This is a genomic window from Ruegeria sp. YTSA144 (assembly GCF_059610125.1).
In genome coordinates this window covers 782961-893884 of sequence record NZ_JBXWNA010000001.1, presented here as the reverse complement: position 1 = coordinate 893884, position 110924 = coordinate 782961, and the positions used below count along the sequence as shown (strand labels likewise).

Annotated in this window: 108 protein-coding genes, 3 tRNA genes and 2 pseudogenes (2 of these 113 cut by a window edge); 65 read left to right on the top strand and 48 right to left on the bottom strand. The window is 57.9% G+C overall.

Translation table 11 applies throughout. From position 1 onward, the window contains the following. Nucleotides 1-47 carry the 5' end (the start) of a Bax inhibitor-1/YccA family protein gene (locus tag AC2FF8_RS04545; RefSeq protein ID WP_170343624.1) on the bottom strand. 733 nt of this gene lie to the left of the window's left edge, so 47 of the gene's 780 nt are visible here — the first part of the coding sequence; it begins with the start codon at nt 45-47; its stop codon lies off the left edge, out of view. A 184-nt stretch (nt 48-231) separates the two neighbouring features. Then, nucleotides 232-441, bottom strand: a complete 210-nt coding sequence (locus tag AC2FF8_RS04540) for a DUF1127 domain-containing protein (protein ID WP_170343625.1) — start codon at nt 439-441, stop codon at nt 232-234. Between the two features lie 124 nt (nt 442-565). Between AC2FF8_RS04540 and AC2FF8_RS04535 the strand changes: the two genes are divergently transcribed. Beyond that, complete coding sequence (locus AC2FF8_RS04535) at nt 566-1447, top strand: LysR family transcriptional regulator (RefSeq protein ID WP_170343626.1); 882 nt, start codon at nt 566-568, stop codon at nt 1445-1447. Between the two features lie 6 nt (nt 1448-1453). On the opposite strand, the gene AC2FF8_RS04530 is transcribed toward AC2FF8_RS04535, so the two are convergent. Further along, a complete protein-coding gene (locus AC2FF8_RS04530) occupies nt 1454-2410 on the bottom strand; it encodes an NADPH:quinone oxidoreductase family protein (RefSeq protein ID WP_257599140.1) in 957 nt (318 codons plus the stop codon). A gap of 338 nt (nt 2411-2748) precedes the next feature. Between AC2FF8_RS04530 and AC2FF8_RS04525 the strand changes: the two genes are divergently transcribed. The 3 genes from AC2FF8_RS04525 (at nt 2749) to AC2FF8_RS04515 (ending at nt 5401) form a co-directional block, all read left to right on the top strand. After that, on the top strand, nt 2749-3120 hold the full coding sequence (locus tag AC2FF8_RS04525) for a helix-turn-helix domain-containing protein (RefSeq protein ID WP_170343628.1): 372 nt from the start codon (nt 2749-2751) through the stop codon (nt 3118-3120). Between the two features lie 40 nt (nt 3121-3160). After that, entirely contained in the window at nt 3161-3952 is a 792-nt protein-coding gene (gene hisN / locus AC2FF8_RS04520; protein WP_496879023.1) for a histidinol-phosphatase, read from the top strand. Between the two features lie 114 nt (nt 3953-4066). Continuing rightward, nucleotides 4067-5401 carry an 8-oxoguanine deaminase gene (locus AC2FF8_RS04515; protein WP_496879022.1) on the top strand — a complete coding sequence of 445 codons (1335 nt, stop codon included), beginning with the start codon at nt 4067-4069 and terminating at the stop codon, nt 5399-5401. On the opposite strand, the gene guaD is transcribed toward AC2FF8_RS04515, so the two are convergent. Beyond that, complete coding sequence (gene guaD / locus AC2FF8_RS04510; protein WP_496879021.1) at nt 5398-6684, bottom strand: guanine deaminase; 1287 nt, start codon at nt 6682-6684, stop codon at nt 5398-5400. The genes AC2FF8_RS04515 and guaD overlap by 4 nt on opposite strands. A 136-nt stretch (nt 6685-6820) precedes the next feature. Between guaD and mgtE the strand changes: the two genes are divergently transcribed. Together mgtE and AC2FF8_RS04500 are read left to right on the top strand one after the other, a co-directional pair. After that, nucleotides 6821-8215 (top strand): magnesium transporter, encoded by a 1395-nt coding sequence (gene mgtE, locus AC2FF8_RS04505; protein ID WP_496879020.1) that lies wholly within the window; start codon nt 6821-6823, stop codon nt 8213-8215. Then, nucleotides 8212-8769, top strand: coding sequence for a 5-formyltetrahydrofolate cyclo-ligase (locus AC2FF8_RS04500; RefSeq protein WP_496879019.1), 558 nt, complete (start codon nt 8212-8214; stop codon nt 8767-8769). The genes mgtE and AC2FF8_RS04500 overlap by 4 nt, the downstream gene beginning before the upstream one ends. 3 nt (nt 8770-8772) lie before the next feature. Here AC2FF8_RS04500 and AC2FF8_RS04495 read toward each other — a convergent pair whose 3' ends face one another. After that, nucleotides 8773-9000, bottom strand: a complete 228-nt coding sequence (locus AC2FF8_RS04495) for a putative hemolysin (RefSeq protein WP_496879018.1) — start codon at nt 8998-9000, stop codon at nt 8773-8775. A gap of 133 nt (nt 9001-9133) precedes the next feature. On the opposite strand from AC2FF8_RS04495, the gene AC2FF8_RS04490 reads away from it, so the two are divergent. From AC2FF8_RS04490 to AC2FF8_RS04480, 3 genes are all read left to right on the top strand, one after another. Beyond that, on the top strand, nt 9134-9949 hold the full coding sequence (locus AC2FF8_RS04490) for a TIGR00282 family metallophosphoesterase (RefSeq protein WP_170343634.1): 816 nt from the start codon (nt 9134-9136) through the stop codon (nt 9947-9949). An 87-nt stretch (nt 9950-10036) separates the two neighbouring features. Continuing rightward, on the top strand, nt 10037-11815 hold the full coding sequence (locus AC2FF8_RS04485; protein WP_496879017.1) for an SLC13 family permease: 1779 nt from the start codon (nt 10037-10039) through the stop codon (nt 11813-11815). A 94-nt stretch (nt 11816-11909) separates the two neighbouring features. Then, nucleotides 11910-12647 (top strand): YbaY family lipoprotein, encoded by a 738-nt coding sequence (locus AC2FF8_RS04480; RefSeq protein WP_496879016.1) that lies wholly within the window; start codon nt 11910-11912, stop codon nt 12645-12647. A gap of 13 nt (nt 12648-12660) precedes the next feature. On the opposite strand, the gene AC2FF8_RS04475 is transcribed toward AC2FF8_RS04480, so the two are convergent. The 4 genes from AC2FF8_RS04475 to AC2FF8_RS04460 all read right to left on the bottom strand — a co-directional run bounded on the left by AC2FF8_RS04475 (nt 12661) and on the right by AC2FF8_RS04460 (nt 17787). Continuing rightward, nucleotides 12661-14322, bottom strand: coding sequence for an FAD-binding dehydrogenase (locus AC2FF8_RS04475; RefSeq protein ID WP_496879015.1), 1662 nt, complete (start codon nt 14320-14322; stop codon nt 12661-12663). A gap of 10 nt (nt 14323-14332) precedes the next feature. After that, complete coding sequence (locus tag AC2FF8_RS04470) at nt 14333-15190, bottom strand: bile acid:sodium symporter family protein (protein WP_496879014.1); 858 nt, start codon at nt 15188-15190, stop codon at nt 14333-14335. Nucleotides 15191-15263: 73 nt separating this feature from the next. After that, nucleotides 15264-15998, bottom strand: a complete 735-nt coding sequence (locus tag AC2FF8_RS04465; RefSeq protein WP_170343639.1) for a glutamine amidotransferase — start codon at nt 15996-15998, stop codon at nt 15264-15266. 16 nt (nt 15999-16014) lie between these two features. Then, nucleotides 16015-17787, bottom strand: coding sequence for an SLC13 family permease (locus tag AC2FF8_RS04460; protein ID WP_496879013.1), 1773 nt, complete (start codon nt 17785-17787; stop codon nt 16015-16017). A 110-nt stretch (nt 17788-17897) separates the two neighbouring features. On the opposite strand from AC2FF8_RS04460, the gene AC2FF8_RS04455 reads away from it, so the two are divergent. Together AC2FF8_RS04455 and AC2FF8_RS04450 are read left to right on the top strand one after the other, a co-directional pair. Further along, nucleotides 17898-18638: a YebC/PmpR family DNA-binding transcriptional regulator gene (locus AC2FF8_RS04455; RefSeq protein ID WP_170343641.1), complete on the top strand. Its 741-nt coding sequence runs from the start codon at nt 17898-17900 to the stop codon at nt 18636-18638. Between the two features lie 146 nt (nt 18639-18784). Then, nucleotides 18785-20065, top strand: coding sequence for an MFS transporter (locus AC2FF8_RS04450; protein ID WP_170343642.1), 1281 nt, complete (start codon nt 18785-18787; stop codon nt 20063-20065). 11 nt (nt 20066-20076) lie between these two features. On the opposite strand, the gene AC2FF8_RS04445 is transcribed toward AC2FF8_RS04450, so the two are convergent. Together AC2FF8_RS04445 and AC2FF8_RS04440 are read right to left on the bottom strand one after the other, a co-directional pair. Continuing rightward, entirely contained in the window at nt 20077-20766 is a 690-nt protein-coding gene (locus tag AC2FF8_RS04445; RefSeq protein ID WP_496879012.1) for a nitroreductase family protein, read from the bottom strand. Between the two features lie 26 nt (nt 20767-20792). Next, the gene (locus AC2FF8_RS04440; RefSeq protein WP_496879011.1) at nt 20793-21686 is read right to left on the bottom strand and encodes a LysR family transcriptional regulator ArgP; all 894 of its coding nucleotides are present in this window, start codon (nt 21684-21686) and stop codon (nt 20793-20795) included. An 87-nt stretch (nt 21687-21773) separates the two neighbouring features. Here AC2FF8_RS04440 and AC2FF8_RS04435 point away from each other — a divergent pair, with 87 nt between their 5' ends. The 7 genes from AC2FF8_RS04435 to AC2FF8_RS04405 all read left to right on the top strand — a co-directional run bounded on the left by AC2FF8_RS04435 (nt 21774) and on the right by AC2FF8_RS04405 (nt 28259). After that, the gene (locus tag AC2FF8_RS04435; RefSeq protein WP_425078645.1) at nt 21774-22373 is read left to right on the top strand and encodes a LysE/ArgO family amino acid transporter; all 600 of its coding nucleotides are present in this window, start codon (nt 21774-21776) and stop codon (nt 22371-22373) included. A 40-nt stretch (nt 22374-22413) separates the two neighbouring features. Continuing rightward, complete coding sequence (locus tag AC2FF8_RS04430) at nt 22414-23322, top strand: DMT family transporter (protein WP_257600869.1); 909 nt, start codon at nt 22414-22416, stop codon at nt 23320-23322. Between the two features lie 87 nt (nt 23323-23409). After that, complete coding sequence (betI, locus tag AC2FF8_RS04425) at nt 23410-23982, top strand: choline-binding transcriptional repressor BetI (RefSeq protein ID WP_496879010.1); 573 nt, start codon at nt 23410-23412, stop codon at nt 23980-23982. Continuing rightward, the gene (gene betC, locus AC2FF8_RS04420; protein WP_496879009.1) at nt 23979-25487 is read left to right on the top strand and encodes a choline-sulfatase; all 1509 of its coding nucleotides are present in this window, start codon (nt 23979-23981) and stop codon (nt 25485-25487) included. The genes betI and betC overlap by 4 nt, the downstream gene beginning before the upstream one ends. Nucleotides 25488-25557: 70 nt before the next feature. Beyond that, nucleotides 25558-27216: a choline dehydrogenase gene (betA, locus tag AC2FF8_RS04415; RefSeq protein ID WP_496879008.1), complete on the top strand. Its 1659-nt coding sequence runs from the start codon at nt 25558-25560 to the stop codon at nt 27214-27216. 55 nt (nt 27217-27271) lie between these two features. Continuing rightward, the gene (locus AC2FF8_RS04410) at nt 27272-27919 is read left to right on the top strand and encodes a thermonuclease family protein (RefSeq protein ID WP_496879007.1); all 648 of its coding nucleotides are present in this window, start codon (nt 27272-27274) and stop codon (nt 27917-27919) included. Between the two features lie 100 nt (nt 27920-28019). Beyond that, a complete protein-coding gene (locus AC2FF8_RS04405) occupies nt 28020-28259 on the top strand; it encodes an HP1242/YdcH family protein (protein WP_170343650.1) in 240 nt (79 codons plus the stop codon). Nucleotides 28260-28331: 72 nt separating this feature from the next. On the opposite strand, the gene AC2FF8_RS04400 is transcribed toward AC2FF8_RS04405, so the two are convergent. Continuing rightward, nucleotides 28332-29732 carry a helix-turn-helix domain-containing protein gene (locus tag AC2FF8_RS04400; RefSeq protein WP_170343651.1) on the bottom strand — a complete coding sequence of 467 codons (1401 nt, stop codon included), beginning with the start codon at nt 29730-29732 and terminating at the stop codon, nt 28332-28334. Nucleotides 29733-29795: 63 nt separating this feature from the next. Beyond that, nucleotides 29796-31001 carry a multidrug effflux MFS transporter gene (locus AC2FF8_RS04395; protein ID WP_425078641.1) on the bottom strand — a complete coding sequence of 402 codons (1206 nt, stop codon included), beginning with the start codon at nt 30999-31001 and terminating at the stop codon, nt 29796-29798. A gap of 183 nt (nt 31002-31184) precedes the next feature. Here AC2FF8_RS04395 and AC2FF8_RS04390 point away from each other — a divergent pair, with 183 nt between their 5' ends. From AC2FF8_RS04390 to AC2FF8_RS04380, 3 genes are all read left to right on the top strand, one after another. Beyond that, a complete protein-coding gene (locus AC2FF8_RS04390; RefSeq protein WP_170343653.1) occupies nt 31185-32717 on the top strand; it encodes an acyl-CoA carboxylase subunit beta in 1533 nt (510 codons plus the stop codon). Between the two features lie 109 nt (nt 32718-32826). Beyond that, nucleotides 32827-33312: a DUF6497 family protein gene (locus AC2FF8_RS04385; RefSeq protein WP_496879006.1), complete on the top strand. Its 486-nt coding sequence runs from the start codon at nt 32827-32829 to the stop codon at nt 33310-33312. Between the two features lie 133 nt (nt 33313-33445). Continuing rightward, nucleotides 33446-33799, top strand: coding sequence for a hypothetical protein (locus tag AC2FF8_RS04380; RefSeq protein WP_257599122.1), 354 nt, complete (start codon nt 33446-33448; stop codon nt 33797-33799). An 86-nt stretch (nt 33800-33885) separates the two neighbouring features. On the opposite strand, the gene AC2FF8_RS04375 is transcribed toward AC2FF8_RS04380, so the two are convergent. Beyond that, nucleotides 33886-35037 (bottom strand): DcaP family trimeric outer membrane transporter, encoded by a 1152-nt coding sequence (locus AC2FF8_RS04375; protein WP_496871766.1) that lies wholly within the window; start codon nt 35035-35037, stop codon nt 33886-33888. Nucleotides 35038-35687: 650 nt separating this feature from the next. On the opposite strand from AC2FF8_RS04375, the gene AC2FF8_RS04370 reads away from it, so the two are divergent. Continuing rightward, the gene (locus tag AC2FF8_RS04370; RefSeq protein ID WP_152458720.1) at nt 35688-35891 is read left to right on the top strand and encodes a hypothetical protein; all 204 of its coding nucleotides are present in this window, start codon (nt 35688-35690) and stop codon (nt 35889-35891) included. A gap of 116 nt (nt 35892-36007) precedes the next feature. Then, nucleotides 36008-38056 (top strand): acetyl-CoA carboxylase biotin carboxylase subunit, encoded by a 2049-nt coding sequence (locus tag AC2FF8_RS04365; protein WP_257599120.1) that lies wholly within the window; start codon nt 36008-36010, stop codon nt 38054-38056. 76 nt (nt 38057-38132) lie between these two features. On the opposite strand, the gene AC2FF8_RS04360 is transcribed toward AC2FF8_RS04365, so the two are convergent. Further along, nucleotides 38133-38579 (bottom strand): DUF4174 domain-containing protein, encoded by a 447-nt coding sequence (locus tag AC2FF8_RS04360; protein WP_170343659.1) that lies wholly within the window; start codon nt 38577-38579, stop codon nt 38133-38135. Nucleotides 38580-38747: 168 nt separating this feature from the next. Between AC2FF8_RS04360 and scpA the strand changes: the two genes are divergently transcribed. The 6 genes from scpA to AC2FF8_RS04330 all read left to right on the top strand — a co-directional run bounded on the left by scpA (nt 38748) and on the right by AC2FF8_RS04330 (nt 44211). Next, complete coding sequence (scpA, locus tag AC2FF8_RS04355) at nt 38748-40874, top strand: methylmalonyl-CoA mutase (protein WP_257599119.1); 2127 nt, start codon at nt 38748-38750, stop codon at nt 40872-40874. A 105-nt stretch (nt 40875-40979) separates the two neighbouring features. Further along, nucleotides 40980-41582 (top strand): VOC family protein, encoded by a 603-nt coding sequence (locus tag AC2FF8_RS04350; RefSeq protein ID WP_170343661.1) that lies wholly within the window; start codon nt 40980-40982, stop codon nt 41580-41582. After that, nucleotides 41579-42067, top strand: a complete 489-nt coding sequence (locus tag AC2FF8_RS04345; protein ID WP_496879005.1) for a GNAT family N-acetyltransferase — start codon at nt 41579-41581, stop codon at nt 42065-42067. Before AC2FF8_RS04350 ends, AC2FF8_RS04345 begins: the two co-directional genes overlap by 4 nt. Before the next feature lie 45 nt (nt 42068-42112). Next, nucleotides 42113-42793 carry a molecular chaperone DjiA gene (locus AC2FF8_RS04340; protein WP_170343663.1) on the top strand — a complete coding sequence of 227 codons (681 nt, stop codon included), beginning with the start codon at nt 42113-42115 and terminating at the stop codon, nt 42791-42793. Between the two features lie 4 nt (nt 42794-42797). Beyond that, entirely contained in the window at nt 42798-43799 is a 1002-nt protein-coding gene (locus AC2FF8_RS04335) for an endonuclease/exonuclease/phosphatase family protein (RefSeq protein ID WP_170343664.1), read from the top strand. Nucleotides 43800-43836: 37 nt separating this feature from the next. Continuing rightward, nucleotides 43837-44211, top strand: coding sequence for a hypothetical protein (locus tag AC2FF8_RS04330; RefSeq protein ID WP_425078634.1), 375 nt, complete (start codon nt 43837-43839; stop codon nt 44209-44211). Nucleotides 44212-44223: 12 nt separating this feature from the next. Here the strand turns inward: AC2FF8_RS04330 and AC2FF8_RS04325 are convergent, their stop codons facing one another. The 5 genes from AC2FF8_RS04325 to AC2FF8_RS04305 all read right to left on the bottom strand — a co-directional run bounded on the left by AC2FF8_RS04325 (nt 44224) and on the right by AC2FF8_RS04305 (nt 50009). Next, complete coding sequence (locus tag AC2FF8_RS04325; protein WP_170343666.1) at nt 44224-45768, bottom strand: Ppx/GppA family phosphatase; 1545 nt, start codon at nt 45766-45768, stop codon at nt 44224-44226. A 49-nt stretch (nt 45769-45817) separates the two neighbouring features. Next, nucleotides 45818-46507, bottom strand: coding sequence for a P-loop NTPase family protein (locus AC2FF8_RS04320; protein ID WP_170343667.1), 690 nt, complete (start codon nt 46505-46507; stop codon nt 45818-45820). Beyond that, nucleotides 46508-47581, bottom strand: a complete 1074-nt coding sequence (locus AC2FF8_RS04315; RefSeq protein ID WP_425078631.1) for an AI-2E family transporter — start codon at nt 47579-47581, stop codon at nt 46508-46510. 89 nt (nt 47582-47670) lie between these two features. Further along, nucleotides 47671-48645, bottom strand: a complete 975-nt coding sequence (locus tag AC2FF8_RS04310; protein WP_496879004.1) for an isopenicillin N synthase family dioxygenase — start codon at nt 48643-48645, stop codon at nt 47671-47673. Further along, nucleotides 48645-50009, bottom strand: a complete 1365-nt coding sequence (locus AC2FF8_RS04305) for an FAD-dependent oxidoreductase (RefSeq protein ID WP_496879003.1) — start codon at nt 50007-50009, stop codon at nt 48645-48647. Before AC2FF8_RS04305 ends, AC2FF8_RS04310 begins: the two co-directional genes overlap by 1 nt. A 168-nt stretch (nt 50010-50177) precedes the next feature. Here AC2FF8_RS04305 and proS point away from each other — a divergent pair, with 168 nt between their 5' ends. Further along, nucleotides 50178-51518 (top strand): proline--tRNA ligase, encoded by a 1341-nt coding sequence (proS, locus tag AC2FF8_RS04300; protein ID WP_170343671.1) that lies wholly within the window; start codon nt 50178-50180, stop codon nt 51516-51518. Nucleotides 51519-51634: 116 nt separating this feature from the next. On the opposite strand, the gene AC2FF8_RS04295 is transcribed toward proS, so the two are convergent. Then, entirely contained in the window at nt 51635-51994 is a 360-nt protein-coding gene (locus AC2FF8_RS04295) for a hypothetical protein (RefSeq protein ID WP_170343672.1), read from the bottom strand. Between the two features lie 356 nt (nt 51995-52350). On the opposite strand from AC2FF8_RS04295, the gene AC2FF8_RS04290 reads away from it, so the two are divergent. Beyond that, entirely contained in the window at nt 52351-53646 is a 1296-nt protein-coding gene (locus AC2FF8_RS04290; RefSeq protein ID WP_496879002.1) for a lipoprotein-releasing ABC transporter permease subunit, read from the top strand. Beyond that, nucleotides 53639-54325 (top strand): ABC transporter ATP-binding protein, encoded by a 687-nt coding sequence (locus AC2FF8_RS04285; RefSeq protein WP_257599112.1) that lies wholly within the window; start codon nt 53639-53641, stop codon nt 54323-54325. The genes AC2FF8_RS04290 and AC2FF8_RS04285 overlap by 8 nt, the downstream gene beginning before the upstream one ends. Here AC2FF8_RS04285 and AC2FF8_RS04280 read toward each other — a convergent pair. Continuing rightward, nucleotides 54309-54746, bottom strand: a complete 438-nt coding sequence (locus tag AC2FF8_RS04280) for a DMT family transporter (RefSeq protein ID WP_170343675.1) — start codon at nt 54744-54746, stop codon at nt 54309-54311. The genes AC2FF8_RS04285 and AC2FF8_RS04280 overlap by 17 nt on opposite strands. A gap of 97 nt (nt 54747-54843) precedes the next feature. Between AC2FF8_RS04280 and AC2FF8_RS04275 the strand changes: the two genes are divergently transcribed. Then, nucleotides 54844-55251 carry a c-type cytochrome gene (locus AC2FF8_RS04275; protein ID WP_496879001.1) on the top strand — a complete coding sequence of 136 codons (408 nt, stop codon included), beginning with the start codon at nt 54844-54846 and terminating at the stop codon, nt 55249-55251. Here AC2FF8_RS04275 and AC2FF8_RS04270 read toward each other — a convergent pair. Both AC2FF8_RS04270 and AC2FF8_RS04265 read right to left on the bottom strand, forming a co-directional pair. Next, nucleotides 55248-55940 (bottom strand): hypothetical protein, encoded by a 693-nt coding sequence (locus AC2FF8_RS04270; RefSeq protein ID WP_170343677.1) that lies wholly within the window; start codon nt 55938-55940, stop codon nt 55248-55250. The genes AC2FF8_RS04275 and AC2FF8_RS04270 overlap by 4 nt on opposite strands. 42 nt (nt 55941-55982) lie before the next feature. Continuing rightward, nucleotides 55983-56645 (bottom strand): DNA-3-methyladenine glycosylase I, encoded by a 663-nt coding sequence (locus AC2FF8_RS04265; protein ID WP_496879000.1) that lies wholly within the window; start codon nt 56643-56645, stop codon nt 55983-55985. 419 nt (nt 56646-57064) lie between these two features. Here AC2FF8_RS04265 and AC2FF8_RS04260 point away from each other — a divergent pair, with 419 nt between their 5' ends. The 5 genes from AC2FF8_RS04260 to AC2FF8_RS04240 all read left to right on the top strand — a co-directional run bounded on the left by AC2FF8_RS04260 (nt 57065) and on the right by AC2FF8_RS04240 (nt 62500). Continuing rightward, nucleotides 57065-58015: an ABC transporter substrate-binding protein gene (locus tag AC2FF8_RS04260; protein ID WP_425078624.1), complete on the top strand. Its 951-nt coding sequence runs from the start codon at nt 57065-57067 to the stop codon at nt 58013-58015. A 10-nt stretch (nt 58016-58025) separates the two neighbouring features. Continuing rightward, the gene (locus tag AC2FF8_RS04255) at nt 58026-59075 is read left to right on the top strand and encodes a quaternary amine ABC transporter ATP-binding protein (RefSeq protein ID WP_496878999.1); all 1050 of its coding nucleotides are present in this window, start codon (nt 58026-58028) and stop codon (nt 59073-59075) included. Beyond that, complete coding sequence (locus tag AC2FF8_RS04250) at nt 59072-61138, top strand: ABC transporter permease (protein ID WP_496878998.1); 2067 nt, start codon at nt 59072-59074, stop codon at nt 61136-61138. The genes AC2FF8_RS04255 and AC2FF8_RS04250 overlap by 4 nt, the downstream gene beginning before the upstream one ends. 104 nt (nt 61139-61242) lie before the next feature. Next, a complete protein-coding gene (locus AC2FF8_RS04245) occupies nt 61243-61908 on the top strand; it encodes an NnrU family protein (RefSeq protein WP_496878997.1) in 666 nt (221 codons plus the stop codon). Nucleotides 61909-61978: 70 nt separating this feature from the next. After that, nucleotides 61979-62500: a DUF2478 domain-containing protein gene (locus AC2FF8_RS04240; RefSeq protein ID WP_496878996.1), complete on the top strand. Its 522-nt coding sequence runs from the start codon at nt 61979-61981 to the stop codon at nt 62498-62500. A gap of 79 nt (nt 62501-62579) precedes the next feature. Here the strand turns inward: AC2FF8_RS04240 and AC2FF8_RS04235 are convergent, their stop codons facing one another. Then, the gene (locus tag AC2FF8_RS04235; protein WP_480683888.1) at nt 62580-63254 is read right to left on the bottom strand and encodes a VPLPA-CTERM sorting domain-containing protein; all 675 of its coding nucleotides are present in this window, start codon (nt 63252-63254) and stop codon (nt 62580-62582) included. 253 nt (nt 63255-63507) lie between these two features. Between AC2FF8_RS04235 and mobC the strand changes: the two genes are divergently transcribed. The 3 genes from mobC to AC2FF8_RS04220 all read left to right on the top strand — a co-directional run bounded on the left by mobC (nt 63508) and on the right by AC2FF8_RS04220 (nt 65792). Beyond that, a complete protein-coding gene (mobC, locus tag AC2FF8_RS04230) occupies nt 63508-63936 on the top strand; it encodes a plasmid mobilization relaxosome protein MobC (protein WP_496878995.1) in 429 nt (142 codons plus the stop codon). Next, nucleotides 63933-65423 carry a relaxase/mobilization nuclease domain-containing protein gene (locus AC2FF8_RS04225; protein WP_496878994.1) on the top strand — a complete coding sequence of 497 codons (1491 nt, stop codon included), beginning with the start codon at nt 63933-63935 and terminating at the stop codon, nt 65421-65423. Before mobC ends, AC2FF8_RS04225 begins: the two co-directional genes overlap by 4 nt. 189 nt (nt 65424-65612) lie before the next feature. Then, nucleotides 65613-65792 carry a hypothetical protein gene (locus tag AC2FF8_RS04220; RefSeq protein WP_496878993.1) on the top strand — a complete coding sequence of 60 codons (180 nt, stop codon included), beginning with the start codon at nt 65613-65615 and terminating at the stop codon, nt 65790-65792. Nucleotides 65793-66234: 442 nt separating this feature from the next. Here the strand turns inward: AC2FF8_RS04220 and AC2FF8_RS04215 are convergent, their stop codons facing one another. From AC2FF8_RS04215 to AC2FF8_RS04205, 3 genes are all read right to left on the bottom strand, one after another. Then, complete coding sequence (locus AC2FF8_RS04215) at nt 66235-67134, bottom strand: ArdC family protein (RefSeq protein WP_496878992.1); 900 nt, start codon at nt 67132-67134, stop codon at nt 66235-66237. Nucleotides 67135-67510: 376 nt separating this feature from the next. Beyond that, entirely contained in the window at nt 67511-70333 is a 2823-nt protein-coding gene (locus AC2FF8_RS04210) for a TrlF family AAA-like ATPase (RefSeq protein ID WP_496878991.1), read from the bottom strand. Beyond that, nucleotides 70330-75207, bottom strand: a complete 4878-nt coding sequence (locus AC2FF8_RS04205; RefSeq protein ID WP_496878990.1) for a DEAD/DEAH box helicase — start codon at nt 75205-75207, stop codon at nt 70330-70332. Before AC2FF8_RS04205 ends, AC2FF8_RS04210 begins: the two co-directional genes overlap by 4 nt. Before the next feature lie 714 nt (nt 75208-75921). Between AC2FF8_RS04205 and AC2FF8_RS04200 the strand changes: the two genes are divergently transcribed. Together AC2FF8_RS04200 and AC2FF8_RS04195 are read left to right on the top strand one after the other, a co-directional pair. After that, the gene (locus AC2FF8_RS04200) at nt 75922-76359 is read left to right on the top strand and encodes a hypothetical protein (protein ID WP_496878989.1); all 438 of its coding nucleotides are present in this window, start codon (nt 75922-75924) and stop codon (nt 76357-76359) included. 224 nt (nt 76360-76583) lie between these two features. Next, a complete protein-coding gene (locus AC2FF8_RS04195; RefSeq protein WP_496878988.1) occupies nt 76584-77015 on the top strand; it encodes a hypothetical protein in 432 nt (143 codons plus the stop codon). Here the strand turns inward: AC2FF8_RS04195 and AC2FF8_RS04190 are convergent, their stop codons facing one another. After that, nucleotides 77016-77651, bottom strand: coding sequence for a hypothetical protein (locus tag AC2FF8_RS04190; protein ID WP_496878987.1), 636 nt, complete (start codon nt 77649-77651; stop codon nt 77016-77018). 141 nt (nt 77652-77792) lie between these two features. Between AC2FF8_RS04190 and AC2FF8_RS04185 the strand changes: the two genes are divergently transcribed. The 8 genes and pseudogenes from AC2FF8_RS04185 to AC2FF8_RS04150 all read left to right on the top strand — a co-directional run. Further along, nucleotides 77793-78254, top strand: coding sequence for a hypothetical protein (locus tag AC2FF8_RS04185; RefSeq protein ID WP_496878986.1), 462 nt, complete (start codon nt 77793-77795; stop codon nt 78252-78254). Between the two features lie 100 nt (nt 78255-78354). Then, a complete protein-coding gene (locus AC2FF8_RS04180) occupies nt 78355-78690 on the top strand; it encodes a hypothetical protein (protein ID WP_496878985.1) in 336 nt (111 codons plus the stop codon). 95 nt (nt 78691-78785) lie between these two features. After that, nucleotides 78786-79076, top strand: coding sequence for a hypothetical protein (locus AC2FF8_RS04175; RefSeq protein ID WP_271308719.1), 291 nt, complete (start codon nt 78786-78788; stop codon nt 79074-79076). Between the two features lie 149 nt (nt 79077-79225). Then, the gene (locus tag AC2FF8_RS04170) at nt 79226-79348 is read left to right on the top strand and encodes a hypothetical protein (protein ID WP_496878984.1); all 123 of its coding nucleotides are present in this window, start codon (nt 79226-79228) and stop codon (nt 79346-79348) included. 64 nt (nt 79349-79412) lie between these two features. Then, entirely contained in the window at nt 79413-81023 is a 1611-nt protein-coding gene (locus tag AC2FF8_RS04165; RefSeq protein ID WP_496878983.1) for a type IV secretory system conjugative DNA transfer family protein, read from the top strand. 19 nt (nt 81024-81042) lie between these two features. Then, entirely contained in the window at nt 81043-81348 is a 306-nt protein-coding gene (locus AC2FF8_RS04160) for a hypothetical protein (protein WP_496878982.1), read from the top strand. A 267-nt stretch (nt 81349-81615) separates the two neighbouring features. After that, nucleotides 81616-81945, top strand: coding sequence for a hypothetical protein (locus tag AC2FF8_RS04155; RefSeq protein WP_496878981.1), 330 nt, complete (start codon nt 81616-81618; stop codon nt 81943-81945). Between the two features lie 26 nt (nt 81946-81971). Continuing rightward, nucleotides 81972-82994 (top strand): annotated as a pseudogene (locus tag AC2FF8_RS04150) (recombinase family protein); the annotation flags it as partial. 511 nt (nt 82995-83505) lie between these two features. On the opposite strand, the gene AC2FF8_RS04145 reads toward AC2FF8_RS04150, so the two are convergent. Beyond that, nucleotides 83506-83589, bottom strand: a tRNA-Tyr gene (locus AC2FF8_RS04145). A 116-nt stretch (nt 83590-83705) separates the two neighbouring features. Between AC2FF8_RS04145 and rlmB the strand changes: the two genes are divergently transcribed. The 4 genes from rlmB (at nt 83706) to AC2FF8_RS04125 (ending at nt 85998) form a co-directional block, all read left to right on the top strand. Beyond that, nucleotides 83706-84476 carry a 23S rRNA (guanosine(2251)-2'-O)-methyltransferase RlmB gene (rlmB, locus tag AC2FF8_RS04140; RefSeq protein WP_170343685.1) on the top strand — a complete coding sequence of 257 codons (771 nt, stop codon included), beginning with the start codon at nt 83706-83708 and terminating at the stop codon, nt 84474-84476. Between the two features lie 17 nt (nt 84477-84493). Further along, on the top strand, nt 84494-84775 hold the full coding sequence (locus AC2FF8_RS04135; RefSeq protein WP_496879274.1) for a hypothetical protein: 282 nt from the start codon (nt 84494-84496) through the stop codon (nt 84773-84775). 97 nt (nt 84776-84872) lie between these two features. Then, nucleotides 84873-85331, top strand: coding sequence for a YHS domain-containing (seleno)protein (locus tag AC2FF8_RS04130; protein WP_496878980.1), 459 nt, complete (start codon nt 84873-84875; stop codon nt 85329-85331). Between the two features lie 196 nt (nt 85332-85527). Continuing rightward, nucleotides 85528-85998, top strand: a complete 471-nt coding sequence (locus tag AC2FF8_RS04125; protein ID WP_170343687.1) for a CoA-binding protein — start codon at nt 85528-85530, stop codon at nt 85996-85998. Here AC2FF8_RS04125 and AC2FF8_RS04120 read toward each other — a convergent pair. The 4 genes from AC2FF8_RS04120 to AC2FF8_RS04105 all read right to left on the bottom strand — a co-directional run bounded on the left by AC2FF8_RS04120 (nt 85995) and on the right by AC2FF8_RS04105 (nt 89873). Next, nucleotides 85995-86567, bottom strand: coding sequence for a hypothetical protein (locus tag AC2FF8_RS04120; RefSeq protein ID WP_496878979.1), 573 nt, complete (start codon nt 86565-86567; stop codon nt 85995-85997). The two genes, AC2FF8_RS04125 and AC2FF8_RS04120, sit on opposite strands and share 4 nt — an antisense overlap. A gap of 69 nt (nt 86568-86636) precedes the next feature. Beyond that, on the bottom strand, nt 86637-86954 hold the full coding sequence (locus tag AC2FF8_RS04115) for a phosphoribosyl-ATP diphosphatase (RefSeq protein ID WP_170343689.1): 318 nt from the start codon (nt 86952-86954) through the stop codon (nt 86637-86639). Next, nucleotides 86951-87712: an imidazole glycerol phosphate synthase subunit HisF gene (gene hisF / locus AC2FF8_RS04110; protein ID WP_117872606.1), complete on the bottom strand. Its 762-nt coding sequence runs from the start codon at nt 87710-87712 to the stop codon at nt 86951-86953. Before hisF ends, AC2FF8_RS04115 begins: the two co-directional genes overlap by 4 nt. Before the next feature lie 112 nt (nt 87713-87824). Further along, a complete protein-coding gene (locus tag AC2FF8_RS04105) occupies nt 87825-89873 on the bottom strand; it encodes a fused MFS/spermidine synthase (RefSeq protein WP_496878978.1) in 2049 nt (682 codons plus the stop codon). 400 nt (nt 89874-90273) lie between these two features. Between AC2FF8_RS04105 and AC2FF8_RS04100 the strand changes: the two genes are divergently transcribed. Continuing rightward, a complete protein-coding gene (locus AC2FF8_RS04100; RefSeq protein WP_425078614.1) occupies nt 90274-90720 on the top strand; it encodes a DUF302 domain-containing protein in 447 nt (148 codons plus the stop codon). On the opposite strand, the gene AC2FF8_RS04095 is transcribed toward AC2FF8_RS04100, so the two are convergent. Both AC2FF8_RS04095 and hisA read right to left on the bottom strand, forming a co-directional pair. Beyond that, on the bottom strand, nt 90717-91196 hold the full coding sequence (locus AC2FF8_RS04095; protein WP_496878977.1) for a DUF2867 domain-containing protein: 480 nt from the start codon (nt 91194-91196) through the stop codon (nt 90717-90719). The genes AC2FF8_RS04100 and AC2FF8_RS04095 overlap by 4 nt on opposite strands. A gap of 4 nt (nt 91197-91200) precedes the next feature. Next, nucleotides 91201-91923 (bottom strand): 1-(5-phosphoribosyl)-5-[(5-phosphoribosylamino)methylideneamino]imidazole-4-carboxamide isomerase, encoded by a 723-nt coding sequence (gene hisA / locus AC2FF8_RS04090; RefSeq protein WP_171167193.1) that lies wholly within the window; start codon nt 91921-91923, stop codon nt 91201-91203. 134 nt (nt 91924-92057) lie between these two features. Between hisA and AC2FF8_RS04085 the strand changes: the two genes are divergently transcribed. Further along, entirely contained in the window at nt 92058-92459 is a 402-nt protein-coding gene (locus AC2FF8_RS04085; protein ID WP_170343692.1) for a DUF2147 domain-containing protein, read from the top strand. A 3-nt stretch (nt 92460-92462) separates the two neighbouring features. On the opposite strand, the gene hisH is transcribed toward AC2FF8_RS04085, so the two are convergent. Continuing rightward, nucleotides 92463-93101, bottom strand: a complete 639-nt coding sequence (gene hisH, locus AC2FF8_RS04080) for an imidazole glycerol phosphate synthase subunit HisH (protein WP_170343693.1) — start codon at nt 93099-93101, stop codon at nt 92463-92465. Then, the gene (hisB, locus tag AC2FF8_RS04075; RefSeq protein ID WP_170343694.1) at nt 93102-93689 is read right to left on the bottom strand and encodes an imidazoleglycerol-phosphate dehydratase HisB; all 588 of its coding nucleotides are present in this window, start codon (nt 93687-93689) and stop codon (nt 93102-93104) included. 154 nt (nt 93690-93843) lie between these two features. Here hisB and AC2FF8_RS04070 point away from each other — a divergent pair, with 154 nt between their 5' ends. Beyond that, nucleotides 93844-94083, top strand: a complete 240-nt coding sequence (locus AC2FF8_RS04070) for an Lrp/AsnC family transcriptional regulator (RefSeq protein ID WP_050602861.1) — start codon at nt 93844-93846, stop codon at nt 94081-94083. On the opposite strand, the gene AC2FF8_RS04065 is transcribed toward AC2FF8_RS04070, so the two are convergent. The 3 genes from AC2FF8_RS04065 to AC2FF8_RS04055 form a co-directional block, all read right to left on the bottom strand. Then, entirely contained in the window at nt 94080-94946 is an 867-nt protein-coding gene (locus AC2FF8_RS04065; protein ID WP_496878976.1) for a GNAT family N-acetyltransferase, read from the bottom strand. The two genes, AC2FF8_RS04070 and AC2FF8_RS04065, sit on opposite strands and share 4 nt — an antisense overlap. A gap of 81 nt (nt 94947-95027) precedes the next feature. Continuing rightward, nucleotides 95028-95102, bottom strand: a tRNA-Gly gene (locus AC2FF8_RS04060). Between the two features lie 33 nt (nt 95103-95135). Continuing rightward, nucleotides 95136-95210: transfer RNA gene (locus AC2FF8_RS04055), tRNA-Gly, on the bottom strand. 151 nt (nt 95211-95361) lie between these two features. Here AC2FF8_RS04055 and AC2FF8_RS04050 point away from each other — a divergent pair. Then, nucleotides 95362-95514 carry a hypothetical protein gene (locus AC2FF8_RS04050; RefSeq protein ID WP_170343696.1) on the top strand — a complete coding sequence of 51 codons (153 nt, stop codon included), beginning with the start codon at nt 95362-95364 and terminating at the stop codon, nt 95512-95514. Nucleotides 95515-95529: 15 nt separating this feature from the next. Here the strand turns inward: AC2FF8_RS04050 and AC2FF8_RS04045 are convergent, their stop codons facing one another. The 4 genes from AC2FF8_RS04045 to AC2FF8_RS04030 all read right to left on the bottom strand — a co-directional run bounded on the left by AC2FF8_RS04045 (nt 95530) and on the right by AC2FF8_RS04030 (nt 102527). Next, nucleotides 95530-95913: an MAPEG family protein gene (locus tag AC2FF8_RS04045; protein WP_496878975.1), complete on the bottom strand. Its 384-nt coding sequence runs from the start codon at nt 95911-95913 to the stop codon at nt 95530-95532. A gap of 79 nt (nt 95914-95992) precedes the next feature. Further along, the gene (locus AC2FF8_RS04040; protein ID WP_170343697.1) at nt 95993-99430 is read right to left on the bottom strand and encodes a pyruvate carboxylase; all 3438 of its coding nucleotides are present in this window, start codon (nt 99428-99430) and stop codon (nt 95993-95995) included. Between the two features lie 160 nt (nt 99431-99590). Continuing rightward, a complete protein-coding gene (locus AC2FF8_RS04035; RefSeq protein WP_496878974.1) occupies nt 99591-100712 on the bottom strand; it encodes an alpha-hydroxy acid oxidase in 1122 nt (373 codons plus the stop codon). 39 nt (nt 100713-100751) lie between these two features. Beyond that, nucleotides 100752-102527, bottom strand: coding sequence for a sensor domain-containing diguanylate cyclase (locus AC2FF8_RS04030; protein WP_496878973.1), 1776 nt, complete (start codon nt 102525-102527; stop codon nt 100752-100754). Nucleotides 102528-102706: 179 nt separating this feature from the next. Here AC2FF8_RS04030 and AC2FF8_RS04025 point away from each other — a divergent pair, with 179 nt between their 5' ends. Further along, nucleotides 102707-105163, top strand: coding sequence for an ATP-dependent helicase (locus tag AC2FF8_RS04025; RefSeq protein WP_496878972.1), 2457 nt, complete (start codon nt 102707-102709; stop codon nt 105161-105163). Nucleotides 105164-105182: 19 nt separating this feature from the next. Here AC2FF8_RS04025 and AC2FF8_RS04020 read toward each other — a convergent pair. The 3 genes and pseudogenes from AC2FF8_RS04020 to AC2FF8_RS04010 form a co-directional block, all read right to left on the bottom strand. Continuing rightward, nucleotides 105183-105386 (bottom strand): annotated as a pseudogene (locus tag AC2FF8_RS04020) (DUF1330 domain-containing protein); the annotation flags it as partial. 440 nt (nt 105387-105826) lie between these two features. After that, nucleotides 105827-106051: a DUF1127 domain-containing protein gene (locus AC2FF8_RS04015; protein ID WP_496878971.1), complete on the bottom strand. Its 225-nt coding sequence runs from the start codon at nt 106049-106051 to the stop codon at nt 105827-105829. Between the two features lie 229 nt (nt 106052-106280). Further along, on the bottom strand, nt 106281-106601 hold the full coding sequence (locus AC2FF8_RS04010) for a hypothetical protein (protein ID WP_496871817.1): 321 nt from the start codon (nt 106599-106601) through the stop codon (nt 106281-106283). A gap of 416 nt (nt 106602-107017) precedes the next feature. On the opposite strand from AC2FF8_RS04010, the gene mraZ reads away from it, so the two are divergent. The 5 genes in view from mraZ to AC2FF8_RS03985 are tightly spaced (at most 22 nt apart) and all read left to right on the top strand, a layout consistent with a single transcriptional unit that may run on beyond the window. Further along, on the top strand, nt 107018-107521 hold the full coding sequence (gene mraZ, locus AC2FF8_RS04005) for a division/cell wall cluster transcriptional repressor MraZ (RefSeq protein ID WP_170343702.1): 504 nt from the start codon (nt 107018-107020) through the stop codon (nt 107519-107521). 4 nt (nt 107522-107525) lie between these two features. After that, nucleotides 107526-108521 carry a 16S rRNA (cytosine(1402)-N(4))-methyltransferase RsmH gene (gene rsmH, locus AC2FF8_RS04000; protein WP_496879273.1) on the top strand — a complete coding sequence of 332 codons (996 nt, stop codon included), beginning with the start codon at nt 107526-107528 and terminating at the stop codon, nt 108519-108521. Next, the gene (ftsL, locus tag AC2FF8_RS03995; protein WP_152458671.1) at nt 108518-108886 is read left to right on the top strand and encodes a cell division protein FtsL; all 369 of its coding nucleotides are present in this window, start codon (nt 108518-108520) and stop codon (nt 108884-108886) included. The genes rsmH and ftsL overlap by 4 nt, the downstream gene beginning before the upstream one ends. Continuing rightward, nucleotides 108883-110670, top strand: a complete 1788-nt coding sequence (locus AC2FF8_RS03990; RefSeq protein WP_257599089.1) for a peptidoglycan D,D-transpeptidase FtsI family protein — start codon at nt 108883-108885, stop codon at nt 110668-110670. The genes ftsL and AC2FF8_RS03990 overlap by 4 nt, the downstream gene beginning before the upstream one ends. 22 nt (nt 110671-110692) lie before the next feature. Then, nucleotides 110693-110924 carry the beginning of a UDP-N-acetylmuramoyl-L-alanyl-D-glutamate--2,6-diaminopimelate ligase gene (locus AC2FF8_RS03985; RefSeq protein ID WP_496878970.1) on the top strand. 1268 nt of this gene lie beyond the right edge of the window, so 232 of the gene's 1500 nt are visible here — the first part of the coding sequence; it begins with the start codon at nt 110693-110695; its stop codon lies off the right edge, out of view.

Below are 110924 nucleotides of genomic sequence, written 5' to 3'. Positions count from 1 at the left end.
GCGGCGCGCGCGCCGGATGCCGTCCGGATCGTGTCGAATTGTGCCATCAAAGGGTCTCCCTAGTCGTCAAGTTAGAGCGCCCCGGCAGAGCGGGGCGGTTTTCCATCTAAATATCGGCAACAAGGGGCTGTGTTTCAAGAGATTCCGCGGGAAAACCGACTAAAACACGCAACAAAAATGCCAACAGGCGACTCGACGTCGCCCATCGCCATAAAAATATGAGAGTCACAGTCACCTTTTCCAGAATTGAGGTGCATCCCAGAAGAAGCGTTCTGCTTCTGAGGTTGCTTCCTCGCGGGTCAGACCGATATCGTCCAGCATGGCGGCATCCAGCTGTGCCAGCTTTCGCCGCTGTCTGGACAGTTCGAACGCTTGTGAGATCAGGGACACCAAAGAACGTTTGGCCGGTTTGCAGGGATTATGGATTGCGAGTTGCGTCATAACTTGTCCTTTCTGTATTCTCGATGGTTTTGCTGGCTGTTATCAATTTCCTTGATTGATATGGGTGCGTATGACATATTTTGAAAACGAATATTTTTGATGGAACGCATAAGGAATCGTGAAGATGCGGAATTTGGACATTACAACCCTGCGATCCTTTGTGGCGGTGGCGGATCAGGGCGGTGTGACCCGCGCTGCCGGATTTCTGCACCTGACGCAGTCTGCGGTGTCCATGCAGCTGAAACGGCTGGAGGAGCTGCTGGGCCTGGAGTTGCTGGACCGAAGCGGTAGGACAATTGCTCTGACCGCATCCGGTGAGCAGCTGTTGGCCTACGCGCGCCGCATGATTGCCCTGAATGACGAGGTAATCTCGAAACTCACCGACCAGGCCTTTGAAGGCGAAGTGGTTCTGGGCGTTCCCCATGACATCGTCTACCCCGCGATCCCCCGGGTCCTGCAACGGTTCAACGCCGATTTTCCCCGTGTCAGGGTGCAGTTGGTGTCGTCCTATTCACTGCAATTGAAAGACATGTACAAGCGGGGCGAATGTGATGTGATCCTGACGACCGAACCGTCTTCGGCCGATGGCGCAGAGACCATCGCAGAGCTGCCGTTGCGCTGGATCGGTGCGCCGGGCGGATCTGCATGGCGCAAACGTCCGTTGCCACTGGCGCTTGGACGGCGCTGCTTGTTCAGACCGCAGGTCATTTCGGCACTGGATGCCGCCGGAGTACCGTGGGAACTGTCGGTGGAAACCGAAAACGACCGGACAATAGAAGCCACGGTCAGTGCCGATCTTGCCGTACACGCAATGCTGGACGGAACCGAGGCCGCGCATCTTGAACAGATCGACTCGGGTGGGGCTCTGCCGGATTTGCCTGCGCATATGATCAATCTATACGGTGGGGAACCGGGCCGGGATGCGGTTGTCGAAGCTCTGGCACAATTGGTGCGTCAGAACTTCAGATTGCTGGGCGGTACGCAGTTGCGGGCGGTGGTTGGGTGATCGCGATCAGGGCGTGATCACGATCTTGCCCGTCGATTTTCGCTCTTTCAGCAACTGCATTCCCTGCGCGACGTCTTCAAGTGGCAGGACGTGACTGATATGCGGTTTTATCCTGCCCTCTGAATGCCATTTGAACAGGGTTTCAAAACTGTTGCGCACAGCTTCGGGGCGGAACTTCAGATAACCGCCGATATACACCCCGATCACGGTTAGGTTTTTGACCAGAAGATGATTGGCCGGAATCTGCGGGATGTCGCCCCCGGCGAATCCGATGGGCAGCAAACGCCCTTCGGGATTGGTCGCGCGGAAAGCGGCCTTGAACACATCCCCGCCGATGACGTCATAGACGACATCCGCGCCGCCCAGCGATTTGACCCGTTCCCGCAAGTCTTCGGAAGCATCGATCAGATGATCGGCACCAGCGGCACGGGCAACGGCAAGCTTGTTCTCGCCGCGTGCCTGCGCGATGACCGTGGCGCCCATGAGTTTGCCGATTTCGACGGCGGTCAGGCCGACGCCTCCCGCTGCGCCGGTGACCAGAAGGGTTTCACCCGGTTGCAGGCGTGCCCTGTGTTCAAGGGCCATGTGACTGGTGGCATATGCGATCTGGATGGCGGCGGCGTCTTCGAAGCCGGTGCCGTCCGGCAGCACGATCGCACGGTCCGCGTCGAACACGCCGTATTCTGCCAACCCGCCCTGACCTGAATAGACCGCGATCCGGTCGCCCGGCCTCAGCGTCGAAACGCCGGGACCGACTGTATCCACGACGCCGGCGATCTCCATGCCCAAAGTGAATGGGGCAGGTGGCGTGTCCTGATACGCGCCCGTCTGCATCAGCAGATCGGCGAAGTTCAGGCCGCACGCTTTTATGGCGACCCGCACCTGACCTTCGCCCGGCTCGGGTGTTTTCACGTCACAAAGCTGGGCAGACGCCCCGTCGTATGGAATGCAATAGGCCCGCATATCGTTCCTCAAGAATTTGCGACATAGGCGCGTGTGCCGCCAGAAAAGTCAATCCGTTTGCTGCGCGGGCGCAAAAGGGCCCTATTTTGAAGGCGGATTCAGTTGCAGGAATACGTTTCTGTAAAGGCTTGAGGTAATACAACCACAAATCCCTGTCAGGGGTGTTCGACTCAACCAGCTTGAAAAAAATCTCAAAACCGGCATTATATGCAGTCAGTGCTGTTAACGGGGGGCGGTACAGTCCGTATTAGGGAGCGGTTAAGGGGAGCTCTCTAAAACTGCGATATCGGACGTCGCAAAATCCCGTGCAGATGTTTGTGTAGTATAGGAGAATACCAATGACTCATCACGTCGATGTCCATGTGGGCAAGCGCGTTCGGCATCGCCGCTGGCTGATTGGGATGACCCAGCAGCAGTTGGCGCAGCAAGTTGGTATCAAGTTTCAGCAAATCCAGAAATATGAGACCGGTGCCAACCGAATCAGCGCATCCCGCCTGTGGGACATCGCCGAGGCGCTGGATGTTCCGGTCAGCTTTTTCTTCGAAGGTCTGGAAGAAGCCCAGAAAAGCGATGCGGACAAGAAATCCGTCCCTGCTGACCTGATGGGTGACAAAGAAGCTTTGGATCTGGTGCGCTCTTACTATGCGATTCCGGAAAACCAGCGTCGCCGCCTGTTCGAACTGGCGCGGGTTCTCAGCGACGTTGCCTGACTGACTTGACTTTGTCGCGGATTGCCCGCACCTCGGGGCCATGCAACCGACGACACTGAGCGATATCGAAATTGCCGAAGAAATGGCCGAGGCTGCGCGTGAGGCCATACTCCCCTTTTTTCGTCAAACAAATCTGGAAACCGCCAACAAACTGACCGACGGGTTTGACCCGGTCACCGTGGCTGACCGCGCCGCTGAACAGGCGATGCGGGACGTTCTGGCGCGGCGGTGCCCGGATGACGGTGTGCTGGGCGAGGAGTTCGGCGCGCATACGGGCACCAGTGGCCGTACCTGGGTACTGGACCCCATCGATGGCACCCGTGGGTTTATCAGCGGCACGCCAACCTGGGGTGTTTTGATTGCGCTGAGTGATCAGGACGGGCCTTTTATGGGTGTAATCGATCAGCCGTATATCGGAGAGCGCTTTGTCGGATCGTCTTCCGGTGCTCACATGACCGGTCCGCAGGGCACCAGAAGAATTCGAACGCGCGATACCAGGGCGCTGGATCAGGCGACTTTGTTTACCACGTTCCCCGAGGTTGGAACCCCGCAGGACCGCGCAGGGTTTCAGGCCGTGTCCGATCAGGTACAGCTGACGCGCTATGGAATGGATTGCTATGCCTATGCGCTTCTGGCTGCCGGGCAGGCGGATTTGGTGATCGAGGCGGGCTTGAATTCCTATGATATTCAAGCGCCGATTGCCGTTATTCAGGCGGCTGGCGGTGTCGTGACTGATTGGCAGGGCGGCCCCGCGCATCAAGGCGGTCGGGCCCTGGCTGCGGCCAACGCTGACCTGCACGCCGCAGCGCTTGAGATACTCCGCCAATTCTGAATCCTGTTGCCCGGCGCATCAAAGGCAACTACACCGGGGATGGCCGGTTCTTGCGCCCGTTTTCCACCGGCCGACGCACTTCTTGCATGAGACGGGCAGATGCAGGAGCGCGAAATGACGGAAACCCTACTCAAGAATGCTGATCTGATCCTGACGATGGACGAGTCCCGGCAGGAATTGTCCAAGGCCGATATTTTGGTCCGCGACGGGCAGATTGCCCGGATCGGGCGGGGATTGGAAACACAGGGTGAGGTGCATGATGTTTCAGGCTGTGTGGTGACGCCCGGCCTGGTGAATACCCACCACCATCTTTATCAAACTCTGACACGGGCGGTGCCGGGCGGACAGGATGCGTTGCTGTTTGGGTGGCTGCAAACGCTCTACCCGATCTGGTCGCGTTTCGGGCCGGAGGAAATGTTCACCTCGGCCCAGATCGGTTTGGCCGAACTGGCGCTGTCGGGGTGCACGCTCAGTTCCGATCACCTTTACCTCTATCCCAACGGTGCGCGGCTTGAGGATACGATCGCTGCCGCATCCGAGTTGGGGATGCGGTTTCATCCGACACGCGGCGCGATGAGCATCGGCGAGAGCGATGGGGGTCTGCCGCCGGACCATCTGGTGGAAAAGGAAGCCGCCATTCTGGACGACATGGTACGTGTCGTGGATGCGTTTCACGACCCGTCGGAGGGTTCGATGTGCCGCGTTGGCCTTGCCCCGTGTTCACCGTTTTCCGTCAGCCGGGACCTGATGCGCGATGCGGCGTTGCTGGCGCGGGACAAGGGCGTGATGCTGCATACCCATCTGGCCGAGAATGATGAGGATATTGCCTATTCGCAGGCGCAATTCGGCTGCCGCCCGGGGCAATATGCCGAGGAATTGGGTTGGACCGGCCCGGATGTCTGGCACGCCCATTGCGTCAAGCTGGACGGGGCCGAGATTGATCTGTTCTCGCGCTCTGAAACAGGCGTGGCCCATTGCCCCTGTTCAAATTGCCGCCTCGGATCGGGTATCGCGCCGGTGCGGGCGATGCGCGATGCGGGTGTCAAGGTCGGCTTCGGCGCGGATGGATCGGCCAGCAATGACAATGGCAACCTCATGCTTGAGGCGCGCCAGGCCATGTTGTTGCAGCGGGTCGCCAATGGTGCGGATGCCATGTCGGTCCGCGAAGCGCTTGAGATTGCGACGCGCGGCGGGGCGGATGTGTTGGGACGTCCCGATTGCGGACGGCTGATGCCCGGAAAACGTGCCGATATTGCGGTGTGGGATATCTGCGGCATCGAAAGCGCGGGCAGTTGGGATCCGGCGGCGCTGCTTCTGGCGGGGCCGATGTCGGTGAAACACCTGTTCGTCGAAGGCCGCCAGATCGTACGTGACGGGCACATAACGACCATTGATCTGCCCCGCGTGATCGAGCGTCAGAACACGCTGGCCCGGGCGTTGCAGGCTTAAGCCGCCTGCCGCCCGCCGATCCAGACCTCTGCCACGGCCCGATCATCGCCCATCATGATCGTCGGGAAGATCGCTTCCCAAACGTCTTCTGCATGGGCCTCGCGCTGGGCGATGGCGGGGGTCGAGGCGAGGTCGATCACGACCAGATCCGCCTCCATCCCCGGAGTGATGTTTCCGATGCAGTCGTCCATACGCAGGCTACGGGCCGATCCGACCGTGCCCAACCACAGCAATTGCGCCGGGTGCAGAGGGCGGCCGCGCAATTGGCCGATCTCATAGGCGGCGGCCATGGTGCGCAGCATCGAAAAGCTGGACCCGCCGCCGGTATCCGTGGCCAGACCGATCCGGTGGCCATCATGGATCAGCCCGTTCATGTCAAACAGTCCCGATCCGATGAAGGTGTTCGACGTGGGGCAATGAATCAAAGAGGCATCGACCTCGCGCAGCCGATCCCGTTCCCGGTCTTCCAGGTGGATGACATGGCCATACAGGCCGTTCTGGCCCAACAGGCCAAATTTCTCGTAGGTATCCAGATAATCCCTTGCATCAGGGAACAGGGACCGGACCCATTCGATTTCATCCGTTTGCTCGCTCAGGTGGGTTTGCATGAGACAATGGGGATGTTCGGCCCAAAGCGCGCCCATGGCCTCGAGCTGTTCCGGGGTCGAGGTGGGCGAAAAGCGTGGTGTGATCGCATAGGACAAGCGGTCGACGCGATGCCATTTTTCCAGCAGGGCGGCGGACTGGTCATAAGCCGTCTGCGCGGTGTCGCGCAGACCTTCGGGCGCGTTACGGTCCATGCAGGTCTTGCCGGCGACCACACGCTGCCCACGCTGTTGCGCCGCGGTGAAAAAGGCATCCACGCTTTCAGGGTGAATCGTGCAAAAACTGCACATGGTCGTGGTGCCGTGGGCGGTCGTCAGGTCCAGATACCGGTTGGCGATCTCGGTCGCATAGTCGAAATCGCCGAACTTCATCTCTTCCGGGAAGGTGTAGGTGTTCAGCCAGTCGATCAGCCGCTTGCCCCAGCTGGCGATCATCGCCGTCTGTGGGTAATGCACATGCGGGTCGACGAACCCAGCCATGATCAAGCACGTTCCGTGATCCTTCGTGACTGCGTCAGGATGGGCTTTTTTCAGCGCGTCGATGGTGCCGACCTCGGCAATTCGCCCGTGTTCGATCACGACCGCTTCGTCCAACCGGGTCGCCTCGGTCGGCTCTCCGTCGAAGGGTGAGCCTGTGAAACTCAGAACACGCCCTTTCAAAAGCGTCTTTTGCGCCATTTTCCCTGTTCTCCGCCTGTTTGGAACCGCACACCAGCATAGGCGGACGAAAGAAGTGGGTAAATCGGCGCATTGTCATTGTTTTCCGGTAGCTGCTTCTTCTATTTAAGAGCAAATCGTAAAAAAGGGGCAGAGCATGACGACAGGCAGAGACGAAGCCGGACACGATCAGCCCCGGGATGAAGACGCCTATGCGTTGGATCCCAAGGCAGTAGCGGCAATCCTGTACGCGGTGGATATAGACGACCGCGACAAGCTGATCGAGTTGATGGAGCCGCTGCACTCGGCCGACATTGCCGACCTTCTTGAACAGATCAATCCGTTTGACCGGTCGCGCCTGATTCGCCTGTACGACAAAGAGTTTGACGGCGACATCCTGTCTGAACTGGATGAATCGGTTCGTGAAGAGGTGATCTCGGTCCTGAACCCGGATGTTCTGGCCGATGCCGTGCGCGAGATGGAAAGCGACGATGTCGTTGACCTGCTTGAAGACCTTGAGGAACCGCAGCAGGAAACCATCCTGGACGCGCTGGAGGATTCCGAACGGATCGCAGCCGAACAGGCCCTGTCCTACCCCGAGAACTCGGCGGGTCGCCTCATGCAGCGTGAAGTGGTCATGGCGCCCGAGCATTGGACCGTTGGCCAAGCCATTGATTTCATGCGCGCCAATGACGATTTGCCCGAGCAGTTCTATCACGTCGTTCTGGTCGATCCGCGCCTGAAACCTGTGGCGCAGGTGACGTTGGGCAAGCTGATGGCGGCGCGGCGTGACGTGCCTCTGCTTGATCTGACAGAGGAGGAGTTTCACATCATCCCTGTCGATCAGGATGAGGAAGACGTGGCTTATGCCTTCAACCAGTATCACCTGATCTCGGCCCCGGTGGTGGATGCGGATGGCCGTTTGGTCGGTGTCATCACCATTGATGACGCGATGGTCGTTCTGGATGAAGAGCATGAAGAAGACATCCTGCGTCTTGCCGGTGTCGGCGACGAAAGCTCGTTGTCCGACAGCGTGGCGGCAACCAGCCGGCGAAGGTTGCCCTGGCTGGCGGTGAACCTGTGCACGGCGATCTGTGCCTCTTTGGTGATTTCGCAATTCGAGGCGGCGATTGATCAACTGGTCGCGCTGGCCATCCTGATGCCGATCGTCGCGTCGATGGGCGGCAATGCTGGAACACAGTCGCTCACCGTTACGGTGCGCGCGTTGGCGACGCGCGACCTGACCAATGCAAACGTGCTGCGCGTTATTCGCCGGGAACTGCTGGTGGGGATGCTGAATGGGCTCTGCTTTGCAATCGTGCTGGGGACCGTGGGGATGCTGTGGTTCGATTCCCCGCTGCTGGGTGTCGTGATTGGGTCGGCCTTGGTCGTGAACATGATCATCGCAGGCTTTGCAGGTACGGTAGTACCAGTCGTGCTGGACCGCTTGGGCATCGACCCGGCGCTGGCATCGGGAACCTTTGTGACAACCACGACGGATGTCATGGGTTTCTTCATATTTCTTGGGCTTGCCAGCGTGGTGCTCCTGTGACCGATCTGACCGAAATCAAAGCCGCAGCGCGCAAAGCGGCGTTTGCCCGCCGCAAGACCGCGTTTGATGCCCGCTTGCCGGGCGCAGCCGGGCGCTTGTCCGAAGTTCTGGCAGGCCATCGCGGCGTTCCCCTGTCAGGTTACATGCCGATCCGGACCGAGATCGACCCGGTGCCTGCGATGGCCGAGGCATCGGCTTATGGCCCGGTGGGGGTGCCTGTCATTCAGGCAACCGGTCAGCCGCTGAAATTCTCTCGCTGGACGCCGGACGGTGTGCTCAAGGATGGCCCGTTCGGTGCAAAAGTGCCCCAGGTGGATGACTATTTCGACCCCGAAATCCTGATCGTGCCGCTGGTCGCCTTCGATGCAAATGGTGGCCGCCTGGGGTATGGCGGCGGGTTTTATGACCGAACGCTGGAAGGCTTGCGCTCCAAACGCCCGACGCTTGCCATTGGCTTTGCTTTTGACGCGCAAGAGACTGCGGATCTGCCGCTCGAGCCAACCGACCAACCACTGGACATGGTTGTCACGGAAAGCCGCGTGTTGACCTTCTAGCTGCTATTGCTCGAAGTGGCTGCGCAAGAAATCCCAGGCATCCACCTCGGTGCCGTCTTTCAGGATGCAGATGCCATAGACACTGCCTTCTTCGTTTTTACGAAGCTGGTAGGTCCCGTCGTTTTCAATGCAGAAGGTCGCGGCGGGGTTGGGCATGGATGTCTTGGTGCCTTCGGCCGCGGCAGCGGTTGCCGCCAAAAGGCAGCCGGTCAGAACAATTGACGACTTCACGAAGAATTCCTTCTGTATTCAAAAGACGTATCGAAACATTGCCACGGCAGAATTTGATTTCAACCCCGAAGTCTGCCGTTAATTTCACGCTTCCGCCTTGTTATTGCCCTGTACAGCCCCTACGACCCGGATCATGAGGATTCTGTTTCTTGGCGATGTCATGGGGCGCGCGGGCCGCGCTGCCGTTCAGCAGCATTTGCCGCGCCTGCGCGACGAATGGCGGCTGGATTTTGTTGTGGTCAATGGCGAAAACGCGTCGAACGGCATGGGGTTGAGCGGAGATCACGCCAGGCTGTTGCTCGACGCCGGGGCAGATTGCCTGACGCTGGGCGATCATGCGTTCGACCAGAAAGACATGCTGCAATTCATCGAGAAGGAACAGCGCATCATACGACCCGTGAACTTCGCCAAAGGCGCGCCGGGGCGGGGTCATCGGTTGTTCACGGCGCCGGGGGGGCGCAAGGTTCTGGTTGTGCAGGTGCTGGGTCAGGTCTTTATGAAGCGTCCGTTCGACGATCCGTTCTCAGCCATTGAGCCGATCCTGAAATCCCATCCCAGGGGAGGTCAGGCGCAAGCAATCATCGTGGACATGCATTGCGAAGCGACGTCCGAGAAGATGGCGATGGGGCATTACTGTGACAAGCGCGCCAGCCTTGTGGTGGGAACGCATACCCATGTGCCAACCGCGGATTCGCAGATTCTGCCGGGTGGCACCGGGTATCTGACAGATGCAGGCATGTGCGGAGACTACGATTCGGTCATCGGCATGGACAAGCAAGAGCCGATGCGACGGTTCATCACCGGTATGCCTAAGGCGCGCTTTACCCCCGCAAATGGCGAGGCCACACTGAGCGGCGTGTTCGTGGAAACCGATGATCGTGACGGACAGGCCAAATCCGTGCGCATGGTGCGGGTCGGCGGGCGTCTGGAACAAGCCGGGCCCGAATAGTCATCGTCAGGCTTGCTCTGTCGGGCGCAATGCGTGAAACTGCATGTCATCAGGCGCTTGGGCCGGGGTTCGGACAGAATACCACGAATGAATTTCCTTTCACTGACAGACACAGGAAGCGCAGTTCTGGCGCTGGTCATCGTTGCGGGCATGTTCATCATGTTCCTGCGCGAGGTTTATCCGACCGAAGTCGTGGCGATTGGCGGTGTCTCACTGATGCTTGTAACCGGCATCTTGCCCTATCAAAGCGCGCTTGCGGTTCTGTCCAACCCGGCACCCTGGACGATTGCCGCGATGTTCATCATCATGGGGGCCTTGGTGCGGACCGGAGCCCTGGACTCGTTCACCTCGACCGCGCAGAAGCAGGCTCAGGTAAACCCGCGTATTGCCATCGCTTTGCTTATGGGGTTTGTCGTGCTGGCCTCGGCGGTGGTGTCGAATACGCCAGTGGTCGTGGTGATGATACCGGTCTTTGTGCAAATTGCCCGCACCCTGAATGTTCCCGCGTCCAAATTGCTGATTCCGCTGAGTTATGCGGCCATTCTGGGCGGCACGCTGACATTGATCGGCACGTCCACCAACCTGCTGGTGGATGGCGTGGCCCGCGCGCAGGGGATGAAACCCTTTACGATTTTCGAAGTCACGCCGCTGGGGATCGCGCTGGTGATCTACGGCATGATCTATTTGCGCTTCATCGCGCCCAAACTGTTGCCCGAGCGGGACAGCATGGCGTCGCTGCTCAGTGACCGGTCCAAGATGAAGTTCTTTACCGAGGCCGTCATTCCGCCGGACAGCAACCTGATCGGGCGCGAAGTGACGGGCGTGCAGTTGTTCAAACGCCCCGGCGTGCGTCTAATCGATGTCATCCGGGGGGATGAGTCGTTGCGGCGCAACTTGAAAGGCGTCGAACTGAAGGTCGGCGACAGGGTGGTTTTACGCACCGAGATGACCGAACTTCTGAGCCTTCAGCGCAACCGGGAACTCAAACGCGTGGATCAGGTATCCGCCGTTGAAACCAAGACGGTTGAGGTGTTGATCACGCCCGGATGCCGTCTGGTGGGGCGGACCCTTGGGATGATGCGGCTTCGGCGTCGCTATGGCGTTTACGTGCTGGCGGTGCACCGTCGCAACCAGAATATCGGCCGTCAGTTGGATGAATTGGTGGTCAGGGTTGGGGATACGTTGCTTTTGGAAGGTGCCCCGGCGGATATCCAGCGGCTGGCGGCTGATATGGACATGGTGGACGTCACACAACCATCGGCTCGAGCATTCCGTCGAAGCCATGCACCCATTGCGATTGGTGCTCTTGTAGGGATTGTCGCCCTCGCTGCGCTGGGCATTGCGCCCATCCTGTTGTTGTCGATTGTGGCCTGCGCCGTGGTTCTGTTGACCCGCTGTATCGACGCGGATGAGGCGTTTTCCTTTGTTGAAGGTCGTCTGTTGGCGTTGATCTTCGCGATGCTGGGCATAGGGGCTGCGCTGGACAGCTCGGGCGCGGTTTCCCTGATCGTCGAGGCCGTTGCGCCGGGGCTCAGTGCCTTGCCGCCATTCCTAATTATCTGGGCGATTTATCTGCTGACCTCGGTGCTGACCGAACTGGTCTCCAACAACGCCGTTGCGGTTGTCGTCACCCCGATCGCCATCGGTCTGGCGCAGGCTGTCGGAATAGATCCGCGTCCGCTGGTCGTCGCGGTCATGGTGGCGGCCTCGGCATCGTTTGCAACACCGATCGGATACCAGACGAACATGATGGTCTATGGTCCCGGAGGCTACAGGTTCACCGACTTCATGAAAGTGGGCGTGCCGCTGAACCTGACGGTCGGATTGTTGGCGTCCCTGCTGATCCCGTTGATCTGGCCGTTATGACATCGGCACAGATTTGCCGCTTTGCTCGCGGCGTACTTGTAAATGTCGGATGAACAGCAATCTTTTGTAGAACTGATATTTGAAGGGTACTGCCATGCTGACACTCGTCCGCACCACGTTTCCTGCGGTTGCCTTCGCCACCGTTTTGAGCGGCACATCGCTTGCTGGAACCGTCGAAGGAACCGCAACCTACCGAGAGCGTATTGCGCTCCCGCCCGGCGCGACCTTGTTCGTCGAGCTTCAGGATATCTCATTGGCGGATGCGCCGGCCGAAACGCTTGCCGCGCAGAGATATGCCCTGACCGGTGTGCCGGCACAGTTTGAACTGACCTATGATGATGCGTTGATCCAGGACGGGCGCAGATATGCCGTGCGTGCTTCGGTCATGCAGGGGCAAAACCAGTTGTTCACCACCGATACCGTCTACCCGGTTCTGACAGATGGGGCCGAGAATTCAGCTGACCTGCTGATGATTCAGGTGCAACACCAAGGTGCCGCGATGCTGGAAAACACCGAATGGGTCGCTTCGGGCCTCAATGGTGCGCCTGTCGAGACAGAGAAACGTCCTGAGCTTGCTTTCGGGCAGGGCGGAGCGTTTTCAGGTAGTGGTGGCTGTAACAGGTTCAGTGGCCAGGCCGAGATTTCTGCCAATCGGATCGCGTTCCCGGACAATATGGCTGCAACGCTCATGGCGTGCCCACCCCCGCTGGACGAGGTCGAGCGGCAGTTTCTGAAAGCGATGCAAACTGTCACGACCTTCGCGGTGCAAGGCAACGCGCTGGCCTTGCTGGATGCTCAGGGTGAGCCGGTGATCAAACTGGAGCGCAAGTAAAAGGGCAGGGTTGTCAGGCGACGGCCCTCGATCGCCCTGCGTTGCGACCCGAAAAGATGCAGCCACCCAGAAAGGTCCCTTCCAGCGCGTTGTAACCGTGATAACCACCGCCACCGAACCCTGCGACTTCACCGGCTGCGAACAGGCCGGGCACCACCTGGCCGTCGGCGCCGATCATCTGACTGTCCAGATTGGTCTGCAAACCGCCCAGTGTCTTGCGGGTCAGCACGTGCAGCTTGACCGCGATCAGCGGGCCATTCTTGGGGTCCAGGAACTTGTGCGGCTTGGCGGTGCGGATCAGTTTGTCTCCACGATAATTGCGGGCTGCAAGGATCGCCATCATCTGCGCGTCTTTTGAGAACGGATTGTCGACCTGAGAATCCCGCGCCTCGATCTGGGCACGCAAATGGGCCTCGTCTATCAGCCCCCCACCCAAATGGTTCATTCCGTTGACCAGCTCGGTCAGCGTGTTGGCAACAACAAAATCCTCGCCCTTCTCCTTGAATGCCTCGACCGGGGCGGTCGCTTTGGACCCGGACAGTATGCGTTGACGAATAACCTCTTTCCAGCTGCCTGACGTGAAATCGGGGTTCTGTTCAGACCCGGACAGGGCGAATTCCTTCTTGATCACCTTCTGAGTCAGAACGAACCAACTGTATTCATACCCGGTGTTCAGGATTTCGCGCAGTGTCCCCAGCGTATCGAACCCGGGCAGGCAGGGGGGCTGCAACCGGTTTCCGCGCGCGTCGAACCACATCGAGCTGGGGCCGGGCAGAATGCGAATGCCATGGGCGGGCCAGATCGGATCCCAGTTGCGCACGCCTTCGGTGTAATGCCACATGCGGTCGCCGTTGATGACATGGCCACCGGCCTTTTCGCTGATGGCGATCATCCGACCGTCCACATGGAAGGGCACACCCGCCACCATGTCCTTGGGCGGGTCGCCCAGACGGTCGCGGGGCCAGTTCTGGCGCACCATCTCGAAATTGCCACCGATCCCGCCCGAGGTGACGATGACCGAGGGCGCATAGACCTCGAACTCGCCCACCTCGTCGCGGTTGGTCTTGCCGCCGCGCGGGGCCGCGTCATCGGCCAGCACCTCGCCCGAGACGCCCTTGGCCTCGCCGTTCTGCATGATGATGTGGCTGACCTGATGGCGGTATTTCATCTGGATCAGACCGGCGCTGACATGGTCGCGGACCCGGCGGATGAAGTGTTCCAGCACGCCAGGTCCGGTGCCCCAGGTGATGTGAAAGCGCGGGACGGAATTGCCGTGGCCGTTTGCGTAGGACCCGCCACGTTCAGCCCAGCCCACGACCGGAAACCAGCGCAGCCCCATGCCATGCAGCCAGGGACGCATTTCACCGGCGGCGAACTCGATATAGGCTTCGGCCCATTTACGGGGCCAGGTATCTTCTTCGCGGTCGAACTGCGCGCTGCCCATCCAGTCGCGCAACGCCAGATCGTGGCTGTCGCGGATACCCATGCGGCGTTGTTCCGGCGTGTCGACCATGAACAGGCCACCCAGGCTCCAGAATGCCTGACCGCCCAGAAAACCTTCTGGTTCCTGATCGAGTATGATTACCTTCTTGCCTCGGTCGCCCAGTTCGGCAGCGGCGGCCAATCCGGCCAGACCAGCCCCGACAACGATCGCATCAGCAGTGTTGTTTGTCATAACGGTCCTTTCAGCGCCTGCGGAACCAGACAAGAAACGGCAGAACCACGGCGTACATCGTAATACCATATACCGCCGAGGGCAGGGCCAGCGGGCTGAACCCGCTTTCGGTATTCGTGATCAGCGCCGCCAGTGTAATGCCCAGCGTGGAATTTTGAATTCCGGTTTCGATCGAGATCGTCTTGCACTCATTCCAGGACAGGTTTGTTATCCGCGCCAGCCCCAATCCGATGAACAGCAGGGCGATATTCAAAGAAATCAAGCCTGCGCCCATGATGCCGAGATTGTCGACCAACAATTGCCAGTTCCCGGCCAGTGCCGCGGCAATGATCAGCACGAACAAAACGGTCGCGAGCGCCGACAACCCCGGCTCGACACGGTTTGCAAACCCTGTTGCAAAGCTGCGAACTCCGACCCCGATTGCCACGGGCAGCGTTGTTATCAGAAACAATGCAACAGCCAGCCCGGTGATCGAAACCTCGGGGGCTTCGTCGCCCATGAAATGCGCGATCGACCAGGCGGCCAGTATCGGCACAGTCACCATCGACAGAAGGCTGATCACGGCGGTCAGGCTGACTGAAAGCGCGACATCGGCCTTGGCGAGCTTTGACAGGATATTGCTGGTTACGCCGCCCGGGCAAAAACTGAGCAGCATGAAACCAACGGCGATCTCAGGCGGCAAAGCAAAAAATTTGACCGTCGCAAAGGCCGCCACCGGCAATAGAACAACCTGACTTGCCGCCCCGATGGCAAAGGCGCGTCGTCGGCTCATGACACGGCGGAAGTCTGCCACCTCCAGCCCGATGCCCAGAGACAGCATGATAACGGCCAGTGAAACCGGCAGACCGACGTTAATGAGCAGATCCAAGGACAACTCCTCCCAAAGTTGCGTCAGATCAGCCTAAGCGAGGGGGCAAGGCGCAGGCAACCGCGCCGTTGGGTCACTCGTATCGTCGGACGAACCGGCGCAGGATCTCGCCGGGTTGTGTGACATCGGCCGAATGGCAGCGGTCAATCAGTTTTTGCGCGTCTTCAGGCGGGAAATAGCCGTGGTTCTTGTAGATATTGATGCGCTGTTCAAAATCCCTGGCATCGGCCTCGGGGTGGAACTGCGTGGCATATACGTTCTGCCCCCAGCGGATCATCTGGAACGGGCAGGGGTCTGACGTGACAAGGTGAACGCAACCCTCGGGCAGCGCCTGAACCGCTTCCTTGTGACCAACGAATGCGTCGAAGGTGGGTTCCAACCCTGCGGTCAACGGGTCCTGCTGGCCTTCCGGGGTCAGGTGGCACGTGGATGGTCCGACGGGTTCGCCATATCGGGCCTTGCTGACGTCGCCACCCAGATGCGCCGCCAGAATGCCAAGGCCATAGCAGCAGCCCATGAACGGGTGATCCTGTGCGATGATCTGCGGCATCAACCCCATGATCGTCGCCTCGATCCGGGCATCCAGCGGGGATTTGGTCGCCGGGTCGTCACTGACGCATCCAGGTCCGCCGCCCACGATGACACCGGCGTAGTCTGTGACATCCATCTCCCCGGGCAGGTTTTCGCAATCCAAACGGATGCGACGCGTCTGTTCAGGAGACAACCCGCTCCGGTTCAGGATCGAGGCGTATTCGGCGTCGGATGCATCGGTTTCGGGGCGCAGTTGCAGGATCAAAAAGGGTTTCATGCGCAGCCTTTACCCGTCACAGCGGCCAGAACACAAGAATGGCGGGAACAGAAACGGCGATGATCAGCATCTCCAAGGGCAATCCCATGCGCCAGTAATCCCCGAAACGATAGCCGCCGGGCCCCAGAACCAGCGTGTTGTTTTTGTGCCCGATGGGGGTCAGGAACGCAGCCGAGGCCGCAACGGCCACGGTCATCAGAAACGGGTCGGGTGACACCTCGAGCGTGCGTGCCATTTGTATCCCGACCGGCGCGGCGACAATGGCGGTGGCGGTGTTGTTCAACACGTCTGACAAAGTCATCGTGACGACCATCAGTACGGTCAGAATGGCCCAGGCGGGCAGACCATCGGTCAGCTGGATCAGGGCGTTTGCGATCAGTTCGGTTCCGCCCGAGGTCTCCAAAGCACTGCCCAGAGGGATCATAGACCCCAGCAGTACGACCACCGGCCATTCGATGTGATTGTAAATCTCGGTGATCGGCATGATCTTGGTCAGCACATAAGCAATCACCACCAGCCCCAAAGCAATGGGAAGATAGATCAACCCGACACTTGCGGCCAAGACAGCGGCGGCGAACAGGCCGATGGCCAGCCATGCCTTGTCGTTAGCCGTAACGTTCAGCCCGCGTCCGGCAAGGGGCAGGCAACCCAGCCATTCCGTAACATCCGCAGCGCGGTCGCGGGGGCAGAGCAGCAGCAGGATATCGCCCGGTTCCACCTCGGTCTTGCGGACCTGTTCGGTGATCCTGCGCCCCTGGCGTGAGATGCCCATCAGAACGGTGCTTTGCCGCCAGGCCAGCCCAAGCCCTTGTGCCGTGCGACCTGTGATGCGCGCGCTTTCCGGCACGACGACTTCGATCACTTCCAGCCCGTCCCCCTCAGCCGTCAGCAATTCCTGCCGGCGCGTGTCCGAGAAATCCAGGTTGAGCGCGGCACGGAACTCGTCCAGCGCTTCGGGTCGGGCTTCCAGAACCAGCGCGTCACCTTCCTGCAAAACGGCGTGCGCCGACCGGCCATAGCGACGCTTGCCATCCCGGATCAAACCGATGATGGCCACGTCCGATTTCTCGGCCGCCTCATAAAGCTCGCTGACCCGTTTGCCGATATGGGCGGATTTCGGTGGAACGGTCAGCTCGGCGATGTATTCGGCCAAGGTTTCCGATGTTTCAGCCTGCGGCCCGCGATTGGGGATCAGGCGCCACCCTACCAGTGCAACAAAGGCAAGGCCGGCGATCGCGGCCAGCCCACCGACCGGGGCAAAATCGAACATGTGAAACGGCTCGCCCAGTGTTTCGGCCCGGATCGAGGCGATGATGATGTTCGGGGGGGTCCCGATCAGCGTGGCCATCCCGCCGAGAATCGTGGCAAAGCTCAGCGGCATTAGCGACAGGCCCACAGACCGGCCCGCTTTGCGTGCGGTCTGAATGTCCACGGGCATCAGCAGCGCCAGCGCCGCTACGTTGTTCATGAAGGCCGACAGAACCGCGCCGATCCCACCCATCAGGGCGATATGCGCGCCCAGGCCCCGCGAGGCATCAACCAGCGTGCGGGTGATCAGGAACACTGCTCCGGATCGGACCAAACCGGCAGAAACCACCAAAACCAGCGCCACGATGATAGTCGCCGGATGGCCGAACCCGGCAAAGGCGCCATCCACGGGCACGACGCCCAGCACGACGCCGATCATCAGTGCGGCAAAGGCCACAAGGTCGTATCGAAACCGGCCCCATAGCAGCATTCCGAAGACGGTGATGAAAAGCGCAAAAAGAATGATCTGGTCTGTTGTCATGCCGTCACCATACTAGCCGGTGAAGCCGTCGCAAGCCGCTCTCTTGATCCTGCCCCCTGCAAACGTCTATATGAGCGCCGAACACGCAATCACGATGACGAGGACGCATTATGGCAGGCCACTCAAAATGGGCCAACATCCAGCACCGCAAGGGGCGTCAGGACGCCGCGCGGTCCAAACTGTTTTCCAAACTGTCGAAAGAGATCACCGTTGCCGCCAAGATGGGCGACCCCGATCCTGAAAAGAACCCGCGCTTGCGTCTGGCCGTGAAAGAGGCCAAGTCGAACTCGGTTCCCAAGGATGTGATTGACCGCGCGATCAAAAAGTCCACTGCCGGTGAAGGCGACGATTACGAAGAAATCCGCTATGAAGGCTATGGCCCCAACGGCGTGGCCGTGATCGTTGAAACCATGACGGACAACCGCAATCGCACTGCGTCGACCGTGCGTTCGACCTTTTCCAAGAACGGTGGCAATCTGGGCGAAACGGGCTCGGTCGGGTTCATGTTCGAACGCAAGGGCGAAGTGATTTATCCGGCGACGGCAGGTGACGCAGACACCATTTTCGAAGCCGCCATCGAGGCTGGCGCGGAAGATGTCGAAAGTTCAGAGGATGGCCACATCATCTGGTGTGCGGATACGGATCTGAACGACGTTTCGAACGCGTTGGAGGCTGCGCTGGGTGAATCTGAATCCACCAAGTTGGTCTGGAAACCGACCACCACGACGGAGCTGGGTCTGGAAGACATGCAAAAGCTGATGAAGCTGGTGGATGCGCTGGAAGACGATGACGACGTACAGCGTGTCACGACCAATTTCGAAGCCTCGGATGAGGTGATGGCGCAGCTCTGAGCTGTTGCGGAACCTGATTGTGAAACCCGGCTCGACTGCCGGGTTTTTTCGTTTTCGGGCAGTTTCGAAGAGGTGTTGGCTGAAACCTTCGAAACGCTTAGGCTGGTACAACTCGGAAGTTCTGGGACGATGCCACCGAAAGATCCATGACGGATGTGACCTCTGATAAGACCAAGCGAAACGTGCCGGTTCTTGCTGGGCAGAGTATCGTGTCTCAGGTTGCGTGGACTTTGGGCAGCCCATCGGTGGTTTTGCCGTTTCTGGCCGTGTCATTCGAATTGCCGATGTTCGTGGCGGGCGCGCTGGTTTCGGTGCGGATGGTTGGAAGTATGATTTCCGACTTTTTTCTGGCGCAACCCATAGCGGCGAAATCGCAAAAGAAGCGCGCCATCGCTCTGACCGAAGCCGTTATCGGTGCCTGTCTTGTTCTGGCGATGGTGGCCGCCGCGACCGGGGTCGTTCCGTTGATCGCAGTGGTTTTCGTGGCGGTCTTCTTCGTGATCGGTCTGGTGGATGAAGTTCAGAACCTGATGTTCACTGATCTGTTGGGCGATCATGTCCACTCGCGTTCGCGCATGGTCATGCATTACCTGCAACTTGGGGGCGGGGGTCTGTGTGCCATCGGTCTGGCCCTGCTGGTGCATCAGATCACCAAGGAAAACCCACCTTTTTCACGCCATTCAACCATGATCGGCGTATCGGTTGCGTTTTTCATGCTTTCAGGGCTGTTGATGCTGGCAATGACCGAGAATGCCCGCTCTGCGGAACCGGCAAAAAAGACTGGAAGCAAACCCAAGCTGTCGTTCACGGCCAATGCCCGGGGTATCCTTGGCATGTTCGAATACACCTGGTTTCGGCGTTACATGGTTATGCGTATACCTTTGGTGGCTGTGTCGCTATCCGTCCCGTTCTTCGCGCTGATAGCGGCAGAGGCGCATCATGGCTCGGCCAAGGGTCTGACCGCGATGATTGTTTCATCCGCTTCGGGCTATCTTGTCTCGGGGCCGTTGTGGCAGGTCGTGAACATGAAATCGCATCGTGCCGTCATGGTGGTCGGGACACTCATGGTGGCCGCTACCGGAGGTGTTCTGCTGGCATTCCACTACATGGGTATCGATCACGATGTGCACCTGCATGCGATAGCGCTGTTCGTCGTCACCGTCGCGGTGACCGGGATCAGCAGCGCGCGCAAGCTCTATTTCCTGGACGTCGCGCCCAAGGAGCAACGCGTTCAGGGATCCGCGGCTATCAAATCGTTTACTCGATTGTTGGCGGTGCTGCTTTCGGCCGCGCTGGCCGCAGTCGCCCATATGCATGAGGTTGCCTTGGCGGTCGCGTTCATAGTCGCGGCCAGTCTGATGGCTTGCGTGACGTGCTACCTGACGATGTCGCCCGACCGGGAAGATTCCCCCCGGCCTCAGAACTAACGCAGGTCCGCTCAGAAGAACGAGGAAATCTCTTCCAAAGGCTTCTTCAGCTTTGCCACAGAAGGTACGGTCGCGGTGTCCGAGGGATGACCAACTGCGATGATCATTGTCGGTTTCTCGGATGAGGGTCGGTCCAGCGCGTCGTTCAGAAACCGCATCGGATTCGGGGTATGGGTCAGGGTGCTGAGACCGGCGTGATGTAGCGCGGCCAACAGAAAGCCGGTGGCAATGTTCACACTTTCTGGCACGTAGTAATTCTTGTACCGCGTCCCGTCTTCGAATTGCCCCCAGCGTTGGGCAAAGACCACGATCAGCCACGGGGCGGTGGTCAGGTGCTCTTTGACCGCATTGGTCCCGATGGGTTCCAGTGCCTTGATCCATTCATCGCCCGCCCCTCCCGCATAGAACCGGCGCTCTTCTTCTTCGGCTTCCTCGCGGATGCGCAGTTTCAGCTTTGGGTCCGATATGGCAGCAAAGTGCCAGGGTTGATGGTTTGCACCTGACGGCGCTGTTCCCGCGGTGCGCAGGCAGGTTTCGATCACATCGCGGGCCACCGGGCGCGTGGTGAAATCCCGAACGGTATGACGCCGCCGCATTTTTTCAAAAAAAGCCACAGCCGCGCCCTGCATGTCCGCATCACTGATCTCGCATCGGTCGGGCAGGGGAATGGGGTCATAACTGAGGGCGTCGCGTGAGAACATTGGTTCCTCCGATCGAATGAGTCTGACTATTTGCGTTGTGACGGGAGCAAAACCCGTTGCGCAGCATGCTGGACTGCCTGTGTAAGAGGTTTGAGCGCTGGCGCAAGAACACGCCCGACCTGCCAGCTGAGCGCGACGTCCAGTGGCGCATCGGGAACGATCGGGCGCAACTGTCCACGCGCCATGGCGTCTTGCACAAGGGCTGCCGGGTTCATACCCCAGCCAATTCCCGCGATCGCGGCATCAACGAAGCCTTGCGAAGACGGCAGGAAGTGGGAAGGCGGTGAAAGACGGTTGCCGGTGTGACGAGCGATCCACGCTTTTTGCAGGCCGTCTTTCTTGTTGAAGACAAGGCAGGGCGCTTTTCTGAGCGTCTCCTCGGTCACGCCGTCCTTGAACCACGCATTGATAAAGTCCGGGCTGGCGGTGGGCAGATACCTCAACACGCCCAGTTCAAGCGCGTCACAACCGCTTATGGTTTGTCCGCCGACGGTGACGGCGGCGCTGACCTCACCGCGCCTCAGCCAATCTGCCGAATGGTCCTGATCGTCGATCACAAGGTCGAACAGCATGTCGGGCACACGCGCCATCGCGTCAATGAACCAGGTCGCCAGAATGTCGGCGGGAACCGCAATGCGAACCCGCGCGGACCCGGGTTCTTGTACCAGCGCCAATTCACGGGCCAGTTGTGATTCCAGCAGCCCGACATCTTCGGCGTAGCGCGCGATGCGCTGCCCGGCGGGCGTTCCGGTGCAAGGGGTTCCCCTATGGATGAGCGAGGCGCCCACCCGATCCTCCAGCGCCTTTATCCGCTGGGATATCGCCGAAGGGGTCACGGCCAGCTCCGCCGCCGCTGCATCAAAACTGCCATGGCGCAGAATGGCGGACAAGGCGGCCAGTTGGTGAGGGTCCAGCAGCATTAGCAAAACTTAACAGAGGGCAACATCTTTAATTTGATAGATCGTATCGCGGCCATTAGTCAACGCAGTGACAACGCAGGAGATATCATGCCTACATCCGTGATCGCCGGTTTTGCGCTGGGTTTCAGCCTGATCCTCGCCATCGGGGCGCAGAACGCCTTTATCCTGAGGCAGGGCTTGCGGCGCGAGCATGTGTTTTTTCTGTGCCTGACCTGTGCAGTGTCTGATGCCATCCTGATCGGAGCAGGCGTGGCAGGTTTTGGCACTCTGGCACAGGCCGCACCCTGGTTCGAAACCGTGATGCGATACGGTGGGGCGGCATTCCTGATCTGGTATGGCTTGCGCAGTCTGCGGTCATCCTGGCTGGGAGGTTCGGTGATGGAAATCGGCAATGGAAAGCGAACCAGCCTCAAGGCTGCGCTGCTGACGGTATTCGCGTTCACCTGGCTGAATCCGCATGTGTATCTGGATACGGTCGTGCTGATCGGCTCGATCTCGGCCCAATATGACGACCGGCTGGGTTTCGCCCTTGGCGCGATGACATCCAGCTTCGTGTTCTTCTTTTCGCTTGGTTACGGCGCGGGTATCCTTTCCCCGGTTTTTGCGCGCCCCCGGGCGTGGCAGGTGCTGGATGCCGGGATTGGCATCGTCATGCTGGGTATCGCACTGAAACTTGTTATCATGTGAAGGGTTGTTCCCGGCCGGGTTTCGGTGTTCAACCTTGAACATGACTTCATCCACCGTATCGTCCCGCCCGCTTGCCGGCATGTTCTGGATGTTCGCCGCCGGCTTGTCCTTTGTCGTGATGACCGCGCTGGTGAAGTCGCTGGGCACATCGATGAATTCTATCCAGGCCGCCTTCCTGCGGTATGTGCTGGGTTTGGTGTTTCTTTTGCCAGCCATGCGGTCGATCATGTCGACACATCTGACACCCCGCCTGCTGACGCTGTTCGGCCTGCGAGGGGTCGTGCATGCGGTTGCGGTCATGCTCTGGTTCTTTGCCATGACACAGATACCATTGGCCGAGGTCACCGCCATGAATTACATGACGCCGGTTTACGTCACGCTGGGGGCGGCCCTGTTTCTGGGTGAAAAACTGGCCTTTCGCCGGATTGCAGCCATTCTGGTCGCTCTAGTTGGCGTCCTGATCATCCTGCGGCCCGGTTTTCGCGACGTGTCATCAGGCCATCTGGCCATGCTGGGAACGGCCCTGACTCTTGGGGGGTCGTATTTATTGGCCAAGATTCTGGTGCGTGATGTACCGCCATCCGTCGTCGTGGCGCATCTGTCGATCTGGGTGACCATAGCCCTGATACCATTTGCGGTCGCCGTCTGGACGCAGCCAAGCCTGCGGGATCTCGGGGTTCTTTTTCTGGTGGCCAGCTTTGCGACAGCCGGGCACTACTTCATGACCTTGGCACTTCAGGCGGCGCCAGTGGCCGTCACGCAGCCGGTGACGTTTCTTCAGCTGATATGGGCCACGATCCTGGGCGCCGCAGTGTTCCATGAAAGCGTTGACGTGTGGGTTGTCGCGGGCGGCACGCTGATCCTTGCCGCCGTAAGCTTTATCTCATGGCGCGAATTCGTGTTGAACCGCCGGGACTTGACGCCTCCGAGTATTGCGCCGAAGCTGTAACGACAACGCTCCCCGATTTTTCATTAATTGACGAGTCAATAAAAACCCCTTAGCGTGGTCCCGTGACGCCTGCTCAAGGGGAGAACGATGCCAAAAGTCGGAATGGAGCCAATCCGCCGGGATGCGATTGTTCGTGCGACAATCGCTGAATTGGGCGTGAAGAAATCCCTTGATGTAACAGTCAGTCAGATTGCCAAGCGTGCGGGCATGTCCAGCGCTCTGGCGCACCACTATTTCGGCGGCAAGGATCAGATCTTTCTGGCTGCCATGCGGCAGATCCTGTCGGACTTCGGCAAAGAGGCGCGAGGCGAGTTGATAGCAGCCGCGCCGGACGAAAGGGCGCAGGCGATCGTCAGGGCGTGTTTTGCGCCCTCTTGTTTCACACCCGATGTGATTGCGGCCTGGATGACCTTTTATGTACTGGCTCAGACCAATGATGACGCCCTGCGCCTGTGGCAGATCTACCAGGCCCGCATCAAATCCAATCTGACCCACGCCCTGCGGCACAAGTTGGCCGACCCTAAAGAGGCGGCCGAGAACATGGTTGCCCTGATTGATGGTCTGTACATCCGCGCCGCACTCAGCGCCCCCGAAGAACCGCAACTGGCCGTGAGCCACGCGATGCGTGTGCTCGACACTCTGCTCGAGGCTGAAAAATGACAAAACCGAACATTCTGATCCTGATGGTGGATCAGTTGAACGGGACTCTCTTTCCAGATGGTCCCGCTGACTGGCTTCACGCTCCGAACCTGAAGAAACTGGCGGAACGGTCAACCCGGTTTGCCAATGCCTACACGGCGTCGCCCTTGTGTGCGCCCGGGCGGGCCAGCTTCATGTCCGGTCAATTGCCGTCGCGCACAGGGGTCTATGACAACGCGGCCGAGTTCCGCAGCGACATCCCCACATACGCACATCACCTGCGCCGCGCGGGCTATTACACCTGCCTGTCCGGCAAGATGCATTTCGTCGGCCCCGATCAGTTGCACGGGTTCGAAGACCGCCTGACCACCGACATCTATCCGGCCGATTTCGGCTGGACCCCGGATTACCGCAAGCCAGGGGAACGGATCGACTGGTGGTATCACAACATGGGGTCCGTAACCGGCGCGGGCGTTGCCGAGATTTCCAACCAGATGGAATATGACGACGAGGTCGCCTACAACGCCAAAGCCAAGCTTTATGATCTGGCACGCGGCAAGGATGACCGCCCATGGTGTGTGACCGTCAGCTTCACCCATCCGCATGACCCATACGTAGCCCGTCGCAAGTACTGGGATCTGTATGAGGATTGCGAGCATCTGCTGCCCGAAGTTTCTGATATCGGCTATGACAATCAGGACCCGCATGCTCAGCGGATTTTTGATGCCAATGACTGGCGCAGTTTCGACATCACCCAAGAAGATATCCGCAAATCGCGCCGCGCCTATTTCGCCAATATTTCCTATCTGGACGACAAGATCGGCGAAATCCTCGAAGTGCTGGAAACGACCCGGCAAGAGGCGATCATCCTGTTCGTTTCGGATCACGGCGACATGCTGGGCGAACGCGGCTTGTGGTTCAAGATGAACTTCTACGAAGGCTCGGCGCGTGTGCCGCTTATGATCGCGTCGCCTGATCTGCCCGCCGGCCGGATAGATGCTCCGGTATCAACATTAGACGTGACGCCGACCCTGGGGGCGCTGGCCGGCGTAGACATGGCCGAAATCGCTCCCTGGACCGATGGCGAAGACCTCGTGCCATTGGTGCTGGGCGAAGAACGAAGCGCACCGGTGGCCATGGAATACGCGGCCGAGGCATCCTACGCGCCATTGGTCTCATTGCGATATGGCAAGTGGAAATACAATCGCTGCGCATTGGACCCCGATCAGTTGTTTGACCTTGAAGCCGACCCGCACGAACTGAACAACCTGGCCGACAGCCCCGAACACGCAGGTACGCTGCAAACACTGCGTGCCAAATCCGAGGCCCGTTGGGATCTGGATCGCTTCGACGCCGATGTCCGCGCCAGCCAGGCGCGGCGCTGGGTTGTGTACGAAGCGCTGCGGCAGGGCGGCTACTACCCGTGGGATTATCAGCCGCTGCAAAAAGCGTCGGAACGCTACATGCGCAATCACATGGATCTCAACATCGTCGAGGAAAACGCCCGGTTCCCGCGCGGCGAATAACCTCTTCATCTTTTCGAAAATACTCCCGCCGGAGGCATCCAACCTTCTCGGTGGGGCAGGAGTTGTGGAAATGGAAGCAGATTTTGTCATCGTCGGCGCAGGGTCCGCAGGCTGCGCAATGGCATATCGTCTGAGCGAGGCGGGGGCCTCGGTTCTGGTGATCGAACACGGCGGCACCGATATGGGGCCGTTCATTCAGATGCCGGCGGCGCTGAGCTATCCGATGAACATGTCGCGCTATGACTGGGGGTATCAGTCCGAGCCCGAGCCGCACCTGAACAACCGTCGCCTGGCCTGTCCGCGCGGCAAGGTGATCGGCGGGTCGTCCTCGATCAATGGCATGGTCTATGTTCGCGGCCACGCGCGCGATTTCGACACCTGGGCCGAGATGGGGGCTGACGGTTGGTCTTACGCGGATGTTTTGCCTTATTACAAACGGATGGAGACCTGGCACGACGGCGGCCATGGGGGCGATCCGGCTTGGCGTGGCACTGACGGTCCGTTGCACGTGTCGCGCGGCCCGCGCGAAAACCCGTTGTTTCAGGCCTTTGTGGACGCAGGTCAGCAGGCCGGTTACGAAGTCACGGGTGACTACAACGGTGAAAAGCAGGAAGGCTTTGGCCCGATGGAGCAGACCGTCTGGAAGGGGCGGCGCTGGTCTGCGGCGAATGCCTATCTGAAACCCGCGCTCAAGCGGGACAATTGCGATATCGTGCGCGGTCTTGCGTCTCGGGTTGTCATGGAAGACGGTCGCGCCATAGGGGTCGAACTGATCCGTGGCGGCAGGAAAGAAGTCATCAGGGCCCGGCGCGAAGTCGTTCTGGCGGCATCGTCAATCAATTCGCCCAAGCTGCTGATGTTGTCCGGTATTGGCCCAGCAGCGCATCTGGCCGAGCATGGGATCGACGTCGTGGCGGATCGCCCGGGGGTTGGTGCCAACCTACAGGACCATCTGGAGCTGTACATTCAACAGGCGTCGCTGCAACCGATCACGCTCTACAAGCACTGGAACCTGGTCAGCAAGGGCCTGATCGGGGCGCAATGGTTGTTTACCAAAACGGGATTGGGCGCATCGAACCAGTTCGAAAGCGCGGCGTTCATCCGGTCGAAACCGGGCGTGGAATACCCCGACATTCAATACCACTTCCTGCCGATTGCGGTTCGCTATGATGGGCAGGCCGCTGCCGAGGGGCACGGGTTTCAGGCGCATGTCGGCCCGATGCGGTCGCCGTCACGCGGGGCGGTCACATTGCGCTCGGCCCAAGCCGCAGACGCGCCGGTGATCAAGTTCAACTACATGAGCCATGAAAAGGATTGGGAGGATTTCCGCACCTGTATCCGACTGACCCGCGAAATCTTTGGACAAGCCGCCTTCAAGCCCTTTGCGGGCAAAGAAATCCAGCCCGGTGCCGCGGTTCAAACGGATGAAGAACTGAACGCCTTTATCGCGGAACATGCGGAAAGCGCCTATCACCCCTGCGGCACCTGCCGGATGGGGCGTGCGGATGACAAGAATGCGGTGGTCGACCCCGAAGGCCGTGTCATCGGCGTGGACGGGTTGCGCGTTGCGGACAGTTCCATCTTTCCGCAGATTACCAACGGCAACCTGAATGCGCCGTCGATCATGGTGGGCGAAAAAGTGTCGGATTCGCTTTTGGGCAAGGATCCGTTGCCGAAGGCCAATGATCGTCCGTGGATTCACCCCAACTGGGCGACCGCTCAGCGTTAACCTTTCCAAACGGCCCCCGGTTGAATGTGTGTGAAATACCGCGCATATCGGGGGCATGTTAAGGATTTGTTTCATTTTTGTTCTTCTGGTGCCGGGTCTGACTCATGCCGCAGAACAGTTTACAGGTCGGGTTGACGTCGTTGATGCGGATACCTGGCATGTCGGCGGTGTCCGGGTGCGGCTGCACGGTATCGATGCGCCCGAACTGGATCAGACCTGTCAGGATTCCGACGGATCAAACTGGCCATGCGGGGCGTGGGTCACTCATATGGTTCAGAACCAGTTTCAGGGACGGATGACCACTTGTGTCCCGGTGGATCGGGATCGCTACGGTCGCATCGTTGCCCGGTGCAGCGTGGAACGCGAAGATGTCGCTGCCCGGATTGTAGAGCAGGGCTTGGCCTTTGCGTACCGCAAATATTCGGATGCGTACGCAGGTGCCGAGCAGGTCGCGAGGATTGGAAACAGGGGATTGCACAAGACACAGATTCAGGTGCCTTGGGTGCACAGGGCGCGCAAGAAGCCGAAATCCTCTGAAACATGCCTGATCAAAGGAAATGTTTCGTCAAAGGGCGAAAGGATCTTTCACGAACCGGGCCAGAGGTACTATGCCAAGACCCGGATCAGTGCAGCCAGGGGCGAGCGATGGTTCTGCTCTGCTGCCGAAGCACGTGCTGCGGGTTGGCGTGCTGCGCGGCGCTGAATTCTGAATTTTTCCTGTATGAAATTGATCCGCGTCAAAGAGGGCGCCGCGTCACGCTTCTACCACTGATATGTAACGACATATGAAGGAGCGAACAGACATGTCCCACACCCCGCATGAACTGGCCGAAGAGTTTCCGGACAAGGTTGAACTGATGAGCCAGCTCAAGCAAACGGACGCGCATTTTGCCCGTCTGGCTGATGAGTATCACGAGGTCAATCGCGTTGTGCATCGGGCTGAAACCAACGTCGAACCCATGGAAGAACTGGCCGAAGTTGATTTGCGCAAGAAACGGGCAGCGCTGAAAGACGAAATCTGGGCGATTTTGTCCAAGGCCTGAACGCCAGTGCCGGGGCACTCGCTGCCCCGGCCCGGGTCGGGGCTCTCCCGGTAGAGTTTCGGCCATGCGAAATCAGGTGACTTCGTATGGCAGAGTGCCGCGCGTATGGGTATCGATGCTGAGGCGGCGTTCCAGCGGCGGGACCGAACGCTGGTGGCAGTTTTGGCGCTCGCAGATGCGGCAGGAAATGCCGATGGGCTCGTAGGCGCTGGCGTTGTTTATGTCGAGGTTGTCGGCATACACGAGCGCCGGGGCATGGCGCACCTCGCACCCCAGCGCAATTGCGTACCGCCTGACCGGTGCGCCGAATGAGCCGCCTGATTTCGACACATCCCGAGCCAGCGAGATGTAACGCACACCATCCGGCGTTTCTGCCAGTTGCCTCAGGAAATGGCCCGGCGTTTCAAAGGCCCGATGCACGTTCCAAAGGGGGCAGGCGCCACCGAACCGCGCAAATTGCAGGCGCGTGGCCGAGTGCCGTTTCGTGATCGTCCCGGCCTGATCCACGCGGACAAAAAAGAACGGGATACCTTTTGCGCCGGGGCGTTGCAGAGTCGACAGTCTATGCGCAACCTGCTCGATCGATGCGCCGAACCGGTTGCTGAGCAGTTCCAGGTCGTGGCGCTCTTCCTGAGCGGCGGTCAGAAATGCGGAATAGGGCATCAAGGACGCGCCGGCGAAATAATTGGCAAGGCCGATCTTGGCGATGGACCGCGCCTCGTCGCTTTGGAACTTGGCAAAATCCAGTGTCGCTTCCAGCAGTTTGTCCTGACTGATCAATGCCACTTGCAACAGCAGTTGAAACACTTGCGTTTGCGGAGTCGAGCGGGAGGACAGGCGCAGGATTTTGCTTTCGGCGTCATAGGTGCGCAAAGGGGCGATGTCAGAGAACATCACCTGAATGCCACGCTCAGTCAGGCTGTTCAAAGCGGCCTGCCGGATACTGCCCGGGCTTTCCGCGCGATTGGCGAACAGCTCTGCCGCCCGGTCCACGGCATCGATGTAATTGTCGCAATAATGGAAGAAGTCTCGCACCTCTTCCCAGGGGCTGGCCTGCATTCGGGCGTCTTCCCGTCCCAAAGCTTCGTCCAGAGAGGCGAGACGCTCATGTGTTTGCCGGTAGGTTTTGTGCAGCTCGATAAATGCGCGGGCCAATGCCGGGGCGTTTGATGCCGTCAGGCGTAAATCGGCAAGTGGCGGCAGAATATCCGCAAAAACCGGGTCGGCCAGAGCTTCGCGCATATCCGACACCAGTCGCTCACTGTCGCCGGTGCTGAGCTCGGTGACATCCATGCCGAATTCTTGCGCCAGAGCCAACACAACCGTGGTCGAAATCGGCCTGTTGTTGTTCTCCATCTGGTTCAGGTATGGGAGAGAAACACCCAGTTTCGCAGCGAATTCGCGTTGTGTCAGGGTCAGTCGCGTGCGCATTTCACGCAGTTTCGCGCCGGCATAGAGCTTTTGAGTGGCCATGAGATGCCTTTGCAAGTTTTCTTTTTTGGAAGATTAACTTTGCAAAGTTTTCGGGGCAAGTCGTTACAGCCCTAATTGCCGCTCTCGCCGAATGACGGATCCAATTGCGAAAATCGCCAGAACTGCGGATGTGAGCATCAGCCAGAGCAAGGGCATGGCGCCGGTTTCCCGGGTCAGCAGGGTGCCTGCCAGCGCGCTCAGGCCCGCGCCGCCGCCCAGCATGATTGCGCCGCTCAACCCCGAGGCGGTTGCCGCCAGGTGCGGACGAACCGACAGTGCGCCGGAGGTGGCATTGGGAATGGCCATGCCGTTTCCGACGCCCACAAAGGTCATCAAGCTGAAAAAGCTGAGGGCGGTGCCCAGACCTGTGAGGAACAAGGATGCCGAAAGCGCAACGCCCAAGGCGTTCAGCAGGCTGCCCCACAGCACCATCCGGTTGATTCCAATCTGCATGGAAAAACGACCGCTCAGAAAGTTGCCAACAAAATAGCCGACTGCGGGGGCGCCGAAATATATGCCGACCTGTGCCGCGCTTAGACCGAACAGTTCGGTTCCGATAAAGGGCGCACCACCGAGATAGGCAAAGAACGTGCCCGAAGACAACGCGCAGGACAGCGAATAGCCCCAGAACCGTGGCGAGGTCAGAAGTTCAGGATATTCCTTGAATTGCTGAACAAGGGTCTTGCCGCTTTTGGCTGACGTTTCGCCAAAATCCGCGAAGGTCAAGGCAAGCGTCAAGGCGCCCACGGCGAAAGGCAGCCAGAAGTTCGCTTTCCAGCCAAAGCTTTCCTCCAGCAGCCCGCCGATCGCCGGGCCGATCATCGGGACCACGGCCATACCCATTGTCACGTATCCGATCATCGATGCCGCCTGGTCCTGATCGTACATATCCCTTACCGCAGCCCGGCTGAGGACCATGCCGACAACCACGACCGCCTGGCACATTCTGAACGCCAGAAAGATTTCAACGTTGGGCGCATAGATGCATCCAAGCGTGGCCAGCAGGAACAAGCCGATCCCCCACAGCAGAACAGGCCTGCGACCAGCCTTGTCTGCGAGCGGCCCGATCAGGATTTGCAGAACGGCATTGACCAGAAGATACAACGCGATCGACAACTGCATGACCTTGTAATCGGCGCCGAAATACGCTGCCATGTTCGGCAGGCTCGGCAGAAACAGGTTCATGCTCAGCGCAGACAAGCCCGCGAGCAATACAAGTGTCGCCAATGTGGGTGGTGTGCGGCGAACCGCGCGAGAGCTGAACTGCATGGTTCACATGTATAGTCATGGAATTCTGGATTGCCAGCCATCCAGTTATCTCAACGAGAGACTTTGCAAGTTTACAGTTATCCAGATTGTTGTTGCTGAATATTTGCAAATTTGCCGAAAAGAGCTTTGGATGAGAGGCGCAAAAGGGTAGGGTCCCGGCAAATTTTACAGGGGATAATCGTCATGAAAGACATCCTTTCCGAGTTGGAAAACCGCCGCAACGATGCACGACTGGGCGGCGGGCAGAGGCGGATCGATGCCCAGCATGCGCGCGGAAAGCTGACGGCGCGAGAGCGGATCGAGTTGCTGCTGGATGAGGGCAGCTTTGAAGAATTCGACATGTTCGTCAGTCATCGTTGCACAGAATTCGGAATGGAAAAACAAAAACCTGCGGGTGATGGCGTTGTCACGGGTTGGGGCACCATCAACGGACGCATGGTCTATGTGTTCAGCCAGGACTTTACGGTCTTTGGTGGATCGCTGTCCGAGACGCATGCCCAGAAAATCTGCAAGATCATGGATATGGCGGTGCAAAACGGTGCACCGATTGTCGGAATCAACGACTCGGGCGGTGCGCGAATCCAGGAAGGTGTGGCATCTCTGGCGGGTTATGCCGAAGTGTTTCAGCGCAACATCACGGCCTCGGGTGTGGTTCCGCAGATCAGCGTAATCATGGGCCCATGCGCCGGCGGTGCGGTTTACAGCCCTGCGATGACTGACTTCATTTTTATGGTCAAAGACACGTCATACATGTTCGTGACGGGCCCCGACGTCGTGAAAACGGTTACCAACGAGGTTGTAACGGCCGAAGAACTGGGTGGTGCCTCGACCCACACCAGGAAATCCTCGGTCGCCGATGCCGCGTTCGAAAACGATGTGGAAGCATTGGCAGAAGTGCGCCGTCTGGTGGATTTCCTGCCGCTCAACAACCGCGAGAAACCTCCGGTGCGTCCGTTCTTTGATGACCCGCACCGGATCGAGGATTCGCTGGACACTCTGGTTCCGGACAATCCGAATACGCCCTATGACATGAAGGAACTCATCACCAAAATAGCCGATGAGGGTGATTTCTACGAAATTCAGGAAGATTTCGCCAAGAATATCATCACCGGCTTTATCCGGCTGGAAGGTCAGACCGTAGGTGTGGTGGCGAACCAGCCGATGGTTTTGGCGGGATGTCTGGACATCGACAGTTCGCGCAAGGCGGCGCGGTTCGTGCGGTTCTGCGACTGTTTCGAAATTCCTATCCTGACGCTTGTCGATGTTCCGGGCTTTCTGCCGGGCACACAGCAGGAATACAGCGGTGTGATCAAGCACGGCGCAAAGCTGCTTTATGCATATGGTGAGGCGACTGTGCCCAAGGTCACGGTGATCACGCGCAAGGCGTATGGCGGTGCCTATGTGGTTATGGCGTCCAAACACCTGCGCGGCGATTTCAACTATGCCTGGCCGACCGCCGAAATCGCGGTGATGGGTGCCAAGGGCGCAACCGAGATCATTCACCGGGCAGATCTGCATGATGCGGAAAAGACCGCACAGCATGTCGCCGATTACGAAGATCGGTTTGCAAACCCCTTTGTCGCCGCCGAACGCGGGTTCGTCGACGAGGTGATCATGCCGCATTCGACCCGCCGGCGCGTGTCCAGGGCCTTTGCCAGTTTGCGCGGCAAGAAGCTTAAGAACCCATGGAAAAAGCACGACAATATTCCGCTTTGATCCATTCGGGGCGGCTTTGTCCGCCCCGGTTGTTGGCACTGGCAGTCCGATTCTGAGCGAAAAATGCTCAAAATTGCGGCGGAATTGACAAAAAGCGACAAATGGTTGAATGATCCGACCCGTCAGACATAGAACCGCGCAGGCCAAAAGCACTGCGCGCGCGATCCCGGAAGGAGGAGCCTGCCTTCGGTGGGTCCGGGATCGTGCCATATGTCTGGTGTTGTGCGCGTTCGGCACTTCCGTTTTTGCCCAGACAGACAGTTCGTTGCCGGTGCCGTCCGGTCAGCCGGTGCATCTGAGCGATGTCCTGCTGGACAACAACCCCGGTGAGCTTTGGGTGCGCTTTCGATTTGTCGCCCCGAGGATCGGAGCCTCAGTGGGACGGATCGGCTATGACGTGGCGTCGAAGGATATGGAGCATCTGTGCCATATTCTTGCCGTTCCCTACGTGGCTCAGCACGAATTGCAGCCATCAAGAGTTGTCATTTCCCTGTCTGATCGCCCGGTGGAATTCGGCGACACCGCGCCGGACGCGACACAGTATTTTGAAGCCTACCGGCTGGAGCAGTCCCGGTGTATCTGGGAGGGGCTTTGACCATGAACTTACGCATTCATGACGTCAAAGCATCTCAGACCAACGGTGCGGCTTTGGAGGTGCGCAACATGATCCCATCCAGGTTCGGGTTCGAACTATTATTGTCTGCGACAAAAAGCTGTGGAGTGTCGCCATGCTGAAACATCGCGGGTTCCCGGGGCGTCTTTCAGGCACCGATTATCAGTTCACAATTCGGCGCGCCAATCCCAAAGGCGTGACGCCGCTGACGCGGCGGGAACGGTTCCGGGATCGCAAACCGGCGGACAAACGTGCCGATGCTGCCTTCATGGAGGCCCTTTGGGCCCATTTCGGCGATCAGCCGTTCGAGCGGGGCAATCTGGATGCCGGACGGCTCAGCTGGCTTTTCGGGCGCGAAGTCATTCCGGCGGAAGACCCATTTGATCCGGCCAGCTATGATGCGATGCTGGTGATCGATGTGGACGCCGCACGTGCGTCCTTTCCCGACGTAATCGACGGGACAGGCTGATCGTGATCCAAGCCGCCGCATATCAGCCCTTCAGGACCGGTTTCGGGATGACCCTGCCCGAATCCGGGCAGGGTCCGTGTGCGGAATCAGAAGTTCAACTGAGCGGCGAGCTGAACGCGGCTTCCGTCAAAGGTTCTGCCGGTCGGCGCGTCGTTCCGTTCGCCATAGATGTACTCGGCGCTGAGTGTCAGATCCTCGGTTGCCTTGTAAAATGCGTTGACGTGGATCGTTTCCAGCTCGGTAAACGACAGGGTTCCGGTCGAGGTCGGCAGGTCATAGTCTTCTTTGCCGTATGCAATGCCAACATTCCATTTCGGGCTCAGATCCTGCCGGAATTCGATGGTGTAGCCATCCACGTCGTTGGCCTGGCCATTCACGATGGGATCACCAAGGCCGATCAGGTACGGGCCGAGTGCCTCGCCGTTCACATAGTTGACCTGGAACAGGCCGCCCTGCCACGGGCGAACCGAGCCGGATATCGTGAACCCGGTTTGATCAACTTCGATATTGCCGGATTGCGCCTTGCCATAAAGGCCGGACACACGCGCGACATATGTCCCGTCATTGTACTCGGCGGATGCGGTCAAAACCGGATCATCCGAATTCGAACCGCCGACATTCTCTTCGATCGAAACTGCGAAGGACGTGTTCGTTCCGAAAGAGTTGGTATAGCGAACCTGCGGAACCCGTGCGAAAGGAATGCCAACGGGGCCGTTGAATTCCACCGAGGTCGGGTAGGTGTCCAGCGGCATGAAGTTGGTCCAGGTCTGACCGATAAGCCAGTTGTCACCGATGGTGATATTGGCGTGGCGTACACGCAATTCGGCTGTTCCGCCCGAACCAAACAGATCAAGTTCCAGTTGCCCGCCGATATCGCCGATGCCGCTTGGGGTGGTGGTGCGCAGACCGATCCGCGATTGGCGGACGGTGGCACCAAATGTGCCATCGGTCGCAGCCGAGGGTTCTCCGATGACATTCACGAACGCCGTATCCCCCTGATCGAAATCGAAATCGTAGAAGAAGTCGGCCTTCACGTAGCCATAAACATCCAGAACGGTGTTGCCGATGCGGAAGTCTCCGTTGGCGGGGCTGTTCCTGCCAGATTCCAGCGCCTCGACCCGGGCGCGCAAGGCGTCAAGCTCGGCTTGGGTTTGGGCATCCTGGGCAAAGGCAAGCGTGCCGGTCACACTGAGCGTGGAGGCAGCAAGCAGGAGTGCCTTTTTTCTAGTCTTCGTCATGTGGGTATTCCTTTGAGTGCGAGTGTGCACACGGACCGTTTCACGAGGTTCAAACCTTGGGAAATCACGAGAGTGGGAAGTGAAGGCATTGATTTTTCAAGAAAATGTGTGTTTTCCACTGCGCTTAAACACGACGTCTTGAGCCGCTTGGACAACGCATTGGCGCAAGGCGGTTCTGTATACCCGTCGCTGGCAGAAGGTCGTGATGCTGCAACCGCGAAACGCGCGGAAAGCAGCTTGATCTGTCACGAAACTGTGACGGCAAAGCGGCCTCAAACGCCCGAGAAGTACCGAACCGGTATCGGCGCGAAGTTGCGCGGCATTTCCCGGTGTGGGCAGATTCCAGCCGAAAACCCGATCGGAAACAATCCTTTGTTTGCTGGCAATATTGTGCTGTGCAAACTGGATAGGCCGTGCGGCTCTACTTTGCCTGCGCCGCACATGCACCTACTATTCCGTACCCCTTCCTTGCGCGGGCAGGCTTGTGTTCCCCACATAGTCCTGTCCGCGTTTTTCTTTTTGCCTGTATCGGACAAAAAAAGGCAAAATCCCGCACAAAACTCGTCTGCGCACCCGTTGATATTGAATAACAGGGCGTGTTTCGCGCATCTGACCCCAAAAGAACCAAGAAACCAAAAAGGGCAGATACAATGCGATTCTCACGCTTCATCCTTGTTGCGACGACCTGCGCGGGCCTGGCCGCCTGCGGAGACACCACGGGCGAACAGGCAATCCTCGGCGGAGGTGCCGGGGCAGTGGGGGCGGCGGTCCTCAACGCGGACCCGTTGTTTGGCGCAGCCGTCGGCGCGGCGGGCAACGTGCTGTACTGCAAAACGCAGAACACCTGTAACTAACGCATATTTTGCGGGGCGCATGTCGTCCCGCCCGTCATCGCGCATCACGCCGTCGTGGGGATTGTTCCCTGCGGCGGCGTTTTGCGTTTCCAGAACACCAAGCCAAAGGACGTTCCATGTTCAATAAGATCCTGATCGCCAACCGGGGCGAGATCGCCTGCCGGGTTATCAAGACTGCCCGCAAGATGGGTATCGGCACCGTCGCCATTTTCTCGGACGCGGACAAGAACGCGCTGCATGTGTCGATGGCGGATGAAGCCATTCATATCGGCCCGCCACCTGCCAACCAGTCTTACATCGTGATCGACAAGGTCATGGATGCCATCCGCCAGAGCGGCGCGCAGGCGGTCCATCCCGGTTATGGCTTCCTGTCCGAAAACGCCAAGTTTGCCGAGGCGCTGGAAGCCGAAGGCGTGGCTTTTGTCGGTCCCCCGAAAGGTGCGATCGAGGCGATGGGCGACAAGATTACCTCGAAGAAAATCGCTCAGGAAGCAAACGTGTCGACAGTTCCCGGATACATGGGGCTGATCGAAGACGCGGAAGAGGCGGTCAAAATCTCGAACCAGATCGGCTATCCTGTCATGATCAAGGCCAGCGCCGGGGGCGGTGGCAAGGGCATGCGGATCGCGTGGAATGATGACGAAGCGCGCGAGGGCTTCCAGTCGTCAAAGAACGAAGCCGCAAGCTCGTTCGGGGATGACCGGATCTTCATCGAGAAATTTGTGACCCAACCGCGTCACATCGAAATTCAGGTTCTGTGCGACAGTCATGGAAACGGTATCTACCTGGGCGAGCGCGAATGCTCGATCCAGCGCCGCAACCAGAAAGTCGTGGAAGAGGCGCCGTCGCCGTTTCTGGACGAAGCGACGCGCAAGGCCATGGGGGAACAGGCCGTGGCGCTGGCCAAGGCCGTGGGCTATTCCAGCGCAGGCACAGTCGAGTTCATCGTTGACGGTGAAAAGAACTTCTATTTCCTTGAAATGAACACCCGCTTGCAGGTGGAACACCCTGTTACCGAACTGATCACAGGTGTTGATCTGGTCGAACAGATGATCCGCGTGGCAGCGGGTGAAAAGCTGTCTATCACGCAGGACGACGTGTCACTGACCGGATGGGCGATCGAAAACCGCCTGTACGCCGAGGATCCGTATCGCGGCTTCCTGCCCTCGATTGGCCGTCTGACCCGGTATCGCCCGCCTCAGGAGACGGCAGCCGGACCGATGCTGGCCAACGGCAAATGGCAGGGGGATGCGCCCGAAGGCGATGTTGCCGTTCGAAATGACACCGGCGTCTATGAAGGCGGTGAGATCAGCATGTATTACGACCCGATGATTGCCAAACTGTGTACCTGGGCTCCGACCCGTGATCAGGCGATCGAGGCGATGCGCGTGGCGCTGGACAGTTTCGAGGTTGAGGGCATTGGCCACAACCTGCCGTTCCTGTCCGCCGTCATGGATCATCCGAAATTCATCAGCGGCGATATGACCACGGCCTTCATCGCCGAGGAATACCCCGACGGGTTCGAGGGCGTCGAACTGGCCGAGGCAGACCTGCGCCGGATTGCGGCGTCCTGCGCGGCCATGCATCGCGTCGCTGAAATTCGCCGGACCCGGGTGTCGGGCCGGATGGACAATCACGAACGCAAGGTCGGCACCGATTGGGTCGTCTCCTTCGGGCGCGAGATCCAGTGGCCCGTCAAGGTTGACGCGGATCAGGATGGGGCCACGATCAGGTTTGACGACGGTCAGGAAATGCGGGTGACGGGTGATTGGACTCCGGGCGATCAGCTTGCCGTCATGACGGTCGATGACGCGCCGCTGGTCATGAAGGTGGGCAAGATCTCGGGCGGGTTCCGCATCCGTAACCGCGGCGCGGATCTCAAGGTGCAGATACGCACTCCGCGCCAGGCCGAACTGGCGCGTCTGATGCCTGAAAAACTGCCGCCGGACACTTCGAAAATGCTGCTGTGCCCGATGCCCGGCCTGGTCGTGAAGATCGACGTCGAAGTGGGGCAAGAGGTGCAGGAAGGCCAGGCGCTGTGCACCATCGAGGCGATGAAGATGGAAAACATCCTGCGCGCCGAGAGGAAGGGCACCGTTGCCAAGATCAATGCAGGCCCCGGCGACAGCCTCGCCGTGGACGAAGTGATCATCGAGTTCGAGTGATCATGACTGCGCTTTTGCCATACCAGTCAAAGCCTCCGGCATTCCGTGCCGGGGTCTTTCGGGGTGGCGAAAGCGGTCAGCCACCTTCGCGCCGTTCGCGAATTTCGCGTTCGCGCAGGGGTGTCTTGTCGATGGACCGGCCAATCTCGCGCACGCTCCACGGAGAAGGTTTGCGCAGTTTGACCACGCCGTCCTTGTCGACGAATACCATCTGGAACCCACGCGGGCGCAGCTGTGACCGGATCGGCGACCGCGCCGATGGGTCGGTATCGGTCAGAACCACCACGTCACGCTCACGCATTGCGGCTTCGCCTTCGAGCAACATGTCGATCTGTTGCTGGAACCGCGGGTCCGCCGGCGTGTCGGCAAAGACCACGATCGGGCGGCTGACCCAGAGAAAATCGCTGAGTTCGCTGTCACCTACCGGGCGGACAAAACTGTCTTCCGTCGTCGCCGTACCATCCGCCGCCCAGACGGACAGCGGGATTAGTGTCGAAAAAACAAAGGCAAGCGTGCGTGTCATGTGGCCTCCTGTTCCTTCGAATATAGCCTCTGTGCCACCGATTGCGACCGACGATTTGTACCAAACACTCAAAATGTCGCGCTTGCGCCTGAATGAAAAGGCCAAGCGCAAGACCTCAATGCGGAAGCTATCGACTGCCGCCATCCGAATTGACAAGAGGAAACCGAAATGACCGACACCAAGGATTGGAAAGCGCTGGCCGAGAAAGAGCTGCGCGGACGTCCGCTGGACGACCTGACCAAAGAGACGCTGGAGGGCATCGCGGTCAAACCGCTCTATACGCAGGAAGACACCGCCGGTTTGCCGCATATGGGTTCGCTGCCGGGCTTTGGTCCGTTTACACGCGGCGTGAAGGCCACGATGTATGCGGGCCGTCCCTGGACGATCCGTCAGTACGCGGGCTTTTCGACTGCCGAAGAATCCAACGCCTTCTATCGCCGCAACCTGGCGGCGGGCCAGCAGGGTGTTTCGGTCGCCTTCGATCTGGCCACCCACCGCGGCTATGACAGCGACCATCCCCGCGTGGTGGGTGACGTTGGTAAGGCTGGCGTGGCCATCGACAGTGTCGAAGACATGAAGATCCTGTTCGATGGCATCCCGCTCGATAAGGTCTCGGTCTCGATGACCATGAACGGCGCGGTGATCCCGATCCTGGCGAACTTCATCGTTGCGGGTGAAGAACAGGGTCATGACAAATCCGTCCTGTCCGGCACCATTCAGAACGACATTCTGAAGGAATTCATGGTGCGCAACACCTATATCTATCCGCCGGAACCTTCGATGCGGATCATCTCGGACATCATCGAGTATACCTCGAACGAGATGCCCAAGTTCAACTCGATCTCGATCTCGGGCTATCACATGCAAGAGGCCGGCGCGAACCTGGTGCAGGAGCTGGCCTATACCCTGGCTGACGGGCGCGAATACGTTCGGGCCGCGACACAGGCCGGGATGGACGTGGACAAGTTCGCAGGCCGGCTGTCGTTCTTCTTTGCCATCGGCATGAACTTTTTCATGGAGATCGCCAAACTGCGCGCCGCGCGCACGCTGTGGCACCGGGTCATGACCGAGTTCGGCGCGAAATCCGAACGGTCCAAAATGCTGCGCACCCACTGCCAGACGTCAGGTGTCAGCTTGCAGGAACAGGACCCCTACAACAACGTGATCCGCACCGCCTATGAGGCGATGAGCGCGGTTTTGGGCGGCACACAGTCGCTTCACACAAACGCTCTGGACGAGGCGATCGCGCTGCCCACCGACTTTTCGGCGCGTATCGCCCGGAACACGCAGCTGGTGTTGCAGGAAGAGACCGGCGTGACCGATGTGGTCGATCCGCTGGCGGGGTCCTATTACGTCGAAAGCCTGACCAATGAACTGATCGAGAAAGCCTGGGCCCTGATGGAAGAGGTCGAGGAAATGGGCGGCATGACCAAGGCCGTGGCCAGCGGCATGCCCAAGCTGCGCATCGAGGAAAGCGCCGCGCGCCGCCAGGCCATGATCGACCGGGGCGAAGAGGTGATCGTCGGGGTCAACAAGTATCGCAAGGAACAGGAAGACCCGATCGACATTCTGGACGTCGACAACGTGGCCGTACGCGAGGCCCAGGTCGCGCGTTTGGAACGCATCCGTGCGACCCGTGACGAGGCTGCCTGCCAACAGGCGCTGGACGCTTTGACCAAGGCTGCCCAAGAGGGCGGAAACCTGCTGGCCGCTGCGGTCGAGGCCGCCCGTGCCCGCGCATCCGTAGGAGAGATCAGCATGGCAATGGAAAAGGAATTCGGCCGCCACCGCGCCGAAGTGAAAACCCTGGCCGGCGTTTATGGGGCGGCCTATGAGGGTGACGAAGGCTTTGCCGCGATCCAGAAATCCATCGAGGAATTCGCCGACGCCGAAGGCCGCCGCCCCCGTCTGCTGGTGGTCAAGATGGGGCAGGACGGTCATGACCGTGGGGCCAAGGTCATTGCAACCGCCTTTGCCGATATCGGGTTCGACGTAGACGTGGGCCCCTTGTTCCAGACACCGGCCGAGGCCGCGCAGGACGCGGTCGACAATGACGTGCATGTGGTCGGCATCTCCTCGCAGGCGGCAGGGCACAAGACATTGGCCCCGCAACTGGTGGAAGAGCTGAAAAAGGCCGGGGCCGAGGACATCATCGTGATCTGCGGCGGGGTGATCCCGCAGCAGGATTACCAGTTCCTTTATGATCATGGGGTCAAGGCCATCTTTGGCCCGGGCACCAACATTCCCGAGGCCGCTCAGGACATCCTGCGCCTGATCCGCGAAGCGCGCGGCTGACGAAGGTCAGGTTTTCTTCGAAACATCTTGCGATTGCGCCTCTTTGGCGAAAACATACGGCCAGATCCGCAAGGATCTGGCCGTAATACTTGCAGGAGGTGGCGCATGTTACTGGATCATCTGGCCGTCGCGGGTGAAACGCTGGAAGACGCAACTGCCCATATCGAACAAGCGCTTGGCGTTGCGCTGCAACCCGGCGGCAAGCACGAGACGTTCGGGACATACAACAAATTGCTTGGCCTCAGGGACGGTCTCTATCTGGAGGCGATCGCGATCGACCCGCAGGCGCAAACTCCGGGCAGAACGCGATGGTTCGATCTGGACCGCTTCGAGGGCAGCCCGCGTCTGACCAACTGGATTTGCAGGGTCGACGATATCGAAGCCTCGCTTTCCGTGTTTCCCGATGGTGTCGGGCAACCGATCGACCTGACCCGGGGGGCGTTACGATGGCGCATGGCGGTTCCGCCAACCGGGCGCTTGCCGTTCGACAACCTGTTTCCCGCACTTATCGAATGGCAGGGCGACCTTCACCCGGCCGACATGCTGCAAGACAGCGCCTGTCGGCTGCGGCGTTTGGTTGTGTACCACCCGGATGCATTGACGCTGGCCAGACATCTGGGTGCATTGGAATATGTGGTGTTCGACACCGGTCCGGCCGCGCTCAGGGCTGAATTCGAGACGCCCCATGGGGTCCGGGTGCTGGAATGATCATTCGCCCGGCCGTGGGGGCGGATGCGCCCGCAATCGCCAGGATCACCAATGCGATCATTCGCGAGTCCCTGATCACGTTCACGACCGATGAGCGCAGCACGACGCAAATCACCGAGGACATCGCGGCGCGGGGCAACGGATTTCTGGTCGCCGAACTTGATGGGCAAGTTGTTGGTTTTGCCACCCATGCCCCGTTTCGTGCGGGGCCCGGATATGCGCAGACGCGCGAACACTCGATCCAGCTGTCACCGGACGCGCGCGGAAAGGGCGTTGGGCGTGCTTTGATGCGCGCGCTGGAGCAGGCCGCACGAACCGACGGGGTGCATGTGCTGGTCGCAGGCATCTCCTCGGCCAATCCGGGTGCTGTGGCGTTCCACGCGGCGCTGGGCTTTTCGCAGGTTGGTCGCATGCCCGAAGTAGGGTTCAAATGGGGCCAACGGCTGGATCTTGTGCTGATGCAGAAAATTCTTTCGCCTGAGTGATCTGTCGCACCTGACAGTCCCGGATTGTGACGCTAGTGTACGCCCATGTCGATCTGGACCCGCATATCCGAAGCGCTCAGTGCGCTGGCCCAAGGCGAAAGCCTGACCGCAGTTTTTGAAAAGCTGCGTTCGCCCCCGGAACGTTCGGTGGCTTTCACGATTGCAGTGATTGCGCTGGGTGCAAAAATGGCCAAGGCAGACGGTCAGGTGACACGAGACGAGGTTACGGCCTTCCGCGATGTGTTCCAGATCGCGCGTGAAGACGAGGAAGGTGCCGCGCGGGTCTTCAACATGGCCCGCACGGATGTGGCGGGGTATCAGGACTATGCCCGCAAGATCGCCCGGATGTTTGCCGAAGACAGCACCACGCTTTGCGACCTGATGGAAGGGCTGTTTCACATCGCCATGGCCGATGGGTTCTACCACCCCAATGAGAACGCGTTCTTGGAAGAAGTGAGCAAGATCTTCGGGCAGACCGACGCTCAATTCAAAGCATTGCGGGCGCGATTTGTTCCGGATGCTCCAAAAGATCCTTACACGGTTCTGGGTGTGCCGCAGGACATGCCACTGCCGGATATCCGCAAAGTCTGGCGACAACTGGTCCGCGAAACGCACCCGGACGCCATGATGGCGCGTGGTGTCCCGGAAGAGGCGATCAGACTGGCCGAGAAAAAGATGATCGACATCAACCGCGCCTGGGATGAGATCAACGGCGCGCGGGCCTGACAGGATGCGGCTGGCGACCTACAATATCGAATGGTTCGCCAATCTTTTTGATCAAAAAGACAATCTGATTGTCGATGACACCTGGTCCGGGCGGCATGACGTCACCAAGGCGCAGCAGGTCGAGGCGATTGCAAAAGTGCTGACCGCGATTGACGCAGACGCGGTATTGATCGTCGAGGCTCCGAACACCGGCAAACGCCAGAATACGGTGCGGGCCCTGCAAACCTTTGCCGAGGCGTTTGATCTGCGCACCTCTGACGCGGTGATGGGGTTTGCCAACGACACCCATCAGGAGCTGGCGCTGCTTTACGACAGGACCGTTCTTACCGCGCGCCATGATCCCAGGGGTGACATCGACGACCCCTTGGCCCCCCGATTTGATGGCGAGTTCAGAATCGACCTGGATATAGATGCGACCGAGGATGTTGTGCGGTTTTCCAAACCACCGATGGAATTGGCGGTGACCACGCAATCGGGCCGCGAGGTCCGGCTGATCGGAGCTCATTTGAAATCAAAGGCTCCGCATGGGGCTGGGTCGCGGGATGAGGCGATCCGTATCTCGATTGCCAACCGCCGCAAGCAATTGGCACAGGCGGTCTGGCTGGCAAGGCGGGTCGAGATGCACGTTGCAAACCAAGAACCCGTCATTTTGCTGGGAGACCTGAACGATGGCCCCGGGCTGGATGAGTTCGAGCACCTGTTCGGCCGGTCTTCGGTCGAGATTTTGCTGCAAGCGGGTTTGTTCGATCCGCACGCGGTGACGGCTCATGGTTTTCGGCCCGGATCGATACCTTCCACGGCCCGCTTTGCCCGTCCGGAAGAAGGCAGGTTTCTCGAGGCTCTTCTGGATTATATAATGATTACCCAGGATCTGCGTGCCTACCGTCCGGCCTGGCGTATTTGGCATCCGTTTCGCGATGCGGTCTGCTGGTCCGCACCGGACCTGCGACAGGCACTGTTGACGGCGTCGGATCATTTCCCGGTCACGCTGGACATCGACCTGTGACCTTTCACGCCTGCGGCAGGGGGACTATATATCAGGTATGAAACACGTTTTGCTGATCAGCATGATCACGGCTGGCATTGCCGCACCCGCCATGTCGCAGGAGGACAACAGCAAATCCCTGATGGAGCAGGGGGCCGAGCTGTTCTTCGAAGGTCTGCGCAAGGAAATGGAACCGGCGCTGGATGAGCTGCTGGGCCTCGCGGATGAGTTTGGCCCGGCGATGCAGTCGTTCTTGCGGGAAATGGGCCCGGCACTGGCCGAGCTGGGGGCCGAGATCAAGGACTGGAGCGCTTATGAAGCGCCCGAGATCTTGCCCAATGGTGACATCATCATCCGCAGGAAACAGGCCGAGGGACCGCCAGAGCCTGAAAACGAAGATGAAGCGTTGCCCGAAGGCGCAACTGATATCTGACCGGATCGATGGTCAGCCCCTGATGATCACGCGCGTTTCGGATTTCAGGGCGTTTGCCAGAGAATTCAGGCGCGCTTCGGCAACTTCGCTGAACAGGGGGGCCGCTGCTTCGGGCAGATACAGCTCCAGCTCGCGCTTTTTGGGATAGAATTTCAGGCGACCCATATTGGCGTCATTATGCATCCACAGCATCGCGCCAAAGCGCATGGCCTTGCCCAGAATCTCGGCCTCTTTCTGGCCTTTTTCGTCCAGCAGATCATACAGGGGCGCAAACCGGTTGCCCTCGCGTTTGTTGCGATACCGGTGCTGCAAGGCCAGCCCGATAAAGACACGTTCGGAATGCTTCAAACCGCCCAGATTGGCGCGGGTGACATTGTCGAAACAGACTTCGGCCCGGTAATCGGGATGAGCACGCCAGCTGACATCGTGCAGCAGGCACGCAGCCTTGATCAGCCGAACGCTGCTGGGGGGCGCTGATTTGAACAGCGGCATCACGAAATCATAGAGGTTTCGGCCAAATCCGGGCAGGCGGGCATCCTTGGATTCGGCAAAAAGGCTGGCTTCGATCAGCGGGTCCCGGTCGCGCAACTCCTGCGACATCTGTTCATACAGCAATCCTTCACGGATCCCATAGCTGGAAATGGCGATGTCCTTGGGTTTGAACGTTCGTATCAGCCGGGCCAGAACGTCCATTGCGTAAGGGATGAGCGACATGCGCGAGCTGGATACACCGGCCTGGCTGCGCAGTTTTTCATGATCGTTCTTTTCAATGAACTTGATCGTTTCACGAACCTGTTTTGTCGTCATCCGGTATTCATGCAGCACGTTCAGCGGATAGCCGCGCCGCAGCATGTCCAGCCGGGCAAAGGCCCGCCAGCTGCCGCCAACCAGGAACAGACGATCCCGCTGCGGACCCATCTCATCGCGCAGCTTTTCCATCGTACTTTTGATATGAGCCTTGCGTGCACGCCGTCCGCCCTTGATATCGCGCAGTTTCAGTGGTCCGAGCGCCGAGGTCAGGCGGCGGCCCACCTGACCGTCCCCGATCTCGGCCAGCTCCATCGAAGACCCGCCGATGTCGCAGATCAGGCCATAGGCGCCGGGCCATCCCAGCAGCACACCCTGAGCTGAAAAACGGGCTTCTTCTTCCCCGGTGATGACTTCCACGTGCAGCCCGGTTTCCGCCTTCACCTGATCGCAGAAATCCGGTCCGTCCTTTGCCTCGCGCACAGCAGCCGTGGCCACGACATGCAGACCCGGCAATTCCAGATCAACCGCCAGATTCTGAAACCGTCGCAGCGCCGCCAGCGCGCGTTCGCGCCCACGCGGATTCAGCCGCCCGGTCTCGGACAGGCCCGCGCCCAGTTCACACATGACCTTTTCATTGTAGAAATAGGCCGGTGATCGGGCCGCACCGTCAAAGATGACCATCCGGACCGAGTTGGATCCGACATCGACAACGCCGACACGCGACAAAGCCCGGGTTCCAGGCTCGTCGAACAGTGGCTTTCCGAAAGGTCCCCAGTCAGGGATGTCGGTTGCAGCGGTCTGATCCATGTGTCTTCCAGGTAATGCTGTGTGAGGATGCGAAATTGGCGGGTGCGGGTCAATCACCCGTCTCGATCTCATCCGGGCTCATGTTCAGAACCCGCACGGCCAGGGAACGGGTGATGTCGCGCTTTTCCATAAGGGCCAATTGATCCAGTTGCGCCACCACGTCGGCCGCAGTTTCAAATCGCCGATCCATGTGTTTGACGAGATAGGCGATTACCTCGGGACCGGGGTTCAACTGCCGATCTACGAACAGTTTGGCCAGAACCGCGCCCAGCAATGCATCGTCGGGCGGGTCCAGCGCCACGTGATGGGCACCTTCGACCCGGCTTTGCAGGTCCGCCAGCGGCAATTCCCAGAATTTCGGGGCCAGCCGACCTGTCATCAACAAGGCGTGCCCTTCGGCCAGAACCAGATTGTGCAGGTGAAACAGCGTTTTCTGCTGTTCGGCATCGTCGGCGATCATGGGCACGTCTTCGACGGCAATTGGCCTGCGTGCCAGATCCGGGACGTCGTCATACCGCAAGTCGGCGGCCTGAATGATGCGTCCGCCGGTTTCCGCGGCCCAGACATGCGCCAGATGGGTTTTACCTGCGCCAGCCGGGCCAGTCAGAACAAGCTTGTTTCCCGGCCAGGATGTGGCCGAGATCATCGCCACAGCCAAAGCATTGGCAGGCGACACAAAGAAATCCTCACGCCCGAGCGCAGTCTTGGCGGGCAGATCAAAGCTGAGTTGTCGGGGCATTTACTCGGTTTCCTGATCCTGACCTTCAAGACCGGTATAAAGTCGGCTGTCCAGGTACAGCGATGTGGCAAATCGGGCCAGCACGCCCAATGCGGCGGCCACGGGCACGGCGATCAGCATACCGACAAAGCCGAACAAAGCCCCAAAGACAGACAGGGCCAGCAGCAGCCAGACCGGGTGCAGCCCGACAGAGTTGCCCACCAGCTTGGGTGTCAGGAAATTCCCCTCGGTGACCTGTCCGATGGCAAAGATGCCCGCGATCAGCCCGATATGCGCCCAATCACCCCAGAACTGAAACAGCGCCAGCCCGATCGCCAGCGAACCACCGATCAGGGCGCCCAGGTAAGGGATGAACGTGACCAATCCGGCAATGAAACCCACGATCAGGCCAAATTGCAGACCGGCCAGCATCAGGGCAACCGCATAATAGGTGCCAAGGATCAGGCAGACCGTTCCCATCCCGCGCACGAAAGAGGCCAGCACGGCGTCAATCTCACCGGCCAGCCGCCTGATGGTGGGGGCATGGTCACGCGGCAGGAGTTCTCCGATGCGAGCGATCATGCGATCCCAGTCCAGCAGCAGGTAAACAGCCACGACGGGTACGATCACCAGCAAGACGACGATGTTGATCGCAGATCCAAGCGACGCGAGAACCGTTTGCAGGACATCCCCTGTTTTGGATTTCAGCATGTCGCCGAAGGACACCAGCATCTGATGAGTATTTGATTCCCGGTCTAGCAGCGACGGGAACTGTTTTTCAATGAACCCGCGCAATTGCTTGAACAGATCGGGCAGAACGTCGATCAGATCCAGCAGCTGGGTAATCAGGGCAGGTACGACCATCAGGACCGCCAACATAAATCCCAGAACGCCGATGACGGTGATGATGGCTGTGGCTGCGACGCGCGACAGGCCCAACCGCTCCAGTCGATCCGCAACGGGATCAAGAAAATACGCAATTGCTCCGCCAATGACGAAGGGCAGCAGGACATCCCCCAAGGCCCAGAGGATCAGAACAAAAACCGCAGCGGCGATGCCCCAGTATCTCAGCTGATCCTTTACCGGCAAAGCCATGGCAATCCCCTTGTTCAGGCCCTTGCAGGCGTTCTTGGCGCATCAAAGCCCATGATGCAAGCGCTTCATTGGGAAGGGCTTTGCCGGTATCAATCGTGCAACGTCCCCAGTTCCGGGGTGTCTTCTTCTGCGGTTTCATCAGGCCAGTTGGTGCGCCAGATTTCCGCCGACCAGTGACCACAATGAACCGCTGGGCGGTCAAAGCCGGGCAGGGCGGGCAACAATGGCTCAACAATGACGTCATGGCGGGGTACGGCGAAATAGGGGAACGAGTACCGTTCCTTGCCCGATCTGTTCACCACCCGGTGTGGCGTGGACTTCAACCGCCCGCCTGACCACAGCTCCAGCATGTCGCCGATATTCACCACAAAACCGCCGAGTGGGCAGTCAGGTGAAATCCACTTGCCGCTGCGGGTCTGCACCTCGAGCCCGCCCACCGGATCGGGCGCGATGATGGTCAGTGCGTCCGTATCCTTGTGCGGATGGATGCCATAACCTGCTTCATCCGCAGCCTGCGGGGGATAGTGCAGCAATGTCATATTGGTCATCGGGTTTCGGAACGCGTCGCGCAAAATGCCAGAGGTCAAGCCCAGGCCGGATTCCAATGCGCCCAACAACACATCAGTGACCTGATCCAATTGACGCCAATAATCCAGGATGACCTCTTTTGCCTCGGGGACTTCAGCGGGCCACAGGTTCGGGCCGTACAGGGCACACTCGGCGCGCACGGGGTCGGTGGCGGCAACCTCGTGGTGCAGCTTGTAACCCTCGTATTTGTCGGCTTTGCCGGATCCATCGTTGGGTGTGAAAAAACCCATCGGGATATAACCGCGATAATTCTCGCGTGTGATGGCCTGATCCCATTTGCGGGCTTCATTGATGGCAAAGATCTCTCGTGTGGTCTGACGGACCTGATCCACCGTCTGCTGGGACACACCTGTTCCGGTGATGGACAGAAACCCGATCCCCGTGCAGGCCTCAATGATGCTTTGTACCGTTGCATCAAAGGCTGCGCTGCCAGGATCGGACAGCGGCGAGATGTCTATTGTCGGAATTCTGTCCATCAGTGAACCCTGACCCCCTGACGCTCTAGTTCCGTGTGAACAGGTGCCAGGTTCAATTGATCCAGGTCCTGATTGCTTTTCAGTGACATCGCGGCTGCAATGCCCGCGCCCTGACCCATAACGGCGCAGCAGGCCATGTTGCGCGTGGCGGCATGGGCCACCCGGTCGGCACCGTGTGACCGCCCCGCGACCAGCAGGCCCTTGACGCCCCTGGGCAGCATCGAGCGGTACGGGACCTGCATGTACCGCCCCGTGGTCGGCAGGATCAGGATGCCATACCCGTCGATGAATTCGGGGTAGATGCCGATCGTATCCTCGAACCGGCCCTGATGGCGGGCGTCGTTTTCGGTCATGTTGTATACCGCATCGATTTTGCGGGTGTCGCGAATGCCGATGGTCATTCCGAAATTCCGCAGCCGAGCGTTCGCGCAGCCGGGCATGAACCGGCGCAGGGCTTCGATGGCCAACATTGACTGGCGCCGACCTTCGATTTCACCGCGCGTCAGGCTGTCGGGGTCGGTCCCGTCGATCCCGGCCAGGTGAATGAGGTTCATGTAGGTCAGTTCGCCCGTGTCATGCATCGCGCCCCAGGTGCCGGCGATGGTGTTCAGATGCGGCGGGATCAGACCTTCATCAATCGCCTGCTGGAAGGGCTTGTGCACGAAGGGTGAGAACATGGCGTCCTCTTTGCCGCTGGTTTCGATATTCCACTCACCGCCGCCGCCCCAGTCCTTGTAGGTCTGCGGGTCGGCCTTGACGCCCTCGATAAAGGCGCGCTTGTCCACTCCGGCCAGGTGGAACATGACAGAGGCGGCCATCATGTCCTCCCGTGGCGTTTTATGCGTCGGGGCCCCCGCGCGATGGGCCACATCGGCGTCGCCGGTTGCATCGATTACCACCTTGGCCAGTATCGCCTCGCGCCCGGCCTTGGATTCGGTGATGATGCCGATGATCCGGTCCCCTTCCTTGACGGGGGCGACGAATTGCCGGTGCAGCATCGGGTGAACACCCGCCTCTTCGACCAGCTTGTCCGCCACCAGCTTGAACCCTTCGCTGTCCAGTTCATAACTGAGCGACTGGCTTTCGGGCACCGCCGCGCCCATCTCTTTGGCGCGGGTTTCGAATTCCATCCCGATGCCGCCGGCCTCGACGGTTTGCTCGTGCCGGTACCAGGCGAATCCTTCGACGCCGACGGCGGTGATGTTGCCGCCCATGCACCCGAACCGGTCAACCAGCGAGACGTCCACACCTGTCCGCGCTGCGGCCAGTGCTGCGGCCAAACCGGCAGGACCGGACCCGACGACCAGCACGTCTGTAGAGTGGACAACGGGAATGCTGCGGGCGGGTTCCTGAATGGTCTGCATCAAGGCCTCATGGGTTTTGAGTTTGCGCCACAATTGGAATTCCCGATTGCAGGGTCAATCAAAAAACCGACTGACGCGAAGTCGCAAAAACACCAATGCCCGATTGCCCCCGGCGGTGGTTTGACATAATCACCTTTGAAGTCGAAATTTACCTTTGAAGGTTAACCCATGCGCCTCAGCCGTTACTTTCTGCCCGTTCTCAAGGAAAACCCGTCCGAGGCCCAGATCGTCAGCCATCGGCTGATGCTGCGTGCCGGGATGATCAAGCAGGCCTCTGCCGGGATTTATTCCTGGCTGCCGCTGGGCTTCAAAGTGCTGCGCAAGCTGGAAAACATCGTCCACGAAGAACAGGCGCGGGCGGGTCACATCGCGATTCAGATGCCCATCATCCAGTCGGCGGATTTGTGGCGTGAATCCGGACGCTATGACGATTATGGTCAGGAGATGCTGCGGATGAAGGACCGGCATGACCGTGACATGCTGTTCACACCCACAGCCGAAGAACTGGTGACCGATATCTTCCGTGGCCACGTGAACAGCTACAAAGACCTGCCGCTGACCCTCTATCAGATCCAGTGGAAGTTCCGCGACGAAATCCGCCCGCGTTTCGGCGTGATGCGGGGCCGCGAGTTCTATATGAAGGACGGCTACAACTTCGACCTCACCAAGGAAGACGCGCTGCACGCCTATAACCGCCATCTTGTCAGCTATCTGCGCACCTATGAACGTATGGGCCTTCAGGCGATCCCGATGCGCGCGGATTCCGGGCCCATCGGCGGCGATGACACCCATGAGTTCCTCGTGCTGGCTGACACTGGTGAATCCGAGGTCTTCTATGACAGCGCCGTTACCGACCTGACCTTTGGTGATCGTGAGATTGACTATGACAGCCGCGAACAATGTCAGGCCATTCTGGAAGAGTTCACCTCGAAATACGCGCGCACGGATGAAACGCATGACGAGGCGCTGTTCAATCAGATCCCCGAAGAACGCCGCCGCGTGGCGCGTGGTATCGAAGTTGGGCAGATCTTCTACTTCGGCACGAAGTATTCCGAGCCGCTGGGTGCGACCGTGCAGGGCCCGGATGGAAAACCGGTTCCGGTGCATATGGGCAGCCACGGGATCGGTGTCAGCCGTCTGGTCGGCGCGATCATCGAAGCCAGCCATGACGACAAAGGCATCATCTGGCCCGAGGGCGTGACCCCGTTCCATTGCGGCATCGTGAACCTGAAGCAGGGTGATGAAGAAGCGGATGCCGCCTGCGACAAAATCTATAACGCTCTGACGGCCTTGGGGCTGGAGCCGCTTTATGATGACCGCAATGAACGGGCAGGGGGCAAGTTTGCGACCATGGATCTGATTGGTCTGCCCTGGCGGATCACGGTCGGCCCGCGCGGTCTGAAGAATGGTGTCGTTGAACTGACCTGCCGCCGGACCGGCGATAGCGAGGAACTGAGCCCCGAGGCGGCCGTTACCAAAGTTGCTGAAATCTACCAGCAGATTGCCTGAGCACCGTCACCGGTGACGGGTTTTGGTGTCACGCAACACAGATCCGTTTCACCAGGGTGGCCATGCGATTGCTTTGGCCACCAGATGTGATCTGACCAATTCGATTGGTTGAGACGTCAGTCTTGGTCTGCCGTCGGGCGCGTTGCCAGGATGTCGCCGTTGGCCCCGTCGCCCCGTGCCACCACGATCGGACGACCCAGCCGGTTGACCAGTTCGCGAAACTCAAGGCCCAGAAACCGCAACCCGCAAACCCGCGCGTCCGTGGTTCGATCCGTGATACACAGACGCCCTTGCCGGAAAACCAGACGGTACCCTTTGTCTTTCAGAATATCCGTCAGATTGCCCCAGCTTGCCGCGCTGGCAAAGATTGGCCGAATGGCCGCACGCAGCAGCGCCGCTGTTTCACAATCCAGTTCTGTTGATGCTTGGCGGGACGGAATTACCCCCGCACCGTTGGTTGAGATTTGAAAATTCATTGAGCGACCCCCGCTCCTTAAATGTGTTCCCCCACAGATAGGGTGACAAAGTTTCTGAAAATAATCAAAAAGAGTAATAAAATTTCGCGCCCATTGTTGCTTTTTCGATTCAGGAGCTCACAAAGCGCGATGATTAACTTCATACATGAAACAATATCAGTTTGTCTGTGATGCGCTTCACAACTCATGGTGTAACGCCAGCTTCCGAAGTCATCCGATCGGCTCAATCGTTCCAGTTGCACACCGAGTTGATTCGGCTCATTCAGGCTGAGGAGTCGGGTCAGAGGGACAACCGGCTTGACCATCGGGTGAAATGCCGAAACTGTCCCCGCGAACACGAACACCCCGGAGCATGTATGGCCAAGACACCCCCGCCCTTTGCCCCTTTTGAATGGAAAATCGCATGGCGTTATCTGCGGGCCCGCAGGGCCGAGGGCGGCGTCAGTGTGATGACCTGGATTTCCCTGATCGGGATCACACTGGCAGTGTTTGCCCTGATCGCGACATTGTCGGTCCGGTCCGGCTTCCGTTCCGAATTCGTCGGCACCATTCTGGGCGCAAACGCGCATGTGACGGTCTATTCGTCAGGCGAGATCGATGCCCAGGGGCGGGTGGATCGCACGATCGCCGACTACGAAGAGCGCGCGGCCCGTATCGCACAAGTGCCCGGTGTTCAACGCGCGGCTCCTTTGGTGAAGGGGCAGGTGCTGATCACCAACCGCGACCGCAGCAGCGGGGTTGAGGTGTTTGGAATGCGACCCGACGATCTGGTTGATCTGCCGGGTATAGCCCAGGCAGAGCAGGCTGTGGGGGACTTGTCAGAATTTCAGACGGGTCAGGATGTCATTGCAATTGGGTCAGGCGTGGCGCGTAGCATAGGCGCCACCGTGGGGGACGTCGTCAAGTTGACCTCGCCCAACGGGGTAAAAACCGCCTTCGGTACGTCGCCCCGCGTAAATGCCTATCGCGTTGTCTATGTGTTCTCGGCGGGGCGCTATGACATCGACCGAACGCGTGTCTACATGCCGTTTTCGCAGGCGCAGAGTTTTTTCAATCGCGAAGGTGTGGCGGATGAGATCGAAGTGATGGTGGAAAAGCCCGAGGAACTGGGCCCGATCCTGATTTCCATTCTCGAAGCATCGGGCGAGCGCAGCCAGATCTGGACCTGGCAGGATGCATCCGGTGGGTTCCTGCGGGCATTGGAAGTCGAAGACAACGTGATGTTCATCATCCTCTCGATCCTCGTTCTGATCGCCGCGATGAATATCGTCTCGGGCCTGATCATGCTGGTCAAGAACAAGGGCCGCGATATCGGCATCCTGCGCACCATCGGTCTGAGCGAAGGGTCGGTGCTGCGTGTGTTTTTCATCTGCGGCGCTTTTACCGGCCTGATCGGAACGGCTTTGGGAGTCATCCTGGGGTGCCTTTTTGCGATCTATATCGATCCGATCTTTTCGTTCGTAAATTACGTGATGGGCGGTGGCGTCTGGGATCCGTCGATCCGGGGCATCTATGCTTTACCCGCCGAGCTGCACCTGAGCGATGTGCTCAAGGCCATCGGCCTGTCGCTTGGCCTGTCCTTTGTCGTCACCTATTTTCCTGCCCGTCGAGCGGCGCGGCTGAACCCGGTCGAGGCGTTGCGCTATGAATGATGTCACATTGCGTCTGAAGGGTCTGACCAAGACCTATCTGAAAGGCAAACCGGGCGAGGTGCAGGTCTTGCGCGGAGTTGATCTGGATCTGCGCGCGGGTGAGGCCGTAGCCATGGTTGCGCCCTCTGGGGCAGGTAAATCAACGCTTCTGCATATCGCCGGTCTGCTGGACATGCCCGACGAAGGAACCGTCGAAATCGGCGGGCAGAATGTATCGGGCAAGGGCGACCGGACCAGAACCGCACTGCGTCGGCAGGATGTCGGGTTCGTTTATCAATTCCACCATTTGCTGCCGGAATTCACGGCATTGGAAAACATCACCCTGCCGCAACTGGCCAATGGTGTGTCGGACAAGGCCGCACAGGCCCGGGCGCTGGACCTGCTGGACCGTGTCGGTGTCGCCGCACGCGCCAGCCACCGCCCCGCAGCGCTCTCTGGCGGGGAACAACAACGGGTGGCATTCTGCCGGGCCTTGGCCAATGCGCCCCGTGTTTTGTTGGCAGATGAACCGACGGGCAATCTGGACCCCGAAACCTCGGATCAGGTTTTTGATACATTGATGAAGCTGGTGCGGGACGAAGGGTTGTCGGCGTTGATCGCAACGCACAATCTTGACCTGGCGGCGCGCATGGACCGGATGGTTCGGCTTGAGGGCGGGGTGCTCAGGCCAGTTGAGTGATCGCAACACCAATGGCCATGACGGCGATCCCGCCCATCCGCATGAGCGTAAGCGGTTCGACCTGTGCGCCGAACAGGCCGAAATGGTCGATGGCCGCAGCGCTGATCAATTGCCCGAGCAGCACAAAGAACACGGCATTGCCCACCCCGAAATGCGGTGCGACATGGGTGATCGACAGGACATAGAAAGCAATCAGGACACCTGCAAGCAACAGGTGTTTCGGCGCATTGGCAATCTTGGACAAGGCCGCAAATCCGGGAAACAGCGCCATGACCAACGCCGAGGCGACGAAGGCGATGGCAAACAGCACAACAGCTGCCGCAGTTGGCGACCCGATGACTTTGCCCAGCGCCGCGTTAAGCGCGGCCAGGATCGGAATTCCAAATCCGGCGGCCAGCATGATGGCGGCGTATTGTGTCATTGCCCGAACCCTCTGTACCTTTTTCGTTGATCTGGATCATTGCGCCATGACGGCCATCGGGCAACCCTGCAAATGCCAATCCAGGCAGGAGGATACGATGTTCAAGGCAACAATCAGTGTGCTGGTTCTTGGGGTTTCGGCTGCTGCCTCGCAGGCCGCCTGGGCTCAGGACGCGAAGACCGGAGAAGAACTTTATATGCATCATTGCGCGACCTGCCATGGGATCGATGCAATGGGGCAGGGTCCGATGGCGGCCGTGCTGGTGGTTCAACCAAGCGATCTGACCGCTTTGTCCAACGAGGAAGGCGTGTTCCCGACTGCCCGCGTTGTCGCCCGCATTGATGGTCGGGACCCATTGGTCAGCCATGGTAGCCCGATGCCGGTTTATGGTCCTTACTTTGACGGGCAGGACACATCCATGAAAACGCCGCAGGGGCAGCCAATTCTGACGAGCCAGCCCATCGTGGATCTGGTGGCCTTTCTGGAGACCCTTCAGCAGAACTAGGTTCCGCTGCAAATCCCGTCGATCTCGGCCTCGCTCCAGGGAAGCAGGATTGCGCGCTCTCGCCCTTTTTGCGGAAGCGGGGACAGATCAAAATGCGCGCCCAGCATCGTGTGCAGCCGTTTGGTTCGGGTGGCCTGGGGGTCAAGCGCACGGCAGCAAACGTATTCCTCGACGATGGCGCCCTGCTGTTCAAACCCGTAGGACAGGAAGTCCGGCGAGGTTTCGAGGTCAAAAAGATACGGGTCGCTGCGCCCACCATGTTCCGCCGCTGCTCGCAACGGGTGGTAACCGGTGGTCCGGCGATTCTGCCACTGCCAGACATGCGTCAGTTCATGGGCCAGCAGCATCGCGGCCACCAGGTTCATCTGATCCGGGAAATCGGACATGTAGTCTTCCAGATACCAGTCGCGCGCAAAGTAGACCTTGTTGAACAGGGCCACGGCTGCTGGCCTGCCTGTCACCAACCCGGGTTCCACCGGAGGAAGGATACGCTCGCGGCAGGCCAGACGTGGGCGCTCCTCGCGGAAATACGTCACGTTGGCAACCGGCGCACCTTGGACCAATCGCACGCTGTCAAGGTTCAGGGTTTCGCCCTGAATGGCATCCGCAAAATCACGCTCTTGCTTTGTCAATTGACGACCGCAGGAGGGCAGCAACAAAAGAGCACACAGGAATACGCGCAGAACCATGAGGTGAATCCTAGTCCGCTGCCTGCAATCCGCAAACCGTTTTCACAGGCTCATGGCCAGAGCGCGGCTGATTTCCGTCAAAGACCGGCCGGATTGATCCATCCAGGAATTGAAGGCCCGTTGCACCGCCGCCATGGCTTTTTTCGACGTGGCGGGCTTGTCGATCACGCCTTCGGCGATCAGACGGGCGGTGACGTCCCGCGACAGAATGAAACTGTCGCGCCCCGCAAAGCGCATCGCATATTGCGCCGAAGCCCCGCCAAGACGGGATCCGCGTTTGGCCAGCATGGCAAGAAGGCTGACATAGTCATCCGAGGGCCAGCCCCCCAGAACCTTGCCCGCGCCGCCTTCGTCGCGCAGTTCCAAAAGGAACGCCGCGTTGTCCCGCACTGCTGCGATCTTGGTTCCATTGCGGACAATGCGTGTGTCTTGCAGCAGGGAATCGAACTTTTCATCATCCATGAACGCGCACCGACCCACTTCGAAACCGTCAAAGGCGGCTTCGAATCCTTCCCATTTGTTTTCGATGACCTTCCAGTTGAAACCGGCCTGAAAGACGCATTTCGTGATGATCGATAGCCACCGGTCGTCGGGCATCGCCGCCAGTTCTTCGTGGCTTTTGGGCTTGGTCAGCTGTGCTTCAAAGGCTTCGACCCCACCGTGGCGAGAGGCGGCAATATCAAAGATCTCTTCAAATGAACGCATAGACCCAACCTCAAAGCTGTCATGTGAAGAGTGTTTTGTTTTGCCTTCCTTTTGCAATGAGAATTTTGAGTGTTTGAAACTCACCCGACCGGAATTGAAACTCGGCCCGAACAAGAAAAAACTGTGAACTGTCAAAGAAATCCTCGACAAACGGGCTTAAAACGGTTTGTGATTGACTCGTCAGTCAACATTCCGGGCCCGGGGCTAGGGATAATGACGGGTCGGGCAGGGGCCTTTGCGGCGTCTGCGGGGAAACATCAACGGTTTGGCGGAAAGAAAACCGCGCCGTTACAAACTGATCACTTTCCTTTTCCGACTGAATTTGTGCATGTTGCGACATGGTATTGTCATCAGACAAAGATACCGGCGGGAAAAACCTCGCCGGGGTGGGCAAAACAAATAAGACAGGGAGAAAATCCATGAAAAAACTGAGTGTAAGCCTTATGGCCCTGACCGTTGCCGGTGCGGCGCATGCGGCGGACATGGGCGCCGTGGACGAGCCGATCAAACTGGCGATCAACGAATGGACTGGTCAGCACGTGACCACGCATGTGGCGGGTGAGATGCTCAAGGCAGCCGGTTACAAAGTGGAGTATGTGACCGCCGGCATGATGAACCAGTTTCAGGCTCTGGCCGATGGAGACATCGACGCGACGCTGGAAATCTGGTCGTCCAACGTGTCGGATGAATATGCCAAGAAGATCGAGGAAGGCACTGTTGTCGAAATCGGCGATCTTGGCCTGGATGCCAAGGAAGGTATCGCATACCCGGCGCATGTCGCTGATCTGTGCCCCGGCTTGCCTGCGTGGGAAGCGCTGAAAGACTGCGCGCAGGTCTTTGCCACGGCGGAAACTCTGCCCGGTGGCCGTCTGGTCGATTATCCGGCCGACTGGGGCACACCTGGCGCGGATCGCATGGCGGGCCTTGAGCTGCCGTTCAAGGCTGTTCCCGCCGGTTCCGAAGGTGCCTTGATCGCCGAACTTCGGGCTTCGACCGAGCGCAAGTCGCCACTGTTGATCACATTCTGGCAGCCGCACTGGGCGATGTCTGCCTATGACGTGCAGTTCGTTGAACTGCCCGCAGGTGAAGAGGCATGCTTTAACGATCCGGCGTGGGGTCCGAACCCGAACGCGGTGAACGATTGCGACTTTTCGCCATCGCGCATCTTCAAAGCCGGCTGGAGCGGTATGGAAGAGAAATGGCCCGCCGCCTATGAAATCCTGTCCAACTATCAACTTGCGGTCGAAGACCAGCAGCCGATGATGGGCGCGATCGATGTTGACGGCGGAAAGGTCGAAGAAGTCGTCGCCGTCTGGATGGCCGAGAACGAAGGCAAGTGGCGTCCGGTCGTAGACGCAGCAATCCAGTGAGCGCACGTAAGTGACTGACGCGAACATGCCAGCCATCGCCTGCCGGAATCTCTGGCAGGTCTTTGGCCCCGGCGCTGACAAAGCCCTGACCGACGCGCTGTCTCGGTCAGGGAACGACGCCGAAAAAGCCGCCGCCGACCTGCGGGAAAGCGGGTATATCCCCGCCGTTCAGGACGCCAATTTCGAGGTCAAGGAAGGCGAGTTGTTCGTCATCATGGGCCTGTCGGGCTCGGGTAAATCCACTCTGATCCGCTGTATCTCGCAACTGTTGCCCGGCACCGGCGGTGAAATACGGGTCGATGGCGAGAATGTCATAGGCGCCTCGAAAAAGGCCCTGACCGATCTGCGCCGTAAAAAGCTGGGCATGGTGTTCCAGCATTTCGGCCTGTTCCCACACATGACCGTTGCTGAAAATGTCGCATATCCTCTGCGGGTGCAGGGCGTCGGCAAAAAGGAACGGCTGGACCGCGCGCAGGAAGTGATCTCGCTGGTCGGCCTGGAAGGGCGCGAAGACAGCTTTCCCCGGCAACTGTCAGGTGGTCAGCGTCAGCGCGTGGGGATTGCGCGATCTTTGGCCGTGAACCCCGATATCTGGTTTCTGGACGAGCCGTTTTCTGCGCTTGATCCGCTGATCCGTCGCCAGTTGCAGGACGAATTCCTGCGCATACAGGCGACCCTGAAGAAGTCGATCGTCTTCATCACTCACGATATTCAGGAAGCGCTGAAGCTTGCTGACCGCATCGCCATCATGCGGGACGGCAAGATCGTACAGATCGGCACGCCCACGGATATCGTCCTGCGACCCGTTGATGACTATGTGCGCGAGTTTTCCAAGGATGTCGCCAAGGGCCAGCATGCCAAAGTCGCCTCGGTCATGCGGAGCGAGGCAGAATGTGGCCCGGATGATCCCGGCCTGACCACGTCGATGACACTGGACGCAGCCCTGGCCCATTGCATGGAGTTGTATGAACCCGTGCCGGTGCGGGATGCCGATGGCAATGTCGTCGGCACGGTGCACCCGTCTGATCTGGCTGCCGCACTTCAGGTGGATGAAACATGACCGCCTTGACTGACTTTCCGACGCAACGCAGCGCGCAGTTGACGGCCGGTGCCAAGGCCGCCCTGATCACGGTTATCGTCGGTGCGGTCTGCCTTGCTCTGGAGGGTATCGCCCCATGGCTGGTCAAATGGCCCGCCGCGTGGGAACTGCCTGCAACCCAATGGGTGGGCGCGTTTCTGGATTGGTTTCTGAACCTTATCAAACCGGCGATGCGGTTGTTCTCGGATATGATGACCTATCCGATGAACTGGGCGAATTTCGTGCTTGGCAACACACCATGGCCCATCCTGATCGGGATCGTGACCGCGCTGGGCTGGTATCTGGGCGGCTTGCCCATGGCGGCGCTGGGCTTTTTGGGCCTCAGCTTTGTGTTGGCGTCAGGCTACTGGGCTGAGAGCATGAACACGCTGGCCTTGGTCGCGGTATCCGTTCCGGTGGCGTTGATATTGGGTGGTGGCATCGGCATCCTCGCCAATGAGGTGCCGCGGGTGAAATCCTTCGTTCAGGCCGTTCTGGATGTGATGCAGACCGTGCCGACCTTCGCATATCTCACGCCCCTGTTGTTGCTCTTTGGCTTTGGCCCCGTCGTCGGTCTGATCGCCTCGGCCATCTATGCAGCGCCGCCTATGGCGCGCAATGTGATGCTGGGGTTGGAGCGGGTCGAGCCCGAGATCAAGGAGGCCGCCATCATGTCTGGTGGCACCCGGTTTCAGCAACTGTTCCAGGTGGAAATCCCGGCGGCTGCGACGCAGATCATGGTGGGCGTGAACCAGTGCCTGATGGCGGCGCTGTCGATGGTGATCATCGCCGCCGTCATCGGTGGGTTCAACGACATCGGCTGGGAGGTCCTGCTGACCATGCGCAAGGCGCAGTTCGGGGAATCTCTGATGGCGGGTCTGGTCATCGTGGTCTTTGCCGTCGTCATAGATCGCATGAGCGGCACCTTGGCGACCGAGCGCAAACGTTATGACAGCCGGGTTGTTTGGGCAATTCTGGGGTTTGCCGTGGTCTTCACTGCCGCCTTCTGGGCCTGGCTGCCGAACCCATCCGAACTGACCTTGCTGGATCCGATGGCCGAGGCCGTGGACAGCGGCCTGACCGCGTTCACTCAGGCCAATGGCCCGTGGTTGGATGCGCTCAAGAACAATTCACTGTTCTATGTGCTGCTGCCTTTGCGGATCGGTCTGGATCAGGCGGTGCTGCCCTTTACCTGGGGCTTTCAGTGGACGCCGGGCATGAGCTTTGGTCTGTTCGCCGCAGGTGCCGTAATTGCACTGCTGATGGCGTGGCGTGGGCGGCTGACGGGCGGTCTGATCGTCCTGATCCTGATCGGGATGCTGGAAACCGGCATTGCCAACCTGCCGTGGCCCTTTGTCCTGACCGGTGCCGCTGCTCTGGGCTGGGTCGCGGGGGGCTGGCGTCTGGCGGCGCTGTGCGTGGGGCTGCTTTGCACCATCCTCGTTTCGGGCCTGTGGGAGAGGGCGCTCTTGTCGCTTTACCTCAGCGGTGCGGCGGTGTTTTCCTGCGCCGTGGTCGGCGGCCTGATCGGCCTTGCCAGCGCGGTCTGGGAACCAGTGTGGAAAGTGGTCCGTCCGATCTGCGACATGTTGCAGACAATCCCTCTGTTCGTGTTCCTGATCCCGGTCCTCATGGTGTTCCAGATCGGCGAGTTCTCGGCCTTTCTGGCAATCTGTGCCTATGCGATCGTGCCTATGATCCGCTACACGCGGCACGGGCTGGTCAACACGCCGGACGAGATGATGGAGGCCGCGATCTCAAGCGGTGCGACCGAGTGGCAGATCATGCGCGACGTCCGTGCGCCTTATGCCGCGCCCACGATCCTGCTGGGACTGAACCAGACCATCCTCTATGCCTTTGCGATGCTGGTGATCGCCGCCCTGATCGGCACCACCGGTCTGGGCCAGTCGATCTATCTGGCGCTGGGTCAGGCGGATGTGGGGCTTGGCATTTCGGCCGGGGCCGCGATGGCGATTCTGGCGCTGATTGCCGACCGCATCGTGCAGGGGTTTGCCGAAGAACGCCGCGCGGCGCTTGGGTTGTAACACAGCACAGGGGCGGTGCCCCCGCCCCTGTGCCTGACTTGATTTCGGACAAGGATACCACCGCCATCCTGATCTAGACCGATCCCAATAACGCGGAGATCACCATGACCGGTTGGGTCCTATTCCTTGCAGCACTCATCACCTTCCTTCTCAGCCACGCGATTCCCGTTCGGCCCGCCATACGCGGACGGCTGATCGATACACTCGGACGCCGGGGGTATTTCACCGCTTATTCGGTTCTGTCGCTGGCCGTCCTGGCGTGGTTGATCATGGCCGCTGCCAACGCTCCTTATGTCGAGATCATCCCGCCATATGCGGTTTTGCGTTGGGTGCCGGTTCTGATCATGCCGGTGGTCTGCTGGCTGGCTGTCGCGGGGCTGATCATTCAGAACCCTTTCTCTTTCGGAGGGCTGGGCAATCGGCCCTTTGACCCAGAGCGGCCCGGTATCCTGCGCACCACCCGACACCCGATCCTTGCCGCGCTGGTGCTGTGGGCGGTGGCACATCTGCTGGCCAATGGCAGCCTGTCACATGTGATTCTGTTCGGCCTGTTTGCCGGTTTCGCGGCCATGGGCATGGCCCTTGTCGACCGCCGCAAGTCGCGGGAAATGGGCTTTGAATGGGTCCGCTTGTCCCGCAACACGGCGCGGTTTTCACTGCGCGCACCGCGCCCCTGGCCACGTCCCGGGGTGTGGCTGGCCGCGCTTGCCGCCTATGCGGTTCTGCTTCACCTGCACGCTCCTGTGATTGGCCTGTCCCCGCTTCCGTGAACGAGGGAGTGGCCGGGCGGTGCCTTGCGTGCTATTTGAAACGTCACAAACGAATTACAAGAGGTCCAAGATGCATCTGGCCTATGTCACCACCACCGATCGCGGCGCGACAGACCGCCTGCTGAGCGCCGTTGCGGAACGTCTGCTGGCGTCCGGCGCGAAACTGGCCGGTGTCGTGCAAACGAACACGGAATGTGCCGACAGCAGCAAATGCGATATGGACTTGCGCGTGCTGCCCGACGGTGAAACCATCCGCATTTCGCAGTCGCTGGGCACCCAGTCACGCGGCTGCCGTCTGGACCCCGCAGCGCTGGAACAGGCGGTGGGATATGTGACCGCCTCGCTTGAGGATGCGCCACAGCTGCTGATCATCAACAAGTTCGGCAAGCATGAATCCGACGGTCGAGGGTTCCGCCCCGTGATCGGCGAAGCGCTGGCGATGGATATCCCGGTTCTTGTCGGCGTGAACGGTTTAAACGAAGAGAATTTCCAGACCTTCGCGGAGGGTTCCGCGGAAGCCCTCCCGGCGGATCTGGATGCAATCGAGGCGTGGTTCAACAAGGTCTCGGGACTGCGCCCGGCGGCGGAGTAGAACCTTCCAAATTTGTTTGAGAGACAAAATACGGCGCTGATCAACAATCAGCGCCGCCTTTTTTTCATGTTGGGTGCAACTAGGTTGTCTTAAGCCTGCGGTACCCGAACAGGCCCAGAACGGCCCCGATCAAAAGCAGCCCGCTTGCGGGCAAGGGGACCGGTGCAACCTGCAAGTTGTCCACATTGAATTCGCCACACCATTGGTCGCACCAAACGGTATTGGATCCAAGGCCAAAGGGGAATTTGACCGCGTTGGGGACGTTCAGCGTGATCAACAGTTGATCAATGGCGGTGAACCCACTGGAAAAACCAAAAGTGCTCAAAGCCGAAGGTCCGAACGTCTGCGTCGCAACTGTGGCACCGTTCAGAAGCCCCGAAAATGTCAGGGTCGGGACTGTCGCAGTACCCGCCTTGAGCCACTGGTTGTAAGCCTGCGTTCCAAGCGCGGGTGCAGGGCCGCGACCGGTCTTGAACACACGCGACAAACCAGACAGATCCACGGATTGTGCCGTAAATCTCGTCCCGTTTACGGCCTGCACCACCGTTGACAGCACACCGTTGTCGTCGTGGAAGTTGATCTGATTTCCAAAGTTGTAGACAGGGGCATAGTCAAAAGTGAAACCCTGGCTGGTTCCTTGAAACGTTGTCAGCCCGCTTTGAGGATCATTCGGAAAGTTGTTGTCAAATGTAATAGTCAGCGCATTCGCTGCGCCCGCGACACAAACGGCAAGCGCCGCCAAAAGCAGTCTCATAACAAGTCCCTCGCAAAAACGTGTTCAGACTAGCGGGCGATGCCCGGTTTCGCAACTTTTACGAGTCTTTGCAGCCGTCTTTGCGCATAAGCATGCACGTAAGCACGCGCGGGCAATGCATTCTGACCATCTTTGAAACCTGCTGGAAAGATGGTGGACCTGAGCGTAGATGAGTTAAACCATCTATTCAAGGTTTTCGAAGAATGGGAAACCCATCTCGCACAATATGATCTAGATGATCTGAGGTGCGGCGATGAGCACAACAGACAATAATTTCAATGCGATAGCGAAAAATAAGGCAAAGAAGAAACCCGCGCCGTTCTCATTGCGTCTGACCTTTGAGGAACGTAGCCGCCTTGAAGAGCTGGCGGGCGATGAGCCACTCGGCAGCTATATCAAGCGTAAACTCTTTGACGGGCGTGGTGCATCGCACAAACGCGCCCGCTCGAAGCTCAGACGCCCCGTCAAGGATGATGCCAGTCTGGCAAGGCTCCTTGCACTGCTGGGAAGCTCGCGCATCGCCAACAATCTCAACCAACTGGCCAAGGCCGTGAATTTAGGCTCCCTGCCTGTCGTAGGAGAAACCGAGAAAGACATCCGCAGCGCATGCGCCGATGTTGCCGCGATGCGAAAAGAACTGCTGCGGGCGCTCGGCCAGCGTAGCGATTTGGGGTCGTCATGATACTGAAAGGCTCTCAGCGCGGCGGTGCCAAGCAGCTCGGACTTCACCTTCTAAAGACTGCCGAGAACGAACATGTCGAAATCCACGATATCAGAGGCTTTATGACCGACGATGTCGTGGGCGCGCTCCGCGAAGCTGAAGCCGTGTCCAAGGGTACAAAGTGCAGACAATTCCTGTTTTCGGTCTCACTGAACCCGCCCGAGTCCGAATCCGTCCGTATTGAGACGTTCGAACAAGCTATTGCAGCAATCGAAGAAAAACATGGCCTGACCGACCAACCCCGCGTAGTCGTCTTCCATGAGAAAGAAGGGCGGCGGCATTGCCATGCCGTGTGGAGCCGCATCGATGCAGAAACCATGACCGCCAAGCCACTACCTTTCTTCAAAAACAAGCTGATGGAAGTATCGAAGCAGCTTTATCTTGAGCATGGCTGGCAGATGCCAAGAGGCTTGGCCAACAATAAGGACCGCGATCCCCGCAACTTCACCCTTACTGAATGGCAGCAAGCCAAACGCGTCGGACGGCATGCTGGAGACCTCAAAGCCGACATTCAGGAAGCCTGGGCGATCTCAGACAGCCGGAACAGCTTTTCGCATGCGCTCGAAGAGCGTGGGCTTTTCCTAGCGCGTGGTGATCGGCGCGGTCATGTCGCCTTGACGTTCGAGGGGGAAGTGATCTCGATCCCCCGCGCCATTGGCAAGAAGTCGAAGGATATCACAGCGCGTCTGGGCAAGCCGCAGGAGCTGAACACCGTCAGTGAAACCCGCCAACGCATCGCGCAAGACATTGCGCCCAAGCTTGCCTCTTACATCACGAAAGCACGCGCCGACGCTAATGTTGAAAAATCTGCTCTTGAGAAACGTCGTCAGGAGATGCAAGCGCAGCAACAGTCTGAACGCGCTAAGCTCGATGCCAGTCAAAAGGCCCGTGTTGAAAAAGAAGCCGCCGCTCGATCAGCACGATTGCGAAAAGGCCTACGCGGATTGCTCGACCGCGTAACCGGCAAGCGTGCCGCGCTCGAAAAACAGAACCAGATGGAAGCCGTTTGGGCACTTCAGCGCGACCGCGAACAGCGCCATACCTTGGTCGAAGCGCAGCTCCAGGACCGGCAGAACATTCAAGCTGAAATTGTCGCAGCCCGCAATCGTCATGCTGAGGTGCTGCGTGGCTTGCACCACGATAGGACAAACAACCGATTGATGATGCGTGGCTTAGAACGGCAGGCGACGAAAGAAACACGCGTTCAGAGCTCCAAAACTAATGCACGTTCGGTGAAGCAGGCCTACGTTGAGAGCCAGAAAACGATGTCGGCTGAGCGGGTGAAGGCTGCTCAAGAACGGCTTGAAAGTCTGCGTAAAGATCAGCAGCAAAAACCAACCGTCCGCGTTCGTCAGACAGGGCGAGACGCCATATCACCGCAAGATCGTCTTCAACGCCTGCGAGAAGGTCGAACACGCAAACCGCGCGGACCAGAACTCGACAGATAGAGAACCAGCTCCCCTCCAAGAATGTGAATTGTGCAGTCCAGCAGGAAACTGCTGCACCAATCGCCTGTCTTCCTTTCTTTGATTCCTCACTGCCACGACAAGTAGACCAACCAAACCATCAAGCGCCTTGATGTGTGTGGGCCGAAAGGCCCTGAGTGGTTTGGGGCCTCCCTGACGATGGAGGATCACATGAAACTCGTCACACGATTTGAAGCAGCATCTCGCAGCACTGCACAATTGCAAGGTCTCTTCAGAGAAGCGTTCAACGCTTTTTCTGTTGCGCCGCGCGGTTCCGAGGAGCGCCAAGATGCTCTGGCTTCTCTTGAAAACATCGAGGCTGAACTGGCATCAAGAATGCCAGGGCTTTAAGCCTCGCGCGGTGGGCCGAAAGGCCCACCGCAAATAATTCGGGAAACGCTCATTTATTGAGCTCAAAACTTGGGCAAGCGACCCAAGGAAGAGAACACACTCCGTGCTTTTGGCAGCTATCAATACACTGTTGACTAGAGCTAAACTTGCTTCTCCATCCCGTTTCGCAGAGCTCATGACACTTTACAACCTCTGCCGGCGTAATGTGACGTTGTTGATTTGGAAGTGTTGCGAATGCTATCGCGCCTATCGCTATGGCAGCCATGAACAAAAATAGGGCAATGCCTTGTACCTTTGAAATTCGAATTAAGTCAGATTTCATGAAAAAAAGAATATCAGAAAGTATCGGGTGAATGGGGCGGAACTTTCTTTTTTTCCCCAACAAATGATTAGGCGGCGGGCCGAAAGGCCCACCGCAATTTTCTTTTGCTGCAAGGAGCGGCTATGCCGCCGCTCCAGCTTTTTTCTCTTCCCCTTGAAACCCGTTCAAGAAATCCGCCGCGCGCTGCGCATGGGCTGCTGCACTGAAGATCGCGCGCGTGTCGTTCTTCAAGACTTTCAGCCAGCTTTGAATATAGGCGGCATGGTCGGTGCCGGGCTCCGGCGTTAGGGCCAGATCAGCACAAAGAAATGCTGCGCCAAGTTCGGCAACCAGTTCTTCGCGTGCATAGCCTTCATCGCCCCATTTCTTGCGCCCGAATTCACGGTCAAGGCGGCTCTTGTGCTTTGTCCAGTGGGTTAGCTCATGCGCCAAGGTTGCATAATAGGCTTCAGGGCTGCGGAAGCTCTCAAAACACGGCATCTGCACATGATCGCTGCCGCCAGAATAGTAAGCGCGGTTTCCGCCGTGGCGAACATCTGCACCCGTCTTGGCAAAAAAGCTGTCCGCATGATCAATCCGCAAGACCGGATCAATGACCTTGGGCGGCTCGGCATAGTAGTGGTCAGGCAAGCCTTCGATCTGCTCCACATTGAACACTGAATAGCCCTTCATGAACGGGATTTTGCGTTCTTCCTCGCCCCCGTCGCTGGTCTCTTCAGTCTTTGTAATGGTGTTGGCATATACGACCAGATTGCCGCGTTCGCCCTTTTTGACGTGGGCGTCAAACTCCTTGGCCTGCTTGAATGTCATCCAGTAGGACGATGCATAGCCGCCTTCCATCGCTGCACCCCACAGCATCAAAACGTTGATCCCGCTATAGGGCAAACCGTTATGACGTAGCGGCTTGATGATCCGCCCATCTGTATTCGCAGAGCTCCAAGGCTTCAGCCAAGTGAGTTCGCCTTGCTCCAAATCTGCAATAATCTTGTCAGTGACTTTCTGATAAATGTCTTTTTTCATTGGCTTTTCCTTTCCTAGATAGCCGGTTGCGCATGCAACCGGGACTAGGCCCGCGCCAATGAGCGGGGGATGGCGGTCAAGACCCGCATGGCGTGAGGGGGATCACCCGCCCTGCACAAACGACGAAGGAGTGCGGAAGGACGGGGATACACGCCGTGCGCGCCCCAAAGGGGCGTTTAGGTCTTGATGGCCTAGGGGCCGCAGGCCCCACTTCAATCAAGAAAAAAAAGTCAGCCTCTTAGGGCTGGCAGGTTATGCGCAAGGGATCGAAGCCGGATGGCTGAAACCGTGCAGCGGGTTCGGTTCACGAGATCCCGTCCGCGTAGGTGGTGCGCAAATTGATCTCACATTTTCGACGGGTGGATATTTATGGAATCTAGAAGCCATATTTTTCACGCCTAAGATTAAACGCCGCTTCGCCACCTTCCATAATGCGCTTGATAGCTTCACGCACATCCGGAATATCAATCGCGCCCTCACCAGCGATCTTGCCCCCGGATTGGTCGCCTGCCTTGCGATACTCACACCATGCCACGAGCTCGGCATCACCATTCACAACCAAGTTAGCATTGTGACTTACGAAAACGATCTGACGTCTTTTCTTTGCCGACCAAACTTGCTCCACAATCTCCTGCATAACGGGGTTGTCGAGGTCTTCTTCTGGTTGGTCGATTAAGAGCGGTGGGCCTGCCTGATTCAAAAGTGTTCGCAATAGTGCTGTTGCTTGCTGACCAGATGAGGCATTCGAAAAATTGATGTATTCTCCTTCGCGCGAGCGATACTCAAAATGAGGCTGGCTTTCTATCTCGGTTAGGGAAAGCGAAAGCCAATCATCTGGTGCAAGTTTTCGCGCAAGTTTTTCGCAATCTGATTTTGTCGCGCCAGCACTCGACAAGAACGGCGTTTCGGGCAAATGTTCACTCGCCTCCACGTCTATATCAACATTTGAAAGATTTTCGAGGTCTTCGACTATGCCTATCCAAGCCTTATGCGGGTCTTCAGCATCGACAACAAAACTGGCTATTTGATCTATTTTGTCTCGGCGAATTCCTGATCCTGTCAGCTTTTCTTTGAGAACCTCAGTGAATCGGTCCGCATTCGTGTACCGCCGAACAACTGCTCTGATGAGGCCACTTGAACGGTTTGTCAGTGCGTCACACTGCTCTTGGATCAGTTTATCCCGCTCAGCACGAAACTCGAATAAGAGCCCTTGTTCGAGCACATACGTTTCTCCATCTTTCCGAATAGAGTTTAGTTCTTCAGATAGTCGGCTTATCTCACGCTGTAGGCCGGAAATCTTAGCTTCTAGGGCTTTTAGCTGTTCCATTCGATCTATGTGCGCCGATGAGCGACCTAGTGCTTCAGAATAGCTCTCGCGGTATGCTTCAAGGCGCGAGTCCCATTCACCCCATTTGCTATTCTCACGATCTCCGACGAGGTCATCAATTTGGCCTGCTAGATCACGAAGAGCTGAATCAACTTGCTCAACAAGCACATCATATTCCGCGATGACATCAGCCACCAATTTCTTTTCGGGGAAGCCTTCCTCAAACTCAGCAGTATCTGAACTCTTTTCGACATCTAGACGTCGAGCCAGCTTGTTGAGTTGTTCTTTGGTTTCAGACAAGCGGCTTCTTTTTTCTTCAACAATCTGCTCGGCACGGTCATACTGCGGGCCTAGATCGAGAAGTTTTCGATCCGCATCTGACAAGCCGCTAAGTGAAGTTCGAATCTGATTGGCTTGCTCTTGGTAAGAACGAAGTTCGAGGGTGAGCCGGGTTAGGTCTCTTTCAATCGTTTTTTGGCGCTGACGCGTCGAAAAACTCCGCCGGAGTTTGTCGGCTTGTTCCGAGATTTGTCTTTCAAGCCGTCCAAGCTCGGCGCGGATCGGCGCGTTAATAAAACGCGCCAGCTCATCCAGTCGAACGCTAACATTACTTAGCTGCTTTTGACTGTAAGCCTGAATAGGTAAAAGAGTACGGACTTCGCTCTCCGTGCAAGGCCGAAATGCATCTTCACCGACTTTGATTTGCACGGAACCATCTGTGCTTGCGCGACGCACTTGATGAGGCACGCCATTGACAGTGAAGGCGACATCAACTGTTGCGGAAAGTGGCTTTAGAGTCCCCTCGATCAGCCGTGCGCGCCGAGCCTGATAGTCCGGTGCTTCGTCATCGCTGGCAGCCGGTGGCTGATCACATAATGCCCAACGAAGGTATTCAAGAATGGTTGATTTGCCTGTGCCACGCCCGCCAATAAGTGCGTTGTATTGTGGGTTTAGCGATAGCTCCAAAGGACCGAGAAACGAGCTATTTTGAACACTGACGGAAGTTATAACCACAGAAGAAATGCTAGGTTCGGTATCGGAGATACGTGACTCCTGTGCCAAGCAAGCCTGTCGCAAAGCTTCAGCGGTCGGACTTGCCCATTTTATCCATGATGAGTGGACGCCCAGATCGCTATGATCTTCCCGACGGTTGTCCGAAGTTTGGATACAGGCAATACGTTTGTTACCCCAAGTCTTGTCTTTGCCACTGATAATAGTGCTTGCACCGGTTCCTAGAGATGTTCTTGAGCCATCCAGATAACCGCCAACGATTGGGGCATCTTTGTATTTAGGGGCCATCTTGCTTCGCAAAATTGAGTGTTTCTTCTTGCCGTCGGAAACATTTGGCAAAATAATGAAGCGATCTTTGAGCCAAGGATGCTTGTCTAGGGCATCCTTCAAGCTTCTGATTGATTGAAAGTGCTCTAACTGCTCCGTTTCGATTGTCTTGCTGTCAGTTTCTGGTGAAGGCGAAATCGTCAACGCAGTCATAACAGCATCGAAACGGTTATCTTCAAAATCTGCATCCAGAAGGATGATCGCTTGGCATGGCACGGCAAGCGTTAGCTCAATGCCAGGGAAAACAAGTATGCGCTCTCGCTCAGCAAGAGGGTCTCCGTTGTCGTCTGTCTCCTGCGCTGCGGCCTGTCGCACGTAGCGTACAAATGCCATGTCATGGTGATCGGTGATGGCAATCGCATCGAGACCTTTTTCACGACATGCCGCAATAAGGGTTGCCGCGTAATCGAGCCTTTCTTCCTCTGTGACACGAGGCGCACCAGTCCATTGCCGATCTCGTGGACTGTGAACCTGAAAATCACAACGATGGTAGTGGGCTCCCTTGTCGCCAGTGCCCGCAAATTCACTTGTCATCCGTCGATCTCCAATGGGGGCAGAGCACGAACGATTTTCATCGTTTCAAGGCTCACAGTGATTACGCGGCGGAAGAGGTCTAACGGGTAGCGCGGATCGCCAATCGTTTCGTTTGCGTAATCGTTTGCATCGTTAACGATACCGCTGCTCTTATCTTGCTTGACTACTTGACGCTCCATAACCCAATCCAGTGCTGGTTTGCCGTTGACAACATAGTCATAGGCTTCCAGTGGGATATTCTGCATAGTGATATTGGCGTTGTAGATGACGGTGGTCTTGTCTTTCTCTTTGCTCTTGCCACCAAACTTCATCTTGTTGACTCGGTAGAATTTTACCGGGTCGTCCTGTGCCTCGGGGATGAGTTCGTGGGTGCCTTCCTTAAATGTGACCATGTACGGCTCCACGCTCTCAAAATTCACATGCAGATCGCCCAGTGCACGGCCTGCGTCGCGGAAGGCGACGAAGTCGGCGAAGGTGTTGACCGCCGGTATGCGAGGCAGTTCCTTTGGTAGATTGTTCTTAAAGCGTGTTCGATAGTCCGGTGAATGGAGGACGCCATAGATATAATAAAAGATATCCTCCTTGCTCAACGTGCAATCAGGATAGGCTTGCCTGAAAAAATTTAAACCCCAGTCAGAGATACCATCTTTGCTTTCAATGTTTTGCTCATGACTGCTTAAGAGATCATGTTGATCGGGTTCTGTGGAGCTTGGCAATTTTAGAGGGAAGCATTGGCTATTGTAGTGGTACTTGTGCTCGGTCATCCGGTCACTCATCAGCGCACTGAAATGCTTCGCCTCGCCGACCCCAGTTAGACAAATGGTTCGATTATTCGTCTCTGCTGACGGATAGATTTCCTGCATTTGATAGACGCTGTTGTTGAATTGCCGGTCAAAATACATCCATTGCGGTTGAAAGGGTCTATAAAAGATCGATCTAATTCTGTCCTCAACGAACTCGCCTCGTTTCCCCTTCTTAAGATCTGCTCTTAGCGTGCCATCCCAGCTTATTTTTTTGGTATCGTTGCTTGGTTCAAAGCTAGCTGAGTCTGAGGCTAAACGATCAACTTCATCGTTATAAAATGCGATCATTTGTTCCATTTTTGTCGCCACGGTGCCAGCAGACGAGTTGATGCACCAGAAGTCTCGATTGGTTTTTACTCCACTTGAATAATTGACGAAAATAGCTTCGTTCACGCCTTTGACTTTGCTACCAATTCTCGCTCCCAATTCGAAGCTGGGATCGCGTTGATTTAGCCAGTCGTTCTCACTGTTTGGGACGATTTCAGACCACAAACCTCTTTCACTTATTCCATCCACGGAAACCATTTCTCTAGCTAGATTCAGCTTTTGTTTTTGGTCAAGGTAGTCGTCAACTGCATAGAAGCGTATCTTACCAGCGAGGTCGCTCTGCGGTCGTTTGACCAGAACTGTTATAGCTATTGGCGACCGGCTGCCTGACAAGAAAACTTTGCCACCTTCCTTGCGAGATGTCTCGCCTTCTGTCCTTTGATTGCCTCTTAGATGAAACACGGAAATTTCGGTAAAGTCCTCGACCAAGCACTGACGCATCCCGTCCATAGCGTTTCCGTCGACCCAACCTGCATCCGTTACAAAGGCTATTACGCCCGAATCTCCGACCCGATCCGTTGCCCATCTAAACGCACGTATATAGCTGTTCTTTAGTGCTGTTTTGAGCTTAGCCTTGGAATTTGCTGCGTATGTCTTGGCTATTTTTGTATCAAGGTTCGCATAGTCGATATTAGATGCATCGTCGTTGTCTTCACGTTGACCGCCGGAGTACGGCGGGTTCCCGATGATCACCCGAATATCTAACCCCTTCTGTCGGGTCCGACGTTCGGAGTTGTCGGGCAGCAAGTTTGCTACCATGTCCCGCTCCTGCTCGTACATCTGGAATGTATCGGTCAGGAGGATGCCCTCGAAGGGTTCATAAGGTCTGTCTTCGCGCAATTCACCTTGCGCAAGCTCGTGATAGACCGTCTCTATGTTGATCGCGGCAATATAGTAAGCCAACAGCACGATCTCGTTGGCGTGGATTTCGTTCTTGTACTTATGCTCCAACTCTTCCGTTTCGATCAGGCCCGATTGCAGCAGGCGAGTGATGAAGGTGCCCGTGCCGGTGAAAGGGTCGAGGATATGCACTCCCTCGGAGCCGAGCGTCTGGCCGAACTGCGCCTTGAGCACGTCATTGACCGAGTGGATGATGAAGTCCACCACCTCGACCGGCGTGTAGACGATACCAAGCCGCTGAGTCAGGACTGGGAAGGCCCCTTTGAAGAAACTGTCGTAGAGCTTGTAAATCAGCTCCTGCCGCCCATTGGCGGTGATCACATCGGCGGCGCGGCGTTCCACGCTGGCGTAGAACTTCGACAGGCTTTCGGATTCCTTGGCGAGGTTGTGTTCGTGAAGCTGGCCAAGCACGACCTCCATCGCGCGGGAAACGGGGTTTTCCTTTGTGAACTGGCTGCCCTTGAAGAGCGCGTCAAAGACAGGGCGCGTAATAAGGTGCTGGGCCAACATCTCGACGGCCTCTGCCTCGGTAATCTCGGGGTTCAGGTCATCCTGTAGCTCTTCGAGGAAAGCGAGGAAGGCCGTGCGCTCGGGCCCATCCTTGGCAACGATGGTGGTGATGCGCGTGATGTGAGTTTGGGCGATCTTGGCAATGTCCTTAGCCCATGTATCCCAGTATTCGCGGGTACCGCACTTTGCGACAATCTTCGCCATTATCGCGCGGGTAAATTCGTCGAAAATCATTTCGCTTTGAGTGACTTCGTCGGGCTTGCGACCGCTAGGGACGTCGCTTCCGATACCCGCTCCAGGTTTTTTAGATTTCGCCTTGCTGGTCGCGAAGTCTTCCACAACCGCAGTCAACTCCTTCAGTTCGGTATCAGACGATATGCGTACTAGCTCTACCTTGTCGCTAATGTCCTCGCCCAATTCTGCTTGATTGATCCGCGCATCAAGGCGTTCGTCATGAGCGCGTAGCGCGTTGAGAATTTGCCAGACGACCTTGTAGCGTTCGTTGTCGTTCAGCGCTTCCTCCGGCGTGGTATTGGGGGGGATAGCAACCGGAAGGATAACATAGCCAAGCTTCTTCCCCTCGGCCCGTCGCATTACACGGCCAACAGATTGCACCACATCGATCTGACTTTTGCGCGGGTGCATGAACATGATAGCGTCTAGAGCCGGTACATCTACGCCCTCTGACAGCACTCTGGCGTTTGTGAGGATGCGGCATGTGTCATCACCAGCGTCAGCCTTCAGCCAACCTAGCATTTCTTCACGAGCGCTGGCATTGTCACTGCCGTCAATATGGCGAACTTCGGTATTCAGATGCCTCGCATTATCGATCAGATCGCTTCCCGTGTATTCGTCTACAACGTTGGCGAACTCATCCTCTATAATCTTAGACTTCGCGATGGTCTGACAAAATGCCAATGCGCGTTTCATTGGCAGCGGATCAAATTCTAGATCAGTTTTGATATCACTCTTCGTAAGCGCCTTGTAACAACCTATAATCTTGGTAGCGTCATCAAGGGTCAGTTCCGCGCCTTCCCTAAGGCGGCTTTGAATGGTGGTAGAGATGAGCCCTTCATCTACCGCCAGAACGACAACCTTATAATCCGTAAGGAGTTCCTGTTCGACTGCCCAACCGAAACCACGGTGGAAAAGGTCCTCACCAAATTTATTTTCATCGTCCATCGAAGCCAATTCAGCGTCATGGTCATCTGCTTTCCGTCTCGCAGCGTCCCCGAAGATGCGAGGCGTCGCTGTCATGTAAAGGCGTTTTTGCGCCGCTACATAATCATTGCTGTGGATTCGGACGAAGTTGCTGTCATCCTCATCTTTGAGGGTAACTCCAGTTGTTCGATGTGCTTCATCACAAATCACAAGATCGAATGAGGGCAGCCCATGATTCTTCTGTGCACGCGTGAGCACGTCGATAGAATGATATGTCGAGAACACAACCGTCATTTTTTCGGGGTTTGCATCAGTTACCTGGCGAGCAAGCTTTTCAGGGTCAGTGGTGGCGGGAAACGCCAGATCGTGAACGTTGAGGTCCAAACTGTCAGCGTCAGCGTTTCTGCCTACCTTGGTGTCCGAACAGGCTGAGAATGCTGTAAAGTCCTTTTGAGCGTCATTCTTCCACTCACGGACAGTTTGCGACATTAGCGCGAGTGACGGCACCATAAACAGTACGAGCTTTTCAGGCCCAGCTATCTTCTCGGCGATACGAAGTCCGGTGAAGGTTTTGCCGGTACCACAAGCCATGATGAGCTTACCACGATCCTTCTTGGCGAGCCCGTCGGCGACAGCAGTCAATGCATCACGCTGATGGTCTCGTAGTTCCTTTTTTGGTGCGAGGTTGACGTTGCCCGTTCGAATATACTGAGACCAGTTTATGCGGCTAGCTTCCAATTCATTGATACCAATTCGGTTCCAATCCTTGGAAAGCTTGTCGAGCGTCTCCTTTGTGTTCCGGCCAAAGTCTTTCTGAGTGGTGTCAGCTATCACAAGACGCGTAAATAGGTCGTTTGAGGCAGCCGAAATAAAACTGTCGATATCGGGCTTTTGTATAGTGTGGTTTGGTGCGTAGAACTTGCACTGAATTGCTGCATACCCTGATCCGTCAGCTAAGGTGGCGACAAGGTCAATTCCTGTATCAGTATTGCTCCATCCTTGTTCCTTTGCCCAGTCGGAGAATGGCACCACTGCCGAATAGAACTGCTTTTGCGTATCATCGTTTTCCAAAAAAACGCGGGTCAATCGCTCAAAGTAGTCCCCTTTTTCACGCTCGCTACGAGCAGCTTTACGGTAGTCTTCAAGTAACTCGTGCAGTGAAATCTCTGTCATGGTGGTTTGCTCGTCCCTACGTTTTTTTTGAGCATAGCCTGCTAATTGCCCGAACGGGAGAGCAACCTAGGGTTTTTCCACACCCAAGGATGAAAAGACGAACAACTCAATAGCAGCAGGAAGGGTCAGTTCCATACAACGGGTTCAAGCAGCACCATTTTTTAGCGATTACCTAGGCTTGCCTTCACCACGCATGCTACGGGGATGAAGATAAGAATTTCGTGCAACATGAGCTTCTTGTCGATGGGATGGTTCCAAGGAAGGGCAGCGCGACAGCTCCCTTCCTGGTCAGGATTGCACAAGGGCAGGATCGCCCTTTGCTCTCGATGAAGTCGTCTCCATGAAGTGGTCTGGGGTCTTGGGGGCAGGAACGCCCGCCAAGTCGATGGGTGCAGGGAGAGCGAAGTCTTCCGCGAGTGGGTTTCAAGGGGGCGCGATAGCCCCATTGATCCATGGTTCGGGGCAGGTGGAGAGGGACGTCTCCAAGCCCTGCGAGTGTTTGACCGGCGATACGGTCTTCTGGCTCTGGAATGGGTTCAATACCCTGGAAGAGGCACAGTCGGGGGGATGCAACGGGGGCGCACAGCGGGCCCCCTTGCCAAGATGCGGTGTACTACACCGCACATCTTGCGGGTGAGAGATATCGGAAAGGAGCGTAGAGCATGAAGTCAGAAACCATGAAGGTTAACCAATTCTTAAGGCGAATTTGCTAGAATGAAGTCAACAGTTTATGAACGATTTGAGGAAGTTATGAGTGAAAATGAAGTTATTGGTGAAAATCTGGATTTGAGGTCGAGCTTTGATGCTGCGCATCCTTGTAGTAACCCAGATGTGGTTGAAAACTTGGACGGCTGGGCATCGACACGCAATGAAGCAGCCGCCGCTCGGATTGTAATCGATTCTATCGATACATACGCAATAATGAATCCAGATATTCCCCTCGGAATTCTTTTGCCGTTGATCGAAATACAAGACAGCATAAAAATACCTGGAAATCTTGAGTTTAGTGCTGCTGTAGATGTCTTGCAATCCAAGGTTGATCATAGCCCAGAAAGCAGTGAGGAATTTGCGACCAAGCTAGGCGCAAATACGTGTGAGCAGCTAACCAATGGCAGTGTTGCCGGACAGTTGTTAGGTATTCCAAAATTCTGATTTGTTTGCCTTCAATGCATTGTTGATAATGTCTTAGAGATTGCTTCCTCGCTGTGCCACATCGGGGCAGTTTCAGTACGCAGCTTTTGCCACCTTATTTCTTGGAGACATACGGCATTGGTCAAGTGTGTTTTTGCCATTTGATGTTTTGGCCTTTGCACCACCTATCATGGTTCTTCGTGGTCTGATAAAAAGCCCAAATTATTGAAGGCAGGAGGAAAGTCGTGACCACAGACGCGGTACTTGCAAAGCAGATTTTTTCACGAACTGCTTTGAGCAGCGACGACGTGGTTGCCGAGCGAACGATCGATCTGGTCATTCAACAGCTACAACAATCTGCGATGTTCTTTAGGGAACGTTTGGAGGAGGGATTCTTCGCAGATCAGAGCATCGAAGTCGCCAAGGAGCTGGGGCAAAAGTCGGAAAGATTGGCAGGACAGCTCGCGCAAGATTACATGGCAACAATTGAGTTCGATGGCGAAGAGATTGCTGCGCACCTAGCTGCTGCCGATCATATCGAACGTCTCGCCAAAGTTCTGCGCGGTCTAAACCTCGATCCCGAGTGGAAAGAGTATTACGACGACATCGCGCGCAAGCTGAACGAGTACGCCAACGGATTGCGTCTCGATCCTGAGAGCTCTTTCAGGTTCATTTGATCAGAGCGGTTCTTCCTCGAAGCGCCTCAAGAAGAACTCCGGCCCAAAATTTTCGGGTGGATTGAATTTTGAATTCTTAATCTCCATCGCGCTTCTGAGCATTATCTCAATGTAGTGAGGTTTGAAATTCTTCTTTGGGATACCGCCAACTCGAAGATCGTGCTTACCCCAAATCTCTCTGACTTGAGCATCGAAGTCGAAGTCCAGAGCAATCGGGCACTGTGTGCACTCCGTACCGTGTTTCTTTCGTACGAAGGTAAGAGCCTTCTGCCGATGATCGTCATTCGGATCGGTGCCTCGAAACTCTGAAGAATAGGTTGGACTTCGATACATCCGGTCATCGACATAGGCTGGGCATTCAAAAAGACAGAAGTGAATCTTCTCCCAGATTGGATCGTCGTTGGCAGGCAATTCGTCATCAACACCCAGCCACCCAGTAAGCTCCTTGTCAGTTGAGAGGCGTTCGCGGAACCTGTTGAACAGTTCACGGATCGTGCGCTCGGAGCGCTCTGATTGCCGTGAATATGCAGCCGCGCTTAGGCCGCCCATGTACGCCATGAATGCCTGAACGAACTCATCCTCACTGAGCTTTGTGTTCCTGCAGTATCGGTTTTTCGGTGTGTACTTTTTGGGCATTTCGGCGAACCGCAATCAAAGGGGAATATTCTTCCTGAGGTTAAACGAAAAGTACGAAGCAAGAGCAAGCTTTGCGAAGGTGCGTGCACGGGTTCGGCGCTGACCCCACCGCAAACGACCACTTACATAGAGGATAAACCCATGCCTTACCGCCATCCGGCTGGCGTGACCGTGTTCTGCGCCAATAGCTACAGTCCGTTGCTCTCACTTGCTGAAGCTTCTTGCCCTATCAAAGTCACTGCTCTGAAGCGACGCATCCTAAGTCTGTGCGTCCATCATGGCAGGTTGCTTGATCAAATCGTTGATCTGAACCGCGACTATTCAGGACGCTTTTTCGATTCTGATGCAGGTTTCATTGACCCGCTAACTGGCAAGTTCCAGGAGGTCTTCGTGAACACAGACTGTTTGATCGAAGCCCCAGAAGAGTGGTGGCGTGACAATTTCGGTCCTGCCGTGTCTGCGAATCCTATCAACCGTGTGCGCTGCGAAGCGCAGCCACGGTGGCGAGCCTTGGGAAGCGTCTACTTTGCTTGGCACCCTTGGGAACGGGTGAAATGGAGCCTAGAGGCCGCAAACGACAATCGCGCTCCTGCTTCTGTGTGAGTTTTATCCACCGCTGACAGCGCTTCCGCTCAACTAAGTTCTGAAGCACCGCCCGACTCGGAGCGGTGCTTTTTCTTTCCTGACATCAAGAGGTGCCACCATGACCACAGTGTCTTGGCTGAGCCTGCTTGCCTCCAGTGGAGGCTTCGCAGGCGGAAGCTATTTTCTCAAAAGATTTGCTGATCTCGGAACGCTAGGCGATTTAGGATGCGCATTCGCAATCTTCGCGCTTAGCAACTTGATCTACGTGAACGTCCTCGCCAAGGGGCTTGGCCAAGGTGCTGCCATGTCTAGTATGACACATCTGATTTTGATGACCATCATTGGGATCACGGCTTTTGGCGAGCGTCTGACTTATCACCAAATCGGCGGTCTGATGTTCGCTCTTTGCAGTATCTGGTTGTTCGCTAATTCTACACAATCAGTCGCCAGCTAGGCCTATCCCCCGAAACGAGTTCGGTTGTCGATGTAGAACAGGATTCGAAGCGACACGAACTCGTTTCACAAACTACAAACTCGGAAAAAAGGAACATGAACACAAACCACGCAAAGGCGGGGCAGAATCTCTTTATGTCTTCTGTCACCGGCCTCGCCAATGTGCTGGCTTTTATTGCTGCGTTTCTCGGGGGTCCGACGCTCTACTACGCAACGGCTCCCTACGTTTTGGAATTGACCTACCAGACCTACGGTGGCGAGATCATCGGTCTCGCGAAGCTGGTTTGGTACGGCCTGAGCTACCTGCTCATCTTCTTCGTGGCACGCGCAACAATCGGAACAGCACTGATTTTCGGCGGATTGGCAATCGTCACCCGCTTCATGTGAGCACTCAACAAAGGAGGAAGTGCAATGCCCAAATACCGTCACGTCGGAAACGTTTACAAGAAAGAGGAAAGTGTCTGGCCTGCTGTAATCGCTGTGGTGATCTTCCTGATCATCATCGGCGCGGCAATAGGCTGAGAAAAGAGGTAAAAATGGCGAAATACAACGAAGTGGGCAAGGTCTACAAGAAAGAGAAAGAACCCTTTTTCTGGACCCGTGTCTGCATCTCTCTTTTCTTTTTGTCCTTTGCCGTCGGCTGGGCTCTGAACCACTGACTGCAAGACATCGAAGCAAACGAAGGGTCGCCATTCGGCGGCCCTTTTTCTTTGGGAGAAACAAATGACCTTTGACAATGAATCTAACCGTTTTGGTAGCGCAGTATGGGCCACCGAGCGTCAAATATCTCGCGCTGACATCTTGGGTGGCGCGGGCATGCAGTTCGGCTATTTGGGGCAGTCTGCACTGACCCTTGAAACGGATGCGCCACGGCTAACAATTGCCGGTGCCGGGTCGGGAAAAATGCGCGATCTTCTCTCGATGGCCGTGGCCGGAGCTGCCGGAGCGCGAAACTTCATCCTTGATCCGCGCGGCGAAATAGCCTCGGTTACGATGCTCAATTTCGCAACTGCGGGCGCGTATTTATACTGCTGGAACCCAACTGGACTCCATGACCTGCCACAGCATGCCATGCAGCCTCTCGATATCTTGAAGATGGAAAGTCCGTCTTTCCACGCGGACTGCAAGTTCATTCTGCAAAGCCTCATTCCGGTCAGTGGTTCGGCGAGCGGCAAATACTTTGAGCTAAGAGCGCAAGAATGGGGTGAGGCCTTTGTCAAAATGCTCGTTGAGCGCGATGGCGAAGTGTCATTCCCATCGCTCTACCGAACCCTAAACGCAATCGAGTCCAACACGGGCGAATGGCCCGACATCCTGGAATTTATGCTGGGCTCCGGCATGGAAAGCGTACGGCGTTGTGCTGGCGAGATGCTGGCCAAGCAGCAAGACAGTCCCCGCGAGTTCGGAAGCATCGTCGGCGAACTCTATGCTTACCTGAATTTTCTAGATGATCCGATGCTTCAGCGTGCTCTTGAGAAGCCGCGTGCATCGCTGTCAGCAACCTGTGATCCAGCACAGCCCGCGACCTGGTTCATCAATGTGCCAATTGAATATGTGTCGATCTGGGCTCCGGTGCTGCGCACGATGTTCACTGTGCAGATGCTCTACAAGTCCCGCAGTCCGTCTTCACCACCAGTGAATATGATCATCGATGAAGCCGGTCAGCTCGGTAATTTCGATGCGCTCCTGCGGTCTTTCACCTTCGGACGTGGCGCTGGAGTTCGTGCTTGGGCCTTGTTTCAGGATGCGGGGCAAATCACCCGCAATTTCGGACCCACCGGTTTGCAAGGCTTCATGGGATCGGCGGCGCTCCGTCAGTTCTTCGGAATTCGAGACTACCAAACTGCGCTGCTCGTCTCATCTATGCTCGGCCAGGAAACCCTCGAATACGACGACACGCTGCGCCAATCCCAGGCACGAAAAGCCAAACGGCATGCGGCCATGAGCATCCTTGGTGGCAATGATCCGTTCGCTGCGGTTCAGAATTACCAACACCACGCATTCGAAGAAACACACCGAACGAAACAAGCGAGGTCGCTTATGACCCCTGATGAGATTTTGGCAATGCCGGAAGACCGAATGATCGCATTCGTGTCTGGAAAAAGTCTCGGGCCGATCCTTGGTCACAAATATCCGTACTACACGCGCCCTGAATTTGCAGGACAATTCCTGCCCAATCCGTTTCATCCGCCCTTGGACCACGTTCCTATCCCCCGTCGATGGGGTCGAGGAAAGGCTAAAGTGATTACGGAAGCGGTGCCGAACAAGTTTGCGCACCTCCCGCAATATGACGCTGGCTCTTGGTCATACGTCCAAGGCTATCGCCCGCGCTAATCTAAATCAGGAGAAATCAATGTCCGAAGAGAAAGAGGATGACCGGCACCCGAAGGTGCGACACCGCGACGGTCTTGTGCAAGTCGCGGTATGGGAAAAGGAGACGGACAAGGGGCCGGTCTACAACACGGAAAGAACGCGCTCGTACCGCGATGAAGATGGGAAATGGAAGAAAACCCACTCCATTCCTGAACGCGATCTGTTGAAGGCGGCGCGCCTCGACCAGAAGGCTTACGAGAGCATCGCAAGGTTGCGGCAACAAGCGCAAGACGCGCCTGACAAGCGCGAACCGCGTCGCCGTCAACGCGATGACAGAGAGCGCTAAGTCAATGTGAGCGGGGCGTTCGGCAGTGCTCGAACGCTCTGCACATTCGCCTCTATTTTTGGCAAGAGCCTGCAATCCATGGTATAATTGGAAGTAGGTGCCAGTGCGAAAGCCCCGCTCATTAAGCGTCACACGCTTCATCGCACCATTAGCGACCTGAATTTAGTTCCGGTTGCGGAAACTCCTAGACACGCAAGTGCCTGAACGCGCCGTCCCAAGATGGCCGCAAGAGGCGTCTTCGTGCCAGCATGATAAGGATCAAACGTCGTGAAAGATGCTGAAATAAAAGACTGTCCCGATCTGGCCAAGGCCATGAACAAAGCAGCCAACGAAGGCCATCCTAGTCGGCTGGAGATCGATCTCGATCACTACCAGAGCTATCTGGATGATCCGGCTTTAACGCTCGACCAGAAAGAAGATATCGTCGGCGCGTTGTGGACGATCATCTCCGCCTTTGTCGAGCTAGGTTTTGGCGTTCATCCGGTCCAACAAGCCTGTGGAAAACCCGAAACGGCCCTTGATCTAAAGGTGAAATCGGAGTCCACTAAACCTAAGCAAGACAAGAATAACCCAGGCACAGACGCGCCCGCAATCTAGCGAGTGGCGCGAGAAAGAGAGGATTCATGGGTGTCCCACAGACTGAAGCAGAACCAACGGCAGCCATTATCTACTGCCGCGTGTCGTCTGTTAAGCAACGCACTTCGGGGGCAGGGCTCGATAGCCAAGAACATCGATGCCGCCAATATGCAGAACAAAAAGGCTATGCTGTCGAAGCAGTTTTTCCGGATGATGTATCCGGCGGTGGAGATTTCATGCAGCGTCCAGGCATGCGCGCAATGCTGGCTTACCTGGATGCACAGAAGGGTCGTCAGTACACCGTCATTTTTGACGATTTAAAGAGATTTGCACGCGATACGGAATTTCACATCAAGTTGCGCCGCGAGTTTGCCGAACTTGGTGCGTCCATCGAGTGCCTAAACTTTAACTTTGAGGACACGCCGGAAGGTCGTTTCATTGAGACGATCATTGCTGCGCAAGGTCAGCTCGAACGCGAGCAAAACAAGCGTCAGGTCGTCCAAAAAATGCGGGCACGCATTGAGAAAGGCTACTACGTCTTTCATCCGCCAATAGGGTATCGATATACCAAGGATCGCATGCACGGAAAGCTGCTCGTGCGTGATGAGCCCATTGCGTCGATCTTGGCAGAGGCATTGGAAGGATTTGCCAGCGGTCGGTTTGGATCGCAAGTCGAGGTAAAACGGTTTCTGGAGTCCAAGCCGGATTTCCCTAAGAGCGGCAAGACCAACTATGTCCATCCGTCGAAGGTGAAGGACATTCTACAACGCCCTGTCTACGCCGGATATGTTGCGGCGCCCGACTGGGGCGTGAGCCTGCGGAAAGGCCATCATGAGCCTTTGATCTCTTTCGGCACCTTTGAACGTGTTCAAACCGTCCTAAGCGGCAAAGTCTATGCGCCTGCGCGCAAGGACATCAGCGAAGACTTCCCACTACGTGGCTTTGTGAACTGCGATGATTGCGGCGAGCCGCTTACCTCTTGCTGGTCGAAGGGGCGCAATAAGCATTATCCGTACTACCTGTGCGATACGCCAAAATGCCCATCCAAGCGTAAATCCATCCCGCGCGCCAAGATTGAAAGCGGGGCGGCTGAGGTGTTGCGCTCATTGCAACCTGCCAAGCAGATGTTCGCATTGGCGAAAGTAATGTTTGCGGATGCTTGGAAAATTCGACTGAATCAAGCTCACATGGCGAAGGACACGTTTGCGGCTCAGATCAGTGAGATCGATGGGCAGATTGAGGTTCTGCTGGATCGCGTTGTCGATGCAAGTGGTGAGTCATTGGTGCGGGCCTATGAAGCCAAGATCGAAAAGCTTGAAAAGCGGAAGCTACTGCTGGCCGATCAAGCCGCGCAAGCTGTGCCGCCAAAGGGTAGGTTCGACGACTTTATCGAACACACCATGACTTTCCTAGCAAGCCCTTGGAATATTTACGAAAACGGAGGAATAGCCCTGCGACGAACAGTGCTTAAATTGGCTTTTGCTGAGCCTTTGAGCTACAACCGTGCAAGTGGTTATCGAACCGCTAAAACCACCTTTCCCTTCAAGGTGTTAGCGGGAATTTCAACACAAAAGTGCGAAATGGTGGGCGACCCTGGAATCGAACCAGGCGTGCGTCTCCGCGAGGGAGTTACAGTCCCCTGCCACACCTTGCGGCCTGTCGCCCACTGTCAGGCGTTGCACCTGACGTGGAGGCGTGATTACTAGCGCACCAAAGGAGCGTCAACAGGAAAATTTCGCTTTGGCGCAGGAAACCGAACTCTTGGCCCGGAGGCCTGAAAAATGAAGAAACCCAAATGGGTCGTTGAGAAGGAACAGGCGCGCAAGGCCGCGGCTGCTGAAACCGTTTGGCTGTTCGGTCTGCATGCGGTTCGCGACGCTTTGATGAACCCCAATCGGCAGAAACTGCGCCTGATCGTAACGCGCAATGCGCGGGATAAACTGGCGGAAGCGATTGAATTCTCTGGTATCGAGCCCGAGATGGCTGATCCGCGCAAGTTTACGGCGCCCATTGATGCAGGCTCGGTGCACCAGGGGGCCGCGCTGGAGGTGAAGCCACTGGACTGGGGCGGTCTGGCCGAAAACTGCATCGGTCGGGAAAACCCGCGCGTCATCCTTCTGGACCGTGTCACGGACCCGCACAATGTCGGCGCGATTCTGCGCTCGGCCGAGGTTCTGGGTGCCAGTGCCGTGATTGGCACGCGCCACCATTCCGCGCCCGAGACCGGGGCACTGGCAAAAACCGCCAGCGGCGCGCTGGAGCGTCAACCTTACCTGCGGATGCGCAACCTTGCCGACACAATTGTTGAACTACAGAATATGGGATTTCTGGTCCTTGGGCTGGACGGAGAAGCAGACGTGACGATCGAAGGCGCGCTGAGCGACGGTCGGGACCGCCCCGTCGCACTTGTTCTTGGGGCGGAAGGCCCGGGATTGCGCCAAAAGACGAAGGAAACCGTAGATCAATTGGTGAAAATTGACGCAGCCGGGGGATTCGGATCGCTGAATGTCTCAAATGCGGCGGCAATCGCCCTATATGCATCCCGGCCCTGACAAAAAAGGAGAGCGCTATTCCCGGTCCATCAAAAATCGCGACCTGCTGCTATTGCGGGACCCGGGCAGCGTTGGTCCTGAGGGGCAAGGAGCGGCACGAGCTGAGCTGTTCCAGTTGTGGCGCACCTCTGCATGATCTGAAGATGCTGCCTAAGCGGAAGGCCGCGCCTTCCAAAACGGTGCGACCTGCGGTTTCTCACACCCCTCCGCGGAAGGCCAAGCGAAAAAAGAAGAAAAAGAGCATGTTCTCGCGCGTATTCGATGAAGCCTGGGATGTGATCGAAGATATCTTTGATTGAACGAATTTGGGTGAAGATCGTTCACATCCACGTCAACAGGGGTTCCGCATGCAGCAAAAAATTGCATCTTCATACCCCAATGAATTCAGATTCTGACATGACAATGCTGACCCGACGTTCCACACTTGGCGCGCTGTGCGCTTTTTTTCTGGCGCCTGCCACGTATGCGCAGGAAAGGCCCGTGTACTACACCACCGAAGGGGTGGCGTTGGCCGGGTATGATGCCGTGTCCTATTTCGACAGTTCTATGCCCATCATGGGCATGCCCGAGAATTCCGTGATGTGGAAAGGAGCGCGGTGGCATTTCACCTCGCAGGAGAACCGCGAACTTTTCGAAAGCAACCCCCGTGCTTTCGCGCCGCAGTTCGGCGGGTATTGTTCATATGCGATGGCGATGGGCGTTCTGAAGAGTGCAGACCCCAAGGCCTGGAAAGTTGTGGATGGTCGTCTGTACCTGACGCACTCGATCGAAATCGAAGAAGTCTGGCAGCGGGATCAGGCAGAATACATTGAGATGGCTGAACAAAACTGGCCGGCACTCCTCTATCAGGAATGATCGGGAATCAGGCAATCGTGAAGAGTCATCACAAAAATGCGCCGCCCCTCTTTTTTTTCCCAAATATATGCCTAAATGTCACAGTGACCGCGGAATGGAACTGCCGCGGGTCATTTCACTGTCCCTCGTTCCAACAACTGGCGCCCAAGACTTCTTGGGCGCTTTTTTCTTTTTGGAACCCTGCTAAGGATAGGGCATGTCAGACTATTCCGATCAGCACCTGAGAACCATTCTGCAACGCACCAAGACCGTTGCCGTTGTCGGGGTGTCCATGAACCCGGTGCGACCCAGCTATTACGTTGCCCGCTACCTTTCGTTGAAAGGGTTCAGCGTGATCCCGGTCAATCCGGGCCATGCCGGGAAAGACCTGTTTGGCCAGACGGTACGAGGCAGCCTTTCGGAGATATCCGAACCCGTGGACATGGTAGACATCTTCCGGCGGTCCGAATCCGTGCCGCCCATTGTGGACGAAGCGTTGGATGCATTCCCGACGCTCGGCACGATCTGGATGCAGATCGGGGTTGAACACCCCGATGCGGCAGCCAAGGCCGAGGCCCGCGGTGTTGACGTGGTGATGAACCGCTGTCCGAAGATCGAATATCAGCGCCTGTTTGGCGAGCTGCGCATGGGCGGGTTTTCCACCGGGATCATCTCGTCCAAGCTTTAGGGCGTTGCTGGCTGATATGGTTTCAGGCGGGCCACCTGTTCCAGTCGTCGTTTTTCCAGCACGACGTCACGTGGCACCCACTCATAACGGGTATCCTCGACAAGTGGTGCCCAGAACAACACCCCGCCATAGCGCCAGGGGTCCAGCACGACGCCCTCATACAACGACTCTCCCTTGCGACTGATAATCGCGGTGCTGTGGTCGATCCTCAGTGGATTGTCGGCGTTGGCGATGGCGCGGTGCAATTCCAGCGTCTGGAAGTCTTCCTGTTTCAGGCGACGCTCGATATCCTCGGCCCAATGCCAGCACAGACCACGCGGGCGCAATCCCTTGTTGACCTTTGCATTGTGGATCAGCGGCGGATCGGTGATCTGGTATTCGTCCACCAGCTGCGCGGTATAGGAATAGGCGACTTGCGCCGCCCGGCGGGCCTCTTCAGGATCGATATCCGGGCCAAGACGCTGAATTTCGGCTGTCAGGCGTTGTACCTCATCCCCGGTCGAGGGGGGAGGCGCCGCACATGCCGCAACGGTGGCAAGCGTTGCCACAAGCATCAAAACTCGGATCATGTCGCGCCCTCGGCCTGTCATTCTGACGCCCGAGTATAGCGGCCGTTGCGGCGGCGCGGAACCCGGCCGTTACCCTTTGGGGCGGGCGGCTTTTTCGGCAATTCCGCTGATGCCCTGACGGCGCGCAAGCTCGGCCAGGACATCTTCCAGCGCCACGTCTCGCGCGGCCAGCATGACCAGCAGGTGGTACAGCACGTCTGCGGCTTCGGCGGTCAGCTTGGCCTGATCGCCCTTCGTGGCTTCGATGATGGCTTCGATGGCTTCTTCACCAAATTTCTCGGCGCATTTCTCGGGACCCTTTGCAAGCAGCTTGGCTGTCCAGCTTGAATCCGGATCCGCCCCTTTACGTGCCTCGATCGTGGCAGCAAGGTCGTGTAGAATACTCATGTCAGCCTCATCGGAATGCCAGCGGCGGCCATATGTTCTTTGGCTTCGCGGATCGTGTATTCGCCGAAATGGAAGATCGAGGCAGCAAGCACCGCACTCGCGCCGCCTTCGGTGACGCCTTCGACAAGATGGTCCAGATTGCCGACACCGCCGCTTGCGATCACGGGCACGTCCACAGCATCGGAAATCGCACGGGTCAGGGGCAGGTTGAAACCAGCTTTGGTGCCGTCGCGATCCATCGAGGTCAGCAGGATTTCTCCGGCGCCTTTGGCGACAACGGTTTTTGCGAATTCTACCGCGTCAATGCCCGTGGGCTTGCGTCCGCCATGGGTGAAAATCTCCCACTTGCCGGGACTGACCGTCTTGGCGTCGATGGCGCAGACGATGCACTGGCTGCCGAATTGATCTGCCGATTCCGCGATTACGTCGGGATTGGCAACGGCAGCCGAGTTGAAGCTGACCTTGTCTGCCCCGGCCAGCAACAGGGCGCGTACATCATCTTTGGTCCGAACGCCGCCGCCGACTGTCAGAGGTACAAAGCACTGCTCGGCCGTGCGCTGTACCACGTCGAACATGGTGCCGCGGTTTTCGTGGGTGGCGTGGATGTCCAGAAAACAGATCTCGTCCGCGCCTGCGGCGTCATACGCCTTGGCCGATTCCACGGGATCGCCGGCATCGCGCAGACCGACGAAATTCACGCCTTTGACCACGCGGCCATCGGCAACATCAAGGCAGGGAATGATCCGGGTCTTCAGCATCTGATCGTCCTTCTTTGCCGGACCTTTACCGACAAAGCGCCGCTGATGCCACAGACGTTTTGACGCCCATGGCCCGGATCGCACCGGCCATGGGCAGCGCGGGTGTCCAGCTTCAGTGATCCTGGTTCTTCAGCAGTTTCAGCGCCGAGAGCAAGTTTGCCTTGTCATCGGTCCAGGGCTGCGCGCCGTCGGTTTTAACGATTTGCCAGTTTCCGTCCTGCACAAAACTCTCAATTCGCGATTTGTCCGGGCTCAGGATCACAACGCTGCTGGTGGCGGCTCCGGTTTCAACCTGCTCTTCGCCCACGGCCAGCCTTTGATGCGCAGCTGTCAGGTTCAAACTGTCGGCAATTCGGGCCAAAGGCTGGACCAGATCGTAGAACCGGTTCGTGATGTGGAACACCAGAACCCCATCGTCTGTCAGGCGGCTCGTGTACATCTCTACCGCCTCGCGTGTGATCAGGTGAAGCGGAATGGCGTCCGAGCTGTAAGCATCCAAGACCAGGATATCGAAGGCAAATGGCTTTTGCTTCAGAACGATCCGGGCATCACCCAGATGGGTTTCGGAATCGGGTGTGCATTCCGACAGATAGGTGAACAGCGAAGGGTCGCGTGCGATCTGGTCAACGGTCGCGTCGATCTCGAAGAAGTCCCAGTTTTGCGAAGGCTGCCGGTAACAGGCCAGCGCCCCCGTTCCCAGACCGACAATTCCGATGCTGCTGGATTGTTTGCCGAAGTCCGACGTGATGACCTGCGCCATTGGTCCTTCGGGGTGATAATAGGACAGCGGTGTGGGCCGAGTGCCATATTCGGACTCGCGTTGCCAGCCATGCACCGTGGTGCCGTTCTTGTAGACGCGGTAGCCCTCACTTGAATACACCGAATGCACGCCGAAAAAGCTGCGATCTTCGAACACCGGATTGTTCTTTACTGCAAATGCAGGCAGCAGAACGACGGCAAGAACCACCGGGATACGCATGGCCTGTGCCCGGAACAGGTACAGCACCGCAAATATCAGCACGAACAGGGCGCCTGCGCGCGGGATGTCCGCACTCAGGGCCGCGACGCCCCGTGTCGCACCCGCGATGACGAGGATGAAAACACTTGCCGCAATGCCCATGATGACGTGGCGAAGGGCAAATCCCGGCGCGCGGACAAGGAACAATCCTCCGGCCAGGATCATGGTGATTGGCGCCTCCAACTCACGTGTGAAGGCAATTGGCGCAACGATCGAGTTGAACAGCCCGCCAATCGCTCCGCCCACCGAAAGGGCGATGTAGAACACGGTCAACTGCTCGGCTGACGGACGCATGTCGTAAAGCAGGCGGTGCGCAAAAAGAGCGATGACGAACAACACCGGGACGTAGAGCAGGATAACCACCGGCGCGTCATGTTCGCTGACCACTTTGGACACCAGTACGACACCTGCCGCCAGCGCCGCCAGCATGGGCAGGTTCAAGGCGTCAAGCGTCAGGTGTTTCCATTTGGCGAAGGCAATGATGAAGGACAGGATGTAGACCGCCAGCGGAACGACCCAGATCAGCGGGAGAGCACCAAGGTCCGTGCTGACCCGCGTTGTGAAGGACAGCATCAAGGAAGAGGGGATGAAGGCGACGAACACCCAAATAGCCATTTGCCGCAGGGTGGGGAAACTGGCCTTGAGTGCTGTTTGCACCGAGGACTCTGTGTGACGTGATCCCCGCAGGGCGATCATGCCACTGCCCAGCAAGAGCGCCCCGAACAGCACGAAGCCGATCAGCCAAACGCGGCTGATCTCAGCGGCGCCAAAAAATGGGTCTGCAACCAAGGGGAAGGCCAACAACGCCAACAAGGATCCGACATTACTGGCGCTGTAAAGGAAATACGGATCATCTGCCGAAGGCCCACCCGACTTGGCGTACCAGGCTTGCAACAGGGGCGCATTTGCCGACAATACCGCAAAAGGTACACCCACACCTACGGCGAACAGGCCAAGCGTTTGCAGCGCGGTCGAGGTCGAGGCGTCATAGCTCCAGCTTTCGTTGGTGGACAGCGGCAGGAAAGTCAGCGCTGCGACCCAGAATGCAAAATGGGTGATGATCTGCCAGCGCAAGGACAGAAACTTAGTCAACAAATGCGCATAAACATACCCGAGTATCAGCACCACTTGAAAAAACAGCATTGCGGTCGTCCAGACCGCCGGCGCACCGCCGATCTTGGGAAGAACCAGCTTGGCAAAAAGCGGCTGGACAAAGAAAAGCAGACTCGCGCTCGTGAAAATCGCCGCGCAGAAGATCGCAATGGTTGCTGATCTGAATCTAAACGTGTTGGGAACGTCTAGGTTGGAAATACTCACGTGTACCACCCGGGTTGTTGTGTTTGACGAAGGAATTAAGCGGGGATTCCGCCCGAATTATGGCTCAACGCAGTAAAATGTTTGGCTTCTGGTCGGATTGTTCGCAAAAACAAGGGTAAAATGAGCATCTCCAATTCAGGCAAGGCTTTGCTGATGCCAGACTTGTGATTGTCAGAATTCCAAAACCTGTGAGAATTGGGGTGAATATTACAGAAGGAAAACCGATATGCGTAGCTTGATACTTGCTTCAATTCTTTCGCTCGGAGGGGCTTTGGCCGCCATGGCTGACGACATCATCAAAGTTCAAACGAACAAATCCGTAGCCGAAGCGCTGGATGCGCTGGAAGCGGCGGTTGGCAACGCAGGGGCCACCGTCTTCGCCCGCATCGACCACGCGGCCGGGGCGGAAAAGGTCGGTACGCCCATCCCGGCCAATCAAGTGCTGATTTTCGGCAATCCTGCGCTGGGCACGCCGGCCATGCAGATCGATCCGCGTGCAGGATTGTTCCTGCCGCTCAAAGTGCAGGCGTACGAGGATGAGAACGGTCAGGTCTGGTTGGCCTATGAAGACCCCAAGGAAACGATGGACGAGTTGGATGACGTCGAAAAGTCACCAGTCATCGAGAAGATGCGCGGTGCGCTCGCCAAGTTGACCGCTGCCGCCGCGGGTTAAGACCGTTTTGGATCTGCGCTTGCGCTTTTCACACGCGCAAGCGCGTTTCGCGCGATCAGGATGTGAAACGGCAGGATCGCTGCTAGGTACAGGCGCCCGCCAAGGTTATGGCGACGGACCCACGTGGCCAGCGAGATGCGACCGTTTTCCGACAGTACGGAAACCCGGAAATCCAGGTGGCGATCGTTGAAACCTGCGATCACCTCGGTCCTGTCATCATGTTCAACCGGGAAAATACCCAGCTTGTCGTCAGCATCCGGGCCGGTCGTACTGAGGTCAAAGGGTGTTACCAGCAGGCCGCGCAGCCGAAGCAACGCCATCGCCCATCCGGGGAACGCGGTGATGATTTCCGCGGCCCGGCGCGGTGGAAGATCGGATTCGACGCTAAAGCAGTCCAGAAAGTCGCCGGTTTTGTACCGTTCGTGCAGCAGGCTTTGCGCGGACAGATTGGAACGCTTTACCGGCGAATGGAACATTGAACTATTCTCTGAGCGTCGTCAGAGCCTCTTTCAGATCAATCGCCCCATCATACAGTGCACGTCCGGAAATGGCACCGTTCAGGGCTGCGCCACAATCGCGCAGGGCGATCAGATCGGCGATCGAGGACACGCCGCCAGATGCGATGACCGGAATATCAACCGCTTTGGCAAGCTCTGCGGTGGCCTCGACATTGGGGCCCTGCATCGCGCCGTCCCGGTTGATGTCGGTGTAGATGATCGCGGCCACGCCCGCGTCTTCGAAGCTGCGGGCCAGATCGGTTACCTGAACATTGGTTTCTTCGGCCCAACCCTTGGTGGCAACCAGACCGTTGCGCGCGTCGATGCCCACGGCGACCTTGCCGGGAAAGGCTTTGGCCGCTTCGCGCACCAGATCGGGGTTCTCGACCGCGACCGTGCCCAGAATAACCCGCGCCAGACCCTTTTCGATCCAGGTTTCGATGGTGGCCATGTCACGGATGCCACCGCCCAATTGCGCGGGCACGTCGCAGGTTTTCAGAATCGCTTCGACCGGGGCGGCGTTGACCGGCTCACCTGCAAAGGCGCCGTTCAGATCGACCAGATGCAGCCACTCGCACCCGGCCTCGACAAAAGCGCGCGCCTGCGCGGCGGGGTCTTCGTTGAACACGGTGGCTTTGTCCATTTCACCACGCAGCAGGCGCACGGCATTGCCGTCTTTGAGGTCGATGGCGGGGTAGAGGATCATGTCGGGCGGCCCTATATCTGTGTTGCACGCGCGGGATATCGCACAGGCGGGGCAGGGGATGCAACGCGACGCTGGGTCATTCTTGCCCGCAGCTGGTTGCCGGGTCAGACTGCTCGCAAAACAGGGAGACAATCATGAAGAGATTTACTTTTGCAGCGGGTTTGATGCTTCTTGCGACCAGCGCAATGGCTGCGGATCCCGTCGACGGTCTGTGGAAGACCGCACCGGGTGATACCGGCGGCTATCTGCACGTGACGATTTCCGCATGCGGCAGTGCGATCTGCGGAACCATCGACAGCGCGTTTGATGCGGATGGCAACGAGCAGCTGGAATATGAAAACCTTGGCAAGCAGATCATCTGGGACATGGTGCCCGAGGGTGGCGGAAGCTATGACAGCGGCAAGATCTGGGCACCGGACCGGGACAAGACATACAACTCGAAAATGTCGCTGGACGGCCAGAACAAACTGACCGTCAAAGGGTGTGTGGCGGGCGGTCTGATCTGCCGCGGACAAACCTGGACGCGTGTTCAGTAGGGTTCAGGGTTTCCAGGTCAGGAAGTTTCCCAGCATGCGCAGGCCAACGTCCTGACTTTTCTCGGGGTGAAACTGCATTCCAACCATCGTGTCGCGGCCAATGACGGCCGTGACCTCCTGCCCGTAATCCACATAAGCCAATCGCTGTGCCGGGTCGGATACCCGGAAGTGGTAAGAATGCACGAAATAGGTGTGATCGCCGGATTTCACCCCGTTGAACACCGGGTGATCGCTGTCCAGAACAAGATCGTTCCAGCCCATATGCGGCACTTTCAGCGATGTGTCTGACGGCTCGATTCTGACGACATCGCCGGCAATCCAGTCCAGACCATCCGTTTCGCTGTATTCATGGCCCTTGGTTGCCATCAACTGCATGCCCACACAGATGCCCAGAAACGGGCGGCCTTTCTGTTCGACCGCCTCGACCATCGCGTCATAGATACCCTTGTGACCACGCAATTCGGCAGCGCATGCCGGAAACGCCCCGTCGCCGGGCAGAACCAAGCGATCCGCGCGCGCCACAACATCCGCGTCCGAGGTGACGACAACCTCGCCCGCGCCGACCTCCTGCGCCATGCGCTGAAACGCTTTTTCCGCCGAGTGCAGGTTGCCGCTTTCGTAGTCGATAATGGCGGTCAGCATTTACAACGCGCCTTTGGTCGACGGAATCGCGTCTGCCTTGCGCGGATCGGTTTCGACGGCGTCACGCAGCGCGCGCGCGACGGCCTTGAATGCGGCCTCGGCGATGTGGTGGCTGTTGAAACCGTGCAACTGGTCGATATGCAGCGTGATGCCGCCATGGGTGCTGAGCGCCTGAAAGAACTCGCGCACAAGTTCTGTGTCGAATGCACCGATCTTCTGCGTCGGCAGGTCCACATTCCAGATCAGATAGGGGCGGCCCGACAGGTCCAGCGCGCAACGCACCTGAGCGTCATCCATGGGCAGGTGGCATTCTCCGTACCGCCGGATACCTTTCTTGTCGCCCAGGGCCTGCGTCAAAGCCTGCCCCAGCGCGATGCCGGTATCTTCGACCGTGTGGTGATCATCAATGTGGTAATCGCCCTTGGCGCGGATCGTCATGTCGATCAGGGAATGGCGCGCCAGTTGATCCAGCATGTGATCAAAGAAGCCAACTCCGGTCTGGTTGTCATATGTACCGGCGCCATCCAGATTGATCTCTACCGAGATTTCCGTTTCGGCAGTCTGGCGGCTGATCTTTGCGCTGCGCATGGGCGAATTCCTTTTGCTACAGGCGCGCTTATAGACGGGGATGGTCGTGGTTTTCCAGACCATGCGTTGCGATCGCTGCAAACTGTTGCAGGGGATTGCACCCGGCTTGGCCCCGTGTCAGCTTGCCAACAACACGAACCGATAGGGTCAAACCATGTCCACCTGCGTTTTCATCCAGATCCGCTGCAAGCCCGGCACCACCTACAAGGTCGCCGAGGAAATCGCCCTGCGCGAAATCCACTCCGAACTGTATTCCACCAGCGGTGAATATGACCTGCTGCTCAAGCTCTATATCCCCGAAACCGAGGATGTGGGCCATTTCATCAACGAACACCTGCTGGTGATTCCCAATATCGAACGCTCGCTGACCACAATGACGTTCAAGGCGTTTTAACCCAGTTCGAATGTGGTGACACCAAAGACACGGTCCAGATCGATATCCGGCGTGTGGTCGGAATACATCCGGGCCGTTTCAAACACCTTCTCAAGACCCAGCGCATCCGCCAGCGCAAAGGCGGCGGCGTTGGGCCGCGGCATGTCGATGAACACGTCATGCGTGGCGTGATCGTCGGGGATGGCTTCCAATACCGAGGCCAACAGGGCTTGCGCAATCTCGGCGTCGTCCGCAAACAACGGCCCGATCTTGTATCCGCTTTGACAGGGCCGCAGGGTTGCATAGCCCCGGATTACGCCATTCTCGGCAATCACGCGCGAGGCGTGGCTGGGCGCGCTCAGCCAATCGCGCAGGAAGATGTCGCGCGGGGCAGGGAACATCTGCCGGTCATAGGCGGCTAGATCGTCCGAGAGGCTGTGCAACTCCTCAACCCGCGCAGCCGGTCGCGCCCCGAGCGCGGCCAGAATCCCGCGTTTTGTCCCGCCAAAGCGGTAGTTGTTATAGGCAAAGGTAAAACCGGACTTGCGGTAGTTATCCTGCTGCTCGACGACACCATCCAGACCGATGTTGTCCGCATTGCAGTTTTCCAAGGCGTGCCGCCAGATTTTCAGCCCGTGGCCCGATCCGCGAAACTCGGGCCGGACGATGTAGAACCCAAGGAACGCAAAGGTGTCATCATACTGAACGACCGAGATGGAAGCGATCATTTCGCCATCCAGGAACCCGCCGAGAAACCCGCGGGGATCCGTGCCGTGGAAGCAACGAGCATCGTGATACCCCGGGTTCCACCCTTCGCGCCCGGCCCAATCGACGGCCTTTTGCACCTCGTCAACGGTGAGTGGGCGGATGACGTAATCAGACATGGGTGAATCCTGCGTTGGGCGATGCAACCAGAATGACGCAATGTCTTGTGAAGAACCAGCATGTATGGAGAGTTCTGTATCTGGAGCGGGCGAGGCGATTCGAACGCCCGACCCTAACCTTGGCAAGGTTATGCTCTACCCCTGAGCTACGCCCGCATCAGATACATATGTGGTCCGAAGACCTCTCAATGGAGCGGGCGAGGCGATTCGAACGCCCGACCCTAACCTTGGCAAGGTTATGCTCTACCCCTGAGCTACGCCCGCGCCGTTGAGTGAGGAGGGATTTATAAATTCCCACGCGGGGCTGCAAGCGGAAAAACACAAAAATGAGAAAAAAGTATTTCGACGGAACCCGGCATCCGGCCCGTTCAATCTCAAACACGGATCAAAAAAGGACACAGGCAGAGGGGCTTTCATGATATCCGTTGCAGACATGAAGATAATGGCGCTGGCCGCGATGATCTTGCTGGTCGCCGTGATGCCGGAATCGGACGATCACGAACACAATCGGATCACGCCCGTTTTGTTGAAAGCGCCCCATGTGATGACGACGGATCTGACGGGGTAGCACCCGCCAGCTGTCCTACAGCGCCAGAATCAGGTTGGCGATGGCCGCAACCAGAATGGCTAGGAACGTCAGGCTCATGCCAGCCTGCCGCAGGATGACGATCTGGGGCGTGCGCCCGAATCCGTAAGCGTGCAGCAGACGCCCGGCCAGCAACATCAAACCCAGTATATGCACAAGCAACCCTCCGGCGCCCTGCAATTCCACCATGGTGATCAACAATAGGGCGATTGGGGCGTATTCGGCGCAATTTGAATGTGTCCGTATCGCCTTGATCATCAATTTGCTGCCCCCATCCCCGACCGAGATTTTGTCGCTGCGGCGCTGAAGGATCACTTTGACGCTGAGTGCAACGTAAAGAATAGCGATCAGGGCCGCATAGATCGGGGTGATAGCAAGCATGGTGTGTCTCCGCTCCGGCATAGAAAAAGGGCCGCGTGGTTTCCCGCGCGGCCCTTTGAACTGTAATCGGTTCAGCAGCTTATTCCAGCTCGATCAGAAGGTCCTTTGCGTCAATCTGGCCGCCGGGCTGCACATGAACGGCCTTGACGGTCGCATCGCGCTCGGCGTGGATGCCGGTTTCCATCTTCATCGCCTCGATGGTCAGCAGCATGTCGCCTTCCTTGACCTGCTGGCCCGCTGTTACGGCGACAGTGGCAACAACACCTGGCATCGGCGCACCGACATGATCCGGGTTGCCGACCTCGGCCTTGGGCCGCGCCTGCGTGGTCGAGGTGACCAACCGGTTCGGAACCCGGATCACGCGCGGTTGACCGTTGAGTTCAAAGAACACTTTGACCTCGCCCTTTTCATCCGTTTCGCCAATGGCCTGACAGCGGATTTCCAGCGTCTTGCCGGGGTCGATTTCCGCGGTGATCTCCTCGCCCGGCTCCATGCCGTAGAAGAAGGTGCGCGTTGGCAGCGTACGGACCGGGCCGTAGACCCGGTGGCGACCCATGTAGTCCAGGAACACCTTGGGATACATCAGGTATCCGTTAAGATCCTCGTCATCGACCTCTTTGCCTTCCAGCTGCTTGGACAGCTCGGCGCGGGTGGCTTCAAGATCGACCGGGGGCACATCCTTGCCGGGTCGTTGGGTGTTGGGCACCTCGTCTTTCAGCACCTTCTTGATGATGGTCTCGGGGAAACCGCCCGGAGGCTGACCCAGATTGCCGCGCATCATGTCCACGACCGAATCGGGGAAAGCCACATCGGTATTCGGATCCTCGACCTGTTCACGGGTCAAGTTCTGGCTGACCATCATCAACGCCATGTCGCCAACGACCTTGGAAGACGGCGTGACCTTGACGATGTCACCGAACATCTGGTTCACGTCGGCATACATCTGTGCCACTTCGTGCCAGCGCTCTTCCAGGCCCAGGCTGCGCGCCTGTGCCTTGAGGTTGGTGAACTGACCGCCGGGCATCTCGTGCAGGTAAACTTCGGACGCCGGGGCCTGAAGGCTGGATTCGAAGGCCGCATACTGGCCACGCACAGCCTCGAAGTAATCGCTGATTTCACGGATGGCCTTGATGTCCAGCCCGGTGTCGCGGTCTGTGTGGCGCAGCGCCTCGACCACGGTGCCCAGCGTCGCCTGGCTGGTGTTGCCCGAGAAGCTGTCCATCGCGCAGTCAACAGCATCCACGCCCGCCTCGGACGCGGCCAGAATGGTCGCGCTGGCAATACCGGCGGTGTCATGGGTGTGGAAGTGTATCGGCAGCCCGACCTCTTCTTTCAGCGCGCGGATCAGGATCTTGGCCGCAGCCGGTTTCAGCAGGCCCGCCATGTCCTTCAGGCCCAGAATATGCGCGCCGGCGTCGCGCAGTTCTTTCGCCATGCCGACATAGTATTTCAGGTCGTACTTGGCGCGATCCGGGTCAAGAATATCGCCGGTGTAGCAGACGGTACCTTCACAAATTTTGCCGCTTTCGACGACCGCATCCATCGCCACGCGCATGTTCTCGACCCAGTTCAGCGAGTCGAAGACGCGGAACACGTCAATTCCTGTCGCCGCCTGACGCACGAATTCCTGCACCACGTTGTCAGGGTAGTTCGTATAGCCCACGCCGTTTGCGCCGCGCAGCAGCATCTGGGTCATCAGGTTCGGCATCGCCTCGCGCAGGTCCCGCAGGCGCTGCCACGGGCATTCCTGCAAGAAACGGTAGGCGACGTCGAATGTCGCGCCGCCCCAGCATTCGACCGAGAACAACTGCGGCAGGTTCGCCGCATAGGTCGGCGCCACCTTGATCATGTCGATCGAGCGCATCCGCGTCGCCAGCAGAGACTGGTGCCCGTCGCGCATGGTGGTGTCGGTGATCAGCAGTTGGCGCTGCGCCTTCATCCAGTCGGCCACCGCCTGCGGGCCCTTCTGCTCGAGCAGGTTGCGGGTACCCATCTGCGGTTCGGCCTTCAGCGCCGGAGGCCTGGCCTCCTTCAGGTCGGCGCGCGGGCGCGGGCGGTCCTTGGTTTCGGGATGCCCGTTCACGGTGATGTCCGCGATATAGGTCAAAACCTTGGTGCCCCGGTCGCGCCGCTTCTTGAAGGTGAACAGCTCGGGCGTGGTGTCGATGAACTTGGTGGTGTATTCGTTCGACAAAAAGGTCGGATGCTTGAGCAGGTTGATGACGAAATCGATATTGGTGCTGACACCACGAATTCGGAATTCTCGCAAGGCACGGTCCATCCGGCTGATCGCTTTTTCGGGCGTCGGGGCCCAGGCGGTAACCTTGGTCAGCAGCGAGTCATAATACCGTGTGATCACACCACCCGCATAGGCCGTGCCGCCATCCAGACGAATGCCCATACCGGTGGCCGAGCGATAGGCGGTGATGCGGCCATAGTCGGGGATGAAGTTGTTCTGCGGGTCTTCCGTCGTGATCCGGGTCTGCAACGCGTGGCCGTTCAGTTGTACGTCTGCCTGGCTTGCAGCGCCGGTCGCCTCTGCCAGAGGTTTGCCCTCGGCGATCAGGATCTGCGCCTGCACGATGTCGATGCCGGTGACTTCTTCGGTGACGGTGTGTTCCACCTGCACACGAGGATTCACCTCGATGAAATAGAACTTGCCGGTGTCCATATCCATCAGGAACTCGACCGTGCCGGCGCATTCATAGTTCACATGAGCGCAGATACGGCGGCCCAGTTCACAGATCTCGGCGCGCTGTTCGTCGCTCAGATACGGGGCAGGGGCGCGTTCCACGACCTTCTGGTTCCGGCGCTGGACCGAGCAGTCGCGTTCATAGAGGTGATAGATCTCACCGTGTTTGTCGCCCAGGATCTGCACCTCGACGTGGCGCGCACGTATGATCATCTTTTCCAGATAACCCTCGCCATTGCCAAAGGCGGCTTCGGCCTCGCGACGGCCTTCCAGCACTTTCTCTTCCAGCTCGTCTTCCGACTGGATCGGGCGCATCCCGCGCCCGCCGCCGCCCCAGGACGCCTTGAGCATCAGCGGATAGCCGATTTCGGCGGCCTCCTTGCGGATCGCGTCCATGTCATCGCCCAGAACTTCGGTGGCAGGAATGACCGGAACACCTGCTTCGATGGCTACGCGCCGCGCGCTGGCCTTGTCGCCAAGCGCGCGCATGGTTTCCGCCTTGGGGCCGATGAAGGTGATGCCGTTCTTGACGCAGGCATCGACGAAATCCGGGTTCTCGGACAGCAGGCCATAGCCCGGGTGGATCGCGTCGGCACCACATTGCTTGGCGACACGGATGATCTCGTCGATCGAAAGATACGCGGCCACCGGCCCCATGCCTTCACCGATCTGATATGCCTCGTCCGCCTTGAACCGGTGCAGGCCCAGTTTGTCTTCTTCAGCGTAAACGGCGACGGTTCGTTTTCCCATCTCGTTTGCTGCGCGCATGACGCGGATGGCAATCTCGCCGCGGTTGGCGATCAGGATCTTGTTGAAGTCTGTCATGATAGGTCCCGGTCTTTTGTGTATGGGCGTCTTTTTGGGCGGAGAATACGCGCAGGTATATCCGTTCTTCTGGGTAGAACCGGCATGTTATCGCTCGCAAACGCCCTATGATCGCAGCGCCCTTATACTTTTGCTGCGCCGCAGCATCAAATGTTTAACGTTAACTCTCGATCTGACACAGGCTTGCCAGGCCCATCTGGCCCATATTTGCATGCAGGTCCTGCCTGAGAATCTCGATGACATGTGCAGGCCCCCGCGCGCCAAGTGCCGCGAGTCCATACAAAAAAGCCCGCCCGAGCATGACGAAATCCGCGCCCAGTGACATGGCCCTCAAGATATCCAGGCCACCTTCGACGCCGCTGTCGAAGATCAGGGGCAGGCGGGTCGCATCCCGGACAGAGGGCAGAACCTCAATGCTGGCCGGGGCCGCATCAAACTGACGACCGCCATGATTCGACACCCACAAGGCGTCGACGCCAACCTGTTCCAGCCGGTTCGTATCCTCCGGGCGCAGGACACCTTTCAGGACAAGCGGACCGTCCCAGTGGTCGCGCAGCCATTTGACATAGTCCAGATCCGGCGAGGTTCGAAGCAGGTAACCGATATGAGCCGTGGGCGGCAGATCTCCGGGGTTTTCGATATATTTGTCCAGCGTTCGCATGTGCGGCACGCCGTTGCGCAGCATGCCGATGGCCCAGGCAGGCCGCTGGGCGATCTGCGCCAGAATGCGCGGGGTCAGCTTTGGGGGTTGCCGCAGGCCCGATCGTGTCTGCCTTTCCCTGCGCGATGCGACGGGAACATCCGCGGTGAGGACCAGGGTTTTGAACCCGGCCTTGCGGACCCGGTTCAGCAGGTCCTTTCGAATATCCGGATCTCGGGGCGGGTAAAGCTGGAACCAGGCATTGTCCCCAATATGCGGTGCCATGTCTTCGGGGCTTTGGCTGGCTACTGTCGACAGAGTATAGGGAATACCCGCATTTGCGGCCGCGCTGGCAAGCAGCTGTTCGGCGCAGGGCCAGACCAGCCCGGACATGCCGATCGGCGCGATTCCGAAGGGCAGCGGATACGAAGCGTCGAGAAACGTCTTTGACGTATCAAAGTCCAGCTCGCCATGCAGGATCGAGGGGCAGAGGCGCACACCATCCAGGGCCTGGCGGTTCCGGTGCAGTGTCGTTTCCATCCCGGTTCCACTGTCGATATACTCCCACACGAAATGCGGCAGACGACGGCGCGCACGGTGTTTCAGATCCGGTATGCCGGGATAGGTGCTGTGCAAGTCCATGCAGATTGATCCGACCTGCCATGCGATTCGGCAAGTTTTTTAAGCTGCATCCTTAGGTGGTTGCCGGTTTTCAGGTGGCGTTTTTTTAATCTGGTTCCCGGTGCCGCTTGCAACATACACTTGGTTGCGCCCCTTGTCCTTGGCGACATAAAGTGCGTCGTCGGCCGCGCGCATCAGGTCCTGCGGCATGGCGCCGTGGGCCGGGTAATGTGCGACCCCAACCGATATCGTAATGCGCGGCAAGGCCTTCTCGCCATATCGTACGGTAACGGCTTCAACCGCCTGGCGCAGTTGTTCGGCGCGGGTCATGGCATCTTCGGGGCTGTTGTCAGGCAGGATCAGCATGAACTCCTCGCCACCGATGCGGCAGGCGACTTCGTCCCGGTCGCACCCTTGCTCCAAGGCGGCGCCGACGGCGCGCAACACCATGTCGCCCGCATCATGCCCATGAGTATCGTTGAACTTCTTGAAGTGATCCACGTCCACCGCGATCAGGCTTAGTGCGGCGCCCGTCTGCTGGCTGCGGCTGATGGACTTGCGCAGCATCTCGGTCATATGGCGGCGATTGAACAGCCCGGTCAGCGGGTCTCGTACCGATTGGTCGTGCAGCTGATCCCGCATGCGGACATTGGCGATCGCCATACTGATCTGTTCGGCGCATAATTGGGCCAGCTTGCGGCTCTTGTTGAAACAGTCTTCGCGCCCCTCAAGTGCCCGCAGATGCAAAAGACCAACGGTTTCGCCATGGGCCAGAATGGGAAAGCAGAAATAGGGCCGCCCGTCATGCGGTTCGGCGTGTTCGCATACAAAATCAATCTCGGATGCGCCGAACTCGTAGGTCCGGCCGCGCCGCAATCCCCAGCATCCTTCGGGATGAATGTGGGATTTATGAGTTCCACCGTTCCAGCTGGCGCAGCCATCCAGCACGTCGCGTGAGTTTGAGTAGACATACACGCTGCCTTCGGCCTCTGGCAGGATATGGGTCATGAAGCGGGACACCATGTCGAACAGTTCATCCAGTGACCGGCTTGATTGCAGCCATTCGTTCAATTCACCCAGCAGGCGGACCTCGCGGGCCAGGCGCAGCTGTTCGTCCATCAGTTCCCGCTCTTTTACGGCCCGTTTGCGCAGATCGCGAACCTGTCGACGGTTGGTGCGATGAACAATCAGGATAACTGTCGTCAGCGCCAGCAGGGCTATCCCGCCGAGCAGCGCAAGCGACAGGCGAACGCGCGTGATGAACAGGTTCCGCAGGTCGGTTATGTCGGAATAGAACTCGATCGCGCCCAGGAACGTCGCATCCTTGATGATCGGCGTGTAGACCTCGGCCACATGGCGGCTGCTCAGTTCCGAATCCCAGGAATTGTCGACAACAAAGGAACCGACTTCGGTAATCGGCTTCTCTTCGTGTTTGTAATAAAGGCCCCCGGCGGCGACGATCGACTGGAAATAGGGTTTCTCATTCACGAACCCGACGTCGCTTGCACGGGTCGACCAGAACACTTGCCCCGACGCATCAAACAGCTTGAAGCGGTAAATGTCCGTGGTTTCGGGCAGTAACTCCAGAAACTCCTCGTCATGCTCGCTCAATGTGTGGAAACGGAATGCCTGTTCAAGATCGTTCAGATGGCTTTCGACCTGGCGGCTCATCCGCATCGCGGTTTTTCGCAGGTCTGCTTCCAGCATGCGATCAACCACTGGCGCCGGGACGGCATAGATCCCCCAGCCCGCTGCTGCCGTCAGCACGAGCAGCATCAGGGCTACGCCTATCATTTTAAGCCTCGAGGACTGACCTGTCAGTTTCGCTTGTTTCATATGTCCGCTCCCACAACACACGGCCAAGCATCCCAGTCAGGGTTTTACAGAGAGTTAACGGGGGTGCAGGGCGGTGGCGTGTTTGTTTAGAATTGAACATAAAAAGAAGTGCGAAAAGTCTGCGAACAAGCCGTGAACAAACCCTTTCCCTTCGCGCTTTTCCAGCGTAGTTTGGGGCCATGAGCAGTTTTGACGAAATGGACGCCTTCGAGGGCGCTTCGCTGTCGGCGCGGGCCATGGCCGTGCGCCCTTCGCCCTATCTGGATGAGCTGAACCCGGCACAACGGGACGCGGTCGAGCGGCTGGATGGCCCGGTTCTGATGTTGGCCGGTGCCGGCACCGGCAAGACCAAGGCGTTGACCACCCGTATTGCGCATCTTCTTAACACCGCGCGCGCACGCCCGAACGAAATTCTGTCGGTCACGTTCACCAACAAGGCCGCGCGCGAGATGAAGGAACGGGTTGGCCGCCTGCTGGGACAGCCCGCCGAGGGGATGCCGTGGCTGGGCACCTTTCATTCGATCTGCGTCAAACTGCTGCGCCGGCATGCAGAGCTGGTCGATCTGAAGTCGAACTTCACCATACTGGATACCGACGACCAGCTGCGCCTGCTCAAGCAGTTGGTGCAGGCCGCAAATATCGACGACAAACGCTGGCCTGCGCGGATGTTGCTGGGAGTCATCGACGATTGGAAGAACCGTGCGCTGACACCCGACAAGGTGCCAGCCGCCGATGCCGGGGCCTATGACAACAAGGGCATTGAGCTATATGCCCAATACCAGACCCGCCTGCGAGAGTTGAATGCGGTGGATTTCGGCGATCTGCTTCTGCACATGGTTGCGATCTTCCAGACCCATCAGGATGTTCTGGAGCAATACCAGCGCTGGTTCCGCTATATCCTGGTGGACGAATACCAGGACACCAACATCGCCCAGTACCTGTGGCTGCGGCTGCTGGCGGGTGGGCACAAGAACATCTGTTGCGTCGGCGATGACGACCAGTCGATCTATGGCTGGCGCGGTGCCGAAGTGGGCAACATCCTGCGGTTCGAAAAGGACTTTCCCGGCGCGTATGTGGTGCGGTTGGAACAGAACTATCGCTCGACCCCGCATATCCTGGCCGCCGCCTCGAACGTCATCCGCGGCAATGAAAGCCGCTTGGGCAAGGAGCTTTGGACCGACAAACCGGAGGGCGAAAAGGTCCGCCTGATCGGCCATTGGGACGCCGAAGAGGAAGCCCGGTGGATTTGTGAGGAAATCGATGCAATGCGAAGCGGTACTCGAGGCATGCGACCCTTTGAGCTAAATGAAATAGCGATAATGGTTCGAGCTACCCACCAAATGAAAGTGCTTGAGGATCGGTTTCTGAAGATCGGCATGCCATATAGGGTTATTGGTGGAGTGCCTTTCTACCGTAGATTGGAAATCAGGGATGCAATTGCCTATTTCCGTGTCGTGGTCAGTCCCGACAATGATCTGGCTTTCGAGCGAATCGTAAACACGCCTAAGCGCAGTTTAGGAGAGAAGGCGCAACAGACGATCCAGCGCACTGCGCGGGATCATGGCGTGTCGCTGCTTCACGGCGCGCGGATTGCGTCCGAGCAGGGGTTGATCAAGGGCAAGGGCGGCGCGGCTTTGCGCGAATTGGTCGATGGGCTGGCGCGTTGGAATGCCATGACCCGCGGCCCACAGATTGAAATCGATGATGATTCAGTGATTGATAACGGTGCCGAACCTGCCCGGTATGGCGATCCAGAGGTTTCACATATTGAATTGGCTCAGATGATCTTGGATGAAAGTGGTTACACTGAAAGTTACTTGAAACCACTTTCCAATGAAGAGCTAAAAATGGACCCAAGCCCGCCACGTAGACCGCGTGATCACGAGGCTGCCGGACGGTTGGAAAACCTGAAGGAGTTGGTTAACCACTTGGGCGAATTTGAGAATCTGCAAGGTTTTCTCGAGCATGTGAGTCTCGTCATGGACAACGAACAGGACAATGATGAGCCAAAGGTCTCGATCATGACACTTCATGCCGCTAAGGGTTCAGAGTATCCAGCGGTTTTTCTTTCGGGATGGGAGGAGGGGCTGTTTCCGTCCCAGAGGTCGATGGATGAAACTGGGTTGAAGGGACTCGAGGAAGAGCGTCGCCTCGCCTATGTGGGCATCACTCGCGCGGAGGAAGTTTGCACAATTTCATTTGCCTCCAATAGGTTAATTTTCTCTGGTGATTTCAAAGGTTGGCAATCGATGTTACCATCCCGGTTCATCGACGAATTGCCGGAAGAACATGTCGAGGTGCTGACTCCTCCGGGGCTCTATGGTGGCGGCCAGCCCACTGCGGGCATTGAAACCCGCGCGGCCGAAGCGAATGTCTACAACTCGCCGGGCTGGAGGCGGATGCAGGCGCGCCAGGGGCAATACGGTATGTCTCAGCCGCGCGAATCCCGCAACACGGTGATCGACGCGACCGCCGTGGCCAGTTTCACGCTGGGGGAACGGGTGTTCCACCAGAAATTCGGCTATGGCGCGGTTGTCGGGATCGAGGGCGACAAGGTCGAGGTCGAATTCGACAAGGCCGGCACAAAGAAAGTGGTCTCGCGTTTTCTGACCAACAAGGATGACGTCCCGTTCTGAGGCGTCTTATCCCTTCGACCAGAACCAGATTGATCGAGGCGGTAACTTGCCGGATCCTCGCCAGCCCGATGTAGTCGGGGTCGTCTTTCCTGGCTTTCGCCGTGGCAAGGTCCGTAAGCTCCATCAGCACAATGCCACCTTTGGGCCAATCGCCTTCGATCCGTTCGACCGGTTTCGATGAGACCGTGAGCAGTCGGCCCTTGTGGCGGTCGAAGTTCCGCATCAAACCCGCCGGATCATCCTGTTACCCATCCGGGTCGTGGGTGTCGATCTGCGCGATGAAACAGGCGGCTATCGTTTCCTCGGGATCAGAAAACAGCGGGCCATCTTGCACTGGTGTCGAAAAAAAAACGGCGGTTCCCAGGGAGGAGGAAGGGGAACCGCCGTCTTGTCAACATCAGAGCAGGGAGGAGGAGAGCCCCGATGTATTCGAACCCGGGTTTGAACCCGGTATGGAGAAGACGCGGCGACGTCAGGGAGGAGGAGGACGTCGCCGCGCGCTTTCAACATCAAGGCAGGGAGGAGGAGAGCCTCGATGTATCAGGATCCGGCGGGTTGAGGCCGGTATAGGGTGCGGCAACGTCAGGGAGGAGGAGAGACGTTGCCGCTGATAACAGACCCTAAGGGAGGAGGAAGGGCCTGATCTCGGTATTCGTGGCGCGCTTATTGCGCGATGTGATCGTTGGCGGCCTGAATGGCCACCCGACGGATCATGGACCGATGCAGGCCCAGATCGGCCAGTTCACGGTCCGACAGTCCTGCCAGCTCATTGACGGTCTGGCGATACATACGATAGCGGGCAAAACGCGCCTTTGCGTTTTCGATCAAAGTTGCGATCCCGAACGCCGATGCGCTCTTCGAGGCTGTATGTGTGCTTGCGACTGCCATGCTCATCATCCGTATTCATTTGCTTTGCCGATAACGCTCGGCCCTTGCTTGAGGTTGAAAATAGGCAAATGCTGCGATTGCACAATAGGTCGCATCGTCAATGCTGCTATGCAGCAAGCGCATAGATTGGTTCAATTTTTTCCTTCAACTCGAAATGCGCCTTGAATCATTGGGCCTTCCCTTGGGTCACGGGTGACGGCGGAAACATGGCCTTCCGACGGCTTGCCTTTTAATTGAGCGGTGTTGGCTGGAATTTGTGCGCAACAAAACCATTCAAGACGTGCGTGTGACCGAAGCGCCAGGCAAGGCGCGGCGGTTCAGCTATTCCCTGGTGCACGATTTGCCGGTTTCGCAGGTCGCGGAGTGTACAGCCCGAATGCCACGGGACTTCATGGGCCAATGTGGTTGTCGAGGGGATGTCCCGCCGAAATTGCGCGCGAAATGCGAATGATTCTGCAAGATTGCTGCCCATGGAAGCCGGGTTTTTCCATCCTGAATGCCAATCATTCAGTTTTTTTGGGAAATCATGGGAAAAAAATTTCAGCTTCATATTGTCTATATCTAGGGGGTGTTGTGACAGTGCCTCCTACAGTTGGTGTTGTTGCGCTCAAATTTCATGGTGATATTGTATCCCCAGGGTGATTCAGAGAATACGATTGGCGAAATTCCTGTTGATTTCCATGAATTCCCATGGCATCCCTAATACATCCGATGAGGACGAGGCAGCAGGGGCGCCAAACGACCCCGACCAAAAATAATCAGGTTTCATACAGGCATCTCGCTTTCATCAATCAAGAGATCCGGCGCGCGGGCGAGCAGACATCCCCCCAGGTGGCGCGTGCAGCTGGACATCCCGCACAGCGGGTCAATGCGGCGGGTTGATCAGTGGCAGCAGATCAACCCGCCGTTTTTCATCCGGGGGGAACGCGAATTTCAAGTGGGGCGCAAGCGAAAGGGACAGTCGTCTTGGCGCGCAGGTTCAGAGGTGAAAGCCACCATAAGGTGGATGCGAAAGGCAGGGTGTCGATCCCGGCCTCGTTTCGCCGTGTGCTTGAAGCCTCCGATTCCAACTGGCAGCCCGGCGACAATCCAGAGCTTGTGATCGTCTACGGGGATCATCGCCGCAAATACCTGGAATGCTACACGATGGAGGCGATCGACGAGGTCGATGCCAAGATTGACGCGCTGCCACGCGGCTCGATGAAGCGCAAGATGTTGCAGCGCCTGTTCCACGGGCAGTCCTTCCCGACCAATGTCGATGAAACCGGGCGGCTGGTCCTGCCGGCAAAGCTGCGCAAGAAGATCGGTCTTGAGGGCGAGGCGTTTTTTATCGCCGCCGGGGATACTTTTCAGATCTGGAAGCCCGAGACCTACGAATCCGAGGAACTGGCGGCGACCGAGGAATGGCTCGACGGCCTTGGCGAGGATGTTGACCCGCTGCAATTCCTCGATGAAGTCGAGGGCGGGTGACGGCATGGCGGCCGCGGATCACCCACAACCGGACGCGCCTCACATCCCTGTCTTGCTGCGCCCGCTCCTGGCGGCGGTGGCGCCGGTCACGGGCGTCTGGCTGGACGGCACCTTCGGCGCAGGCGGGTACACCCGCGGATTGCTGGAGGCCGGGGCCGACAAGGTGATCGGTGTTGATCGCGATCCGCTGGCTTTTGAGATGGCGTCAGACTGGGCGGGCGCGTTTGGCGACCGGCTGGTGATGCAGCCCGGCGTGTTCTCTCGTATGGATGAATACGCGCAGGATCTGGACGGCGTTGTGCTTGACCTTGGCGTTTCCTCGATGCAACTGGACCAGGCCGACCGTGGATTTTCCTTCATGAAGGATGGCCCTTTGGACATGCGCATGAGCCAGGATGGCGAAAGCGCTGCCGATCTGGTCAATACCGCGACCGAGGCTCAATTGGCCGACATCCTGTTCCATTATGGTGAAGAACGCGCCAGCCGCCGGATTGCCAGGGCGATTGTCAAAGCGCGCGCGGAAGAGCCGATTACCACGACCCTGCGTCTGGCCGAGATCATCGAATCCTGCCTGCCACGTCCGAAACCGGGGCAATCCCACCCGGCCACGCGCAGCTTTCAAGGGCTGCGGATCGCCGTGAATGCAGAATATGAAGAGCTGTTTCAGGGATTGATGGCCGCTGAACGTGCATTGAAACCCGGCGGGCAATTGGCTGTCGTCACGTTCCATTCCATCGAAGACCGGATGGTGAAACGGTTTTTCCAGTCCCGCGCGGGAAAGACGGGGCGTGCGAACCGCTATGCACCCGAGATTGAACAGGAACAGCCTCAGTTCACGTTGAAGACCCGCAAGGCGGTGGGTCCTGACGAACAGGAGTTGCGGGAAAACCCGCGTGCACGGTCAGCCAAACTGCGCGTGGCGATACGAACCGATGCTCCGGCGGGGGAAATCGAATCGCGGGCCATCGGGATGCCGCAACTGGGGGGAAGGGCAAGATGAAGAGTGTTTTGTATGTGTTGACTGCTCTGTCCGTATTCGGCCTTGCTTTGTGGGCCTATCAGGAAAACTACCGAACCCAACAAGTGGTCAAGGAAACGCAGTCTTTGCAGCGCGAGATCGGAATGGCACAGGTGCGGCTGGCCGTTCTGAACGCGGAATGGGCCTATCTGAACCGCCCGGACAGGCTGCGCGAACTGGCCGACCTGAACTTTGAACGCCTTGGCCTGCTGCCGTTGCGGGCCGAGCAGTTCGGACGCGCGGATCAGATCGCCTATGCCGAAGACCCGGACCTGCCTGTCGTTGATCCGATTGAATTGCAGGCCATCACCGATATTCAGGCTTTGGGCGAGGTGCAGATTCCATGACACGCACCCCTCTGCGCCCCCTGGCCCGAATCCTTGATGCCCGCGCCCGAGGCGAAAACCCCAAGGCAATCGAGCGTGAAAACATCCGCAAGCGCCACGAAGAGATGAAAGATCGCGCCCGCGCCCGCGCCGAAGGGCGTCTGCTGGTGCTTGGTCTGTTCTTCTTCTGCGCATTTTCAGTTGTCGGTGTTCGCATGGGCATGTTGGCGACCTCGGAAGCACAAGAGCCTCTGGCCAGCGCGCCGGGAGCAGCGATTGCCATGCAGCGCGCCAACATCGTCGATCGCGAAGGGCGCATACTGGCCACCAATCTGGACACCTATTCCGTTTACGCACAGCCCCCTTTGATGATCGACCCCGTTGCCGCCGCAGACCAGTTGGTAGCGATTTTTCCTGATCTGGACAAAGAGCGGCTGATCAAGGACTTCACCGGCAACCGCAAATTCCTGTGGATCAAGAAACGCATTTCGCCCGAGCAGAAGCAGGCCGTGCACGACATCGGTGATCCCGGCATCCTGTTCGGCCCGCGAGAAATGCGGCTTTACCCCAACGGGCGGCTGGCCGCTCATATCCTGGGCGGGGCCGGTTTTGGGCGTGAAGGCGTCAGCGCCGCCGAAGTGATCGGCGTGGCCGGTGTGGAAAAGCAGTTCGACGATTATCTGCGCGATCCGGCCAACGGCAACAAACCGCTGCAACTGTCGCTGGACCTGACCATTCAGGCCGCGGTTGAACAGGTTCTCGATGGCGGCATGAAGATCATGAATGCCAAGGGGGCCTCGGCCGTTCTGATGAACGCGCATACGGGCGAGGTCATTTCAGCTGCTTCGCTGCCTTCTTTTGATCCCAATGACCGCCCGCGCCCGCCGACCTCGGGCTTTGACCCCTCGGACAGCCCGCTGTTCAACCGTTATGTGCAAGGCGTGTACGAACTGGGGTCCGTTTTCAAGATTTTCACCGCGGCCCAGGCCGTTGAACTTGGATTGGTGAATTCGAACACCATCATCGATACGTCCGGGCCGATGAAGATCGGCCGCTTTCCCATAGGCGAATTCAACGGCAAGAACTATGGCAAGATCAGCGTGGCGGATGTGATCGTCCACAGCTCGAACCGTGGCACGGGGCGTCTGGCCTTGCAAATCGGGGCCAAACGGCAGCAGGAGTTTCTGGACGCGCTTGGCATGTTCGATCCGACCCCTTTCGAGATTGTCGAGGCCAAGGGCGGCGTGCCGCTGAAGCCGAAGAAATGGGGCGAGCTCAGCACCGTGACAATTTCCTATGGCCATGGCCTGTCGACCAGTCCGATGCATCTGGCCGCCGGATATGCTGCGATTGCCAATGGCGGGCATTACGTCAGCCCGACCATCCTGCGCCAGAACGGCACGCAATACGGGCCTCGTGTCATGTCACAGGACACCGCACGTCAGGCGCAGAAAATGCTGCGCAAGGTGGTAACGGACGGCACCGCCAGTTTCGCCGAGGTCAAGGGCTATGACGTGGCGGGCAAGACCGGTACGGCCGACAAGCCCAAACCGCGCGGCGGGTATTACGACGACAAGGTCATTGCCACCTTTGCGACGATCTTCCCGGCCTATGACCCGCAATACGTTCTGATCGTCACGTTGGACGAACCTTCGATCGTGGCCTACGGTGAAAAGCGCCGCACGGCCGGTTGGACTGCGGTGCCTGTTGCCGCCGAACTCATCGGTCGCGTCGCACCGTTGTTGGGGCTACGCCCCCGGCTTGAGCCTGAGGCGGGCGCTGCTATAACGCTGACCTCAAACTAGGCTGTCCGGCAAGAGGTGGGTCATGGGCACAAGGACGAAGAAACTCAGCCAGCTGGCCCTGACCGCAAGAGAGGGCGCAAACCCGGATATCACTGGTCTGGCCGTTGACAGCCGCGAGGTGAAAGAAGGCTTTCTGTTTGCCGCGCTGCCCGGTTCCCGCGTTCATGGCGGAGAGTTCATCCAGTTTGCCCTGCGCATGGGGGCCGCTGCGATCCTGACCGATGCCAAAGGGGCAGAGATCGCCGAGGCCGAAC

What these genes read in the sequence shown, in the direction of transcription:
- AC2FF8_RS04540 (WP_170343625.1), bottom strand. Translation starts at nt 441, where the DNA reads ATGACGCAACTCGCAATCCATAATCCCTGCAAACCGGCCAAACGTTCT.
- AC2FF8_RS04535 (WP_170343626.1), top strand. Translation starts at nt 566, where the DNA reads ATGCGGAATTTGGACATTACAACCCTGCGATCCTTTGTGGCGGTGGCG.
- AC2FF8_RS04530 (WP_257599140.1), bottom strand. Translation starts at nt 2,410, where the DNA reads ATGCGGGCCTATTGCATTCCATACGACGGGGCGTCTGCCCAGCTTTGT.
- AC2FF8_RS04525 (WP_170343628.1), top strand. Translation starts at nt 2,749, where the DNA reads ATGACTCATCACGTCGATGTCCATGTGGGCAAGCGCGTTCGGCATCGC.
- hisN (WP_496879023.1), top strand. Translation starts at nt 3,161, where the DNA reads ATGCAACCGACGACACTGAGCGATATCGAAATTGCCGAAGAAATGGCC.
- AC2FF8_RS04515 (WP_496879022.1), top strand. Translation starts at nt 4,067, where the DNA reads ATGACGGAAACCCTACTCAAGAATGCTGATCTGATCCTGACGATGGAC.
- guaD (WP_496879021.1), bottom strand. Translation starts at nt 6,684, where the DNA reads ATGGCGCAAAAGACGCTTTTGAAAGGGCGTGTTCTGAGTTTCACAGGC.
- mgtE (WP_496879020.1), top strand. Translation starts at nt 6,821, where the DNA reads ATGACGACAGGCAGAGACGAAGCCGGACACGATCAGCCCCGGGATGAA.
- AC2FF8_RS04490 (WP_170343634.1), top strand. Translation starts at nt 9,134, where the DNA reads ATGAGGATTCTGTTTCTTGGCGATGTCATGGGGCGCGCGGGCCGCGCT.
- AC2FF8_RS04485 (WP_496879017.1), top strand. Translation starts at nt 10,037, where the DNA reads ATGAATTTCCTTTCACTGACAGACACAGGAAGCGCAGTTCTGGCGCTG.
- AC2FF8_RS04480 (WP_496879016.1), top strand. Translation starts at nt 11,910, where the DNA reads ATGCTGACACTCGTCCGCACCACGTTTCCTGCGGTTGCCTTCGCCACC.
- AC2FF8_RS04475 (WP_496879015.1), bottom strand. Translation starts at nt 14,322, where the DNA reads ATGACAAACAACACTGCTGATGCGATCGTTGTCGGGGCTGGTCTGGCC.
- AC2FF8_RS04465 (WP_170343639.1), bottom strand. Translation starts at nt 15,998, where the DNA reads ATGAAACCCTTTTTGATCCTGCAACTGCGCCCCGAAACCGATGCATCC.
- AC2FF8_RS04460 (WP_496879013.1), bottom strand. Translation starts at nt 17,787, where the DNA reads ATGACAACAGACCAGATCATTCTTTTTGCGCTTTTCATCACCGTCTTC.
- AC2FF8_RS04455 (WP_170343641.1), top strand. Translation starts at nt 17,898, where the DNA reads ATGGCAGGCCACTCAAAATGGGCCAACATCCAGCACCGCAAGGGGCGT.
- AC2FF8_RS04450 (WP_170343642.1), top strand. Translation starts at nt 18,785, where the DNA reads ATGACGGATGTGACCTCTGATAAGACCAAGCGAAACGTGCCGGTTCTT.
- AC2FF8_RS04445 (WP_496879012.1), bottom strand. Translation starts at nt 20,766, where the DNA reads ATGTTCTCACGCGACGCCCTCAGTTATGACCCCATTCCCCTGCCCGAC.
- AC2FF8_RS04440 (WP_496879011.1), bottom strand. Translation starts at nt 21,686, where the DNA reads ATGCTGCTGGACCCTCACCAACTGGCCGCCTTGTCCGCCATTCTGCGC.
- AC2FF8_RS04435 (WP_425078645.1), top strand. Translation starts at nt 21,774, where the DNA reads ATGCCTACATCCGTGATCGCCGGTTTTGCGCTGGGTTTCAGCCTGATC.
- AC2FF8_RS04430 (WP_257600869.1), top strand. Translation starts at nt 22,414, where the DNA reads ATGACTTCATCCACCGTATCGTCCCGCCCGCTTGCCGGCATGTTCTGG.
- betI (WP_496879010.1), top strand. Translation starts at nt 23,410, where the DNA reads ATGCCAAAAGTCGGAATGGAGCCAATCCGCCGGGATGCGATTGTTCGT.
- betC (WP_496879009.1), top strand. Translation starts at nt 23,979, where the DNA reads ATGACAAAACCGAACATTCTGATCCTGATGGTGGATCAGTTGAACGGG.
- betA (WP_496879008.1), top strand. Translation starts at nt 25,558, where the DNA reads ATGGAAGCAGATTTTGTCATCGTCGGCGCAGGGTCCGCAGGCTGCGCA.
- AC2FF8_RS04410 (WP_496879007.1), top strand. Translation starts at nt 27,272, where the DNA reads ATGTTAAGGATTTGTTTCATTTTTGTTCTTCTGGTGCCGGGTCTGACT.
- AC2FF8_RS04405 (WP_170343650.1), top strand. Translation starts at nt 28,020, where the DNA reads ATGTCCCACACCCCGCATGAACTGGCCGAAGAGTTTCCGGACAAGGTT.
- AC2FF8_RS04400 (WP_170343651.1), bottom strand. Translation starts at nt 29,732, where the DNA reads ATGGCCACTCAAAAGCTCTATGCCGGCGCGAAACTGCGTGAAATGCGC.
- AC2FF8_RS04395 (WP_425078641.1), bottom strand. Translation starts at nt 31,001, where the DNA reads ATGCAGTTCAGCTCTCGCGCGGTTCGCCGCACACCACCCACATTGGCG.
- AC2FF8_RS04390 (WP_170343653.1), top strand. Translation starts at nt 31,185, where the DNA reads ATGAAAGACATCCTTTCCGAGTTGGAAAACCGCCGCAACGATGCACGA.
- AC2FF8_RS04385 (WP_496879006.1), top strand. Translation starts at nt 32,827, where the DNA reads ATGATCCGACCCGTCAGACATAGAACCGCGCAGGCCAAAAGCACTGCG.
- AC2FF8_RS04380 (WP_257599122.1), top strand. Translation starts at nt 33,446, where the DNA reads ATGCTGAAACATCGCGGGTTCCCGGGGCGTCTTTCAGGCACCGATTAT.
- AC2FF8_RS04375 (WP_496871766.1), bottom strand. Translation starts at nt 35,037, where the DNA reads ATGACGAAGACTAGAAAAAAGGCACTCCTGCTTGCTGCCTCCACGCTC.
- AC2FF8_RS04370 (WP_152458720.1), top strand. Translation starts at nt 35,688, where the DNA reads ATGCGATTCTCACGCTTCATCCTTGTTGCGACGACCTGCGCGGGCCTG.
- AC2FF8_RS04365 (WP_257599120.1), top strand. Translation starts at nt 36,008, where the DNA reads ATGTTCAATAAGATCCTGATCGCCAACCGGGGCGAGATCGCCTGCCGG.
- AC2FF8_RS04360 (WP_170343659.1), bottom strand. Translation starts at nt 38,579, where the DNA reads ATGACACGCACGCTTGCCTTTGTTTTTTCGACACTAATCCCGCTGTCC.
- scpA (WP_257599119.1), top strand. Translation starts at nt 38,748, where the DNA reads ATGACCGACACCAAGGATTGGAAAGCGCTGGCCGAGAAAGAGCTGCGC.
- AC2FF8_RS04350 (WP_170343661.1), top strand. Translation starts at nt 40,980, where the DNA reads ATGTTACTGGATCATCTGGCCGTCGCGGGTGAAACGCTGGAAGACGCA.
- AC2FF8_RS04345 (WP_496879005.1), top strand. Translation starts at nt 41,579, where the DNA reads ATGATCATTCGCCCGGCCGTGGGGGCGGATGCGCCCGCAATCGCCAGG.
- AC2FF8_RS04340 (WP_170343663.1), top strand. Translation starts at nt 42,113, where the DNA reads ATGTCGATCTGGACCCGCATATCCGAAGCGCTCAGTGCGCTGGCCCAA.
- AC2FF8_RS04335 (WP_170343664.1), top strand. Translation starts at nt 42,798, where the DNA reads ATGCGGCTGGCGACCTACAATATCGAATGGTTCGCCAATCTTTTTGAT.
- AC2FF8_RS04330 (WP_425078634.1), top strand. Translation starts at nt 43,837, where the DNA reads ATGAAACACGTTTTGCTGATCAGCATGATCACGGCTGGCATTGCCGCA.
- AC2FF8_RS04325 (WP_170343666.1), bottom strand. Translation starts at nt 45,768, where the DNA reads ATGGATCAGACCGCTGCAACCGACATCCCTGACTGGGGACCTTTCGGA.
- AC2FF8_RS04320 (WP_170343667.1), bottom strand. Translation starts at nt 46,507, where the DNA reads ATGCCCCGACAACTCAGCTTTGATCTGCCCGCCAAGACTGCGCTCGGG.
- AC2FF8_RS04315 (WP_425078631.1), bottom strand. Translation starts at nt 47,581, where the DNA reads ATGGCTTTGCCGGTAAAGGATCAGCTGAGATACTGGGGCATCGCCGCT.
- AC2FF8_RS04310 (WP_496879004.1), bottom strand. Translation starts at nt 48,645, where the DNA reads ATGGACAGAATTCCGACAATAGACATCTCGCCGCTGTCCGATCCTGGC.
- AC2FF8_RS04305 (WP_496879003.1), bottom strand. Translation starts at nt 50,009, where the DNA reads ATGCAGACCATTCAGGAACCCGCCCGCAGCATTCCCGTTGTCCACTCT.
- proS (WP_170343671.1), top strand. Translation starts at nt 50,178, where the DNA reads ATGCGCCTCAGCCGTTACTTTCTGCCCGTTCTCAAGGAAAACCCGTCC.
- AC2FF8_RS04295 (WP_170343672.1), bottom strand. Translation starts at nt 51,994, where the DNA reads ATGAATTTTCAAATCTCAACCAACGGTGCGGGGGTAATTCCGTCCCGC.
- AC2FF8_RS04290 (WP_496879002.1), top strand. Translation starts at nt 52,351, where the DNA reads ATGGCCAAGACACCCCCGCCCTTTGCCCCTTTTGAATGGAAAATCGCA.
- AC2FF8_RS04285 (WP_257599112.1), top strand. Translation starts at nt 53,639, where the DNA reads ATGAATGATGTCACATTGCGTCTGAAGGGTCTGACCAAGACCTATCTG.
- AC2FF8_RS04280 (WP_170343675.1), bottom strand. Translation starts at nt 54,746, where the DNA reads ATGACACAATACGCCGCCATCATGCTGGCCGCCGGATTTGGAATTCCG.
- AC2FF8_RS04275 (WP_496879001.1), top strand. Translation starts at nt 54,844, where the DNA reads ATGTTCAAGGCAACAATCAGTGTGCTGGTTCTTGGGGTTTCGGCTGCT.
- AC2FF8_RS04270 (WP_170343677.1), bottom strand. Translation starts at nt 55,940, where the DNA reads ATGGTTCTGCGCGTATTCCTGTGTGCTCTTTTGTTGCTGCCCTCCTGC.
- AC2FF8_RS04265 (WP_496879000.1), bottom strand. Translation starts at nt 56,645, where the DNA reads ATGCGTTCATTTGAAGAGATCTTTGATATTGCCGCCTCTCGCCACGGT.
- AC2FF8_RS04260 (WP_425078624.1), top strand. Translation starts at nt 57,065, where the DNA reads ATGAAAAAACTGAGTGTAAGCCTTATGGCCCTGACCGTTGCCGGTGCG.
- AC2FF8_RS04250 (WP_496878998.1), top strand. Translation starts at nt 59,072, where the DNA reads ATGACCGCCTTGACTGACTTTCCGACGCAACGCAGCGCGCAGTTGACG.
- AC2FF8_RS04245 (WP_496878997.1), top strand. Translation starts at nt 61,243, where the DNA reads ATGACCGGTTGGGTCCTATTCCTTGCAGCACTCATCACCTTCCTTCTC.
- AC2FF8_RS04240 (WP_496878996.1), top strand. Translation starts at nt 61,979, where the DNA reads ATGCATCTGGCCTATGTCACCACCACCGATCGCGGCGCGACAGACCGC.
- AC2FF8_RS04235 (WP_480683888.1), bottom strand. Translation starts at nt 63,254, where the DNA reads ATGAGACTGCTTTTGGCGGCGCTTGCCGTTTGTGTCGCGGGCGCAGCG.
- mobC (WP_496878995.1), top strand. Translation starts at nt 63,508, where the DNA reads ATGAGCACAACAGACAATAATTTCAATGCGATAGCGAAAAATAAGGCA.
- AC2FF8_RS04225 (WP_496878994.1), top strand. Translation starts at nt 63,933, where the DNA reads ATGATACTGAAAGGCTCTCAGCGCGGCGGTGCCAAGCAGCTCGGACTT.
- AC2FF8_RS04220 (WP_496878993.1), top strand. Translation starts at nt 65,613, where the DNA reads ATGAAACTCGTCACACGATTTGAAGCAGCATCTCGCAGCACTGCACAA.
- AC2FF8_RS04215 (WP_496878992.1), bottom strand. Translation starts at nt 67,134, where the DNA reads ATGAAAAAAGACATTTATCAGAAAGTCACTGACAAGATTATTGCAGAT.
- AC2FF8_RS04210 (WP_496878991.1), bottom strand. Translation starts at nt 70,333, where the DNA reads ATGACAAGTGAATTTGCGGGCACTGGCGACAAGGGAGCCCACTACCAT.
- AC2FF8_RS04205 (WP_496878990.1), bottom strand. Translation starts at nt 75,207, where the DNA reads ATGACAGAGATTTCACTGCACGAGTTACTTGAAGACTACCGTAAAGCT.
- AC2FF8_RS04200 (WP_496878989.1), top strand. Translation starts at nt 75,922, where the DNA reads ATGAAGTCAACAGTTTATGAACGATTTGAGGAAGTTATGAGTGAAAAT.
- AC2FF8_RS04190 (WP_496878987.1), bottom strand. Translation starts at nt 77,651, where the DNA reads ATGCCCAAAAAGTACACACCGAAAAACCGATACTGCAGGAACACAAAG.
- AC2FF8_RS04185 (WP_496878986.1), top strand. Translation starts at nt 77,793, where the DNA reads ATGCCTTACCGCCATCCGGCTGGCGTGACCGTGTTCTGCGCCAATAGC.
- AC2FF8_RS04180 (WP_496878985.1), top strand. Translation starts at nt 78,355, where the DNA reads ATGACCACAGTGTCTTGGCTGAGCCTGCTTGCCTCCAGTGGAGGCTTC.
- AC2FF8_RS04175 (WP_271308719.1), top strand. Translation starts at nt 78,786, where the DNA reads ATGAACACAAACCACGCAAAGGCGGGGCAGAATCTCTTTATGTCTTCT.
- AC2FF8_RS04170 (WP_496878984.1), top strand. Translation starts at nt 79,226, where the DNA reads ATGGCGAAATACAACGAAGTGGGCAAGGTCTACAAGAAAGAGAAAGAA.
- AC2FF8_RS04165 (WP_496878983.1), top strand. Translation starts at nt 79,413, where the DNA reads ATGACCTTTGACAATGAATCTAACCGTTTTGGTAGCGCAGTATGGGCC.
- AC2FF8_RS04160 (WP_496878982.1), top strand. Translation starts at nt 81,043, where the DNA reads ATGTCCGAAGAGAAAGAGGATGACCGGCACCCGAAGGTGCGACACCGC.
- rlmB (WP_170343685.1), top strand. Translation starts at nt 83,706, where the DNA reads ATGAAGAAACCCAAATGGGTCGTTGAGAAGGAACAGGCGCGCAAGGCC.
- AC2FF8_RS04130 (WP_496878980.1), top strand. Translation starts at nt 84,873, where the DNA reads ATGACAATGCTGACCCGACGTTCCACACTTGGCGCGCTGTGCGCTTTT.
- AC2FF8_RS04125 (WP_170343687.1), top strand. Translation starts at nt 85,528, where the DNA reads ATGTCAGACTATTCCGATCAGCACCTGAGAACCATTCTGCAACGCACC.
- AC2FF8_RS04120 (WP_496878979.1), bottom strand. Translation starts at nt 86,567, where the DNA reads ATGATCCGAGTTTTGATGCTTGTGGCAACGCTTGCCACCGTTGCGGCA.
- AC2FF8_RS04115 (WP_170343689.1), bottom strand. Translation starts at nt 86,954, where the DNA reads ATGAGTATTCTACACGACCTTGCTGCCACGATCGAGGCACGTAAAGGG.
- hisF (WP_117872606.1), bottom strand. Translation starts at nt 87,712, where the DNA reads ATGCTGAAGACCCGGATCATTCCCTGCCTTGATGTTGCCGATGGCCGC.
- AC2FF8_RS04105 (WP_496878978.1), bottom strand. Translation starts at nt 89,873, where the DNA reads ATGCTGTTTTTTCAAGTGGTGCTGATACTCGGGTATGTTTATGCGCAT.
- AC2FF8_RS04100 (WP_425078614.1), top strand. Translation starts at nt 90,274, where the DNA reads ATGCGTAGCTTGATACTTGCTTCAATTCTTTCGCTCGGAGGGGCTTTG.
- AC2FF8_RS04095 (WP_496878977.1), bottom strand. Translation starts at nt 91,196, where the DNA reads ATGTTCCATTCGCCGGTAAAGCGTTCCAATCTGTCCGCGCAAAGCCTG.
- hisA (WP_171167193.1), bottom strand. Translation starts at nt 91,923, where the DNA reads ATGATCCTCTACCCCGCCATCGACCTCAAAGACGGCAATGCCGTGCGC.
- AC2FF8_RS04085 (WP_170343692.1), top strand. Translation starts at nt 92,058, where the DNA reads ATGAAGAGATTTACTTTTGCAGCGGGTTTGATGCTTCTTGCGACCAGC.
- hisH (WP_170343693.1), bottom strand. Translation starts at nt 93,101, where the DNA reads ATGCTGACCGCCATTATCGACTACGAAAGCGGCAACCTGCACTCGGCG.
- hisB (WP_170343694.1), bottom strand. Translation starts at nt 93,689, where the DNA reads ATGCGCAGCGCAAAGATCAGCCGCCAGACTGCCGAAACGGAAATCTCG.
- AC2FF8_RS04070 (WP_050602861.1), top strand. Translation starts at nt 93,844, where the DNA reads ATGTCCACCTGCGTTTTCATCCAGATCCGCTGCAAGCCCGGCACCACC.
- AC2FF8_RS04065 (WP_496878976.1), bottom strand. Translation starts at nt 94,946, where the DNA reads ATGTCTGATTACGTCATCCGCCCACTCACCGTTGACGAGGTGCAAAAG.
- AC2FF8_RS04050 (WP_170343696.1), top strand. Translation starts at nt 95,362, where the DNA reads ATGATATCCGTTGCAGACATGAAGATAATGGCGCTGGCCGCGATGATC.
- AC2FF8_RS04045 (WP_496878975.1), bottom strand. Translation starts at nt 95,913, where the DNA reads ATGCTTGCTATCACCCCGATCTATGCGGCCCTGATCGCTATTCTTTAC.
- AC2FF8_RS04040 (WP_170343697.1), bottom strand. Translation starts at nt 99,430, where the DNA reads ATGACAGACTTCAACAAGATCCTGATCGCCAACCGCGGCGAGATTGCC.
- AC2FF8_RS04035 (WP_496878974.1), bottom strand. Translation starts at nt 100,712, where the DNA reads ATGGACTTGCACAGCACCTATCCCGGCATACCGGATCTGAAACACCGT.
- AC2FF8_RS04030 (WP_496878973.1), bottom strand. Translation starts at nt 102,527, where the DNA reads ATGAAACAAGCGAAACTGACAGGTCAGTCCTCGAGGCTTAAAATGATA.
- AC2FF8_RS04025 (WP_496878972.1), top strand. Translation starts at nt 102,707, where the DNA reads ATGAGCAGTTTTGACGAAATGGACGCCTTCGAGGGCGCTTCGCTGTCG.
- AC2FF8_RS04015 (WP_496878971.1), bottom strand. Translation starts at nt 106,051, where the DNA reads ATGGCAGTCGCAAGCACACATACAGCCTCGAAGAGCGCATCGGCGTTC.
- AC2FF8_RS04010 (WP_496871817.1), bottom strand. Translation starts at nt 106,601, where the DNA reads ATGAAGCTGAAATTTTTTTCCCATGATTTCCCAAAAAAACTGAATGAT.
- rsmH (WP_496879273.1), top strand. Translation starts at nt 107,526, where the DNA reads ATGGCGGCCGCGGATCACCCACAACCGGACGCGCCTCACATCCCTGTC.
- ftsL (WP_152458671.1), top strand. Translation starts at nt 108,518, where the DNA reads ATGAAGAGTGTTTTGTATGTGTTGACTGCTCTGTCCGTATTCGGCCTT.
- AC2FF8_RS03990 (WP_257599089.1), top strand. Translation starts at nt 108,883, where the DNA reads ATGACACGCACCCCTCTGCGCCCCCTGGCCCGAATCCTTGATGCCCGC.